General features: G+C 45.9%; 70 protein-coding genes, 1 tRNA gene and 1 pseudogene (1 of these 72 running past the window's edge). 29 read left to right on the forward strand and 43 right to left on the reverse strand.

Annotated elements, in window-relative coordinates; all coding sequences use genetic code 11:
• The 9 genes from KIO97_RS08880 to KIO97_RS08920 all read right to left on the reverse strand — a co-directional run.
• Positions 1-1,554 carry the 5' portion of a hypothetical protein gene (locus KIO97_RS08880; RefSeq protein WP_285382039.1) on the reverse strand. It extends 441 nt beyond the left edge of the window, so 1,554 of the gene's 1,995 nt are visible here — the first part of the coding sequence; its start codon is at positions 1,552-1,554; its stop codon lies beyond the left edge, outside the window.
• A 409-nt stretch (positions 1,555-1,963) separates the two neighbouring features.
• Positions 1,964-3,478 carry a M28 family metallopeptidase gene (locus KIO97_RS08885; RefSeq protein WP_285382050.1) on the reverse strand — a complete coding sequence of 505 codons (1,515 nt, stop codon included), beginning with the start codon at positions 3,476-3,478 and terminating at the stop codon, positions 1,964-1,966.
• A gap of 70 nt (positions 3,479-3,548) precedes the next feature.
• Positions 3,549-5,891 carry a M4 family metallopeptidase gene (locus KIO97_RS08890; RefSeq protein WP_045382516.1) on the reverse strand — a complete coding sequence of 781 codons (2,343 nt, stop codon included), beginning with the start codon at positions 5,889-5,891 and terminating at the stop codon, positions 3,549-3,551.
• Positions 5,892-6,726: 835 nt separating this feature from the next.
• A complete protein-coding gene (locus KIO97_RS08895; protein WP_045382522.1) occupies positions 6,727-7,458 on the reverse strand; it encodes a DUF3726 domain-containing protein in 732 nt (243 codons plus the stop codon).
• Positions 7,458-9,191: a hypothetical protein gene (locus tag KIO97_RS08900; RefSeq protein ID WP_285382054.1), complete on the reverse strand. Its 1,734-nt coding sequence runs from the start codon at positions 9,189-9,191 to the stop codon at positions 7,458-7,460. The genes KIO97_RS08895 and KIO97_RS08900 overlap by 1 nt, the downstream gene beginning before the upstream one ends.
• Before the next feature lie 148 nt (positions 9,192-9,339).
• Entirely contained in the window at positions 9,340-10,908 is a 1,569-nt protein-coding gene (locus tag KIO97_RS08905; RefSeq protein WP_373417316.1) for a BCCT family transporter, read from the reverse strand.
• Between the two features lie 146 nt (positions 10,909-11,054).
• A complete protein-coding gene (locus KIO97_RS08910) occupies positions 11,055-12,044 on the reverse strand; it encodes a membrane dipeptidase (RefSeq protein WP_285382057.1) in 990 nt (329 codons plus the stop codon).
• A 67-nt stretch (positions 12,045-12,111) separates the two neighbouring features.
• Positions 12,112-13,572 (reverse strand): aldehyde dehydrogenase family protein, encoded by a 1,461-nt coding sequence (locus KIO97_RS08915; protein ID WP_005532279.1) that lies wholly within the window; start codon positions 13,570-13,572, stop codon positions 12,112-12,114.
• A gap of 92 nt (positions 13,573-13,664) precedes the next feature.
• Positions 13,665-14,063 carry a RidA family protein gene (locus KIO97_RS08920; RefSeq protein ID WP_005431596.1) on the reverse strand — a complete coding sequence of 133 codons (399 nt, stop codon included), beginning with the start codon at positions 14,061-14,063 and terminating at the stop codon, positions 13,665-13,667.
• 155 nt (positions 14,064-14,218) lie between these two features.
• Between KIO97_RS08920 and KIO97_RS08925 the strand changes: the two genes are divergently transcribed.
• Positions 14,219-15,115 (forward strand): LysR family transcriptional regulator, encoded by an 897-nt coding sequence (locus KIO97_RS08925; protein WP_038889370.1) that lies wholly within the window; start codon positions 14,219-14,221, stop codon positions 15,113-15,115.
• A 76-nt stretch (positions 15,116-15,191) separates the two neighbouring features.
• Here the strand turns inward: KIO97_RS08925 and KIO97_RS08930 are convergent, their stop codons facing one another.
• From KIO97_RS08930 to KIO97_RS08990, 13 genes are all read right to left on the reverse strand, one after another.
• The gene (locus KIO97_RS08930; RefSeq protein ID WP_285382061.1) at positions 15,192-16,286 is read right to left on the reverse strand and encodes an NADH:flavin oxidoreductase; all 1,095 of its coding nucleotides are present in this window, start codon (positions 16,284-16,286) and stop codon (positions 15,192-15,194) included.
• A 264-nt stretch (positions 16,287-16,550) separates the two neighbouring features.
• Entirely contained in the window at positions 16,551-17,423 is an 873-nt protein-coding gene (cyoE, locus tag KIO97_RS08935) for a heme o synthase (RefSeq protein ID WP_285382063.1), read from the reverse strand.
• 8 nt (positions 17,424-17,431) lie between these two features.
• Entirely contained in the window at positions 17,432-17,743 is a 312-nt protein-coding gene (gene cyoD / locus KIO97_RS08940) for a cytochrome o ubiquinol oxidase subunit IV (protein ID WP_285382065.1), read from the reverse strand.
• Positions 17,743-18,342, reverse strand: coding sequence for a cytochrome o ubiquinol oxidase subunit III (gene cyoC / locus KIO97_RS08945; protein ID WP_005431496.1), 600 nt, complete (start codon positions 18,340-18,342; stop codon positions 17,743-17,745). The genes cyoD and cyoC overlap by 1 nt, the downstream gene beginning before the upstream one ends.
• Positions 18,332-20,368: a cytochrome o ubiquinol oxidase subunit I gene (gene cyoB / locus KIO97_RS08950; RefSeq protein ID WP_005532284.1), complete on the reverse strand. Its 2,037-nt coding sequence runs from the start codon at positions 20,366-20,368 to the stop codon at positions 18,332-18,334. Before cyoB ends, cyoC begins: the two co-directional genes overlap by 11 nt.
• 5 nt (positions 20,369-20,373) lie before the next feature.
• The gene (gene cyoA / locus KIO97_RS08955; RefSeq protein ID WP_005431534.1) at positions 20,374-21,255 is read right to left on the reverse strand and encodes a ubiquinol oxidase subunit II; all 882 of its coding nucleotides are present in this window, start codon (positions 21,253-21,255) and stop codon (positions 20,374-20,376) included.
• A 581-nt stretch (positions 21,256-21,836) separates the two neighbouring features.
• Positions 21,837-22,595, reverse strand: a complete 759-nt coding sequence (locus tag KIO97_RS08960; protein WP_285382067.1) for an SDR family oxidoreductase — start codon at positions 22,593-22,595, stop codon at positions 21,837-21,839.
• A gap of 211 nt (positions 22,596-22,806) precedes the next feature.
• Positions 22,807-23,712, reverse strand: a complete 906-nt coding sequence (gene mmsB, locus KIO97_RS08965) for a 3-hydroxyisobutyrate dehydrogenase (protein WP_038889375.1) — start codon at positions 23,710-23,712, stop codon at positions 22,807-22,809.
• Positions 23,713-23,723: 11 nt separating this feature from the next.
• Positions 23,724-24,848 (reverse strand): enoyl-CoA hydratase/isomerase family protein, encoded by a 1,125-nt coding sequence (locus KIO97_RS08970; RefSeq protein ID WP_103414065.1) that lies wholly within the window; start codon positions 24,846-24,848, stop codon positions 23,724-23,726.
• 8 nt (positions 24,849-24,856) lie between these two features.
• Positions 24,857-25,645: an enoyl-CoA hydratase gene (locus KIO97_RS08975; protein WP_050905430.1), complete on the reverse strand. Its 789-nt coding sequence runs from the start codon at positions 25,643-25,645 to the stop codon at positions 24,857-24,859.
• Positions 25,646-25,713: 68 nt separating this feature from the next.
• A complete protein-coding gene (locus KIO97_RS08980) occupies positions 25,714-26,868 on the reverse strand; it encodes an acyl-CoA dehydrogenase family protein (RefSeq protein ID WP_285382070.1) in 1,155 nt (384 codons plus the stop codon).
• A 17-nt stretch (positions 26,869-26,885) separates the two neighbouring features.
• Complete coding sequence (locus KIO97_RS08985; protein ID WP_050905958.1) at positions 26,886-28,379, reverse strand: CoA-acylating methylmalonate-semialdehyde dehydrogenase; 1,494 nt, start codon at positions 28,377-28,379, stop codon at positions 26,886-26,888.
• A gap of 36 nt (positions 28,380-28,415) precedes the next feature.
• Positions 28,416-29,627 carry an acetyl-CoA C-acyltransferase gene (locus tag KIO97_RS08990; RefSeq protein WP_050905957.1) on the reverse strand — a complete coding sequence of 404 codons (1,212 nt, stop codon included), beginning with the start codon at positions 29,625-29,627 and terminating at the stop codon, positions 28,416-28,418.
• 301 nt (positions 29,628-29,928) lie between these two features.
• On the opposite strand from KIO97_RS08990, the gene KIO97_RS08995 reads away from it, so the two are divergent.
• The 5 genes from KIO97_RS08995 (at position 29,929) to KIO97_RS09015 (ending at position 35,270) form a co-directional block, all read left to right on the forward strand.
• Positions 29,929-30,312: a MerR family DNA-binding transcriptional regulator gene (locus KIO97_RS08995; RefSeq protein ID WP_005431432.1), complete on the forward strand. Its 384-nt coding sequence runs from the start codon at positions 29,929-29,931 to the stop codon at positions 30,310-30,312.
• Between the two features lie 382 nt (positions 30,313-30,694).
• A complete protein-coding gene (locus KIO97_RS09000; RefSeq protein WP_010451511.1) occupies positions 30,695-31,864 on the forward strand; it encodes an isovaleryl-CoA dehydrogenase in 1,170 nt (389 codons plus the stop codon).
• 21 nt (positions 31,865-31,885) lie between these two features.
• Positions 31,886-33,490: a carboxyl transferase domain-containing protein gene (locus KIO97_RS09005; RefSeq protein ID WP_285382074.1), complete on the forward strand. Its 1,605-nt coding sequence runs from the start codon at positions 31,886-31,888 to the stop codon at positions 33,488-33,490.
• Positions 33,491-33,531: 41 nt separating this feature from the next.
• The gene (locus tag KIO97_RS09010; protein ID WP_005431580.1) at positions 33,532-34,377 is read left to right on the forward strand and encodes an enoyl-CoA hydratase/isomerase family protein; all 846 of its coding nucleotides are present in this window, start codon (positions 33,532-33,534) and stop codon (positions 34,375-34,377) included.
• Complete coding sequence (locus tag KIO97_RS09015) at positions 34,374-35,270, forward strand: hydroxymethylglutaryl-CoA lyase (RefSeq protein ID WP_050906681.1); 897 nt, start codon at positions 34,374-34,376, stop codon at positions 35,268-35,270. The genes KIO97_RS09010 and KIO97_RS09015 overlap by 4 nt, the downstream gene beginning before the upstream one ends.
• Before the next feature lie 97 nt (positions 35,271-35,367).
• Here KIO97_RS09015 and KIO97_RS09020 read toward each other — a convergent pair whose 3' ends face one another.
• Positions 35,368-35,985, reverse strand: a complete 618-nt coding sequence (locus tag KIO97_RS09020) for a porin family protein (RefSeq protein WP_285382076.1) — start codon at positions 35,983-35,985, stop codon at positions 35,368-35,370.
• A gap of 303 nt (positions 35,986-36,288) precedes the next feature.
• Here KIO97_RS09020 and KIO97_RS09025 point away from each other — a divergent pair, with 303 nt between their 5' ends.
• Both KIO97_RS09025 and KIO97_RS09030 read left to right on the forward strand, forming a co-directional pair.
• Positions 36,289-37,116 (forward strand): winged helix-turn-helix domain-containing protein, encoded by an 828-nt coding sequence (locus tag KIO97_RS09025; RefSeq protein ID WP_285382077.1) that lies wholly within the window; start codon positions 36,289-36,291, stop codon positions 37,114-37,116.
• Positions 37,104-37,583: a hypothetical protein gene (locus KIO97_RS09030; RefSeq protein ID WP_285382079.1), complete on the forward strand. Its 480-nt coding sequence runs from the start codon at positions 37,104-37,106 to the stop codon at positions 37,581-37,583. Before KIO97_RS09025 ends, KIO97_RS09030 begins: the two co-directional genes overlap by 13 nt.
• Before the next feature lie 195 nt (positions 37,584-37,778).
• Here the strand turns inward: KIO97_RS09030 and KIO97_RS09035 are convergent, their stop codons facing one another.
• Positions 37,779-38,078: a hypothetical protein gene (locus tag KIO97_RS09035; protein ID WP_005532302.1), complete on the reverse strand. Its 300-nt coding sequence runs from the start codon at positions 38,076-38,078 to the stop codon at positions 37,779-37,781.
• A gap of 351 nt (positions 38,079-38,429) precedes the next feature.
• On the reverse strand, positions 38,430-39,308 hold the full coding sequence (locus tag KIO97_RS09040) for a DMT family transporter (RefSeq protein ID WP_038892580.1): 879 nt from the start codon (positions 39,306-39,308) through the stop codon (positions 38,430-38,432).
• A 343-nt stretch (positions 39,309-39,651) separates the two neighbouring features.
• Here KIO97_RS09040 and KIO97_RS09045 point away from each other — a divergent pair, with 343 nt between their 5' ends.
• From KIO97_RS09045 to KIO97_RS09065, 5 genes are all read left to right on the forward strand, one after another.
• On the forward strand, positions 39,652-39,822 hold the full coding sequence (locus KIO97_RS09045) for a hypothetical protein (protein ID WP_240306322.1): 171 nt from the start codon (positions 39,652-39,654) through the stop codon (positions 39,820-39,822).
• 385 nt (positions 39,823-40,207) lie between these two features.
• Positions 40,208-40,597, forward strand: coding sequence for a cytochrome c (locus tag KIO97_RS09050; protein WP_228174392.1), 390 nt, complete (start codon positions 40,208-40,210; stop codon positions 40,595-40,597).
• A 15-nt stretch (positions 40,598-40,612) separates the two neighbouring features.
• The gene (ccoN, locus tag KIO97_RS09055; RefSeq protein ID WP_285382081.1) at positions 40,613-42,022 is read left to right on the forward strand and encodes a cytochrome-c oxidase, cbb3-type subunit I; all 1,410 of its coding nucleotides are present in this window, start codon (positions 40,613-40,615) and stop codon (positions 42,020-42,022) included.
• Position 42,023: 1 nt separating this feature from the next.
• Complete coding sequence (locus tag KIO97_RS09060) at positions 42,024-42,635, forward strand: cbb3-type cytochrome c oxidase subunit II (protein WP_038892584.1); 612 nt, start codon at positions 42,024-42,026, stop codon at positions 42,633-42,635.
• Positions 42,632-44,788 carry a c-type cytochrome gene (locus tag KIO97_RS09065; protein ID WP_285382085.1) on the forward strand — a complete coding sequence of 719 codons (2,157 nt, stop codon included), beginning with the start codon at positions 42,632-42,634 and terminating at the stop codon, positions 44,786-44,788. The genes KIO97_RS09060 and KIO97_RS09065 overlap by 4 nt, the downstream gene beginning before the upstream one ends.
• A 95-nt stretch (positions 44,789-44,883) precedes the next feature.
• Here the strand turns inward: KIO97_RS09065 and KIO97_RS09070 are convergent, their stop codons facing one another.
• On the reverse strand, positions 44,884-46,077 hold the full coding sequence (locus KIO97_RS09070) for an acetate/propionate family kinase (protein ID WP_005428703.1): 1,194 nt from the start codon (positions 46,075-46,077) through the stop codon (positions 44,884-44,886).
• A 365-nt stretch (positions 46,078-46,442) separates the two neighbouring features.
• Here KIO97_RS09070 and KIO97_RS09075 point away from each other — a divergent pair, with 365 nt between their 5' ends.
• Positions 46,443-47,981, forward strand: a complete 1,539-nt coding sequence (locus tag KIO97_RS09075) for a bifunctional diguanylate cyclase/phosphodiesterase (RefSeq protein WP_285382087.1) — start codon at positions 46,443-46,445, stop codon at positions 47,979-47,981.
• Between the two features lie 50 nt (positions 47,982-48,031).
• Here KIO97_RS09075 and KIO97_RS09080 read toward each other — a convergent pair whose 3' ends face one another.
• Positions 48,032-49,963, reverse strand: coding sequence for a DEAD/DEAH box helicase (locus KIO97_RS09080; protein WP_038892594.1), 1,932 nt, complete (start codon positions 49,961-49,963; stop codon positions 48,032-48,034).
• Positions 49,964-50,342: 379 nt separating this feature from the next.
• On the opposite strand from KIO97_RS09080, the gene rnb reads away from it, so the two are divergent.
• Together rnb and KIO97_RS09090 are read left to right on the forward strand one after the other, a co-directional pair.
• Complete coding sequence (gene rnb, locus KIO97_RS09085) at positions 50,343-52,346, forward strand: exoribonuclease II (protein ID WP_285382089.1); 2,004 nt, start codon at positions 50,343-50,345, stop codon at positions 52,344-52,346.
• Positions 52,347-52,418: 72 nt separating this feature from the next.
• Positions 52,419-53,213 carry an AraC family transcriptional regulator gene (locus tag KIO97_RS09090; RefSeq protein ID WP_038892597.1) on the forward strand — a complete coding sequence of 265 codons (795 nt, stop codon included), beginning with the start codon at positions 52,419-52,421 and terminating at the stop codon, positions 53,211-53,213.
• An 85-nt stretch (positions 53,214-53,298) separates the two neighbouring features.
• On the opposite strand, the gene KIO97_RS09095 is transcribed toward KIO97_RS09090, so the two are convergent.
• On the reverse strand, positions 53,299-53,655 hold the full coding sequence (locus KIO97_RS09095) for a DUF3024 domain-containing protein (RefSeq protein WP_045454709.1): 357 nt from the start codon (positions 53,653-53,655) through the stop codon (positions 53,299-53,301).
• A 299-nt stretch (positions 53,656-53,954) separates the two neighbouring features.
• Here KIO97_RS09095 and KIO97_RS09100 point away from each other — a divergent pair, with 299 nt between their 5' ends.
• Positions 53,955-54,782, forward strand: coding sequence for a phosphate ABC transporter substrate-binding protein (locus tag KIO97_RS09100; protein WP_285382092.1), 828 nt, complete (start codon positions 53,955-53,957; stop codon positions 54,780-54,782).
• Positions 54,783-54,846: 64 nt separating this feature from the next.
• Here the strand turns inward: KIO97_RS09100 and KIO97_RS09105 are convergent, their stop codons facing one another.
• Entirely contained in the window at positions 54,847-55,527 is a 681-nt protein-coding gene (locus tag KIO97_RS09105; protein WP_045373688.1) for a MaoC family dehydratase, read from the reverse strand.
• 329 nt (positions 55,528-55,856) lie between these two features.
• Here KIO97_RS09105 and KIO97_RS09110 point away from each other — a divergent pair.
• Positions 55,857-55,947, forward strand: a tRNA-Ser gene (locus KIO97_RS09110).
• 380 nt (positions 55,948-56,327) lie between these two features.
• Positions 56,328-57,776 (forward strand): molybdate ABC transporter ATP-binding protein ModF, encoded by a 1,449-nt coding sequence (gene modF, locus KIO97_RS09115; RefSeq protein WP_285382094.1) that lies wholly within the window; start codon positions 56,328-56,330, stop codon positions 57,774-57,776.
• Positions 57,777-57,780: 4 nt separating this feature from the next.
• On the opposite strand, the gene KIO97_RS09120 is transcribed toward modF, so the two are convergent.
• On the reverse strand, positions 57,781-59,250 hold the full coding sequence (locus tag KIO97_RS09120; protein ID WP_285382096.1) for an EAL domain-containing protein: 1,470 nt from the start codon (positions 59,248-59,250) through the stop codon (positions 57,781-57,783).
• Positions 59,251-59,733: 483 nt separating this feature from the next.
• Between KIO97_RS09120 and KIO97_RS09125 the strand changes: the two genes are divergently transcribed.
• The 3 genes from KIO97_RS09125 (at position 59,734) to KIO97_RS09135 (ending at position 64,726) form a co-directional block, all read left to right on the forward strand.
• Positions 59,734-60,468, forward strand: coding sequence for an IclR family transcriptional regulator (locus KIO97_RS09125; protein ID WP_005442559.1), 735 nt, complete (start codon positions 59,734-59,736; stop codon positions 60,466-60,468).
• Positions 60,469-60,474: 6 nt separating this feature from the next.
• The gene (locus tag KIO97_RS09130; RefSeq protein WP_285382098.1) at positions 60,475-61,314 is read left to right on the forward strand and encodes an arginase; all 840 of its coding nucleotides are present in this window, start codon (positions 60,475-60,477) and stop codon (positions 61,312-61,314) included.
• A gap of 307 nt (positions 61,315-61,621) precedes the next feature.
• Positions 61,622-64,726 (forward strand): polymer-forming cytoskeletal protein, encoded by a 3,105-nt coding sequence (locus tag KIO97_RS09135; protein ID WP_285382100.1) that lies wholly within the window; start codon positions 61,622-61,624, stop codon positions 64,724-64,726.
• A gap of 58 nt (positions 64,727-64,784) precedes the next feature.
• Here KIO97_RS09135 and KIO97_RS09140 read toward each other — a convergent pair whose 3' ends face one another.
• From KIO97_RS09140 to pcp, 5 genes are all read right to left on the reverse strand, one after another.
• Positions 64,785-66,077, reverse strand: a complete 1,293-nt coding sequence (locus KIO97_RS09140; protein ID WP_005433606.1) for a DEAD/DEAH box helicase — start codon at positions 66,075-66,077, stop codon at positions 64,785-64,787.
• A 165-nt stretch (positions 66,078-66,242) separates the two neighbouring features.
• A complete protein-coding gene (locus KIO97_RS09145; protein WP_285382102.1) occupies positions 66,243-67,862 on the reverse strand; it encodes a sensor domain-containing diguanylate cyclase in 1,620 nt (539 codons plus the stop codon).
• A 163-nt stretch (positions 67,863-68,025) separates the two neighbouring features.
• Positions 68,026-69,012, reverse strand: coding sequence for a GTP-binding protein (locus KIO97_RS09150; RefSeq protein ID WP_047477714.1), 987 nt, complete (start codon positions 69,010-69,012; stop codon positions 68,026-68,028).
• Between the two features lie 63 nt (positions 69,013-69,075).
• Complete coding sequence (locus tag KIO97_RS09155) at positions 69,076-69,339, reverse strand: hypothetical protein (RefSeq protein ID WP_038890497.1); 264 nt, start codon at positions 69,337-69,339, stop codon at positions 69,076-69,078.
• 175 nt (positions 69,340-69,514) lie between these two features.
• Positions 69,515-70,153, reverse strand: coding sequence for a pyroglutamyl-peptidase I (pcp, locus tag KIO97_RS09160; protein ID WP_081233366.1), 639 nt, complete (start codon positions 70,151-70,153; stop codon positions 69,515-69,517).
• Positions 70,154-70,415: 262 nt separating this feature from the next.
• Between pcp and KIO97_RS09165 the strand changes: the two genes are divergently transcribed.
• Entirely contained in the window at positions 70,416-70,664 is a 249-nt protein-coding gene (locus tag KIO97_RS09165) for a hypothetical protein (protein ID WP_005433595.1), read from the forward strand.
• Between the two features lie 630 nt (positions 70,665-71,294).
• Here the strand turns inward: KIO97_RS09165 and KIO97_RS09170 are convergent.
• From KIO97_RS09170 to KIO97_RS09185, 4 genes are all read right to left on the reverse strand, one after another.
• Positions 71,295-71,579 carry a hypothetical protein gene (locus KIO97_RS09170; protein WP_079401788.1) on the reverse strand — a complete coding sequence of 95 codons (285 nt, stop codon included), beginning with the start codon at positions 71,577-71,579 and terminating at the stop codon, positions 71,295-71,297.
• Positions 71,580-72,036: 457 nt separating this feature from the next.
• Complete coding sequence (locus KIO97_RS09175; protein WP_005433603.1) at positions 72,037-72,279, reverse strand: hypothetical protein; 243 nt, start codon at positions 72,277-72,279, stop codon at positions 72,037-72,039.
• 41 nt (positions 72,280-72,320) lie between these two features.
• Positions 72,321-72,536, reverse strand: coding sequence for a DUF3820 family protein (locus KIO97_RS09180; RefSeq protein WP_285382106.1), 216 nt, complete (start codon positions 72,534-72,536; stop codon positions 72,321-72,323).
• 12 nt (positions 72,537-72,548) lie between these two features.
• The gene (locus tag KIO97_RS09185) at positions 72,549-73,238 is read right to left on the reverse strand and encodes a DUF3313 domain-containing protein (protein WP_223976286.1); all 690 of its coding nucleotides are present in this window, start codon (positions 73,236-73,238) and stop codon (positions 72,549-72,551) included.
• 161 nt (positions 73,239-73,399) lie between these two features.
• Here KIO97_RS09185 and KIO97_RS09190 point away from each other — a divergent pair, with 161 nt between their 5' ends.
• Positions 73,400-73,708 carry a cysteine-rich CWC family protein gene (locus KIO97_RS09190; RefSeq protein WP_012129093.1) on the forward strand — a complete coding sequence of 103 codons (309 nt, stop codon included), beginning with the start codon at positions 73,400-73,402 and terminating at the stop codon, positions 73,706-73,708.
• A gap of 60 nt (positions 73,709-73,768) precedes the next feature.
• Here KIO97_RS09190 and KIO97_RS09195 read toward each other — a convergent pair whose 3' ends face one another.
• Positions 73,769-74,113, reverse strand: coding sequence for a HopJ type III effector protein (locus KIO97_RS09195; protein WP_285382109.1), 345 nt, complete (start codon positions 74,111-74,113; stop codon positions 73,769-73,771).
• A gap of 224 nt (positions 74,114-74,337) precedes the next feature.
• Between KIO97_RS09195 and KIO97_RS09200 the strand changes: the two genes are divergently transcribed.
• The gene (locus tag KIO97_RS09200) at positions 74,338-76,107 is read left to right on the forward strand and encodes a choice-of-anchor I family protein (RefSeq protein ID WP_285382111.1); all 1,770 of its coding nucleotides are present in this window, start codon (positions 74,338-74,340) and stop codon (positions 76,105-76,107) included.
• A 276-nt stretch (positions 76,108-76,383) separates the two neighbouring features.
• Here the strand turns inward: KIO97_RS09200 and KIO97_RS09205 are convergent, their stop codons facing one another.
• On the reverse strand, positions 76,384-76,722 hold the full coding sequence (locus KIO97_RS09205; RefSeq protein ID WP_005433587.1) for a 4a-hydroxytetrahydrobiopterin dehydratase: 339 nt from the start codon (positions 76,720-76,722) through the stop codon (positions 76,384-76,386).
• Positions 76,712-77,506, reverse strand: a complete 795-nt coding sequence (gene phhA, locus KIO97_RS09210) for a phenylalanine 4-monooxygenase (protein WP_285382113.1) — start codon at positions 77,504-77,506, stop codon at positions 76,712-76,714. Before phhA ends, KIO97_RS09205 begins: the two co-directional genes overlap by 11 nt.
• A gap of 221 nt (positions 77,507-77,727) precedes the next feature.
• Between phhA and KIO97_RS09215 the strand changes: the two genes are divergently transcribed.
• On the forward strand, positions 77,728-79,701 hold the full coding sequence (locus KIO97_RS09215) for an acetoacetate--CoA ligase (RefSeq protein ID WP_285382114.1): 1,974 nt from the start codon (positions 77,728-77,730) through the stop codon (positions 79,699-79,701).
• Positions 79,702-79,845: 144 nt separating this feature from the next.
• The gene (locus KIO97_RS09220) at positions 79,846-81,654 is read left to right on the forward strand and encodes a hypothetical protein (protein ID WP_285382116.1); all 1,809 of its coding nucleotides are present in this window, start codon (positions 79,846-79,848) and stop codon (positions 81,652-81,654) included.
• Between the two features lie 64 nt (positions 81,655-81,718).
• Here KIO97_RS09220 and KIO97_RS09225 read toward each other — a convergent pair whose 3' ends face one another.
• A complete protein-coding gene (locus tag KIO97_RS09225) occupies positions 81,719-82,417 on the reverse strand; it encodes a class I SAM-dependent methyltransferase (protein ID WP_282251145.1) in 699 nt (232 codons plus the stop codon).
• A gap of 49 nt (positions 82,418-82,466) precedes the next feature.
• On the opposite strand from KIO97_RS09225, the gene KIO97_RS09230 reads away from it, so the two are divergent.
• Together KIO97_RS09230 and KIO97_RS09235 are read left to right on the forward strand one after the other, a co-directional pair.
• On the forward strand, positions 82,467-83,345 hold the full coding sequence (locus tag KIO97_RS09230; protein ID WP_005433392.1) for a LysR family transcriptional regulator: 879 nt from the start codon (positions 82,467-82,469) through the stop codon (positions 83,343-83,345).
• A 175-nt stretch (positions 83,346-83,520) separates the two neighbouring features.
• Positions 83,521-84,234: pseudogene (locus KIO97_RS09235) on the forward strand (cation transporter); the annotation flags it as partial.
• Positions 84,235-84,256 lie beyond the last annotated feature (22 nt).

The raw sequence follows: 84,256 nt of genomic DNA on the forward strand, positions 1-84,256 counted from the left end.
AGCAAATTGCAAATCGGTATTAAGAATGGCTTGCGTATTATTGAAGAGCGTCTGCCAAGGATTAATCGCATCCGAAATATATTTATAAAGCACCATCAGAGGTGTTGTACCGCCGGTATTATCGTCTAACGTTGCAGTGCCTTTTGGTTGATCGAGCAATGAACCGACGGTAATCGGGAAAGCACGGTAGCCAAAATTAGGCACATAAACGCACTTTTCTTCCAAAGTAATGCCATTGGTGAACCCACTCCCTGCAATCTCATCGCTGTTACACAAGTAACGCTCCGACTCTCCAATAATGACTTTTGGTAAGTGTTTAATCACCGCGTTCACTGCGCTTGCCAGGTTGAACGTTTTTCCGATATGGGCGAGCTTAAAGTTGGTCGTCACCGCACTATTCATCGCCTGAGACGCCTGGTTAACAAAGGTCGCGCCAGTCGGGCCCGTTGTAATTTTGACAAGGGAGTTAAACAAGCGACGAATGTTCGGAACCATCGCTTTTTTCCAAATATCAGAGCTTAAGTTAACGCGCGACACGCCTTTCTTCATTACTTCCCAAGAAGCTTGCTCTACATTGGCAGGTTTTGCATCAGCGCTTACTTGGTCTTTTGATACAAATAAGTAAGCCTCGTTTTGTTGGATATAAGAGCGAAGGTTCGAAAGAAACTGGACAACAGAAAGAGCCTTATCTCCAGATTCAAAATACTCGACTGGGTAAAGTATCTCTGAATTTCCTGCTGGTAGCCCTTCCAATCCAAATAACATTACCTCTGCGAGGCTAATCTCTGCATAAGATGTATATGAATTGCTCACCGTTTTCACGATAGGTGTTGTCGTACATTCAGCGCATCTCACCAAGTCTCGGATAACATCCGTAAGAAGTTTGTCCAATTCTCTTTCTGCGGTTGTCATTGTTAGCTTTTCCGCAAGGTAGAGTTCTGAGAAGAGTAATTCTTGGTAATGAATTTTATCCGCCTTTGTTGGTTTAGGCGCTAAGAACTCAATTGGCTCCATTTCGGTTTCACGAAAGCGCTTTGTTTCGTCCTTGTACTGCACTAACAGTTGCTTCTTGGCGCCAACAAAGTCTAGACCGGTTTTCCCACCGTTTTCCTTAAGCTCCTGCTGAATGATCTGATTTAACTGAGGTTTAAAACGTGTATCCATGATTGCTTGAGTATCTGCGACGATTGGACTGAAATAGCCTTGATCGCCATGATGTACGTCAGCAAGAATGAAACCCATGTCATCGAGCATTTGAAGTTTAATATTAAGATATTGCTTTTTGACTGGCTCTTGTTCCGCATACCAATCGGATACAACCGTCTTGCGCTTGTCATAGAGATAGCTGCTACAAGCCTCTTCATCAAGTCGGTAGTTTAGACAGTGTTTGGACATCACAAGCTGAAACAGGTACAGCGAATCGTGATATGTCGGGTCGACTTGATCATAATAAACCGTCTGGACGACCGATGAATGGTTAACCTCTTGAGCAAAAGAAATGTGAGATGAAAGCGCACTTAACAACATAAGCGGCAGAAACTTAGATATTTTCATGTATTTTTATTACCACTGCGATTTGATGTAATCGCTATTTATATTAATAACAACAGCCGCTGTTTTAAGTGAATCATGGTAATCAAATCGTTAGTTACTTACTGATAATACTAAAAATAAAAAAAGACCCCGCAATATTTATAAACACGCCATCAATTAACAAAATAATAAATAAAAAGACAAAAGTTTAAGCCCATAGTATTTGTGAGGATTTCACCTTTGTTTGTTAGAGGTCTTGCGGTGGACAGAGAAGAGAAGAGAAGAGAAGAGCAACAAGGCTGATGCCAGGAGGAGAATGAAGGTGAGGAGCATCAAAGGCTTTATCTCAGCAATAAAAATGCCGCTCACTATGGCATGAGCGGCAATTTAATCGAGGTCTAACCTAATGAAATTTAACCTTTTCTAGCCATCACTTTGCGGTCTTTTCAAAACTCGCAACAATACTCGTTTGGTCAAAATTACGGTAACCGCGAATCATGATGTTGAACATACCCGCAGGTTTGTTGAGAACACACTGCTCATTACTACCATTTTGGAATGGGCGACAGTCGAAACTCGTTACGGATACAGAATCGTTATACTTAACGAACAAGTCAGCATCACCACTTCTCGGGCCTGACATGGTGATCGTCACCTGCCCTGCTTCTTGTGTTTCAAAGGTAAAGAATTGCTCTTCGCCATACCCTGCCTGCAAATTGTCAACGGGGTCACCATCTTGTAATGGCGTCACACCCGATACGCTATCCATGCTCGACTCTACCAAATAAGCCACTGCGAGTTTAGCGAAATTGCTAGCATGAGTTGCCGTTGGATCCGCGTTTTCTAAAGTATCAAACTGGGTATGAATATTCGGGTTGTAGTCTTCAAACATACTCTCGAAAGGCATTGCAGCTGGGTAGCCAGCATTATGCCAAGATGCATGGTCAGAACATGCGTAGCCACATCGGTCAAAGGCGTAGGTGATTTCAGGCGCATACTCATCAATCAACTCAGCCAAAAAGGCCGTTAGGTTGCTGTCCGTATAGTCTGTAATGAACGTAATGTCATGAGCAGAGCCATTGTAGTTAGTCATATCCAGCTGCAAGGCTGAAAGAACGTTGGCTCCTTGGCTACTCAGCATTGATACCACGCCTTGGGATCCTCTTAAGCCGACCTCTTCCGCCGCATAGCCATAAAACTTAATCGTACGATCAGGTTGTACTCCACTGGCGATCATCAATCGAAGCGCCTCCGTTACGGTAGCAATACCCGATGCATCATCGTCCGCACCTGGAGAGATGGTGTGCTCTTCTGTCCAAGTCCCTGCCGTCGAGTCTAAATGGCCACCCACAACAATAATTTCTTCTGGGTACTTCGCTCCTAATAAGGTGACTTCAACTGACTTTTGAGGGAACCCAGCATGAGGAATTTGCACCGCAGATGCATAACTCACTCCCTCGATTTCTTTTAGCCAGCGCTCTAACAACCAGTTCGAGGCTTCAATACCCGTCGGTGTCCTATAAAAACGGTTGGTGAAAGATGTCATGTCTTCAATCGTTTTCACCAAGTTGGTTGGCTCTACCTGATTGATGAGCGTTTCGACCGCTTCATGATGGCTTATCGTGGGCTTGTTAAATGTTTTTATTGTCGTCGGCATCGCTGCCGCTTTCATTGCACTGGCTTTATCTGGGTGCACCATATAGCCACCACAGCGATGTTTGTCATGGTGCATGTGACTGGATAACGTCGCTAACTTATCTCGAGGAATCTTAGCAACGATCGCTGGGCGCGCACCGAAAAAGTCAGAATACACCACCGCGCCGTGTTGAATAGCTAAGTGCTGAGCATCCGCGTCTGTTGTGATCCACACCTCTTCTTGCGACGGAGCTTCACTCGCAGCAACAGTGCCGCTCAGTAATGCCATCGCTAATAAGCTCTTTTTCATTTGTTGTTTTTCCTTTTCTAGCCGTACATGACGAATTAGGGCTCCGTTGGGAGCCCTTTATATTGCGTTATTATTTATTTGGTTTTAGGAATCGGTAACGCTTCGTTTCAGAACACACATTTCCAGAAGTACACACTTGGTATTCCACATCGATCGTGCCGTTGTGCTCAAACTGGTCAACGTAAGACTGGAAGTCCGTTGCACCTACGTTTTTACCATCACGCTTCACGATGAAGTAATCGTCAGTGCTGTATTTCCAAGAAAGTTTGACACGAGCTTTACCATTCGGGAACTTGTTACCAAAGTTCAGTTTCAGCGGGAACGCATCCGTTTGGCCTTCTTCGATCGTCACTGTTTGTGTCGTCGAAGTTGCACTACCTGCATCATCCGTCACGGTTAACGTTACCGCGTAGTCACCTGCCGCAGCGTAGGTGTGTGATACCGTTTCACCAGTTTGCGAATTACCATCACCTAGGCTCCATTGGTAAGAGACAATGTTGCCGTCACTATCACTACTTGTACTACGAAGTTGAACCGTTTTACCCGATACTGATTGGTCAAACGACGCTACTGGTGGCACGTTTGCACTGCTATCATCGTAAGTCGCCGATAGCTCTGCGTTATCGTATGCAGCGTAACCGTAAACGTTGATGGTGTAGCGGCCTTGCTCTGGGTTTTCAATGACACACACTTCGTCTGATACTGAAGCGCTAGAACAAATGTTCTCCGTCGAGCTTGGCGCGTAATCAAAACCAACGTAGATATCCGGATCACCATTTGGCGCTAGCAGGTTAATCGTCAACTGTTGCTTGCCTTCTGGTACTTCGATATCAAAGTAAGTCTTCGAGCCTGTGTCACCATTCACGGTTACCGAGCTGCCATTCTCTAAGCGTTGGTATTCTGGCTCTGGTGGCAATGGTGGCTCCGCACAAGGCTCTACACCCACAATGCCAAAGGCATCAACAACCGCAGATGCGTCGTAACCTAGGTCAGTTGCGGCACTTTTAACACCACATGCTCCCTCCCAGAAATCACTGTTTTGTGACCAGTAGATCTGGTTAGCAAGTACGAACAGTTCAAACGCTTTCTTGGTATCCCAGCCATCCGTTGTCGCAAGATGGTAGAAAGCTTTGTTGAATACGCCCGAGCTGTAGTGCACATTCAATCCATCGTAATAATCTTGAGCATGGTTGATAGAAGAACCATCACGCGAAGGGTCATCCATGTAACGCAGGGCGCCATCTTCTTTAAAGATGTCTTTACCGACCATCCAGTCATTTTCGCCCTTCATGTAGTATTCTGCCGCTTCACCTGCGATATCCGAGAAGGCCTCGTTCATACCACCAGACTGATTAGCGTAAACCAGGCCTGAGTTTTGCTCGGTAAAGCCATGGCTCACTTCGTGCGCTGACACATCAAGGCTAACCAGTGGGTAGAAGTAACTCTCACCATCACCGAATGTCATTGCCTGACCATCCCAGAACGCGTTTTCGTACCCAGTGCCGTAGTGAACGCGCATCATCAGCTTAAAGGTAAGCGGTGCCGTATCGAACCAGTTTTTATACATGTCGAATACGATGTTGCCAAAATAATGGGCGTCGTTCAGTGGCGAGTAAGCGCCGTTGATTTCTTGGAATTCATTGCGCGGACATTCGTAGCTGTATGGAGTAGAACCTTCAGTACCACCATTTAGGTTAACCGTGACAACGTTCTCCGACTCCATCACACAGTTAGTGCCATCCTCTTGCACGTCCAGGAAGTGGTAATCCGTACCGTACTCGTACATACCCGTTTTTTCATTACCACCAGGGCCTGTACCGATTTGTGCGTGTGCAATCCCTTCCCAACGATCGATGATTTCGCCACTGTGAGCATCTAGCATAGTAAACGGACGAGATGGTTGAAGGCTGTTCGCTAACAGATAAGAAACCACGTAGACTAAACGAGTCTTCTTGCCGTCTTGATAGATGAATAACTCATCTTCAACGTTTCGCAGGAACTTAACTGCGAAGCCTTTATCCTGAAGGTTTTTAGACGCGACTTTTAATGCATCTGCACGGTTCAACTTCGGCTTAACAAAGCTACGATCCAAGTCATTCACACGGAGGTAGCTTCCTTGTACCGTTTTTAATGCACCACCCTTAAAGCTTTGCGTCGCATTCAGAGAATGGCCCCAAACAGGAACACCCCAAACGTTTTGCTGAATCTTAACTTTATAAATGCCACGTTTTTTAAGGTGGATACTTTTCACCTGTTTAAAGCTAGAAGCATTGTTAACACCCAGTTGAGAGTTAAGGCCAGAGAAGTTGGTGAAGTTAACTGGCTTGGTAAGTGTGACTGATTCACCTGCATGTACTGACATGGTCATTACACCTGCAACAGCGACTGCTATCAGACGTTTCTTGATTATCATTTATCTATCTCCTTGATGTATTCGAGTCGAATCTATCAGAAAAAAACACATCAAAGTCGATATTTAAAACCAATAAAATAGTTGTGATACATCAATTCTATAAATCAATGAAACTGGCAAATCTAAAAGTTACAAAATTGTTACAACTAAATTTTTCATGGAAGAAGATCTCATTTATAAAATCCAAGAAATACATTTTTATCATTAGATATTTTTATTTAAAAATATTGTTTTCTTAAATTTCATTGTGAACAAAAAATTTATTGCACCCAGAAGAAATAGAGAGACCGATTTTAATATCATTATTATCTAAGTCATGAAATTTAGCATATTAAACTTTGTATTTTCAAATACAAAATATCAAAAACCAAGTATTAGATAAAAGTTCAGAATGAATGCCATCCCGATTAAAACTCGACCACTTACCGCAATCGTTTTCGTTGCAAGCGCCCTTTAAACTTAACTAGAAAATCCATACCACGACTTGATATAAACTGTCATAAAACCCACATAATACAAGGTTATTTATGAGATTATCGAGAAGGATAAGCATTTAAAATCAAATAATTTGAATAAATAAATGACATTTCACATATTAAATTTTCTGTTTTAAACAAGAAAAGGATCACGTAAAAATCAGGATATAAATAAAGTCAAAGAACTCATTTATTAAGAGGTATAAAATAAAACAAATCAGTAAAGTTATAATAGACCAAAACCAATCATATTTGATGTTATTAATAGTTTTATTCCATTTTTAAATAGACTCAAAGTTTAGGTAATAAAAAAGGCTACCCAAAGGCAGCCTCTTAGTAATTTGGTCAAAGGATCGGTATCAAGCTAATTCACCAGCACCTTGAATAGAACGCTCACTATTTTCGACAAGGAACACGGTAGCTGTCTGTTTTAAGGTTTCCCACTCAGCATCCTCCACAAATATACCCTCTGCCCATGATGCCTTTTGTGCACGGCTTAGCTCTTCACCTTCGATATGAATAGTGTAGCCTTGCGAACTCGCATCAAGGTTAAAATCGTTGGTGGAGAGTTCTATGATCATGTCGTGATAATCCGTATCGTGCCCTTCTACCACATCAGAAAAGAAGACTTCTGGTGCAATGTGACCTCGATTTAACACATATAACGTGCGTTTCGGACTGGTACCATTCACCCATTGCGCACGACAGGCTATCCCCTTGGCAGACAATCGAGCTAACTCACTAAATGCTAACCAACGGTTATGGCATTGTTTTAGCGTAACGGTGACAGACTTACTCTTCACCATCTTTTCTAACGCAAAGTCCAGCACCGCTGGTAAATGACATGCAACACTACCATTGTGCAAATCCACTTCAATGGACGAGTCTGTGTTGCCTGCGATGGTGACTGCGCAGTCCGAATCAAGATTAAGGAACAGACTGGCGTTGTTGAAGTGACGTACACCATGTAAACCAACCATTTGAAGGTCCGCAACCATGTTAGCAATCACATCCGCTTCACCACAGTGACGACGCATCCCAAGAAAGGCTTTGTTTACCGCAGCCACTAGCTCATTGTGAGAAACGATCATTATGCAAAACCCCCATCAATTTTTTGATTGTCGCTTCGCGCGATGTCTTCACGCTCAGGCATAGTTGGGAAAATCCAACTATCGGTATACTCAGGATTGTTGATTTCATCCAAAAGTGGGGCTCCTTGGAAGAAGGTCACGCGCACCCAGCGATCAGACCTCGGGTCGAACTTGGTAGCGCCAAACATCGCTAGCTTACAGCGCAGCAAGTGCATTGGCAGGGCATCCTTACGAAGTACGTTCATTTGGATATCACCCATCTCTCTATTACCAAGCGTCCACACACGACGAGTGATTGCACGATACTGCGGGTGTTGCAACAAGAACTCTGCTAACGATGTGTCCGGCTGACACGTTTGTAGAGCATGGGAAAGGCGGTTTACTTGTCGCCCGATATCCAGCGGCAGCTCACGTTCTTCGCCAATCTCCTCTCCACGAACACCTAACCTCGGCTCCTCTTTATCTTGGGAGCGATACCAGAACCAATAGTTGTTCTCTGGTAACGAATAGTCCGCATCAATCGACCAACGGTATTTGTTCTCTAGTATTTGCAAAACATCTTGAACGCTTTTTCCACCTGAAATAGACAAAGATTCATCGGTGTTCATTTGGTTTTCAAATTCATCAACCAAAGACGGGTAAAGCTCGATCAAACATGAAGTTAGGATTTCTTGGGCTTCCAAACTCATTGTTGTGGTTTGTTTGAGCAAGCTTGCCCAGTTCACGTGTTTCGCCATCAAGGCATTCAAGTTAATTTGCAGCGCCTGAAGGTCTTCTATCGCGTTATGGTTCAGTTGGTCTTGATGTTCATTAATGGTGATCACCTGCTCTAAATGACGCTGCGCTTTTGCCAACAACGCTGTCAGTGGCGCTTCTTGCTGGATCTCACAAGGCATCGACAATACTTGAGCAATAGCACGCTCACGTGACGTCATCCATTGATCAACAATGCAAGGGTGGTTGATAAGATAAGGCGCCATACCTAATCCTGTTGCATTCCCCACACCAAGGTAACGTTGTAGCCCTTTGTGTAAAGCAATGGCTTTGTCTCCACCTTGTTGCTGAGCTAGATAGTGCACCCAATCAAGGCTGAACTCTCTAAGCATGTACACCGCACACATTTGCGCACTGAAGGATTGATTGAAATCAGGATTGTTCTCTAACAGCTTAAAATCGGCTATACCAAACTTGCCGTTTCCGTATACGGCTGTCGTTCTCAGTATGTAGCCAACCTCTGCAAGTTCAGTAGGATCTGGTTGCTCACCTTTTGCCAATGCAGCAACGAGATGTTCAAACACGCGGACACTTTTGTTCGCACGAGCAAGAACAAGTACGTTGTTAGGGTTACGCCCTGCTTCTTGCAACGGCACATTGGCTCTTAGCTGTTCTAAGAGCTCGACATGGACATCCCCTTTCACGAGTGCAAAGGTGACGTCCCATTTCTCGGCGATAACGCGATCATTGCGTTCTTCATCGGCAATCTCATCGCAAAATACAACCAAGTGATATACATGCTCTGGCGTCTCAAGCTTATAAATTACATGACCAAAACCACGTGGGCACAATTGCCATTCATGTTTACTGACTTGCCATTCTTGGCTTGCCATCTTTCGAATCAAACTTCTCACAAAGCTGATTCGGTTTTGGTGCATAGCCCCTAGCCTATCTGGCGCCATCACAGTAGCAGCGTCGCGAAGCGTTGTTTCAGTGTAAGTAGAACGATGTGCATCCATTTTGCTCACCACCTATTTTTTATTGTAAGAATATAGACTTGTGCGGGTGTAGGAGGGTTATAACCCGCACAAGCTCCACGTTATTGTTTTTTAAAGCATTGTTTTTAAAGTACGGTTTCTAAATCATTGGTTATCGCTTTCGAGCGACTTATAACCCCTGTTCTTTTGCCATCTTGATGGCGATCTGCGGTGCATTCCATAGTGACGGCAGCAAGATTAACGAGACTGGCACTGCCGTGATCACAATGAAGGATTGCAAAGCAGAAATACCGCCCGAGCCAAGCGAAATCAGAATCAGCGCGACGACACCCATCGCCACACCCCAGAACGTACGAATGATGGCATTTGGCTCTGTTTCACCACTGACCACGACACTGATGGTGTAAGTCATCGAGTCCCCTGTGGTCACAATGAAAATGGTCGTTAACACTAGGAACAAAATAGAAACTAACATCGGCATTGGCAGTTGTTGCGTTACGGCCAGAAGCGCTCCCGGCAAGTTAAAGCCTTCAAACGCCGAACTCACGCTACCAGGGTTCGCGATTTCAAACGCCAGACCTGAACCACCCACAATCGTGAACCAGAAACAGGTCGTCAATGGTGCAACAATACTGATGGTTGTAATGATTTGGCGAATGCTACGGCCACGTGAAATACGAGCAATAAAGATGGCCATCATTGGCCCATAGCCTAGGAACCAACCCCAGAAGAATACGGTCCACCAGCTCAACCAACCTTCATCACCGCGGTAAGTCGCCATCGGGATGAAGTTATCCAACATGGTGCCCACGCCTTGAATGTAACCATTGAAAATAAAGTCTGTTGGACCGAATAGCAGGATGTAAGCCATTAGAGCAATCGCCAAGATGACGTTGTAACGACTCAACATTTGCATGCCACGGTTCAGGCCACTTAGCGCAGAGACAGTGTAAAGTACGATGGCAAAGAGAATAATGATCAGCTGTGTCGTGAACCCATCAGGAATATCAAACAAAGCGTTTAACGCGTAGCTAACCTGTAGACCCAAAAAGCCGATTGGACCAATAGTGCCTGCCGCTACCGCGATGATGCAGCACGCATCAATCAAGGCGCCGATTTGGCCCTTCAGTGCACGCTCACCTAATACTGGGTAGAGCAGAATTCGTGGTTTGAGTGGCAAACCTTTGTCGTAATGTAGATGCATTACCACGATAGACGTTAAGCTACCAACGATGGCCCAAGCAAGGAAACCCCAGTGCATGAAAGACTGCGATAGTGCATTCACTGCGCCCTGCTGTGGGTTATCTTGCGCACCATACAAAGGTGGCGGGCTGACATAATGTGCGATTGGTTCTGCTGCCGCCCAGAACACGCCACCACCAGCGAGTAAGGTACAGAAGATGATCGCCATCCAGCGAAAACCGTCCATTTCAGGCTTGGTTGTGCCACCTAAAATCACCTTACCTGTTCGCCCTGCAGCCAAGCCAAGACCAATAAGAAAAGTGAGAAGAAGCAGTAGTTGCCAATATGGGCCGAAGACTTTCACCGACCATGCAAATCCTGTGTTTACCAATGTAGATAACAGTTCGCCATCATAAAGCGCAATGGCCACGAAAAGTGCGATAAAGCCGCCACTGTACCAAAGTGCTGGGTTACTGAGCCCCAGCTTATCCGGTGAGTTTTCTGTTGCTGAAATGTCGTTGTGTTTTGCTTGTGGCTTCTTTGATGACACGCTCATCGTAGAAGCTTTCATGCTATTGGTTAGATCAGACATGCTCTGACTCCAGAGGTTTGTTGCAGCTGCCTTAACGGCTACAAAAAGTGACTTTAACGCCCGCCTTATTATTGTATTGGTGGCGGGCTATTCCTTGTTCGGGTTACAACTTATAACTTGGCCTCCAGCCCTTCTTTCAAAAAGTTAAACCAGTTCTCACCCAGTATTTTTCCTGCCTCAGATTCGCTGAACCCGTGACGCATTAAGCCGTTGTAAATATTTTCCATACCCTTGCTACCGCTAAACCAAGGCAGTGCATCGGGCCAACCAGAATTACTCGCCGAACCTTCACCATAATCCATCGCTTTCGACCAACGGCCATTACGCATCCATTCAAGGACTTGCTGTGGCTGGTTCAAGCAAAGATCACTGCCAATACCCAGATGATCCACACCAAACAAATCAGCCGTCTTGGCGACCATTTGGCAAAAATCATCAAGCGTGCATTGGCTGCCATTTGGCAGGTGGAACGGGTACAAACTAAAGCCAATCAAACCACCGCGTTCCGTCAGTGCTTTGATAACGTTGTTAGATTTATTACGCAGAGCTTCATGGGCAAACGTTGGGTTTGCGTGGCTAATACAAATAGGGCGGGAAGAAAGATCAATCGCTTCCAATGTCGAGCGCTCTGCACTGTGTGACATGTCGATGATCATCCCGACACGGTTCATCTCTTCGATGGCCTGTTTACCAAAGCGCGTGACACCAGAGTCGTTCTGCTCATAGCATCCTGTCGCTAACAAGCTTTGGTTGTTGTACGTCAGCTGCATGATCAACAAACCTTGGCGACGCATGACTTCAATCAGGCCAATTTCATCATCAATTGGAGAACAGTTTTGCGCACCAAAGAAGACCCCTACTTTTCCTTCTGTCTTCGCTTTCTCGACATCGGCCATGGAATGAATTGGCATGATGAGATCTGCGTTTTGCTCGAAGCGAAGATTCCATTCAGCAAAGCGAGTTAACGTTTCTCGTGCATTTTCGTGATAAACGATCGTTGCATGCACAGCGGTGATGCCGCTGGCTTTTAGTGTCTGAAAGTACTCTCTATCCCAATTGCAGTACTGCAATCCATCAATCACAATCCGTTGTTGGTACATAACCACTCCTTAAACGTTAATGAGCCTTTAAGGTTGGGCAGCGGAATCCTCGGCTGCCCTATTTCACTTAGTAAGGACGTTGATAAGCGGTTTTCACCACGGTGTAGAACTCTTTCGCATACTGACCTTGCTCGCGTGGACCAAAGCTCGACTCTTTACGACCGCCAAACGGTACGTGGTAATCCGTTCCTGCGGTTGGTAGGTTGACCATCACACAACCTGTTTGTACCTGCTGTTTGAAGATGGCGCTGTTACGAAGGCTTTGTGTGATGATGCCGCCCGTCAAACCAAAGCGAGTATCGTTCGCCACGGCAATGGCTTCATCCAAATCAGAAACTCGAATCACACTTGCCATCGGTGCGAACACTTCTTCTTGGTTCACTTCCCAGCTGTTTTGCGTGTTAAGGAACAGAGTTGGCGACATGTAGAAGCCTTCATGTTTCAGGTTTAATCGCTCGCCACCGAATGCCAACTCTGCACCACTTTGACGTGCCTTCTCGATCCAATCGAAGTTCGCTTCCAACTGGTTGCCATCCACCACTGGTCCCATGAAGATGCCTTCTTCTAATGCGTGGCCAACTTTAAGCTCGCTCATTCGTTTGATCAGTGCTTCAACGTACGCATCGTGAATACCATCCATCACCACTAAACGAGATGAAGCCGTACACTTCTGACCTGCGCCAGAGAAAGAACCTGCAATCGTCGCTTCAACAGCAATTTGAATATCAGCATCATCAGCAACCACGAGTGCGTTCTTACTGCCCATTTCTAACTGACAGCGAACGAAGTTTGGCGCTGTCGCTGCTGCGACTTTACGACCCGTATCAACAGATCCAGTAAAGCTCACACCGTTTACGTCTTTCGAATTAATTAGGGTGTTGCCCACTTGTGAGCCACTGCCCAACACTAGGTTAAATGTACCTGCTGGTAAGCCTTGTCGATGGATAATCTCAGTCAGTGCAACGGCACTTGCAGGTGTTAAATTCGCTGGCTTCCAAACCACACTGTTACCAAACGCAAGGGCTGGCGCGATTTTCCAAGCGGCAGTCGCAGTTGGGAAATTCCAAGGAGAAATGATGGCGATAACGCCAACAGCTTCACGAGTAACCTCAACGGAAACCCCTGGACGGACAGAAGCAGCGTTATCGCCAATTTGACGCAGCACTTCAGCCGCAAAGTATTGGAAGAATTGTCCAGCGCGGTAGATTTCACCTCGACCTTCTGCAAATGGTTTGCCTTCTTCGCGTGAAAGCAATGTACCAAGCTCGTCACAACGAGCAATCAGCTCATCACCAATCGCTTGTAATACTGCTTGTTTACGCTCAATCGGTGTTTTTTCCCATTCTGGCTGCGCAATTTTCGCGGCCTGAATCGCTTGTTCGACTTGCGCTTCGCTCGCCTGAGCAAAGTCGCCTAAATTTTCACTGATGTCTGAAGGGTTGATGTTTGCAATCGTATTGATGCCAGACTGCCATTCACCGGCAATGTAGAGGGATTTTTCTGCTTGAACATTATTGATAAAAGTCATTGCTCTGTCCTTGTTCTTCCTGACGTCTAGTGGTCTTCCACCAGCTCATTCATCTCACTTAATAAGCCAAACTGGCTGTGTGTGTTTGTTCTTTACTCTGGCTGGTTCGCTGAGGCGTAAACCACAAACTCGACCAGCATTTCTTCACGGGCAAGACCTGCAACAACCATGGCTGCGCGGTTTGGATAAGGCGCTTCAAAGTATTCCGCATACACTTGATTTACCGTTTTTAGATACTCGCGATCCGTCACGTAGATCAGCACTTGTAGAACTGAATCAAGCGACTCGCCCGCGCACTCAAGGGTGTGAATGAGATTATTAAAGGTTTGGCGTGTTTGCGCTTCGATGCCACCTTCCACGACCGCGCCCGTATCATCGATTGGGATTTGCGCCGTGTATAACGTGCCATTGTTGACGATGGCCCACTCTAGTGGTGCTTTAGAAGCAAATAGTGCCGTTTTGACTGGGTATTTTTTCGTAGAAGTATTCACGTGCCTTTCAACCTTTGTAACAACCTTGTTTCAAGATAGTTAAATACTGCACATTGACAGGCGATAAATCGAACGGTAAATTTTTTACATTTGATAAGAAAAATCTATCACCTTATAAAGGTTCCAATAAATAAAGGGGTTGCAGGGGTTTCGCGATGAGTATCAAACTTCAACAATTAAAGCATTTTGTGATGGTGGTCGAGGAAGGCGGTTTTAGAGCAGCTTCACATAGAGCAAACCGCTCTCAAGCTGCGCTGTCAACTTCGATCAAAGAACTGGAAAAAAACCTCGGTCAAACGCTGTTTGAAACGGGCAATAAATCTAAACTCACGCCCTTTGGTGAAATCTGCTTACCCAAGATCATCCAGTTTCTTAATATCTATCACGCACTGAACAACGACTTAAAAGCAGCCGCTGCTGGACAGCAAGGTCGAGTGCGAATTGCCAGTGTCCCTTCTGTTGCTGCTAAGCTCATTCCAAGTGTTTTGGGCGCATTTTGTGAACAATACCCTAACGTCGAGGTCAGCCTAATTGATGATAACGCAGCAGGGGTCGAAGCCCGTCTTTTATCAGGCGAGGTCGATTTAGCGTTAGGAAACCCATCACATTTAGATGAAGGCGGTATTGAATTTACTCCATTGATCTCCGATCCAATTGGCGTGGTGTGTTTGAAGGACAACCCTATTGCCCAACACCCCGAGGGTATTGAATGGCAGACCTTATTAGAACAGCCCTTTATTCGAAACGGCACGTGTACCCTACTCGATCCCACTCCTGCACGCGCGCTCAGTGAACAGGCTTTATATTCCGTTGAGAACATCACATCTTTGTTCTCCGTTCTGGAGCTCGGTATTGGTGTCACTACCTTGCCGAAATTAGCGTTCCCCACTAATGAAACCCGCTTAGTTTGGATTCCGCTGATCGACCCACCTTTGGAAAGACAGGTTGGCATCTTTACTCTGACGGACAGAACCATCTCACCCCAGGCAAAAGCGTTTCATGATTTGTGTATTCACTACTTGAACTACCAAGAAGAAGTCGAAACTGCATAGGCATAACTCACAACTAAAAAAGCCTCTGACACGTTAAGCATCAGGGGCTTTTTGAAATTTCATGAGCCAGAACGCACTACTTTCTGCGCTTGTAAACCACGCAGAAGTTACCACGCTTGGTGCGACACTTAGAGCAACGTTCGCAGTCCACTTCGGCGCGGTTACCGTCTTTCCAGCGCTTGATCAATTGTGGCTCTGCCAATAACGGACGAGAAAGCGCGAAGAATTGAATCTTGGTGTTTTCAGCCAAGTCTTCAATCGCACAGAAGTCGTTTAAGCCACCTACGGTAATCACAGGTACGTTCACATCTTGGCTGATCACTTGGCCGTACTCGTGGAAGTAACCTTCTTCTTGTAGCGTGTAACCATCGAACGATTCACCTACCATGGTGCTTGCGTTGCCGTGAATGTTACCCGATACAATGATCGCATCCACGCCCACTTCTTCTAGCTTCTTACACACAATGCGCGTTTCATCGAACGTCAAACCGCCATCGAAGAATTCCGTTGCTGTCAGCTTAACCAGAATCGGGAAATCATCACCAACTAGCTTGCGTGTTTCGGCATAGATCTCCATAAGGAAACGCATGCGGTTCTCTAGGTTGCCGCCGTACTGGTCTTCGCGACGGTTGTAATATGGGCTCAAGAACTGGTTGATCAAGTACGTGTGCGCCGCGTGGATTTCTACACCATCAAAGCCAGAATCTTGTGCACGCTTGCTCGCTAGCGCAAATGCTTTAACGATGTAGTCAATCTCGTCTTGAGTCATCGCTTTGCCTTCCGTTTTGGTGCCGCGCTCTGGCACTTCACTTGGAGCAAAAATCACACGTTCACCCACGTCAAATGTCGTTTTTGTACCGCCGTAAGCGATCTGCATGACGATCTTAGCGTCATGCTCATGGACAAGGTCAGTCAGCTTTTTGTATTCATCGATGAAAGAGTCGTTGTAGATCCCCATCATGCCTGCGTTCGGCTTTTCTTCTTCTACGATGTTTGCGTAGCCAGTAACGATCAGGCCCACTTCACCTTTGGCAAGTTCTTCATAAATGTCGTACAGCTTCTCGGTCATGTGACCGTCTTCTGTTGCCATATTTTCCCACGTTGCACTACGTACAAAGCGGTTCTTTAGTGTCATGTTGCCAATGCGGGCTTCTGAAAACAAAATGCTCAAGTCCAGTCCTCTTAAAATCTGTCTTTTTAGATACATCACTACCAAGCAGGAACGAAAAAGGAACAGCGATACACAAAGCATGGCTGTTCCTTCTCTGAATTTCTGTTCAGTGCAATGAGCGACACGAACCTTACCGCCGAAACTGCGGCAAAACTTTAATCTGGATTAAGGTTTGGTGAGATAGATCACCGATTCCGCATTCATTGGTTTTGTTCTCATCACCACTACTGATGGCATCAATCGTTAACTCAGACTTACTTTCCTTTAATGAATAAACGGCAGTGGAATCAACTCCAGCCCAAGTACGCCGCTGATGCCCATGACAACCAATAACGACATCTTAAACACCGATTTGGACCATTGAATGTAGTTGTTGTAATCCACTTTTTGGAACGTCACACGTGTCCACATAAAACACACCGCCGCCGAAACGGCTAAGTACTCGTAACCGGCTTCACCTAGCATAAACAGCCCGATAGCAACCACACTAAAAGCAACTACGTACGCTTTCATATGCTGATGCGCTTTGGCAATCCCCTCTTTAACAGGAAGCACTGGAATACCTGCATCACGGTAATCTTGCATGCGGAACATAGCAATCGCGTAAGAGTGCGGCATTTGCCACAGACAAAACATGACGAACAGCAAGATGGCTTCCAAGCTAATGTAGTTGGTCACGGCTAGGTAACCCACCAAAGGAGGAACTGCGCCGGAAATACTGCCAACTAAGGTGCCGTAGACCGAATTTCGCTTGTACCACATGGTGTAAAAGAAGACATAAAACACGTAACCCAAGAGTACAACCACGGCCGAAAGCGGATTCACCACTTGGAATAGCAGCGCCGTGCCGTTAAGCAACAATACTAAAGCATAAACAAAAGCCGCATCGGTATTGATGTTACCCATCACTAATTCGCGGTTTTGCGTGCGCTTCATCTTTTGATCGATATCGCGGTCAAAGATGTTATTCACCACGCATCCTGATGCAATTACAAGCCCCACGCCAACTAACGTTGTCAATAACAACAGAAAGCTCGCTGGTTCTGATTTTGCGGCGAGGAAGAACCCCGCCGCAACAGAAATCAGGTTGCCGAAAATGATGCCCGGTTTGGTAATAGACAAATATCTTTTCAGCATACCCTAGCCTACAACTTCATGTTGACGTTCATGTTGTAGATGATCCAAATCGAACCTGCGATAAGAATCAACACAACAATTGCGGTAAACATCAGTGAAACGAAGTTCCATTGGCCTTCTGGTGTTTTCACTTCCATATGCAGGAAGTACTTAAAGTGCACGAAGATCTGCACAATCGCACAACCAAACAACACTGCATAAGTCGCAGTATCTGGCAGCACTTGCGCCCACACACAGTAGAAAGGAATCACCGTCAGGATCAGCGACGCGATGAAGCCTTTTACGTAATCAGAAGCACCGGTATCTAGATGGTTTTCCATTACATAACCCCCAGTAAGTAAACGATGGTGAATACGCAAATCCAAACGATGTCTAGGAAGTGCCAGAACAAGCTTAGACACTGGAATCGCATCGACATGTTGTCGTTTAGGCCCTTAGTTGATAGCTGGTGGTAACCCACCGCCAGCCAGATCAAACCAAAGGTCACGTGCAAACCGTGTGTGCCCACCAAAGTAAAGAACGCAGACAGGAACGCACTTTCTTGCGGTCCGTAACCTTCTTCAATTAGGTGATGGAACTCATACACTTCCATACAGATGAAGCCAAGACCAAGCAAGAAGGTTACTTTTAACCAACGTTTTAGGCCTGCGACATCTTTGCGCTTCATCGCAATCATGCCGAAACCAAACGTGATACTACTAAACAGTAGCAACATGGTTTCTACAAATACGAACGGCAGTTCAAAGATATCTTTACCTGTTGGGCCCGCGATAGAGCCACTTTCAAGTACTGCGTAGGTTGCAAACAAGGTCGCAAACAATACACAGTCACTCATTAGGTAAACCCAGAAACCAAACAACTTGTTGCCGGCCGAGTCATGGTGATGATCGTGGTCGTGAGCGGCTACATTAGCTTGCATACGTCACCTCCAGATCGTCTTTTTTCTCGTTGTCTTTCACTTCGTTTTTCTTCGCTTCTTCAAGTTGAGCTCGACGCTCCGCTTCAATCGCTTTGATTTCTTCAACTTCAACGTAGTAATCCACATCGTCGTTGTAGCTGTGTTGAATACAAGTCACGATGATGCCAACAAAGCTTGCTGCTGCTAGCCACCAGATGTACCAAATCATCGCGAAGCCAAACACCAATGCCCATGCAGATACGTAGATACCTGTTGGTGTGTTCTTCGGCATATGGATACGCTCGTATTCCACTTCTTTGGTTGGATCGAATTCGCCACTCTGTTTTTGGTACCAGAACCCATCTAGAACGTCGCCTTTTGGTAGGTGCGCGAAGTTGTAGAACGGCGGTGGTGAAGACGTCGCCCACTCGAAAGTACGACCGCCCCACGGGTCACCCGTTAGGTCACGGTTTTGCTCACGGTCACGAACACTCACGTAGATTTGAATGAACTGACAAGCCACGCCAAGCGCAATCACTGCCGTACCCGCTGCGGCCACTGCCAACAGTGGGAAGTACTCTGGGTTCAGATCTTGGCTTAGACGACGCGTCATACCCATAAAGCCCAGCGCGTACAGTGGTAGGAACGCCATTAGGAAACCGACAATCCAGCAAATGAATGCACGTTTGCCCCATGTTTCGTTCATGGTGAAGCCAGTTGCTTTCGGGAACCAGTATGTGATTGCAGCGAAACAACCGAATACCACACCACCGATGATTACGTTATGGAAGTGCGCAATCAGGAACACTGAGTTGTGCAGAACAAAGTCCGCGCCTGGCACTGCCATTAGTACGCCCGTCATACCACCTACAGAGAAGGTAATTAGGAAGCCAACCGTCCACATCATCGGAGTGGTAAAGCGGATTCGACCTTTGTACATGGTGAATAGCCAGTTGAAGATCTTCACCCCGGTAGGGATAGAGATAATCATGGTGGCGATGCCGAAGAACGCATTCACATTCGCACCTGAGCCCATGGTGAAGAAGTGATGCAGCCAAACGACGAACGCCAAAATCGTAATAACGATGGTCGCCCATACTAGAGAGGTATAACCAAACAGTTTCTTACGTGAGAACGTTGCGGTTACTTCAGAGAACACACCAAAGATAGGCAAGATCAAGATGTATACTTCTGGGTGACCCCATGCCCAAATCAAGTTCACGTACATCATTACGTTGCCACCAAGATCATTGGTGAAGAAGTGTGTACCGATGTAGCGATCCAATGTCAGTAGCGCGATGGTTACCGTAAGGATTGGGAATGAAATAATGATTAGGATGTTGGCACACAGGGATGCCCACGTGAACACTGGCATCTTCATCATTGGCATAGACGGTGTACGCATGCGCAAGATGGTTGCGAAGAAGTTCACGCCCGTCAGCGTGGTACCCACACCAGATATTTGCAGTGCCCATATCCAATAGTCTACCCCGACTCCTGGGCTTGCTTCGATACCAGACAGTGGCGGATACGCCAACCAACCAGTACGACCAAACTCACCTAAGCCAAGTGACATGTTGGTTAGGATCACACCCACAACAAACAACCAGAAACTCAGGTTGTTTAAGTAAGGGAATGCCACGTCACGCGCACCAATTTGCAGCGGTACGATGATGTTCATCAAACCAATCACCAATGGCATCGCCACGAAGAAAATCATGATTACGCCGTGGGCAGTAAAGATTTGATCGTAGTGATGTGGTGGTAGATAACCGGTCTCACCTGCCGCAGAAAGCAGCTGTTGACTACGCATCATGACCGCATCAGCAAAGCCACGAATCAACATCACCATTGCCACAGCGATGTACATAAAGCCTAATTTTTTGTGGTCTACTGAAGTAAACCATTCATTCCATAAGTATTGCCACTTACCCGCTTTGGTTATCGCCGCAACGACAGCCAAACCAACGATCGCGATCACCGCTAGAGTGACGACGATAATCGGCTCGTGATAAGGGATTGATTCAAGTGTTAATCTTCCAAACATTGCGATTATCCTAGATTTTCCGGCAAACAGTTCATTGAACCCGGATGCTGGGTCACGACGTCGGTGAACAAAAATGGTGGAACGCTAGAGAACAGCTTCACAGGCTCTGCCACTGTTGGTGATGCAAGCGAGCGGAATTGCTCCCAGTCTTCAATACGATCTGGGCTAGCTTTCACTTGTTGCACCCAGTTTAGGAATGCCGTGCGATCTTCCATTGCCGATGCTGTGAACTTCATTTGTGAGAAGCCTTCACCGCTGTAGTTAGAAGCAAAACCTTTGTAATCACCAGTGTGATTCGCAATCAGGTTCAGCTTGGTCACCATGCCAGGCATTGCGTAAATCTGTGTTCCCAAACGTGGGATGAAGAACGCGTTCATGATGTTGTCCGACGTCAGTTTGAACTGAACAGGAACATCTTTAGGGAATGCCACGTAGTTAACTGTCGCAATGTTCTCTTCTGGATAAATGAATAGCCATTTCCAGTCGAGCGACACCACTTCGATGGTGATCGGTTTAACATCACTTTCGATTGGCTTAGATGGCTCTAACTCATGAGTAGAGCGCCAAGTGATGGCGGCTAGAATCGCGATGATGATGATTGGAATAGTCCATACCACCACTTCGATCTTGGTCGAATGCGACCAATCCGGCGCGTACTCCTCGCCTGTATTTGACTCACGGTAGCGGTAAGCAAAGTAGATTGTCATAAGAATCACAGGGATCACGACAATCAGCATCAGTAGAAGGGCTGTGATGATCAGCTCTTTCTCCTGAACGCCAATACTACCTTTCGGGTCAAGTAGAGCAGAGTTACACCCTGCGAGCATAAGGATGGTCGCCACCAAACTTATCCTCGATAAGATGCGTGTATATCTTGAAGCTTCCATTAACTTTCTCGATGGTTAGCCAATAACAGAGCAAGCCCTGTAATTGGTTGTCTTGGTCATTAGAATATTTTTGTGTTGAGCTTGTGCAGCAATGGACTTCTTAGTAGGAACATCAAGTTGCTTGATGGTTAAAACCACACTCACAACGTGAGTTTATTGTTACACTTTGAAATACATTGTTACATTCGACCGCATTATGGGGAGAGAAAGGAGAAACCTCACCAGACACAAATGGAAACTAACATTCCATTTACGAAACAAAGCATTAAGCAATGACGACAAAAAAGACACACAATATTTACGTGCTTCAGGATTAAAGCCTTTTACTGAAAGGATCAATAAAGGGGAAAAGGTGACATGTTTAGTCACGCATTAGAAAATGCGTCGAGCGCTACATTAGAAAGTGCGAATTAAACAAAGCGTGACAAGCATCATAGTTATGAATTCACATACTATTTACATGGCATTTGACAAGCTAGTTAGATTACGAGTCAAATATTGACGTGTTGAATGATAAAAACGTCGATAACTTGAGAGCTGACCCATCAGAAAACAAGAAAGAGCCGTAATCGGCTCTTTGTTTACATTCTTATCCCGCCATCCACTTCGAGCACTCGCCCTGTGAAATAGTCGTTTTCGAGAATGTATTTTACGGCATGAGCAATCTCACTTGTCTCCCCCATCCTTCCGACAGGTATCATCTTTTGCAGTCGGTCTATGGCTTCTGGCTTCATTTGATCCGCCATAGCGGTTTTGATAACACCGGGGGCAATGGCCGCAGCACGGATACCGTATCTGGAAAGCTCTCTTGCCCATGTTGTTGCCATGGTCGCAACGGCAGCCTTCGATGCAGAGTAATTGGTTTGTCCAATATTGCCTGCTCTCGCCACACTGGAGATGTTAATGATGGCCCCTTTCGAGCCACTCTCGATCATTTTGACCGCCGCTTCTCGGCCGCACAAGAAAGTGCCGGTCACATTGACGTTCATTACTAGGTTGAACTGCTCAAGCGACATCTTGGTGATCTCGCCACCTTTAGCTTTGACCAACAACCCGTCTCGTAATATACCTGCGTTGTTGACTAAACCATTAAGCTGCCCAAAGTCTTGGATAATCTCGTCAAAGGTTTCTTCCACTTCAGATTCATTGGTAACATCGAGTCGATAAATCAGCGCCTTGGCACTGAGCATTCGGCATTGCTCTTGAGTGTTCAGAAGCCCAGTTTCGTTCACATCAAGCAGGGCTAAATCTGCGCCTGCTTGAGCAAGGCTGACCGCCATCATCTGCCCTAACCCTTGTCCCGCCCCTGTGATTGCAATGACACTGTTTTTTAAATCCATATCTGTACTCCATTACTGGATGACTTCCATGTTCAAAAGCTTGTCTAGAAAAAACTGTTTGCCTAGAACCTATTTACTTCCAAACTATCTGTTTAGAAACTAACTACTTAGAAACTATCGAGCTCGTCCAGATAAAGTGAATGGCAGTCGTAGCCTCGCCAAAACCGTCATTCCCTACAGCGAGGAACGAGCGTGATAGGGAACCTCTCTTTTAGCCCTTCTGGTTCTTATAGAATTCAAACAAGCTTGAGAAATCGAGTTCCGCATGACCGCTGGCATTATGGAATGCATAGAGGTTACGAGCCAAAGAGCCCATCGGTACAGAAGAGTTAGTTTGTAGCGCCGCATCCAAACCTAAGCCAAGATCTTTCAACATCAGCTTACTCATAAAACCAGGGTTGTATTGATTGCTCGCTGGTGCAGAGTCCATCACTCCGGGACATGGGTTATAAAGCTCTAACGCCCAGTTTCGACCTGAGCTTTGTAGCATGATGTTGGATAAGACTTTCGGATCAAGTCCGTGGTCAATACCAAGATTGAGCGCTTCGCAAGTTCCCGACATCAAAATGCCCAGCATCAGGTTGTTACAGATCTTCGCCATCTGACCATCGCCTGCTTTCCCTGCGTGGAATACGTTTTTACCCATGTATCGCAAGATCGCATTGGCTTTGGAGAATGCTTCGTCCGAACCGCCAACAATAAAGGTCAGCGTTGCCGCTTTTGCGCCTGCCACGCCGCCTGAGACAGGAGAATCAACAAACAACAATCGTTTGTTCTGTGCTTCGTTCGCCACCAAGCGAGCAGAATCTGGATCAATGGTCGAGCAATCAATTAGTAAGGTATTGTCCTGTACAATGTTGAGCAGACCGACACCACCATGTAAATCCCCCAAATACACCGCGCGCACGTGTGCACCTGCAGGTAGCATGGTGATGACTGTTCCTGCGCCATCCACGGCTTCTTCTAAGGTACTAGCAACCACCGCGCCAAACGGTTCGAGTTGCTTCGCGGCGTTCACATCCACATCAAACACTTGCACGTGAAACCCTGACGCCAATAGGTTTTGTGCCATCGGGCTGCCCATGTTGCCCAAGCCAATAAATGCAATGGTACTCATGTTGTTTCTCCTTATTTTCCTAGCTGTGCAAGTGGATGTTCCTCTTCTGACCAAAGAGAAGTGAACAAGGTATCGATGACGCTCTCATCGACTTCACTGACGCTGTTAAACATCCATTTTGGATTGCCGTCTTTATCAACTAATCGAGAGCGCACGCCCTCTTCAAATTCCCCGAGTAATGCGCTGCGAACTGACAAGGTTAGCTCTAGACGGAAGCAATCCGCCAATGACAAACGGTGGTACTCTTTGACTTGTCTAAAGCAGATATGCGCAGTTATTGGGCTGCCCGAAGCAAATGACTTTTGCGCGATCTCAAGCCATTGAGTGCCGCCTTCTATTGCTTGAATGCGTTGGGCAATCTGATTTAAATCTGAACCTTTGCACGCTTCTTTAATTTGGTCGAGATAAGGGCAGATTTGCGTGGTTGGTTTGCTGTCAATAACTTCGTCTTCCATTAATTGAAGTAACGCACTGACGAGCGATTTGGCATCGGCAGAACCCCAAGCTACTTGCTTCAATTCTTCAAGCAATGCCGGATATTGCTCTTCCAACAGCAACCATTCTGCCAAACCAACAGTGACAGCGTCACTTGAATTCACCATTGCGCCAGTCAGTCCTAAGAACAAACCTACTTCTGGGTCGATTTGGCTTAAGAACCAAGTGCCACCCACGTCTGGATAAAGCCCGATATTGATCTCTGGCATCGCAAGACGGGATTTAGGGGTAACAACCCTGTGGCTAGTGCCCATAAACAAGCCCATACCTCCGCCCATCACAATGCCCTCACCCCAGCCAATGATTGGCTTTTGGTAGGTATGAATCAGGTAGTCACACTCGTATTCGAGCGAGAAGTAGTTAGAGCAGAATTCGGCAGTCTCTTCTTTGCTTTTCTCGTGCATGACATGGTACATGGTTCGTACATCGCCCCCTGCACAAAACGCTTTTTCGCCCGCCCCATTGAGGATGACACAAACCAAATCAGGGTCATCTTGCCATTCGATAAGTTGGTCGTTGAGCTCTGCCAACATGTCGTAAGTCAACGCATTCAAAGAAGCTGTGTTGTCTAACGTCGCGATACCAATTCGGTGCACGCCGTCTAAGCAATCTATTTCGCTAATGGTTACTTTCCCTGTCATGCGACCTCCTATTGATTCTTCCAGTTGGGTTTACGTTTTTCCAAGAAGGCACGAACCCCCTCGGTTTGATCTTCGGTATCGAATAAGTTTAGAAACAGTTCTCGCTCTTTAATCAGACCATGGTTGAGTGGCGCTGAACGCATGTTTTGGATAAGCGTTTTACATGCGGTTACCGAAGACGGCGATTGATTAGCAACTGACTCTGCAAGCTCAATGGCTTTATTAAGCGCTCCGCCTTTTGCCACCACTTCTTCCACTAGCCCGAGTTCTCGTGCTTGCGCGGCACCGACTTGCTCACCACACAATATGATGCGTTTCGCCCAACCTTCACCGACCAATGCGGTTAGGTTTTGCGTACCACCAGCACAAGGCAGTAAGCCCACTTTCGCCTCTGGTAGTGCCAGTACGGCTTGCTCTTCTACCACACGAATATCACACGCCAACGCGACTTCTAATCCGCCTCCCATGGCGTAGCCGTTGATGGCCGCGATGGAAACCCCTCGAAATGCAGACAGCGTTTCAAAGGCTTCACCAAAGATCCGCGCCATCTCTAACGCAACCGCTTTATCGCCATCGGCAAACAACTTGAGGTCTGCTCCCGCCGAGAAAAACTTCTCTCCATTCCCCGTTAGCACAAGGGCGTAAACGTCTTTGTTGTCGTTTAACGCCAGCACCAATTCCTTTAATGCCGTTAAACTTTCTGACGTCCAAGTATTGGCGGGCGGGTTGTTCATGGTCACCACCGCAACGTGATTGCTGATGGTGTGTTGAATCGCTTGTTGTTCTGGTAATGACATATCTCTGAATCCTTTCTTGATGAAAATGACCTGAGTTTTATGAATAAAAGCAGAGCTTGGCGTTGCGTCTATAACAATGCCGACTCCTCTGCGAGCAATCGACGTGCGATGATCAAACGCATGATCTCATTGGTGCCTTCCAAGATTTGGTGCACTCGAACATCACGGAAATAGCGTTCCATTGGGTATTCTTTGATGTAACCATAGCCACCGTAAAGTTGCAGCGCTTGATCACAGACTTGAAAGCCGACATCGGTTGCAAAGCGTTTTGCCATGGCACAATAAGTCGTGGCATCTGGGTCACCTCGGTCTAACTTGCTAGCGGCGTACCGCACCAGTTGGCGTGCAGCGACAAGCTCGGTTGCCATGTCTGCCAGTTTGAACTGCAATGCTTGGAATTGAGCTAATGATTTGCCGAACTGTTTACGTTCTTGCATGTACTGCGCCGCTTGATTTAACGCTTGCTGAGCCGTACCGACAGAACAGGTCGCAATGTTGATGCGCCCGCCATCCAAACCTTTCATGGCGAACACAAACCCTTGCCCCTCTTCACCGAGCAAATGTGACGCAGGAATAGAAACATTGTCGAAAGTCACCGCGCGCGTTGGCTGACTGTTCCAACCCATTTTCGGCTCTTTACGTCCGTAGCTAATACCGTCTGCATCGGCGGGGACAACAAACGCGGATACACCTTTCGCGCCCGCATCCCCGGTTCTCGCCATCACGACTAAAACGTCGGTATCGCCTGCGCCAGAGATAAAGGTTTTGCCGCCGTTGAGCATGTAGTTATCACCTTGCTTGGTCGCAGAAGTCGTTAGAGACGCCGCGTCCGAACCTGCGTTTGGCTCGGTTAAACAGTAAGAACCGAGAAAGTCACCCGTAATAAGTTTGGGGCAGAACGCGTCTTTAACTTCATCGGTAGCAAAGCTCGCGACCATCCAAGTCACCATGTTGTGAATGGTCATAAACGCGGTGGTCGATGTGCACCCCATAGAGAGCTGCTCAAAAATAATGGATGCATCCAAACGGCTTAAGTCCAAACCGCCTTGCTCTTCTGGGGTGTAGAGGCTCAAGAAGCCAAGCTCTCCTGCCTCTCGTAGAATGTCTTTGGGGAAGATTTGTTTTTCATCCCACTCTGCTGCCATTGGCGCTAAACGCTCTGCCGCAAACTGCTGAGCCGTGTCAGCAAACATACGTTGATCTTCGTTGAGTTCAAAATCCATATGAGCTCCTTACTTCGTTAGCGCAAGTTAATAGTCAGGTTTGGACCGGTTGGGATATCATCATCAAACCAACGAGCCGTCACGGTTTTGGTCTCTGTGTAGAAACGCACCGCTTGTTTGCCATAGGCGTGCAAATCTCCGTAAAAGCTGCCGCGCCACCCAGTGAACGAGAAGAATGGCAAAGGCACTGGAATCGGCACGTTCACACCTACCTGACCGACTTGAATCTCATGTTGATACTTTCTCGCCGCCGCACCATTCGCAGTGAAGATGGAAGTACCGTTGCCGTATGGATTGCGATTCACCAGATCTATCGCTTCTTGTAATGTGTCTACCTCAATACACACCAAAACAGGTCCGAAGATTTCTTGGGTATAAATCGACATTTCAGTAGTGACGCCACTGAATAAAGTTGGACCGACCCAGTTACCTTCAGGGAAACCTTCCACTTCACATTGGCTACCATCAAGTTCACACACCGCCCCTTGTTGTTTACCTTCTTCAATCAAACCGAGCACACGCTGTTTTGCTTGTGCACTGATCAAAGGACCATACGCTGCATTCTCGTCATCCCAGGCGCCAGGATGCACTTTCGCCATTTCTTGTTTTAAATCGGCAATCCACTCTTTCGAACTGCCTACAAACACAGCGACAGATATCGCCATACAACGTTGCCCTGCCGCACCAACCGAAGAGCCAACTAAGTTGTTCACCACTTGGTTTTTGTTCGCATCTGGCATGATCACCATGTGATTTTTCGCGCCAGCAAAGGCTTGAACGCGTTTGAAGTTCTGCGTGCCTGTGGTGTAGATATATTGCGCTACGGGCACTGAGCCTACGAAAGAAACGGCTTGGATATCGGGATGTTTCAGCAGCAAATCAACCTGCTCTTTACGACCATGCACGATTTGTAGCACACCTTTTGGTGCACCCGCTTCTTCAAACAATTCAGCCAAGCGAATGGACGTTAGCGGTACTTGCTCAGAAGGTTTGAGGACAAAGGTATTACCGCTCGCAATCGCAATTGGGAACATCCACAAAGGGATCATGGCTGGGAAGTTAAACGGCGTAATACCGCAGCACACCCCAAGCGGTTGAATCAGCGAATAACTGTCGATATCAGTCGCAACGTTCTCGACGGTTTCTCCCATCATGTTGCTGGCAATATTGGCAGCTTGCTCGACAACTTCAATACCACGCCATACGTCCCCTTTGGCATCCGCAAAGATCTTGCCTGTTTCGTGAGAAAGTAGCGTCGCCAGTTCATCGTGATGTTCTTTCAGTAGATGTTGATAGCGCAACATCAAGCGCGCGCGTTCAGAAACCGCGACATCTTTCCAACAGGTAAAGGTGGATTTTGCACTTTCAATTGCCGCGTGCATCTCTTCATCCGTTGCGCACGGCAAGCGCGCAATCACGTCGTTGGTAGCAGGGTTTGTGACTTCTACCCAATCCGTTGCTTGAGATTCACGAAACTCACCATCGATGAATAAGGGAACCGTGCGAGTCATAATCTAGTCCTTCTTTACGTTATTTGATAATTGAATTTAAAGCGGTATCTCGATACCAATGGCAGTGGCTTCACCACCACCGATACACAGTGATGCAACACCTCGCATCACCTTTTTATTGTTGTTGTCACCATCTACACCAAGCGTTTGCAGTTGGCGTAGACTATGAATGAGAGTCACCAAAATACGAGCACCACTTGCACCAATTGGATGCCCGAGTGCACACGCCCCACCTTTGATATTTACTTTGCCTTTATCGATGCCCAATTGGCGTACCGCAATTTGCGTAACAACGGCGAACGCTTCGTTGATCTCCCAAAGATCAACCTCGTCTACTGACCAATCGAGTTGAGATAACAACTGCTCTATTGCAAAGACAGGTGCGAGGGTAAATTCAGCAGGCTTTCTGGCGTGGGTTGAGTGCCCTTTGATGATTGCTAATGGCGCTAACCCTTGATGCTGTGCGACTTGAGAATCCACCAATACTAACGCCGCAGCCCCATCAGAAATCGCACTAGAGTTTGCTGCGGTCACTGAGCCATTCTTATCAAAAGCAGGTTTGAGTTGAGGGATCTTGTCGAGCTTAATCGAGCGAGGATGCTCGTCGTAATCCAAAATTGAAGTGTTATGACGTGTCGTGATTTCTATTGGCGAAATTTCATCATCAAACAAGTGTTGTTCTTGTGCTTCCAGGGCTCTTGTCGCGGATAGGATCGCCCATTCATCCATTTGCTCACGGGTAAACTCAGAACGGTCAGCCGTTTGCTGCGCATAGACTCCCATCAAATGCCCTTCATACGCGTCTTGAAGACCGTCGAGGAACATGTGATCGTAGGTAGATTGATGACCCATTCGCATGCCGTTGCGTGCTTCTTTGAGCAGATACGGTGCGTTGGTCATGCTTTCCATCCCACCAGCAATAGCACTTCGAATACTACCCGCTTTGATGAGATCGTGAGCCAGCATGACGCTCTTCATTCCCGAGCCACATACTTTGTTGATGGTGGTACAGCCTGTGGTTAGCGGAAGATCTGCACCTAGCGCCGCTTGCCTGGCTGGAGCTTGCCCGCACCCTGCTGGTAATACGCAGCCCATATAGACTTCATCGACTTGGCTAATCCCGCTCGCACCCACTGCCGATTTGATGGCAAATGCCCCTAATTGAGGCGCTGAATATCCTTGTAATTGACCTTGAAAACGCCCAATTGGCGTTCGCTTTGCACTGACAATCCAGATGTCGTTTCCCATGATTTCGTCCCTTTTGACGATAACTCACAGTTCAACAACTCATCCTTCACACCTGCTACCACGGAGCATTCACACGAAGTGTGTTGTCACTCCAGCCTCTCATAAAGCAATGAATTTTCGCACTGTGATTCCTTGACGTTTACGTAAGCATAGCACTAACATTTACGTAAACGTAAAGAAACACATTAATAACAACATAATTTTTTCTCCTGTTTTGTGCGCAGACCGATACTAGGCCTTTCAGATAAAAGCATGACGGGATTTTAAGAAGCCAAAACTTTTACTCAGAGGGACAAGCCGAGTGGATAAATACAAGATTAGTGACCTCGCCAAGGAGTTCGACATTACCACCCGAAGCATTCGTTTTTACGAAGATGTCGGGCTGATAGAGCCAGAACGAAAAGGCAATATTCGCGTATATCAACGCAGAGATAAGATTCGCCTCAAGCTGATTTTACGTGGCAAGCGATTGGGCTTTTCACTTGCAGAAATTCGAGAATTGTTCGAGCTGTACGATACCCAGCAAAGCGATGGGCAACTGCTCAAAATGTTGACCATCATTGATGAAAAACAAGCACACTTACAGCAACAACTTGACGACATTAGCGTCGTGATGAACGAGCTAGAAACCGCCAAAGAGCGATGTAAACAAGCGCTGAGCAACAATAAAACCAACAGCCAATAGCTCTAAATTAGTGAGCAATAAAAACAAACAAGAATAACCATAATTTCCAAGCCCAAGCAGTGTAACTCGAACCTTATTTGTACTAGGGTCTGTTGACCTTTCGAGCTGATTTTTGCAGCGAATTGTTGGGCATTTATACTAGGCAGAGACTTTGATGTGTAGTTAGCCTACATGAGAAGTCGATAACGAAGTAGAAATGACCAACAAACGCTGCCCAAAGGGTTCGGCTAAAATCGTTTTATGCTTTGTTAAGGAGTATTTGCTTAGAATGACTAGGCGACACACTCCTTGCCTCCCCTAAAACGATTTTATCTCGAATAAAATTTAACCGCGAAAGATCAACAGACCCTAAAAACCGCAGTACTCGCAACAGGGAAATGTTATGAAAAGCAGCTACACCCCACTCAACTTTGGGCTTGGTGAAACCATCGATATGCTCCGAGACCACGTCAACGCGTTTGCCACCGAGCATATCGCCCCTATCGCCTCAGATATCGACCGCGACAACCAATTCCCTAATCATTTGTGGTCCAAGTTTGGTGAAATGGGTTTGCTCGGCGTGACCGTCGACGAAGAGTTTGGTGGTGCAGGCATGGGCTACCTTGCTCATGTTGTTGCGATGGAAGAGATCAGCCGAGCTTCGGCGTCTGTCGCGCTCAGTTACGGCGCACATTCCAACCTTTGTGTTAACCAAATCTTTCGCAATGGCTCCCCTGCTCAACGAGAAAAATACTTACCTAAACTCATCGATGGTTCTCACGTTGGCGCACTAGCCATGAGTGAGCCGAACTCAGGTTCTGACGTGGTTAGCATGCAGCTTCGTGCAGAAGATAAAGGCGACCACTTTTTAATGAACGGCAACAAAATGTGGATCACCAACGGGCCCGATGCCGACACCTTAGTGGTCTACGCGAAAACCGATCCCAATGGCGGCTCTCGTGGTATCACCGCTTTCATTATTGAGCGAGAGTTTGAAGGCTTTAGCCATGCACAGAAGCTCGACAAACTTGGTATGCGCGGCTCCAACACCTGTGAATTAGTGTTCCAAGATTGTGTCGTGCCTAAAGAAAATGTGTTGGGTGAATTAAACCGTGGTGTTGAAGTGTTAATGAGTGGCTTAGATTACGAACGCGTGGTACTAGCCGCCGGCCCGCTTGGCATCATGCAAGCCTGCATGGACGAAGTGGTTCCGTATGTGCATGACCGCAAACAGTTCGGCAAATCCATTGGTGAGTTCCAACTGGTACAAGGAAAGCTTGCTGACATGTATTCACGCATGAACGCCGCCAAAGCTTACGTTTATACCGTCGCTGCCGCGTGCGACCGAGGTGAATGCACACGTAAAGATGCCGCTGGCGTGATCCTTTACAGCGCCGAGCTCGCCACGCAAATGTCCCTCGATGCTATTCAGCTGTTGGGCGGTAATGGCTACATCAACGAATACGCGACCGGGCGCTTGCTACGCGACGCCAAACTGTATGAGATTGGCGCTGGCACCTCTGAAATTCGCCGCATGTTAATTGGACGAGAGCTGTTCGAAGAGTCTCGCTAAACCACCGACAAGGAAGTCACAATGGCAATCATTAAAAGTAAAACCAAGCCAACCGACGAGCTGTTCTTGTCGAACAAAGCGGTCATGACCGAGTTGGTGAACAACCTCAATGCCAATATCAAAGCCATCAAACAGGGTGGCGGACAGAAAGCTATCGACCGCCAACGCCTGAAAGGAAAGCTGCCCGTTCGTGAGCGCATCATGCATCTTTTGGATGAAGGCAGCGAGTTTCTTGAAGTCGGACAATTCGCAGCGTGGAATGTCTATGAAGAGTCGATACCTTGCGCAGGTGTCGTTGCGGGTATTGGCACCATTGAAGGCATTCAATGCATGGTAATCGCCAACGACCCTTCAGTGAAAGGCGGCACCTATTACCCACTCACGGTGAAAAAACATCTGCGCGCTCAAGAGATCGCCCAACGTTGCCAACTGCCTTGCGTCTATCTGGTGGATTCTGGGGGGGCGAACCTCCCTCACCAAGCAGAAGTGTTTGCTGACAAAGAGCACTTCGGACGCATCTTCTTCAATCAAGCCAGAATGTCGGCCCAGGGCATTCCTCAAGTTGCAGTGGTGATGGGGCTTTGTACCGCTGGTGGCGCTTATGTACCAGCCATGTCGGACGTTTCCATTATGGTTAAAGAACAAGGCACCATCTTCTTGGCAGGTCCACCGCTAGTAAAAGCCGCTACGGGTGAAATTGTCACCGATGAAGAACTTGGCGGTGCCGATGTGCACTGTCGCAAGTCTGGCGTTGCCGATTACTATGCAGAAAATGACCAGCACGCATTACAACTTGCGCGTGAAGCCATCTCAAATACTAATCAATCACTCCCCGTTCAAAGCGACAAAACCGTCTTGCCACCGCGTTACGACGCCGAAGAGATATACGGCATCGTCAATGCGAACCTTCGCTTATCTTTTGATGTTCGAGAGATCATCGCTCGCGTGGTCGACGACTCAGACTTCGATGAATTCAAGGCACTTTATGGCAAGACTTTAGTGTGCGGTTTCGCTCGAATCCACGGCAATTTGATTGGCATTGTGGCAAACAACGGCATCTTGTTTTCAGAGTCCTCACAGAAAGGCGCGCACTTTATTGAGCTGTGTGCCAAACGCAAAATTCCCCTACTCTTTTTGCAAAACATCACTGGTTTTATGGTCGGCAAAAAGCTTGAAGCGGAAGGCATTGCCAAACACGGCGCGAAACTGGTGATGGCAGTCGCCTGTGCGGACGTAGCCAAGTTCACCGTGATTATTGGCGGCTCTTACGGCGCAGGCAACTACGGCATGTGCGGTCGCGCTTATGACCCAACCATGATGTGGATGTGGCCGAACGCACGAATCTCGGTAATGGGCGGAGAACAAGCCGCGGGCGTGCTCACTCAAGTACGGCGAGAAGTGAAAAAGCGCCAAGGTGAAGACTGGCCAGAACCAGAAGAAAGTGCATTCCGAGATTCTATCGTAGACTTGTATGAATCTCAGGGGCATCCCTACTACGCCAGCGCACGTTTGTGGGATGACGGCATCATCGACCCGAAAGAAACGCGTCAGGTGTTAGCTCAAGCGTTAAGAGCATCGCTCAATGCTCCAATTCCTGACAGCAACTTTGGCATATTCAGAATGTAGCAATGTAGCAATGTAGAAATCTAGAGAAGAAAGGACGTCACATGCAGGATCATCAACCGAGTATCATCCCCAATACAAAGCGACAAGATGAAGTACTTTGGAACGTCGATGAATTCGGCGTCGCAACGCTAACGCTCAATCGTACAGAGAAGCACAATGCGTTTGATGCCTGTATGATTGATTTACTGATCCATAGGCTGGATTACCTCGCTTTACGCACCGATGTTCGATGCTTAGTGCTTCGAGGAAACGGCAAACATTTCTCGTCCGGGGCTGATTTAAATTGGATGAAATCCATGGCAAACAGCACCAGAAAGCAAAACCTTGAAGACGCACAGAACCTCGCTCGTCTGATGCATACACTGGACGCTTTCCCTCAGCCTACCATTGCGGTTGTGCAGGGTTCCGCATTTGGTGGCGCATTGGGCTTAATCTGTTGTTGTGATATTGCCGTCGCGGCGGAGAATGCGAAGTTCTGCTTGAGTGAAGTCAAGCTAGGGCTGGTTCCGGCAACTATCTCTCCTTATGTCATGCGTGCTATGGGAAACCGTCAAGCTCGTCGTTACATACTCAGTGCCGAAGTGATTAACGCCGCCAAAGCAGAAAAGTTTGGCCTTGTGCATGAGGTTCATAAGCTGGATAAAATCGAAGCCGTGGTAGAAAGTTTGATTGATTCTTTGCTGCTCAATAGCCCAGATGCAATGCGAAAAGCCAAAGCGTTATGCCATCAATGCCACCAAAATCCGATTGATGGTCAGCTTATCCAATACACGAGCCAACTGATCGCCGATATTCGCGTATCACCGCAAGGACAAGACGGCTTACAAGCCTTTCTGGAGAAACGAGAACCGGGTTGGATAAACAAGCCAGCTAAGGGCAAGAAATGAATTTGCCAAACAAGGTAAATATTGTCGAAGTGGGTGCGAGAGACGGATTACAAAACGAATCGCAAGTGTCCACGCAAGCCAAGATCCGCTTAATCGACCTGCTCTCGGATACAGGGCTCACCCATATTGAGGCAGGCTCTTTTGTGTCGCCTAAATGGGTACCTCAAATGGCGGATTCACTCGATGTGATGAAGAAAATCACCCGCCGCCACAACGTCATCTACTCAGCACTAACGCCTAATGTGCAAGGCTTTGAAAAAGCGCTAGAAGCTGGAGCTACCCACGTTGCTATCTTCACCTCCTCATCGGAGGGCTTTTGCCGACACAACATCAATTGCTCGATTGCGGAAAGCCTCACCCGCTTTGAGCCGGTAATGGAATTGGCAGTAACCCATAACATTCCCGTTCGGGGCTACTTATCTTGCGTGGCAGACTGCCCTTACGATGGATCAACCAAACCAGAACAAGTGGCAAGAGTCGCTAACCTGCTGATGGAATTAGGCTGCTATGAGGTTTCACTTGGAGACACCATAGGTACAGGCACGCCTATGCGCATCGCTAAAATGTTAGAAGCCGTACTAGTGAAAGTCCCAACCCATAAGCTCGCTGTGCATTTTCACGATACGTGGGGACAAGCGTTAGCAAATATCTACCAAGCCTTAACAATGGGTGTCCATACCGTCGATAGTAGTGTGGCTGGACTTGGGGGCTGTCCTTACGCTCATGGCGCATCGGGTAATGTAGCCACCGAAGATGTGCTCTACCTTTGCCAAGGTTTAGGAATCGAGACCGGAGTAGATTTGGAGTTGCTCGCCAAAGCCGGATGGATGATCAGTGAAGAGTTAAACCGTCAACCTACTTCCAAGGTATCGATGGCAATAAAGCAACGTTAATCATAAATTAAGAAGTTCGTTGTAAAACAAAAAGCTGCCTTGCTTAACAAGGCAGCTTTGTCATTTTTAAGTACGATGAGTTTTAGACAAAAAGGCGTTAAAACTTGTAAGTAGAACCAACGTACCAAGAACCAACCGACTGGTCATAATCTTTAAATGCAGTTTCTAGCGTGTAATGGTCAACTTCATAACCTGCACGGAATGCAAGACCACCTAGCATTACCGGCGCATACTCCAAGCCAACACCTAAACGAACCGTGCCGCCACTCTCGCTTTCCTTAAAGTTGTTGCCTGTGACGTTTTCTTTTACTTCGTAGCTGATTGAACCTAAACCAAGCGTTGCAAATGGGCGTAAGCCGTTGTCGAACGTGTAACCTACATTTGCGGCTACGGTAAACGTATCGTGGCTTAGCTTTAAAGCCGAAATATTCTGCACCTTAACATCAGAATCCGCATACTTAGTGTATTGTGCTTCAATAGCAACAATGCGGTTGATTTGATAACCAGCAATCAACTTGTATGCAGAGCCATCCGAATCTGAAGTTAGAGGAACGCTTGTACCTGTATGTCGAGCAACCGCATGACTAAAATCATTGATGTAGCCTGCGTCATCAAAATCGGTATTACCGATGCCCGCACCAAGATAAAAGCCACTCATATCGTTAGCCGATGCAAAACTAGAAACCAGTGCAGTAAGAAGAAAAACCTTTTTCATTTTGAATTATCTTTGCCGTGTTGTTTGAGTCGGCACACTCTAAAATCTCACCCCTTAAATAACTAAACAGAAATCAAATTGTTTTCACATTTATATTTATGCCCTTACTTAAAGTAAGGCGTAAAAAGCCATGAAAAATATCAAAACCCTGATTTTTAATGATTTATTTTCATTTAAACTGCCAACTTGATTTATAAATTAATCTCGGTAGACTGTGCCGCTTTCAAAATAAATTTAGGTTCCCATAACTTTTTAATCTCACCTAACGAGATAGAAGTTGCCTTCTAAAAAGCCAATTTAGCAATGAAATCGATCCAGTTTTCGAACTTAACTTTAGAATGTGCAACAAGGACGTTACGTAATCAAAACGGAAATAAAGTCGTTCTCAGGCCTCTTCCTTATGAGGTTCTTTTACTGCTGCTGCAAAAAAGTGGACCAGTATCCCGAGAAGAGCTTTTCAAGACCTGCTGGGAAGGGTTGGTCGTGACCGATCAAGCATTAACCAACGTGGTTTCTGGCCTACGTCGTAACCTGCTTTCTTTAAAAGCCCAAAACGCTGAAATCAAAACCATCAGTAAAGTCGGTTATTTTATTCAGGCCGAATCCATTAAGGCCATCACGCAACCAGTACCTCAAATTGAAGAAACTGGCTCAGAAACTGTCTGCGATAATCAGAGCGATGAAGTAAGCCTCACCAATCCAATGCGACAGAAAACCAGTACTATCCTTCTAGCTGCGGTTTATGTTGTAGGCACCGTTGTAGCTTTGTTCACCCTTCTAAACTTAAAACCACTTTTCGAGAAGCCAAGCTATATAAAAAAAGACAACTATAAACACCTTGTCGTCGGACAAACCAACATCTATTTACATGACGCCACTCCAGGGTTTATTTCGGCCGACAATTTAAAACTGCTACTGAATAAATTACCCCAAGCGCAATGTAATGCAGACGTGTACATACGCCTTTTCCCTTCGATCTATGAGGCAAATATGGTCGCTTTGACTATTTGGTTGCAAAAAACGGATGGGAATAAAAACCATATGTATCGGCACTTTAATGTTCAGAGAGAACAATTGGGCGAATATATTGCCGACTCATACTCTAGCAAGGAGGCGATATGCGCATTTTAGCGGTGGTGTTTGCAGCGATTACAACTACCTTTGCCATTTATTGCTGGCAATTTGAAACTTACGATTTTAGTGGCACCCGATGGCGTTGTTCAGAAACAAAAGCGGGATTTACTTCAGCAGCGTATCGCCAATATCAAAGCATCGAAGAGTATACGACCATCTACTTTCCTTCCAATACCAGTGTGATTTACTACCAGTCAGGCATGCTCAATCATAAGTCGGGATTGAAAGAACCTTTCGAACTGGTGCTCACAGCGACAAATGAAGTCAATGGACAGCGAATCCAGCAAAAGTTTAATAGTGTCGATTGGAACCTGACTCCAACCGAGTCTCCCTTATTTACCAGGGATAAAGACAGCTTGGTCGGTTTTGAGTCTGATTTAAATTACTTTACCCAAGATGAGCGTCTCTTCTTCTTTAACACAAACGAAAGCGAAGATGTGAACATTGCCTGCCACAAGGTTTAGGAATCGATGCAAGGTTGCGTTTGGAGGAGCTCGGCCAACCGGACGGATGTACAGTAAGAGTTAAATCAGCTAGCCAACCACGAAAGGCACGCCTCTCTGAGGTGATAATGGCGACTTAATCAAAGCGCAGGCAGAAGTTCTTAATTGGACGCTTATTCAAGCCCGAAAAACAGACTTCTGCCCAAGCGAGATGCATCAATAATGGCCACCAATATTGATGATCTTAATGCTGTTTGATGACGGGTAGATAAAGGTTACTCGGTCCGTTTGATTCAAGCGTATCGAATAAATTGGATAGGTTTCAAACTTCTTCCCTTTCAACTGCTCATAATGGGAATCCCCCACAGCAGATGCCGCGTCTTTCGGCGAGTAGTTTTGATCAACGATCAATCTGCGCCAATCATGGTATTTCCGCATGCTACTCGGACTCACAGAAACGTGCTTACTTTTGTCGAAACGTGTTCTTTGATCACTGTCGTCAAATTCATAACTCATCGCATGAACTCCCTAAATATTCGTTTTTAATAATCATAGGTTTAGCGATCGCACCAAGTGCAACCTGCCATTTTAGGCAAATCGACCCTAACGCAATCGTACCTTGATGCATAATGACGAAATATAAGGCGAATCTGACGAGTCGAAATGACGAATACACGATACCTATCGGAAAAGAGAGTGTTTTTTAAGCAATGTGAATTTCAAAATAGGTAAGTTGCAAGTTTGAGCACGTAATTCACGTTCTACTTCTGTGAACAACTTCGCATTCATACCTGTAAATTAACCAAGAGAGACTAGAAAAGCAGAGCCAACGATAGTTATTTAGTTAGCTCTATAAAGTGAGTTGAACTAAGCACGTTTTGGAAAACGGAGTTTGCCGCCAGTTCGGTATATCACCAATGAAAACAAGATAAGTGCACAACCAACCAACTTATTAGCAGTCAAAACCTCACCGTACCAAAGCACACTGAGTATCACAGTCCACACGGGTTCGAGAATCATAATCAGCGCTGCGTTGCCCGCTTGAACAAACTTCTGTCCCATGGTTTGCATCACATAGCGTAAGCTCGTTGCCAAAAGCGTACTAAGAGCAAACCAAATCCAGATAGAAGTCGACACTTCTTCAGGCACCGTTTCCACTAAAGATGAAATCAGTAAACCTATCAAACCCGTGATAAACAGCTGAATACACGTTAGCAACAATACCGGCAATTTCTGCGAGTACTTACTATTGACGTTGAAGTGCAAAGCGAGCATCAAAGCTGCACCCAAAAACCAAAGTTGACTGGTAGATTGTTGCCAGCCACCAGCCAAAGACAAACACCCCAAGCCTAGAATCGCGATTGGCAGAGAGATCCAGAAAATTCGTTGTGGTCTTTGACGGAACATTACCCAAGCAACGATTGGCACAAACAGCATCGAAAGACTCATGATGAATGCGCCCTCGCCCAGCGTGTCACTGATAGAAATCGCGTAGATCCAGCACATTAATGCGCCACCTAAAAGCACGCCAACTCCCGCAGCCGCAAAGATATCTTTCTTATTAGCGGCACGAAGCGGCTTAATGCATAAAGGCAGTAAGCATAGAGAAGCGATGGTAAATCGCAGACCGATGAATCCGAATGGTGGTAGACCTTGAATGGTTTCTTTAGAGAAAATCCACCCTAGAGCCGCGATCATCGTAGTTGCGACGAGCACGAATGCAGCTTTGCGTTCTGAGTTAAGCATAATTACTCACAAAAAATACCCGACGACGGAATCTTCAGGGTTTATATATCATTGATTTTAATACGTGGTAGCTGGTTGTATTTTTATCGCAAATGCTGGACTGAATGTGTACTAAAACTGGGGAGTGCTAACGTTTGCGAAACGCTCACAGTATACATTGTGACTTAGCTCTCATCGAGGAAATTACTGTGAAACTCTGTCATTATTTCATGACGTGATGCCATCAAAACACCCGCCGAACTCTTAGGCAAAAACTCAAATAAAGTAAGGAATAACCTCAATCTAAATTGAGAGCAAAATGCTATAATAACAACGAAGTAAAACAGACGTCAGGAGGTGCTTTATGAGACATTCAACCGTACTCTTTTTCATTCTGATAGCCCTACTTATCATCGCGCCAATCGCACTGGGCTCCCTGTTTAATCTTGTCACTTCCCTACGCTTAAGTTACCTCGAGGCCGACCCAATTTCTGTCACGCACATCTATGACATGATGATCTATCGCGGTCGATAGTTTGTTTCCCAAGCTCTCTTATTCTCTAACCGCTCTTGCTTAAAACCATGAGCGGTTTTCAATTTCTACTGTTCTTTTTAAAACACCCCAAAGACGAACAAATCATACAAAACCCACCATTTTTCAAACGCCAAAAGCTAAGCATCTATTTTCACTTTAGTTTTATTGGCGCTGATTTTGTCCAATCCGTTGTGCCAGCACGTATTACTAATAAAATTCATAACTAAATCGGCTTGTACATAGCGATATTGCCAGTACCTGCTTACTCTTTAACTTACAAATATAAGAAACATGCCAGTTCATTCACCTCACAAACAAGAGCGAAGCGCTGGCTTTCATAGCCCAAGTTAGTGAAAAACGCATTCAATTTACTAGGGAAACAGTGATGAGATTAAAGAACACGCATTTCATGAGCACAGGTATAAAGGCGACTCTCCTCGCCACGATGTGCTTCTCTCCTTTCACTTTCGCATCTGACGCCAAAGTCGACGAGCAATTTGAGGTTGGTAAAGAGAAAGCGAAAGTATGTATGACATGTCACGGTGCTGACGGCATCTCTACCATCGACGCCTATCCAAACCTACGCGGCCAGAAAAAAAGTTACCTGATCTCTTCTTTGAAAGATTACAAAGCGCGGGAGCGGACTAGTGGGTTGGCGGTACTCATGCAGCAGCAAGCCGACGCACTGTCTGACCAAGATATAGAAGACATTGCGCACTATTATTCGCAGTTAGGGACCGAACATTCACCGTCAGATAACGAGCCCCAGCCTTAAACGAGGAGCGTTCTTATGGAACAAACAACTACTCAATACAACACTCAAGTTGTGAAGTATTTTGTGTTGGCATCGTTGGTTTGGGCGATTGCGGGGATGATCATCGGTGTCATTCTAGCGGCGCAGTTGTACTGGCCCATTCTGAACTTTGATTCGCAATATTTCCAATTCGGTCGTCTGAGACCTCTACACACATCTGGCGTGATATACGGCTTTGTCGTAAACATTTTAATGGGTACTTCGCTATATATTGCCCTGCGTACTGGCCGTTGTAATTTGTTCAACCAGAGCTTGTCGTGGATGGTGTTCTGGGGATGGCAACTCGTTCTATTCCTGGCGCTTATTACCCTGCCCGCAGGCTATACGACATCAAAAGAGTATGCGGAGTTGGAATGGCCAATCGACGTCTTAATCGTCTTGGTATGGGTGCTTTATGCCGTGCTGTTCTTTGGCACGATTGCCAAGCGCAAAGTAGACCATATCTTTGTAGCAAACTGGTTCTTTGCCGCCTTTATTATCGTGATTGCGATGATCTTCGTCGTGAACAATCTCGCAATGCCCGTCTCACTGATGAAATCCTATTCCGTCTTTGCTGGTGCACAAGATGCCATTGTCCAATGGTGGTGGGGTCATAACGCGGTAGGGTTTTTGCTGACTGCGGGTGTGATTGGGATGAACTATTACTTCATTCCTAAAGCCGCTGATCGCCCTATCTACTCTTATCGTTTGTCTGTAATCCATTTTTGGGGCTTGGTTGGGTTTTACACTTGGGCGGGTACGCACCACTTGGTTTACTCTTCGGTACCGGTTTGGGTGCAAAACATCGGCATCATCATGTCACTCATTCTTTGGCTGCCATCTTGGGCTGGCGCGTTCAACAGCGCGATGACGCTGCTGCAAAACAAAGAGAAGCTCAAATCTGACTATATTTGCTTGTTCTTCTTCTCAGCAATCCTTTACTACTGCTTAGCCACCTTCGAAGGGCCTCTGCTTGCCATTCGCTGGTTCAACATGTTGGCGCACAACACCGAATGGGTGATAGGTCACGTTCATTCGGGCGCATTAGGCTGGGTGGGCATGTCTGGCATTGCGGTGTTCTACTACTTCATCCCACGTTTGTGGAACAAAACGGAACTGTGGTCGAAGCGACTGATCAAATGGCACTTCTGGCTTGCCCATGCAGGTGTTGCCATTTATGCCATCGCACTTTGGGTGGCCGGTATTGGTGAAGGCTACATGTGGCTCACTCAGAACGAGAATGGTGAGCTGGTATACAGCTTTATCGAAGCCATGAACTTTAAAGCACCATGGTTGTTCTTGCGCTTCTTTGGTGGTGCACTCTTTGTACTCGGCTTGTTCCTGATGGCATTCAACTTGTACAAGACCGTAAGCTCTCCGTCTGTACTAGTCGCGAAGGAGGCATAAGATGAGCAAAGACTTTACGCATTCAGTGATCATCTTGATCATCACCACCGTTGTTGTGGCTTCCTTCTCTCTTGCAGTTTGGGTGGTGCCTAACATCCTGCGTACTGACGACATCGCCAAAGGCAGTTTAGCGAAGCCGTTAACCGCGTTGGAGCTTGCTGGTCGCGATATCTACATCAGCGAAGGTTGCCATGTGTGCCACACGCAGATGGTTCGCCCGCTAGAACCCGAAATCAAACGTAACGGACGCGCTAACCAAGAGTCCGATGATATTTACGAGTTTCCTAACTTGTGGGGCTCCAAACGCACAGGCCCAGACCTAACCAATCTTGGACGTAAGTATTCGGACCAATGGCATGTATTGCATCTTATCGACCCACGCCAAGTCGTTCCGACATCCATCATGCCAGCTTATCCTTGGTTGTTTGAGCAGACGTTGTCTGGTAACGCCATTGGTAACAAGATGGAAACGCTCCGTACGTTGGGCGTGCCCTACACCGACCAAGAGATCTCAGACGCGCGATTACAAATACGCGGTAAAACCAAAGGGGAAGCTCTGATTCGTTATCTTCAAAGCCTTGGTCAAGACACAGCACAGGAGGTGGCACAATGAGCACATTCTGGAACTGGTGGGCAATTGCCGCCACGATTGTCTTCTTCATATTGATGGTGTCTGTCATCGTCAAATATTGGCGTAGCAACCATAAAGCAGACCAAGACCATACCATCGCCTCCTTTGATGGCATTGATGAAAAAGACGCACCGCCACCCAAGTTACTGTTTGCCAGTTACGCGGTCGCCTTTCTGTTGTCAGCAGGATACCTAGTGTTATATCCGGGCTTGGGCGAATGGAAAGGTTTGGCGAATTACGATCAAAGTGACGATAAACTCAGCGCACCGTCAACGACGCTTGATGAACAATTTAGCCAAGTTACGGACATGTCGCTCGACGCATTGGCACAAAACGACGATATCGTCCGCTCTGGTCGAATCCTGTTTCAAACCCATTGCGCCGCTTGTCACCGAGACAACGCTCAGGGCCAAAAGCACTTCCCTAACCTGATCGATAAAGAATGGATGTATGGCGGCGATGACGAAGCTCTGATTCACTCTATCGCCAAAGGTCGTAACGGCGCCATGCCGGGTTGGGTAGAGGTCATGAGGAAAGACGAAGTCGACAAAGTCGCCTATTACCTTGCATCCCTTAATCAGCGCCACAGTGACGTGCCAGAAGTGAAAGTTGAATTAGGTAAGAGTTTGTTCGTCGAATATTGCTCGTCATGTCATGGTGACGGCTCTATAGCAAATCAACAAACGGGGGTGCCTGATCTATCAGACAGTGTCTGGCTACATGGCGGGAGCATCGAGGAGATTCAACACACCATCAATTACGGCTTAAACAACTTAATGCCTGCGTTTGAAAACCAACTTTCTGAGCACGAAATCCTCGCACTTGGTGCCTACATCCGTAAAGCGGGTGAAGAGCAAGAGCAGAAACTCGCAGCGCTTAATGCTGATTCAGTAAAACGCGGTGAGTACCTTGCCCATGCTGGGGACTGTGTGGCTTGTCACAGTGCTGAAGGTGGAGAACCTTTTGCGGGCGGTCTGCCGTTCGTTACCCCATTTGGCACCATCTACTCCACTAATATCACGCCCCATGCCAGCGCAGGTATCGGTGAGTATGATTATGATGACTTCCGAGATGCGCTTGTGAAGGGGAAAGGCAAACATGGTTACCTGTACCCTGCTATGCCCTACACGTCTTATCAATACCTCACGGAACAAGATATGACGGATTTGTGGGAATTCATGCAATCTATCCCTGCGGTAGCTCGTCGTAACGATGAAAACCATATGATGTTCCCATCTAACATCCGTCTTGGTTTGCTGGGCTGGAATATTGTCTTTATGGATACCGACCCAATCGACTACAGCTTGCCTCAAGAACTTGAAGGACACGTGGAAGATGTTGAGAAGTGGCAGAAAGGCAAATATTGGGTAGCAGGCTTAGGACACTGCTCAGAGTGCCACACACCGCGCAACATTGCTCAAGCCCTAATTCCTGAGCGTATCTTCCAAGGTAACTTGATAGACGGCTGGAATGCGCCTGACATTACCTCAACAGAGTTGTACGTTGGTGGTTGGGATGAAAAGACGTTGACCGACTTCTTACACACTGGTCATTCAGACAAAGGCACCGCGTTTGCCGGGATGGCGGATGTCGTGAAGAATAGCTTGAGTTTAATGACGCGTGAAGACATTGAATCCATGTCCTACTACTTGCTCAGTGGCGATGTGAACAACTTTATTGCCGCCGACGCTGTACCACTAGAACCTAAAGGGTTCGATGACGCCGCCTATCAAGACCCAATCTACACTGTCTACAAACAGACTTGTGGCGCTTGTCACGGCAACGATGGTAAAGGGCGAGATCCAATAGCGCCAACACTGCTAAATAACGGCATCATCATGCACAGCGACCCGTTCAACACCATTGCGGTAACTGTGCGAGGCTTGCAACCTACCTACATTGATCCAGAGCGTAATTTCATGCCGATGGCGAGCTTTGAGGACATCCTCTCCGACGCACGTTTAGCAGAGTTAATTACCTTTGTGCGTAAACACCTTGGAGACCAGCAAACACCAGTCACAGCAGCTGACGTTCGTGATGTGAGGGAAACCTTGGAGGAAGCGGGTTACGCAGGCGGCCTGCACACCACACCGGAGATGTACGACAGACGCGACAACAACATACACATCAAGTAACACAGCACCGAAAGAACGTGTTGTTTCGTTAAACATAAAAAAAGCCCTTTCCGGTTGGAAAGGGCTTTGACTTAGTTCCCAAAATTTTTGCCGTTTTACAGCAGTTCCACCGACTGTTGAGCGATAACCCACTCTTCATTGGTAGGAATAACTAGCGCTTTCGCACCAAGTAACTCAGATGTAGCAACAACACCTGCGTTACCAAATCGTGCATCTTCGTTGCCTTTCACATCTTCAACGAAACCAAGCAGTTTTAGGTTGCTTAGGATTTCGCGACGGATTGGCATAGAGTTTTCACCGATACCGCCTGTGAAGATGATGCCGTCGAATGAATCAAGAGCAGCAAGGTAAGACGCAATGTATTTAGACACACGGTATGTAAACACTTGGAATGCTAGAGCAGCGCCTTCGTGGCCCTCTTCCATCGCTTCCAAAATACCGCGTGCATCGCTTGTTAGGCCAGACACACCTAAGAAGCCAGAAGCTTTGTTCAATGAGTTGAACACTTTCTCTTGAGACCAACCTTTCTTTAGAAGGTACTCAATGATGCCAGGGTCTAGGTCACCACAACGTGTGCCCATCATTAGACCAGACAGTGGCGTGAAGCCCATAGATGTATCTACAGATTCGCCGTTGTTGATTGCACAAACAGAAGCACCGTTACCTAGGTGAACAGAGATGAAGCTCGATTCTTCAACCGGCTTGTTAATCATCTTCGCAGCTTCGCGACTTACAAAGTAGTGGCTAGTGCCGTGGAAACCGTAACGACGGATACCGAAGTCTGTGTAAAGTTCTTTCGCGATTGCACCTGTGAATGCGCGTTGAGGCATTGTTTGGTGGAACGCAGTATCAAACACAGCAAACTGAGGAAGGCTTGGAAACGCTTCAACAGCAGCACGAATACCGATAGCACCTGCAGGGTTATGTAGTGGAGCAAGATCCGCAAGTTTTTCGATTTCCGCAGTCACTTCTTCAGTGATACGCACAGTTTGAGTGAATTTCTCACCACCGTGAACGATACGGTGCCCCACAGCAACGATGTCTTGAGCTAGACCTAACTCTTCGGTTAAACCTACCAGCTTGCCAATAGCGATCTTGTGATGGCTATCATCGCCTTCGATTGCGATTTCCTTTTTCTCACCGTTGAATTTCCAGCTCATACGAGCGTCTGATAGACCAAAGCATTCGCCCAGACCACTTAGCACAGCATCGCCTGATTGAGAGTCGATTACTGCAAATTTTAGTGATGAGCTACCTGAGTTGATCACCAGTACAAACGAATTAGACATGAAATAGTTTCCTGTTGTGGAGCAGAGGTTTTGTAATTGCGCTTCCGCGCTGCGTACTTCTTGTTTGTGCCTTCTATTATTCAATAATTTTTTAATCTTTCAACTATCTTTTAGTGTTAGTTATTTAGTTGGACATTTTTTGTTGATCTATGACAAGTTTAGATTTTATTTGAAGACTAAAAAATATCTGTTGTTACAACAAATGTATGAATACTCATATTTGTACAAAACCAAAAGTATGAGCTAAGTTGTTTATAGGGGATTCAGAAGTTACAAACATATCAATAATTCGGAATAATAGCGTGCCCACATTTGCCTTTGTACTAGTTATCATAGGTCTACTTTTGCTCTGCTGGGGATGGCAGATGACAAAAAATATTTGCTCGAAAACCGACGTTCCGGGATGGATCGTACTGTTGGTTTTTATTACTGGGTTCATATTTGCCTATGCTGCTTTTCTTCACGAGATCATCAACAAGCCTGTTGCTACCTTGTTAGAAACGGGGCTTGCGCTACTGCTGCTAGGTGGCAGCATCTTCGTCGTGCTCGTTATCAAATGGAGTAATGATTCGATACACGAGCTACATGCAGTCGCGGAGCGAGAAAAACACAACGCTGTTCATGACGCTCTTACTGGCCTACCCAACCGAAAGTTTTGCTTTGAACAAATCGATAACCGAATCCTAGAAAGCGCCCCCTTCTCTGTCATACTTTTTGATGTAGTCAACTTTAAACAGATTAACGATGCTATGGGGCATTTCAGTGGAGACCAGCTACTCATCCAAATCGGTCAAAGATTACAAACTGAGTTGAGCGGAGACGACAAGATTTTCAGAGTCGGTGGCGACGAATTCGTTATTCTCACTTCGTGTGCTGAGTATGGTGCAGGTTCAAACTTAGTTGAGCGGCTAGATAGTGCGATGTCCCAACGCTTCAATCTCGGTGAATTTCAGGTCTCTTCTCGCGTGGTTTTTGGTTTGAGCACCTTTCCTTTCGATGCGGAGTCAAACGATCTTCTTATCAAGTGCGCAGACATCGCCATGTACCATGCAAAGCGTAATGGACAGTTGATGGCGTTTTATAACGAAGACATGAACGTCGGAGCCAAATATCAACTTGAAATTTCCTCTCGAATTCAATGCGCCCTAGAGAAAGAAGAGTTTCAGCTATATTACCAACCTCTGATCGATGCCCATACCAGCCTTGCTGTGGGGTTTGAAGCGGTGATCCGATGGCAAGATAGTAATGGAAAAAACATCTCTCCTAACGACTTTATTCCAATCGCTGAGCGGAGTAATCAGGTACATAACATTACAATGTGGGTACTAGACCAAGCAGAGAAGGACTTACTGAGCTTAATCGAACAAGGTATCCAGCTGCCTGTACACGTTAACCTATCAGCCAAAGATCTCTCCTCAAATCTCCTTTTCTCAAGGCTTGAGAAAATGCTGAGCGACAACCCTAGCTTTGAAAACCTAATTGGCCTTGAGATCACTGAAACGATGGCGATTGATCGTGTCTTGGAACTCAACCCACTTATTAACCAGATTAAGAGGCTGGGTATCAAGATTAGTTTGGATGATTTTGGGACTGGCTATTCTTCCCTTTCCCTATTGCGAGATTTACCTGTCGATCAGATCAAAATCGACCGCTCTTTCCTGAGCACCGCAAGCAAGACAGAAAGCACCCGCTCCATTGTCGAGAACACCATCGCCCTCGCCCATGGCTTAGGCTATTCGGTAGTCGCAGAAGGTGTACAAGATTTGGATACATTGCATTTCTTGCGCAGCAGAGGCTGTGACATCATTCAAGGCTACCTATTTTGCCCTGCACTGCCGCTGAATGAAGTCATTAACTGGGTAAACAACCACGACGAAGAACAAACCCATATTCGACGCGCATAAAAAAACCGAGCACTTGGCTCGGTTTTTAAATTCATCTAGCGATTAAGCAATTATGCTTCTTGTGAGCGACGACCACGGCCGTGACCACGTTCACCACGGTGTGCACCACGGTGATCACCACCACGGTTGCGGTCGAAACGACGTTCGCCACCTTCACGGTTACCATCGCGGTTGCCGTCACGGTTACCACGGAAGCCACCTTCGCGACGACCGCCTTCACGACGACCACCTTCGCGGTTGCCATCACGGTTACCACGGTAACCGCCGCCATCACGACGACCGCCATCGCGACGACCACCGTCACGGCGACCACCACGAGACTCACGGAAGTCATCGAAGTCACATACTACAGCACCAACATCTTGTTGACGGATACGTAGCTTGCTTAGTTTGTTCGCTGCGTCTGAAGTCATTGCTTTAGGTAGCTGTACGAATGTGTGACCTTGCGCTAGCTTAATCGCACCGATAGAACCTTTGCCTAGACCTAGTTCGTTTGCTAGAGCGCCAACGATGTCTTTAACTTGAACGCCTTGCTCGCGACCAACTTGAAGCTGGTAAGTATCCCAGTCTTGGTTGTTGAAGTTACGACCGCCGTCACGACCACCTTCACGGCGCTCTTTACGACGTTGCTTGTCACGTTCAATCGCTTCTACCATTGGGTCTTCGCCAATGTAGAATAGAGGACGTTTACCTTGCTGACGCTTAAGAAGCATTGCAGCAAGCATCGCTGGATCGATTTCTAGAGAAGTTTGTAGTTTCTCTACAAGCTCAGCGAACTTGTCTAGTGCTTTGTGCTCTTTCTCTGCTTCCAGTTCAGCCGCTAGCTTGTTTAGACGAGCTTCTGCAACTTGGTCACGTAGAGGAAGTTGGATTTCTTCCATAGATGACTTAGTTACGCGCTCGATAGTGCGAAGCATACGGATTTGGTTAGTGCGAACTAGAAGGATCGCTTTACCTTTACGTCCAGCACGGCCAGTACGACCGATACGGTGAATGTAAGATTCAACATCGAATGGGATGTCGTAGTTAAATACGTGAGTAATACGTGGAACATCAAGACCACGAGCTACAACGTCAGTTGCAACTAGGATGTCGATAACACCTTGTTTGATGTGATCAACAGTACGCTCACGTAGAGACTGAGGAATATCACCGTGCAGTGCAGCAGCTTTAAAGCCACGTGCAGATAGCCAATCAGCTAGACGCTCAGTGTCTTGACGAGTACGTACGAATACGATTGACGCGTCAGTTTCTTCAGTTTCAAGAAGACGAGACATAGCTTCATCTTTCTCTACACCCTTCACTACCCAGAACTGTTGTTGAACTTTGTCAACAGTGTGGTTTTTACCAGCAACGTCTACCGTTACAGGATCGCGTAGGAAGCGCTCAACAATGTTTTTCAGCATTGGAGGCATAGTTGCAGAGAACAGAACGCGTTGAGCTGATTCAGGAGCGTGCTCCATGATCGCAGTTACGTCGTCCACGAAACCCATGTTTAGCATTTCGTCCGCTTCATCAAGTACGAAAGTATTTACTTCGTCTAGATGTAGACGTTCACGGTTGATAAGGTCTTGAACACGGCCAGGAGTACCAACAACAACGTGAGCACCACTTTTTAGTGCACGCATTTGATCCACGATAGATGCACCACCGTAGATCTCTAGAACTTTAAGACCCTTGATGTTTTTACCAAGGTTTTTCATTTCAGCCGCAACCTGAATCGCTAGCTCACGTGTTGGAGCAAGTACGATTGCTTGTGGTTTGCGTTGATCAAGATCTAGCTTGTTTAGAAGAGGCAGAGAGAATGCTGCCGTTTTACCTGTACCCGTCTGTGCTTTACCCAGCGCGTCAGCACCTTCCAACAGGTGTGGGATTGCCGCAGCCTGAATTGGAGTTGGTGACACGAAACCCATTCCGTCTAGAGCAGAAAGGATAGAATCATTCAGAGATAAATCGCTGAATTGAATAACAGAATCTTGCATTGGGATCCTACTTAATTAAACAAAAAAACAGTCCCATATGCTCTTCCAATTCGATACTGATCCATCCGTTTACTAAATCCGTTCAGACAGGAGCTAGTACAGTACACAACCGCGATAAGCCATTAGGGACGACTAAGGGAGGCGGATTATTCCTTAAATGCATAAAAAAAGCTAGAAAAAATTGAATTACATCACAATTTATTCTCACTAATGGTATTATTCGCATAAATTTCCACCTCTCCCCCCATTCTCCGGAGAGAAAAGCACCAGTACGCCGTTCAATTCATCAATAATTCACAGCGAATTTGTGTGCTTTAGGTAGTAATAATAGTGCGCAATGATTATAGTGTGCCCAATTCCATTGGTAAGTTAAGAAAAGATGTTTCAAGATAACCCGCTATTAGCTCAGCTTAAGCAGCAAATCCAAGAAAACCTGCCTAAAAAAGAAGGCTCAATCAAAGCAACCGATAAAGGCTTTGGCTTCCTGGAAGTGGACAGCAAAACCAGCTTCTTCATCCCACCAGCGTACATGAAAAAGTGCATGCACGGCGACAAAGTCGTTGCCATTATCCGCACTGAAAACGAACGTGAAGTCGCAGAACCACAAGAGCTGCTAGAACAAGCCGTAACTCGCTTCATTGGCCGAGTAAAAATGTTCAAAGGCAAGCTAAACGTTGCACCTGATCACCCACAGCTTAAAAAGCTCTCTCTTAAAGCGAAACTAAAGAAAGGCCTAAAACCTGACGAGTTCGTAGAAGGTGATTGGGTTGTTGCGCATCTTATTCGCCACCCGCTTAAAGGCGATAACTCCTTCTTCGTAGAAATTTCTGAGAAGATTACCGATGCAAACGACAAGATTGCGCCATGGTGGGTAACGCTAGCGCAAAACGATCTACCGAACTCTGAGCCAGCAGGCATCGAGAACTGGGAACTAAAAGACGACGCGGATCTAGAACGCGTAGACATGACTCACGTTCCTTTCGTGACTATCGATGGTGAATCAACCAAAGATATGGACGATGCACTGTACGCGAAGAAAACAGAATCTGGCGACTTCGAACTCACTATCGCAATCGCAGACCCAACGGCGTACATCACACCTGAAGATGACATGGATAAAGTCGCGCGTGAACGTGGCTACACTATCTACCTACCAGGTCGTAACATCCCAATGCTACCTCGCGATCTAGCGGACAACTTGTGTTCTCTAATCGAAGGTGAAGTCCGCCCTGCTATCTGCTGTACAGTAACAGTAAACAAAGATGGTGTGATTGGTGATGACATTAACTTCTTCGCAGCCAACATCAAATCACATGCTCGTCTAGCATACGACAACGTATCTGATTGGCTAGAAAACGGCAGCTCGGATAAATGGCAACCGTCAGAAGAGATCGCGACTATCGTTCGTGACCTATACGATTTCTCTCGCGCCCGTGCTGAATGGCGTGAAAAGAACGCAGTTGTGTTCCCAGACCGTCCTGACTACCGCTTCGAACTAAGCGAAGACAACGACGTTGTTGCGATCCACGCTGACATGCGTCGTAGCGCAAACCGCCTTGTTGAAGAGTCAATGATCACAGCAAACATCTGTGCGGGTCGTACACTACGCGAGAAATTTGAAACAGGCGTATTCAACACACACGCTGGCTTCAAAGCTGAGAAAATTGAAGAAGTGGTTGAACTGGTAAACCCAGAGGGCGCACTAGAGTTCACTGCTGAATCTATCGCAACACTAGAAGGCTTCGCAGCACTTCGTCGTTGGTTAGGTGAGCAAGAGACCTCATACTTAGATAACCGCATTCGCAAGTTCCAAACGTACAGCGAAGTGGGCAATCAACCTCTTCCTCATTACGCAATGGGTCTTGATATCTACGCGACTTGGACTTCACCAATCCGTAAATACGGTGACATGATCAACCACCGCATGCTAAAAGCAGTCATTTTGAACAAAGAACCTGTTCAAAAACCAGACGATGAAGTGGGCGAAGAGCTGGCTCTGCACCGTAAACATCACAAAATTGCCGAGCGAAACGTATCAGATTGGCTATACGCACGTACTCTTGCGGAAGAGCCAAGCAAACAAACGTGTTTCACAGGTGAGATTTTTGATATTAATCGTGCTGGTGCACGTGTTCGACTTCTCGAAAATGGCGCAGCGGCCTTTATTCCTGGTAGCTTGATTCTTGATAATAAAGAAAGAATTGAGTGTAACGGCGACAACGGTACCATTTCTATCGATAAAGAAGTGGTATACAAGTTAGGTGATACATTGGAAATCGTTCTAGCGGACGTGAACCAAGAGAACCGCAGCATCGTTGCAAAGCCAACCCAGGTATTTGCTGATAAACCAGCAACACAAGCAGAAGAAACTGTAAGTGAATAATACCGATTGAAGTTTAAAGGCGCTCAAGTGAGCGCCTTTTTTATACGTCATGCAAGAAAGATAAGAACGAATATGCCGAACATTGAGATCATTCGCTTTAATCACTTCACTGCTCGCAAAAGTGAACGCTACACCGCCACCCACAATGGCTTATATGTTGTTGAAGAAGGCTCACTCATCATTAACCAGCCAAGTGGTGAGCGAATTGAATTAAACGCCGGAGACTTCACCCTTTATAACTCCGCAGACCTACGTAGTGCCGAAGCCAAGCCCGGCGTGTTCAAGGCCGTAGCGCTAGTGTTTGATATTGGCTTGTTCAGCGAGTTTAAATCTGCCCATCCGGGCGTACAGTCAGAAACAGAAGAACGCCGCTTCTACCCTTTTTCTTCTGAAAACCAATCCTCGATTGCAAAGCTTAAAGACGCGTTAATCGAGTTAGCGGACAATAAAGCACCGCAATACGCTCAAGGTCATATTGCGCTTTCACTACTATCACTGATGGTCGAATTACAGCCAGACATTCTATCTATCATTGATGACGCAAGCAGCCTCACCGCGTCTCAGAAGGCGATCAAGTACATTGAGAAGAACATCGAGAAAGACATCACATTAGAAGCGCTAGCAACGCACATGAGCATGTCTATCGCGACATTGAAACGCAGACTGGCTGCCGAAAACCTCTCTTTCTCGCACATATTGAAGGTGAAACGCATCAACCACGCAGCAACGCAACTGCGTGTGTCACAGAAGTCGATTACTCAAATTGCATTTGAATCTGGCTTTAAGAGTGCCGCACACTTTAGTACCGCGTTTAAATCGATTTACAGCATTACGCCTAAAGAGTTTCGTAGCCAAATTGCGAAGTAACGCATGGCATGGCATGGCACGAAACGGTGACAGGATTAACGGATAGAGTATTCACAGATAGAGGATTAACAGATAGAAACGGTTGTTAGTCCCAGAAACACGCTTGAGGATCGCTCTCTAATTCGGCGAGAAGCACCTCAAGCGTTTCACTCATTGGTAGCCTTTCATAAGGTACCCACACCAGCTCTTCCCCACGATACGTTGGCACGTAGAAACACCAAAGCTGAGTGTTGGCATCAAACAGGATTTTAGCAATGGGAGACGTATATTCACTGTGCTGTGAATCAAGCAAGAAGTGCGCATGATAAAGCTCAACACCGTTCTCTATGGGTTCGTACAAGCATTTGCCTAGCGCTTCTACCGGCAAATTGACATTGCGCCTAGCGCAGAGCGTTTGAACCAATTTGTGCAGACGACTGGTCGCCATTTGAGACACGGACATGAGCCTACTCCTGATATGTTGTTCTTAGTATATACCCAAGTACCTGAGAGAGGCAGAAATCACCATCGAGGCATGCGCTCGCTCAAGGCTAGAATAACACTCCATTTAACGACGAAAAGCTAACTGCGTCACCTCTTGTGTTTCAAATCGGTAAAAGCTGCCCTTCGCATATTATTGATAGCTATCCGTTTAAAGCGAGAGCAATCGATCATTCACTATGGATATCGATGCGCATTCACAAAAGTGTAACCTGAACGAAATATGATGAGCGCTGCTTTATACCGTATTTGGAGTTCAATATGTTACGTCTTTCTGTGGCGACTTTACTAGCCATGGCTCTGTCCCTTCCTTCTGCTATGGCAAAAGAAGTCAATATTTCCGGTTCTACCTCTGTTGCACGCGTAATGGATGTATTGGCTGAAGAATATAATAAAACGCATCCTGACGATTACATTGCCGTACAGGGCATTGGTTCAAGCGCAGGTATCACGATGGTGAACAAGGGCGTGGTTGAGATTGGAATGAGCTCGCGCTACTTAACAGAAAGAGAGAAAGGCGAAGACCTCAACGTATTCCCTATCGCTTACGATGGCCTTGCTGTTGTTGTTAACCGCACTAACTCTGTCACCAACCTTTCGGAGCAACAGCTGTTTGATATCTACAAAGGTAAAATCGACAATTGGAAACAAGTCGGCGGTGCAGACCAACCCATTGCCGTGGTCACACGTGAAGCGTCTTCTGGCTCTCGCTATAGCTTTGAAAGCTTGCTAGGCCTTACTAAGGTCATCAACGACCGTTTAGTATCGGACATCAACCCAAACAACCTAGTGGTAAACAGCAACAGCATGGTTAAAACCATTGTTAACCACAACCCACACGCTATCGGCTTTATCTCCGTCGGCTCAGTGGATCGCTCAATAAAAGCGATTCAGTTTGAAGGTACCGAACCAACCGCAAACAACATCGCCAACCACAAATACAAACTGGCTCGCCCTTTCTTAGTTCTGTACAAAGTAGATGGTTTGGATAACGCAGGCAAAGAGTTCGTGAAGTTCCTGAAATCGGAACAAGGCCAAAAAGCGATTGCCGATTACGGCTACACACCAGTGAAAAGCTTTAATCAATAAAACGCAAACATAAAAAAAGAGAGCCAAATCCGGCTCTCTTTTTTGTTTGAATCTTTGAATTCGATTAGAAGTGCAATTGAATCACTGAAACAACCACAGCACCAGGTCGACGCACACCTTCGATTTCTACTTTGATTTCACGCTCGATCTCAAGACCTTTCTTGATTGGCGTGATTTTAGTTAGCGTACTTGATGCACGAACGTTGTTACCCGCTTTCACTGGGTAAGGGAAACGCACTTGGTTCAGACCTAGGTTCACCACTAGCTTCGCCGTTGGGAACATTGGGTTTGATGGATCAACAGAGTCTGTCAGCTTAGGCAATAGCGCTAGCGTCAGGAAGCCGTGTGCGATCGTCGTTTTGAATGGAGACTCAGAAGCCGCTCGCTCAGGATCCGTGTGAATCCATTGCATATCTTCAGTTACAGAACCGAATTGGTTAATACGCTCTTGAGATACATGAACCCAATCACCCACGTGGATCACTTCACCCACCTTGTCGCTTAGCTCATCAAATAGAACTTGCGCTTCTGGCTTAAGCACGATCGGCTCAGGTTGAGGGATCACTTCTTCGTTCACAGCAGGTTGCTGGTGATCGCGTACTTTAGAAAATAAGAAGCTGCTTTGTGCTCGACCTAAGAAGTCACTCCAGTAATCGCGTAGCGTTGGAGACATCCAATTCATAAACTCTGATTGGTGAGCAGAAATCGCACCAACTTTGTCTTTAAATAGATTCGTGACTTTCATAAAAACCCTTAGATAAATTCAGCACAACTGGCTATACCAGTTAATTTTGAATTAGTTCACAATATGTTGCAAACACTTTCGGGCGAACACATGTTTACTCAAAGTCATTTAGTTCTTACTTTTCATAAAGATAGTAATAAAACACTATTTTATTAAGTAACCACAACATAAAGTAAATACTCTACAAAATGCTGTAACAATCGCCCTTTTGGGCATTCCATCGCACTGCTTCCGTCTTTAGGTGTGACCACAAAACAAGCAATCAGTTCTTTTTCATTAAAACAATGCTTTACAACGTTTCTGCCTCACCCTATTATACGTCCCGCAACGGAGAGATGGCTGAGTGGTTGAAAGCACCGGTCTTGAAAACCGGCATACGTTAATAGCGTATCTAGGGTTCAAATCCCTATCTCTCCGCCACATTCCAGTAAAGAGCCCGCTGAGAGATTAGCGGGCTTTTTCGTATTTCAGTGCTTTAAAGGGATTAGCCCAAATCCCTCCTTGAATGCAAGCCCAGACTAGGCGTCCCCGAACTCCCCCACATTTAGAAAGCCTGTTGAGAAATCAACGGGCTTTCGTCGTTTTGACGCTTGGAAAATTGCGGGATTTCTAAACCCCTAGTCGTGTGCGACCCCGGCGCTCCAGCAATGACTGTCCTCTTTTAGTCTCTTCTAGATTTACCTACCAAACTCGTACTTCTCGTTATTGTTGAAAATATCTGCACTTCTCCCTTTCTAAGCAGGCGTCAGACTTGTTATAACTAGACACAACATAACAATAAATCATGGAAGACAGACACAATGCCGATTCAGTTTCATCAGCTCACTGCCAACGCAAACACTTCTACCCTTTCTATTAATGATTGGCGGATTGAAACCGGGGAATCTTGGGGCATATTCAGCTCTGAGGGCGACATAGGTTCAATGCTTGGTGACTTGTTGTGTGGTGAGATAAAGCCTGAATCTGGTGAACTGAACATCGATGGTTACCGGATTGCTCAGGTATCTCTCTATGAGCAACAACGACTGCTGGAACTAGAGATAGAAAAAGACGACACCGATTTTCTCGACCGTATTGACCAAGGTAGTTCCGTTTCTCGCTTGATTTATGAAGCGTGTAAAGATGAAGCCCTCACGCAAGCTCTGATTGAAGACCTCGACTTATCGCATCTAGCAGAAAGCGGATTCAGAGTGCTATCAACGGGTGAAACACGACGAGTCATGCTTGCAAGAGCACTCGCAGTAAAACCCGATCTGGTGTTGTTAGACAACCCATTTACCGGTTTAGATGTCGCGCACCGTGCGTCATTAGCAACGTATCTCCAGACACTCTCTCAATCGGTACAAATGCTGATTACGTTTTCCCGTGAATCTGACATGCCCGACTGGATAGAACGTATTGCGCTGTTCAATGGTGGCAAACTCGATAGCACCATGGACCGACAGAGCTGGGATCAGCACCCTATCATTGCACAGATAAAAGCGCAGTCAGAAAAACAAAGCGAGGAGATGATGGCGCTGATTCGTCAGCATCAGCACTCGACGCATTTCGACAACCCTATCTTTGAGTTAAAGAACGGTAAGGTGGAATACACTGAGAAAACCATTTTCACCGATTTGAATTGGCGTATCGATAAAGGTCAACACTGGCAAGTTAAAGGCCCAAATGGCTGCGGAAAAAGCACATTACTAGGCCTGATCTTTGGTGATCATCCCCAATGTTACAGCAACGACATCCACATCTTTGGTAAAAAGCGTGGCAGTGGCGAGACCATTTGGGAAATTAAGCAGCACATTGGCATGGTGTCTTCAGCGTTACATCTCCAGTACCGCGTGAACTGCAGTGCATTAGAGGTGATTCTGTCGGGCTTTTATGACTCCATTGGACTGTATTCTCAGCCAAGCAAAAAAGAAATCAACATCGCGAAAGAGTGGCTGACGATTCTCCATATGGCGCAACACGAGAAGACCTCCTTTAAGCAACTAGAGTATGGTCAACAACGTTTACTGCTGATTGCTAGAGCAATAGTGAAACAGCCTACTCTGCTGATTTTGGACGAGCCTTATCAAGGCTTAGATTACTTAGGTCGAGTTCTTGTGAAAAATACACTAGAGCTAATCGCGAAAGAAAATCTAAGCCAACTTCTCTACGTTTCCCATTATCAAGAAGATGGCTTAGACAGCATTCAAAACTATCTTGAGTTTAAGTTCGATCAAGCGTCTCAATGTTACAAGGGGCACATCGAATAAACGTCTACTCTCTATTGCCAACCACTTCGGCATAAGGGAGTGGCTTGGCATAGAAGTAACCTTGGTGAATGTTCACCCCTAACGCTTTTAAGTGGTCCGCTTGCTCTTTTGTCTCTACGCCTTCTGCAACCAACTCAACACTTAAATCGCCAGCCAGCCTGACTATGGCGTGTAATACTGACGAATTAACACTCTCAATCCCAATAGTGTCGACAAAGCACTTATCGATTTTCAAGTAATCGACCTTCATGTGCTGTAATACGGCTAAGGCGGTTTGCCCTGTACCAAAATCATCGATAAGCACTTGAATACCGTGGACTCGCAGAGCAGCGATATGTTGAATGGCGTTACTGTCTATCAATTGCCTTTCGGTAATTTCAATCCCTAATTCGACGTTGTGTTGTTTTAAAGTACGATGAATGTTCTCAATTTTTCTTATCACATGGGAATCTGACAAATAACCAGGCGGTACATTGACGCCCAAATGTATCGGCTCTTCTAATTTAATTTTTGAGAAGTCTTCGCAGGCTTTATCCAACACAAAATCGGTTAGACTTTCTACCAACCCACTCTCTTCTGCCACAGGTACAAATTCATCCGGAGAGATAAAACCTCTCAGTTTATGCGGCCATCGAACCAATGCCTCATAACCAAAGACTTTGCCTGTTTGAGCATCCACTTGAGGTTGATAGTAGAGCTTCAATTCACGCTTTCTGATTGCTTTTTTAAGCTCAGAGACCATGTTGCGCTGTGGATCGATAAAGCGACGGACGAGGAAAATGAGGAAATAGAAAACCAATAAAATAGGAATGGAAGACAGTAAGTATGAGAAGCGTTGTTGCTCGACGTAATAGTCACTGGCCTCAATTAACCCTTCATAATCGAAACTGGTGGAGTGGTTGAGCGCAACTTCGTTCTCACCATCTTTCGTCGAATCCATTGGTGCAGACTCATCGCCAACAAAGATTGCAGTCCGCTTAAGTCTCAGGTCATTACGGTAGCCTATCGTGGCACCAAAATAGTCTCGGTCGACAATGGTGACCGCTTGATATTCTGGTTGAGCTTCACTCTTAGTGCTCAAGAACAAAACCTGATCTGGATAACCATTTACATGACCAAGTGACAAAGTCTCTGGGCGATACATTTGGATATAGTCATCCACAGGACGGGATATCGCGCCGAGCTTTGATGAACAGATAATCTGATCGCCTTTTACAATCAGCATCTCATCGATGTTACGTTCGAACATCAAGTTTTGTTGTAACACTTCACAGCGCTCAGGACGCAGCAATGCTGTGCGATTCTCAGTTTCAATCTGATGAAAGATCTCATCTGCTACTTGGATGTTCTTATCGAGAATATGGTCAAGGTTTCGTTGAATACTTTGATGCGCTAAGTAGAGCACTTCTGCCGCAACTAACGGTATAGGCAGAAGAAAAATAATGGCTTTTTTCAAAAGCTCTTTCTTTATCATTTGAATATTGTCTCTTCTGAATAAAATTAGGTAGCGAAAGAGTAAGTAATGCTTTTCTATCAACTACTTATTAAGGCTCATTACTAAAAAGCACGACTACACCAATCCATTGATTGAGTATGGTTAACAAAACACAAAGCAGCAAACATAACAATGACTTATTGATATGTGGCTCATTTCAGAGACGGAGTGTATCAACTTTCCTTACCCAAGCGCGATCCGTTAAGAGAAATTCACACAAAATTTTCCTATAGACTCTCTATTTTCAGCACTGCAGCTCGTCTGGTTCTAGCGTTTTTCGTATTGCGTAAACGCGAATGGCCTCCTATCTCAAGACAGACGCGAACCTTTGGGCTGAGACAAACAAAATATTAATAGGCCACTTTCTCACTCTATGAGAATATCCATTTCTAATTATTTTCCTTTTCTCAGCTATTAAGAATTATAGTTGTTGCCTATCCATTATCACGTTACAACACGCTCATGACGACAAACAAAGCCAACGCTAACCAAGTCAACGAAAAGGCGCTGCAGTTGCTAATGCAAGTCGCAGTTAGTCAATTCCCAGTCTCTGCGAAAACGCTCAGTGAACAACTGAATGTGCCTTTAAGTAGTCTTTACCGACACTTGAAGCTACTCAAAGAGTGGAACTTGATCGAAGAAAGCGTACATGACAAAACTTTTGTAGTTGGTCCTGCCGCCCTGCTGTTAATGCACAGCTATGAAACCGCTCAACACGGTTTGGATATGGTGGAGACCATTCTTGCTCGATTGGTTCAACAAACGGGTGAGATGGCGGCTTACATGGTGCCTTCTGGCTATCGTGCGCTTTGTGTCAGACAAAAAGAAAGTATGCAGGCGCTTCGATGCAGCTACGTCCAGGGTCAAAGTCAACCATTGCTTCGTGGCGCCTCATCTAAGGTGATGCTGGCTTTCATGCCTCAAAGCCGTTGCGAAAAAATCTTGCGTCATTTTGGGCAAGATCATCGCCTCAGCGAATGGGAACAAGAGCTTAGCACCATCCGTAAGAACGGATACGCTGTTAGTACATCAGAAATCGATCCTGGTGTATCTGGCATCAGTGCCCCAGTCATGAAAGGAAGTAAATTGATTGGCGCGGTCTCGGTGATGGCTCCGGCTCACCGAGTCGAGAAGGATAAGCAGCGTATCATTTTGCATGTGTTGCAGGCAGCGAGGGCGTTGCCGCCAGAAAGGTAATTCACCATGTTGAGCTTTTTCAAACGTTACAAACTTCATCGAGCGAATAAATCAATCCATCACTACCCTTTTTCTTTTATGACGGTATGTGAACATTTAGCCCCGATGAGTCATGGAACGTTTGAATTAGCTGATCAGAGTCTTGAGAATGCCAGTGACTGGCTTTACCAACAGCATGACCAAGGCTCTGCTGCAAACCTTGGCCACTTTTCTCATCATCAAATTGAAACCGGCGATTTTCAAGAAGCATTGAGCTTGTCTCTCTCACGTCACTCAGTACCCGTCGTTTTGTCAAATTGCACCGAGGCGATGTTATCCATGCTGCCTGTTGTGGTCAGCAACAATGACGAAGTTGGGATCATCCATATCGGTCACAAGATGAGTCTTGACCCAACACTCGAGCCACGCGTCGGTTCTGCATTCCATTTTGCCCTCTCGCGATACCAAAATGTCCGTTTGTTCTTTGCAGGCACAAGCGAACAAGACACAAAACAAGAAGCATGGGAATACGCAGAAGATCAAGGCTGTGACTGGGTAACAGACCGTGAGTTTACATTCCGTTTCCGAAATCATTTGAAGCAGCAAGTCGGCAACTATCTTGATCACTGTGACCAAATCATTATGTCGATTGATTTGGCATCACTGCTTACTAAGAATCACCTTGATGGCACACCAGCGCTAGATATTCAGATGGTGCTGCGCATGATTCGCTTGTGTTTAGTATCAGGAAAAGTAAAAGCGATTCAATTAGTCGGAGACCGAGATCGCCTTGTGTATTCGAAGCAAACTAAAGCGATTCTTGAAGAGTTGTACCAAATTGCCCCCTTGATTGACCACGCGGCTTAACTTGTTTTTAAACGGATAAAGCCACAGCCTTGTTGTGGCTTTGCCTTGAACACTCCAAATCACTCTTTTTACTTACTTTCTAACAAATTATTCCACCAAAAGTGTGACACACTTCAGCCCAAGGTATTGAACTAAGATCACATTCAAGGTCTAATGCTTACATATGAACTTGGTACAACATACGAAATAAAAAACAACCACAGTTCAATAAGTAAGCGTGATAAAAACATTCGCTAAATCATATTCTGTGAGTCTATTACTCACTTTCGCTTGGTGCCATTAAGTTCCACTAAATTTAGGACACTTGATGATGCGCTTTTTCAGCATTTTAAGTACAGCATTACTCTTCCCAGTAATGGCAGAGGCAAAAGTTTATGACCTCGCCGATATCGCCACTTTGAATGAAATCTGTGTGGGCGACACATTCAAAGTTCAGGGAACCACTTATACCTGCTCCAGTGCTATTCGTATCCCAGAAGGCGCTCATATTGAAAACTCAACTCAGCCTCAACAAACTGCAACCATCGTTGCCTATGGCAATGTCTTGCTCAAAGGGCAAAATAATATTGGCTCTGAAACAACGCCAATCAACATAAAGACAGAAGGCGCAAACCTAGAAATCGTCGTTGAAAATACAGGCCAACCGAGTCAGATATTTGGTAATTTGACCTCACATGGTCTGCTTTCTATCGAAGATACGATTGTTTTTGGTGATATCAAGAGCTCTGGTGGCAGTATATCGCTTAAAGGGCAATCAAACTTTGTCTTCGGTGATATCCATGCCTTGAGAAAAGTTGAGCTTGAGCAGACTCAGATAGAGGGCGACGTTTATGCAGGTTCTTCTAGCTCCAACATAGTAGACACTTCCCTATTAGCTAAAGACAGCGTCGTCAATGGCAACCTGACCAGCAATGGTAATATCAAGTTAGTTCAAGCAAAAGTTTGTGGTGACTTACAATCAATCGGCCAACACATCTCTTCAGAAGGTGGGCGAAACCTAATTGTTGGTAACACTAACGCATTCTCGACAGTAGACTTTAAGAATATAGATATCTTCGGAACCAAGAATTTAACGAACAGTGTTAAAGGTAATAAAGTCACCATTGATGCCATTAGTAACGTATACGCTCCGGAGTTGGCGGTAAATTCATTTCAGCAAGCCTCTCTCCAAGACACATCAATATGTGGCTTCATATACTCCGCAGTACCAGTCGCAACGGTCTCAAAAAACTATTGTGGCTTCGACGACTTAGACTGTACATATAGCAATCAGTTACCTAAACAGTGCCCGATGCCGGACGAGATTCCGATATGCGATATTAACCCCCCAACCGATGATGACTTCGACCTTGTCGTTACACCGGCAGAAGATATGGCACTAATGTGTGGTGATGAACTACCTCAGTTTACTGTAACCACAACCAATAATGGTGAAATGACGAGTGCTCACGTGTTGGCTTCTCTCTCTGATCCTAACCTATTCACCCTTGAGATGGTTGAAGGAAAGCAGAAGATTGATGACAATAACTTTATCTCAAAAGATGACGGTACGCTGATAGTCAAAGTCGTCCCTAACAACATTGATGCTATCGCTCTCGATGCAAACTATACCCTCACCTTTACCATGGTGGATGACACAAACAAAATGCAGACTGTGCAGTTTATGTTTACGCCATATATGTTCGAAGCCTACGCAGAGGACCTAAGTAGCCTTAAAGAAATCCACGTCATTGCTGGTAAATCACAGACCGTGGACACTCGCTTGTTGGCGTGTGCAACTACCGGTGAACAAGTCATTGCAACCAATTATGATGGCAAACCGCAAATCACTCATCCTCTGATCAAACCCGCAGGTGGCAGCGAAGGCAACTTCAGTTATTCTGCAGATTTTAAAGACGGTCTCTCGAGTCACGGCTTAATCACGAATGAATCTGGATTGTTCTCTGTAAAAATGTCCGATAGGTTCGAATGCTCAGGCTTCGCAGAATGTCCTGACGAAGGCTCCGTATACGTTGAAGGCACATTTGATGTGAAGTCTCGACCATGGACCCTAGCCATTTGTGACGGTTCAACCGCACTGGCTTCTGGTACCTCGAAAAGTGGCCCTGGTTTTATTGCCGCTGGAGAGCACTTCTCACTGACCGTTAAACCTATCATCTGGCAAAGCGGTGGCTCTGTTACTGGTGAAGTTAATACAAAGAGTTATTGCAACGCAGACGTTACTCACAACTTTATGTTAGAAGATGCACCCGCGGCGAACATCGTCATCAGCAGTAAACAAAAGACACCGACCGAAACCGCAAACCAATCTGAGAAGTTGCTGGAAAGTACCTTGTCACTCACTCGTAGCCATACTGAGAGTGAGAACTCTCAATACACCTTCTCCGGCTTGTACTGGGAAGAAGTTGGCAGCCTAAAGATCAAAGCCAGTTTAAGTGGCCAGTATCTTGATATGACGGTTAACACTGGCTTTCGAAATGTGGGTCGCTTCTACGCCAAATACTTTAAGGTGAGAGAAGCGGAATGGAAGTACCCGACGAAGCAAAACTTCATCTACATGAATCAACCATTTGAGGAGGTACGTTATGACGTGGTTGCCCTCAATGCGGAAAAACAAGACATCGAGAATTACGTCTATTTCAATGCCAGCCTCCGAGAACATTTCCATTTGGGTGAATTGAGTGACTACGTCGATCGCTTCATTCCACCAGCAGCGCACTCGGTCGAGTGGAACTTGGTGGGCGACGCAAGTGTCGGCACGTTCACAATCAAAAAAGCCAGTGGTAATGCGACTTGCGACAATAGCCCGTGTTGGGAGAAGGATGAGACGGATGGTCAGTATCCAGATGGCCCATTCAACAAAGACTCCAATTCAACACAGAGTGAAATCGGCCTAACTCACACAAACGTCGTCGACGAAATACACTTCTTTGATGACCGACATATCTTAGAACAGCAACCGGATATCCGCTTTGGTAGGCTCAACTTCAAAGACGTTGGTGGCAACCAAGGCATGACAATTAAAGTTCCTCTGGATGTCGAAGTCTGGCAAAACGGCCGCTTTGTAACCCACTTTGAGGATAGCGCGACCAAAGCAAATGGTGAGCATCATACTAGTACACCAATTTGGTCCAACTCGGCCCCTAACAACACTTTGTTATCCGGCGAAGGTTCGATAATCGCTGGCAGAACCTATGGCATTGTTGCCAGCCAAGTCGATTCAGCACGAGAGCAAGTTCGCTTCCATTTGGATTTGAGTAGTGCGGGGAATAACTTACCTTGGCTTAAGTACAACTGGGATAAGAGTGATGCAAACGAAGACAACCCACCAACAGTAGTTACCTTTGGTATCCATCGTGGTAATGACCGCATCATTTACCGCGGAGAACCAAATTTTATTGGGATGAATTAAAACCTTCGCCGCACAAAAAAACGCCCCTCACGTGAGGGGCGTTTTATATTTTGTTCAATTATTTAGAAGAGCGACGCGCTTTCAAGCGTTTTACCATGGCTAAGCGACGCTCTGCAGAACCTTGGTCTGTTGCCGATTGGTTCGGGTTGTTACGACGGCCTTGGCGGTTCTTGAATGCAGGCTTTGAGTTTAGCTTCTCAATGTAAGATTCACGCTGTTTTGGCTCGTAACCTGCTAGCTCAATACGGCGAATGCGTTGCTGGATTAGGTTTTCAACCTGCACCACTGTTAGCTCTTCTTCGCGGTTAACAAACGATACGGCGTGACCTTGTTTACCAGCACGACCTGTACGACCGATGCGGTGAACGTAGTCTTCTGCTAGGAATGGCATATCGTAGTTCACTACGTGTGGTAGATCTTCAATATCCAGACCACGAGCGGCGACATCTGTTGCAACCATTACACGAGCTTTGCCTGTTTTGAATTCTTCTAACGCACGACGACGAGCGCTTTGAGCACGGTCACCGTGACACACGACGGCTTTGATACCATCTAGCTTAAGCTCTTTAACAACATCGTTTGCAGTTTCTTTATAGTTCACGAATACCAAGACTTGCTTCCAGTTCTTGCGGCCGATTAGCTCAGAAAGAAGCTCTGTCTTGCGCTCTTGATCCACTGGGTAAAGTACGTGCGCAATAGTTTGTGCCGTTGTGTTTGCACGTTCTACTTCAATGCGCTTTGGCTTACGAAGGATGTCTTTCGCCAATAGGTTCAGCTGGCTCGATGTTGTTGCTGAGAACATCATGATTTGCGGGTCTGTATCCACATCCATCATGATTTTACGTACAGCATGGATAAAGCCCATATCAAGAATACGGTCCGCTTCATCAAACACAAGAAACTCGATGTTCGCGACTGATACGTTACCTTGCTCGATGTGCTCTTCTAGACGACCAGGCGTCGCAACAAGAATATCCACACCACCTTCTAGCGCGGTAACTTGAGAAGACATCTTACGGCCACCAAAGATCGCCGCAACCGATAGGTCTGTGTACTTAGTGTATGCTTTGATATTGTCCGCGATTTGCTCTGCTAGCTCACGAGTTGGCGCCATGATCAGTGCACGTGCCGTTTTGCGAGATGCGCTGCGACCGGATTCCAATAACTGTTGAATCATCGGCAGAGAGAACGCGGCAGTTTTACCCGTACCCGTTTGTGCCGTTGCAAAAATATCATGACCTTTACGGGCCATTGGAATCGCCTTCTGTTGAATTGGCGTTAACTTCTCATAACCGCATTCTGCCAGAGCTTTAACCACTTCTGGCGCAAAACCTTGAGATGAAAATGACATTGAGCGTATTCCTTAAACAAATCACTAAATAGCTATAAAAATTTTAGCGGTGCACTATACCCGAATTCCAGTGATTTATCTCACTTTTCTCATGCGTTAGCGTAAAAACTCATGGAATTACGCACCACTCGATTCCGCATTCTTAATTTTATGCGTGCTTTTCCCTTATTGGATGAAGAAATACCGGTTTTTTCCCGACTTCTTCGCTTCATACATCGCCATATCCGCTTGATGCATTAACTCATCCAAGGTGCAGTTTGTCTCTTTGGCATAGCAACCACCAATTGAGGTCGTGACTTGATGGAACACATCAGGGCGAACCTCGATCGGGTCTTGAATCAATTGAATCAAAGACGACGCGAAATGTTCTGGATCTTGCATATGTTCTTGACTGCTCAACAAAATAGCGAACTCATCGCCCCCTAATCGAGCAAGAAGCGCTTTACTGCCAAACACTCGCTGCATCACGGAAGCGACGTGTTTAAGGGTCTTATCGCCCGCCGCATGGCCGTATTCATCATTGATAAACTTAAAGCTATCAAGGTCAAGGTATATCAAGCACACCTCTCTACCCGCTTTCAAACATTGGGATAACGTCTCCGATGCTTGGCTTTGAAAAGCGGCTCGGTTAACCAAACCAGTTAGACTGTCATGATGCGCTAAATAGTAAATGCGTTGGTTGTCCGAAAACGCGCGAAGCTGAAAGCGTGCGATGAAATAAGCCAGAACAATGCTCAGCACCACACCTACTTGCATTAACCACTTACGTTCATACTGCGAGTTACAGATCTGTTTTCTCTTACTAAAATCGACGTAAGAGACCAACTTCCAAGCTGTCGAGCTGTTTTCACTCACATGGTAATCCTGAAAACAGTATGGATTGATGCGATCCACTGCTCCAACCGATTCAATCGTTATGATGCCCTCATCTGTTTCAATTTGTCCGGATAGCGTATTTCGAATTTGATCGGCTAACTCTGGGTAATCAGCGTAAATGGTTTCGCCTTGTCGATCGTCGTACATGAACGCAAACTCAGCCTCTCGGTGCTCTTTATTGAACAGATAGAAACCATCTCGATTGAGAAGCATGTAGTTCGTGCCCCTATCAAGGTTGAACAATTGCATGCCTTCCATAAGATACTTCGCCAGGTAGTTCACCACCACGATACCGCGTTTATTGCCGCTTTCATCTAGCACGGGCGTAGCTAGCCGGATCATCGGCTTCACAGGCACTTCAATCTGCCCGTGTTCCATATTCAAATCCAGAGGCGAAACATAAATCCTGCGACAACCGAGTTGAAGCGCTTCTGAGAAATAGTAACGATGACGTTTATTTTGAAGTTGCCCTTCTGAGACGACTTGGGATTGGCCATGATTAAAGTTGATTCGCACAACTTCATTGCCTTCCAAATCAATGTAGCGCAACTGGTCGTAAACTTCTTTTCGTTGGCTTACTGCTTCTAGAATCGAGCTTAACCGAGAAAGCTGTGCACTGCGCTGCTCATCCAAAGGAAGATCGGTAATCTCATAAACTCGCTTTGCGGACATAATGTCAGCCAACAATGCAGTCTCGCGGACAACCGAACTCATCACCCACTCGATGTATTGCTTCTTACCCTGTAACAACGCTTTTTGTTGCACACGAATGTTGCTCTTTTCCGCTTCTTCAGACGCAGATGTATCGTAGTGAATGATGGCACCAAACACCGCGACGAGCAGGAAGAAGATAACGACAAAACGCAGGCAGAAGAACTTAAGTTTTGAGAAAGATAAGGCAGGATTCAAGCGCTCTCCGGTTTCTTATGCAGTAAGAAAACCAGCGATTATAGTGATACAAATCACATACAGATAGATTTGTGACGATGATAGTTTTCTATCGTCTCAATAATGAAAAGCAATCAAAAAGACCCGAGCATTTGCTCAGGCCTTGTTCAATCTTAGTGGGCGTCTATTCTGAGATACCACAAAGCTTAAGTAGAATCGCTTCCAACTGATCCCAAGGCATCAACTGAGAATCAATCACTTCAAGGCGTGATTCAAAGCCCTGCAGGCTCATTTCATTGACTGAAACCACACCATTAGCAACGTTAAACGCGTAGCAACCTTGGTCAGTGTTCATCACCGCTTTGACACGTTCAGCCGTTAGCTCAGATAGCATAGAGAACAGTTGATCAAAGTTGAACGAGTATTCCGCGCCAAACAACCAACCGCAGCTGAAGTAGCCCTGTCCTTTATTCTCTTTACGGATAAACGCTTCACCCGGTGGCAGTTGGAATTGAGGCTCTTGGTGAGCATGATCATGATGATGCGCTTCAATATGAGAAGAAGCACTGCCGTGCACACGTTCAATGTCCAATACTTCAATTGGTAAGTCACCATCGTGAATCAGCTTGCTGAACACTTTCGAAGGCGTTTGATCGGTCACCCAATCGTTGAACACATCGATATCGTGGCTTGTGCACAGGTCAACTTTGCTACCAATGACCACGTCTGCGCTATCAAGCTGGTCGACAAAGTTTTTATTAGAAAGGTACTTCTCGTTACTTAGGTTACGCGGGTCCACCAACGCAATTGTTGCTTTAAGATCCACGTACGGCTGGTACTGCTCAGAGGTTAGTGTCGCAACCACTTGCTTTGGATGGCCCAAGCCCGTTGGTTCAATAAGAAGACGATCTGGGTTCTGGCGCAGCAAAGCCGTAATACCAACAGACATAGGTACGCCTGCCGTGCAGCACATGCAGCCACCAGGTACTTCTTTGATCATCGCACCTTGGTCAGTCATCATCGCACCATCGATACCTATCTCACCAAACTCATTCACCAACACCGCCCAGTTTTCATTTTCTGGTTTGTTTTTCAGTAAGTTCAGGATAGCCGTGGTTTTACCGACGCCAAGAAATCCCGTCAGTATGTTAGTAGGTACTCGATGTGACATGCTCTTCTCCGACAAGCTTGTGCTTTAATGCTTGTCCAAAGTATACGGAGAATGTGACATGCTTCAACGCTTTTTATCGCGAGGGTCTAAGCCTTTATGCAGCGCTTCCGCTTTTGTCTGTTGAGCTTGTTGGTAATAACCGAACGCATCGGCATTTGTGACACCAGAAAGGTGCATGCTGGTGTGAATCACACAAGTAAAGAACGCAACAATCGCTACAAGGATAGGAAGCAGTCCGAGGGTGTTTTCAAATTTTAAAGCGGCAATAGCCAAAGCGAAAACAACCGCAGAGGAAAGCGCAATGATCTTACTTCTATTGCTTTTCATGATAGTTCGCCTTATTTGAACGAGAGATCAAAGTGAGTCAGTATTACTTCTCCACTTCACGCCTCAACGCTACTCCTTTCATACTCCACAAAATTTGAGCGACTTAACAGATACAAAAACACCGAGCTCGTTCATCGCTCGGTGTTGGCGTAAAGACTTGAGCTTGTTGTGCTGTTTAACAAATCTGTCCGGCAGTGACCGCTATGTCAGATTCGTTATCGATCACGGCTTGAGCTAACAACGCTAACCCTTCCACAATCACATCCAATGACATCGTTGGCTGATTACCGGAAGCGTCTTGCTCGGGTAAAAGAGGAATATGCACAAAACCATGTCGAACCGATTTATCGCGTAAATAATGCTGAATGCCATAAAATAGGTGATTACACACAAATGTCCCTGCCGTGTTCGAGACTTGGCATGGAATACTTGCCTTGTGCAAAGCGCTCGTGATCGCCTTAATGGGTAGCGTGGTAAAGTAGGCGTCTGGGCCATCTAGGATTACCGGCTCGTCAATGGGTTGATGGCCACCATTATCAGGAATGCGGAAATCATCCATATTGATCGCCACACGTTCCGGCGTAATTGCTGCACGCCCAGCGGCCTGCCCTACTGTAATCACAATGTCTGGCTGATATTGCTCAATCGCATTAACCACGGTGTCGATAGATTCATAACGTGTTACAGGTACTTGGCAAATCATCACCTCACCACCATCGAGTTTTTTGCCATCAAGTCGCTTTACTGCTTCTAAAGCAGGGTTGATGGATTCACCACCAAATGGTTCAAAACCTGTCATTAACACTTTCTTCATCGGGCTATTTTCTCTTGATAGTAAAACTCAATGCTTGAGACTCGAATTTACAATAACTTAGCATCACAAGGCCAAGTATTATCGCATCGCGGCGGTGGTCTACCCAAACTTGTGACTCACATTTGGCGTAAAATTAGAGTCAGGCCCTATCTTGAACTTGCGAGGCCATGTTCTGCCGAGCAAATCCTCACTTGGTTTCTAATGGTAAGTTAGGTAGAGTACGCGACCATTGAACATCTGCAATTCAAAGAGATTGAAGACAATGAACATTGATAATCACGTTATCGAAACATTGGAAGAGCTAGAAGCTTTCCTACACCTAATTGAAAGTGGCGCGCTAGGTCTTGAAGGCGTCGCTGGCGTAGCATTAGCGACAACCAACACAGATGGTCGTCCATTTGTTGCAGTACTAGATGACAAGCATCAGCTAGTTCTTGGCCGTTGGGTTTCTCAACACGTTTACGAACACGGTAAAGACATCGTTCGTCACGGCCCACAGCGTAAGCACTAATCCTGCGTTTAATTGACAAAAAGCTCGCTTATATTGCGAGCTTTTTTTGTACTCTCCGTCAGGCATTTCAGCTCATTCCTACAATGCCCGCTGGCTTTCTAAGCTATTGTTCAAAAATAAAAAATAAGCTTGTCTGCATGGTAAACAGTCGTGACATTTCGCTGACAAAGCAAGCTGGAAAATTCCTAGAATTTATCTCGGAGGCGATTTCTAATTGTCGTTTCCGGACACCATCGCAGAGCAGTTTTCCTACTCGCTCTGTTTGCCCCGTTTAGCCCGCTTGACAGCCTTGGGTTACACGGGGCTTTTTTATTTCTTACCGTGTAAATTGCTGTTGGGCAGAAACACGTTAGAGAAAGTATCTTTAAGCCATAGTCGTTTATTAATTCTTTGAGCCACTGAGTGCCTGAGGTTTATAAACTAGTGAACCTAAATAAACACCTTGCTCTAAAAATAGTTTTTCAAACAATGGTAATAGTGGTCCAAGATTTTCATTTAACGTGCTTTGAGAGCTTACGCCCTGTTAAAGTTTGAGCAACGCAACACCGAAGATATCGAACATCACTCCACAAACAAAAACCTACGCATGGTGAAAATACCACGCGTTGCAAATCCCTCTTGAGCAACTTGTTATGTGTCAGCCCTGAGCTCTTCGATGACTTTTCGGGCATCAACTAAAGAGGCGCCTGTTTCCTCTCGATAAAGCCGCATCGCTTTTAGCTTGTTACCTGATTTGACAGCATCTAACACCTGTACTGGCACACCGAAGTGTTTATCTACGGACAAACCAGAACGCTCAAGTAAGAAGTCTATCTTACGTTCCAGTAATTTATGCTTGTATTTCATCGCAGATAACTCTCCGTGACCGATGAATATCAACAACACAAAAAATACGATTAAAACTGACCACTCCACAATATCCCTCCTTAGATACTAATAATTCTAAACGGTGACTTCCCGCGTTGACGCATAACACTTATTAGACGAAACATTGTCACCTTTGGCTCTTACATAATGCACTTTTAAGCATATTGCCTCAATTGGTAATCAATAAGTTAAGAAACTTAGAGAATACTGGGCCGCAAATATCGACCAAGTACGGGATGCTAATTTGTCAATTCAATCGGATAAGTTTGACTAGGTCAGAATCTGGTTAACAAGATATGAATAAGTAAAGTATGAGGAAAAGTGAAGCAAAGCACATTGCTATAGTTTGAAAAGCTAAGTATCGCTAGTACGGAAAGGAACAAAAAGAGTCAGCCCGACAGCCTGACTCTTTTGTATGAAGGTAGCTGGTATTGCTCAAAAGATTGAAGGGACTTTGGTCGGACCTATCCGTTTGTTATTGAGCTGTTTATTATTGAGCCGTTTATTATTGAGGCTGGTGCCCCGTCTTTTTCACAAACTTTTGCATCGCCTCAGCAAACGTTGTTGTGCCGCCTTTGGCTTGGACCTGAATCACCTTGTACCCCATCTTTTCCAACGCTTGGCGTTCTGCCAAAACAGCTTTGTCGTTTTGTTGGCTACCTTGCGCAGGCTGATGGAGGTAACACCCTTCTAGCTGGCCATCTTCAACCAGTTGGTGGTGTTTCAGTGCATTGATATCAAAATTCATGTTCATTCTTTTATTTAAAAACGGGGAGATACTGTTGCAGATTACATGCGCTTTAAAGGCTTAACAACACTGTCTAAGCCTTCAATTTTTAATGCGAGGCAGAGTTTTAGCAGTTCGCCTAGCTCCCTTTCTGGAAAACCTTTTTTATCGAACCAGAGTAGGTACTCTTCTGGGAGATCAATAAGTACACGCCCAGCGTATTTGCCAAACGGCATTTGCATTCGAGCGAGTTTAATAAGGTTTTCTTTTTCTAACATATACTACGGGGTCTATTGGGATAAATCTTGGCTAAGAGTAACACCCAAGCGATCGACCCACCAGTTAATTGCATCTTTGGCATCGTCTAAAGAATCAATCATGGTTGAGAAGTCTTTGTTCCCTGCTTGACGATCAATTGCAGCAAACAGCGGTGTATCACTTTCTGAATCACTCACAAGTAACTCCACTGTCGCGGAACCTACATTGGTGTGCTCACCTGTCGTGATTTTTGATATGGTAGAAATCCCCAAGCCAACCGGCAGAATACTTGAGGTGACAGCAAGGACAGGATTCGGCGTTTCCACATTACTAACGGCAATACTCAAACGAAGTGTTTTTTCACCGGGTTGGTCGACAATCTTTTTGACGGGTGAGATGCGCGCTTTTAGTTGGTCAATCATGTATGTCGTCAGCTCGTGGATTTCTTCATCATCCAGCTCAGATTCTTGAACCACGACCATCACTCGATCAATCACTACGCTGTCGTATTCATCCATTTTCTCTTTCAAACGAGTAGCATCGCGCAAGCCTACTCTCGCCCAAACGAGATCGACCCCACCCTCTGGACCAGGACGAAAATCTTCATAACTGGTGAATTTCGTCGCACTGACGACAGGGCCACCAGCACATCCACTCAAGATGAAACCTAGAGATACAACTACCGTTGTCTTAAACAAGCGCTCAACCAATAACTTAAACATACCCACTCCTCAAATTTCGAACATACAGTTTATCATTCCATATAAATTTGGCTAGTATTTATTCACTTAATGGATGTGTTGTTGAATCACGGATTGAGCTTCCCGCAGCACAATTTCATGTTAAAGTACGCCGCTTACTGGAAAGTACTACGAGAAAAATAATGAAGTCACCTTGCCGCGCGGCCTGTAAAAACAATGGCGGGATCTGTTCTGGTTGCCACCGAACTGTGGAAGAAATCGTTCAGTGGAAAAATAAGTCTGATGCTCAACGAGACGCGATCATCGAACAATTGGTTGGAAATGATTCAACCCACTCTTGTCCTGAGTGTGGCACGAATGCGCACTGCGATATTGCTGCGGGGAAAGAGACGTGCTGGTGCTTTGATATTGAGACCAGAGATTTACCAAAGCCAGAAGCGGGACAGCTTTGTTTGTGTCGTAAATGTTTGGAGAAAAAGCCAGTCGCCTAGCCCATCGAATACAGGACATAACGGACTGGCTATCATTGAAATGAAGGTAAGTTCAGCGAACTATTTCTGCGCTAACGCTTGGGATTCAAACTTCACGCCATCCCAACCCGTCACCATAAAGTTACGAATGTTTTGATGGTCGTTATGCTCTGGGTGCGCCAACACATCTTCTCGGTAGAAACGACCAAAACACGCCAACGTTGCCTCTTTGCTTAGGTTATTCAGTTGACCAAAAGCGAAGATCTTGCATGAACCGTTGTTCTCACCTGCATTATTCTGCGTTTCACCATTCAAAAAGGCCGTTGGCGTAAACTCGTAGTTCGCCTCTATCGCTGCCATTGTCGTTTCAAATTCTACTGTCTCTGGTGATGCCGCTAGCGCATCCAAAAATTGTTTTAGTTCCATTATTCCTACTTCCTAGTGCCTTTACTTTCCCAAATAACATTGGATAAACAGTGACACATTTGTTTCATAAAAAGCCAATACAAGGGTCATAAATCATACATATATTCAGAACCTTGTTTAATAACACTTCAATCAATGCGCTATTCTTCACTGTGTTGGTGAATGAATAGATATCTACTTTAGGTGCATTGAGTGACATTGTATCCGTTTAATAAGGAAATATCATGACCACCCCATTTAAGGCAATAGGCGTATTGGCACTATCTTCACTTGCCATCGCATGTTCATCTCAACCTGACGATTCTCTCTCTTCGTTTGCAGCCCAATGTAAAACGCCAGTAGCACCTGTTACTGGGGAGACATCCATCCAAGGTTTGACCTTTATGGGAACGTCTATCGCTGACGCACCATTCGACACATCAGCAGCAGAAATCGTTCAATATGATACGTGTACTGACAAGCTTTACGTGGTCAACGCTCAAGCAAAGCGTGTCGATGTGCTTTCTATGGATGACAACGGCGCACCAACGCAAACCGCATTCATCGATCTCAACAGCGCAGGTGAAGCGGCAGGCGTTGAAATTGGTGCGGCAAACAGCGTTACAGTCTTTAATGGTTTAGTCGCTGTTGCGATTGAAAACAGCGATAAACAGGCGAATGGCATTGTTGGCTTGTACCGCTCGGATGATTTGTCACTGATCACCACCTTCCCTACTGGCGCACTGCCGGACATGGTTGGCTTCTCAAAAGACGGCAGATACATCGCAACAGCAAACGAAGGTGAGCCAAATGGTGACTACAGTGTCGACCCAGAAGGCAGCATCACGCTGATCGACTTGAGCCAAGGCATAAACCAAGCAGAAGTCACGCAGATTGGTTTCAATGAGTTTGATGGTCCACGTAAGTCTGAGTTACCTGCAGATGTTCGAATCTCTGGTCCAAATGCCACAGTGGCGCAAGATCTAGAACCGGAATACCTCACTTTTGCAGACAACGGCAAAATTTACGTTGCACTGCAAGAGAACAATGCAATGGCAATCGTAAACCCAGAAAGCAAATCGGTAGAGAAGATTGTCGGTCTGGGCGAGAAATCTTGGTCTGACTCAAAACTGGATGCTTCGAACAAAGACAAAATCATTGGCAACTTTAAGCACTACCCTCAGCTGGTTGGCCTATACATGCCAGATACCCTCGACAGTTACTCGGTAGATGGCAAAACTTACATACTCTCTGCCAACGAAGGTGACGGTCGCGAATATGGCTTCAAAACAACACAAGAGCTATGTGACCAAGCGGGCTTTAAGTGGGATGAAGACGATTACCTCGGTACAGATGAATATACTTCTGAGCAAGGCACCTGTTTAAGCCATGTTGATGAAGTGCGCGGTAAGAAGCTAAAAGTCGCAGCAGACCACCCATTGGCAGAAGCACTAAAAGACAACAAACAACTCGCGCGTCTAAAAGTGATTAAGCCTGAACAAACACTTTCTGCGCAAGACAACGTTCAAGCGTATGGTGCCCGTTCATGCTCTATTTGGGATGAAAACGGTGAGTTGGTTTTCGATAGTGGTGACGATTTCGCGACCATCGCATTGATGAATGAAGGCAAAAACTTCAATAGTACCAACGATAGCAATGACAGCGGCGATGACCGCAGCGACGACAAAGGCATTGAGCCAGAAGCGATTGAAGTGGCACAAATCAATGGTCGTCACTACGCGTTCATCGGCTTGGAGCGTCAAGGTGGCATCATGATTTATGACATCACAGACCCGAAACAAGCGCAGTTCCTGCATTACGTAAACCGTCGTGATTACAGCCAACCAGTTTGTACAGAAGTGGAAGATGGAGAATGTGCGAACAACACTTACAATCCAAAAGCAGGTGATTTGGCGCCAGAGTCAATCAACTACTTTGCTCGTAACGGACAACACTTTATCGCGGTTGGTAGTGAAGTATCGGGGACGACGTCTGTGTTTCGAATTGAGCTTTAACTCTCGCTCTTCAAGACAACAAAATTAAAAGTAAAGCGCCCGAACTTAAGTCCGGGCGTTTTTTGTTTATAACGAGTGAGCATTGTTTGAGAGTGAGATTCCCGACTCGCTCCTTCGTCGCTCTCGAGAATGACGGAAGCTAACCTAACAGTTTAGAACGATTCTAGCCTGCAAAGTGGAAAAGCTCTCTTCCACCTCCAAGTAGTACCATCACTACCAACATCATTCCGGAATCGAGGAACGAGATGTCCGGAATCTCTCTTTAATCACTCAGCTCTATTCTTCAATCGCCAATGCATCGCACTTCGAAGCGCAGATAAAGTCGTTCTTATGCAAGCCTTTAATAGAATGGCTCCACCAAGTGATGGTCACTTTGCCCCACTCCAGCAAGATCGATGGGTGATGGAATTCATCTTCTGCAAGCTCGGCAATCTTGTTGCTAAAGGCCCACGCTTGTTTGAAGTTCTTAAACTTGTAGACCTTCTCAAGTTGAGGAATCTCATCTCTCTCAATGATCTGCCAATCAGACAATTGCAGCAGCAAAGACTGTTGTTCCTCTTTACTAAGTGCAATGGCATCGATACTACAAGCTTCGCATTTTTGTTCATTCAACATGAGCAGGTTCCTTTGGTTCAAAAAGTGGTGGAAGCAATCCGGCTTCAATCGCTAGATCGGCTTGTTTCAATAAATTCAGTTGGCTGATTTGGAAAAGCTGGGACAAATCCTCAATCACGTAGTATTTCGGCTGCATGATATCGATGCGATAAGGGGTTCTTAGCACAGTTTGCAGATCGAATTCGCCTCTAATCGCGATGTCACTTTCCAATGAATAGATGGTTTCTCCCGGAGATGAAAGGATACCGCCACCGTAGATTTTGGTTTGATTACCTTCTCGAACCAAGCCGAACTCGACTGTAAACCAATATAGACGGGCAAGGTACCCTCGCTGCTTTGGTGTCGCAGCTTGTCCAAGCTGTCCGTAGTGCTCGGTAAAGGCGGCAAAATCAGGGTTGGTGAGCATGGCGCAATGACCAAAAATCTCATGAAAGAAATCCGGCTCTTGTAGATAATCAAATTCTTCTCGCGTTCTCAAAAACGTCGCGACTGGGAAGCGTTTATTGCCAAGCAAATTGAAGAAACGATCAAAGTCGATCAACGCTGGCACTGGCTCCACTTGCCAGCCCGTGGTTTCCATCAAAACACGATTGATTTCGGGCAGTTGTGGCACTCGGTCCTGGGGTAAATCAAGCAGCTTAAGTCCATGCAGATACGCGTCGCATGCACGGTCTTGAATCACGCTCATTTGTCTGGTTACCAAGTCGCGCCAAATGGCATCCTCTTCATAGCTCCATTCTACCCTTCCATCCTGATCGACGGGTTTTGAATGATACTGAGTCATTGCACATCTCCGTTAACAAATCCTTTACATTAAGCCTATCTACACTCTTTTCACCTTCCAATCCCCTGACCATTTTTCAATCAAAATCTAGGTGTAACATTTTCTTTACATTAACACTTAACACCTTGATATAACTAAAAAGCTATATTCAATCATTGGTTTGACTTTGTTGAAGCTTCACTTCAGACTGAAAACGTTAAAACTTTGTTATAGAGGGAACTATGCGCGAGAGCAACAGAGTCTGGCAGCCGACGGAAGATCGAATCGAGCAAGCCAATATCACGCAGTTTATCGAACACATTAATCGACAGGGTTTCGAGCTCAAAAACTACTCTGATTTGCACCAATGGTCTTTGGAACACAACGAGCATTTTTGGAAAGAGGTTTGGCAGTTTTGTGACTTGATTGGAACGCAAGGAAATACAATCAAAACGCAAGGTGAGAGCCGCTGGCAATCGCCTATGTCAAACCGTGATACCGTGTGGTTCCCTCAAGCACAAGTTAACTATGCAGAGAATCTACTCAGCTTGGCAGAGAAACAAGCCGATGAGCTGGCAATTTGGTTCGAAAATGAACGCGGAGATAAACAGACCTACACATGGAAAGAGCTGTGTGATGAGGTCTCGAGCGTTCAGCAATGGTTAGTAGAGTGCGGCATCAAGCACGGCGATGTGGTTGCAGGTTATTTACCGTATATGCCACAAACCGTTATTGCAATGCTTGCCACCACCAGCTTAGGTGCGACTTGGACGTCTACCTCCCCTGATTTTGGCGTAGAAAGCGTTATTGAGCGCTTCGGACAAGTGAAGCCGAAAGTCCTGTTCACCTGCGATGGTTATACCTTCAATGGCAAGACCTTCAATATGTCGGAGAAGAACCATCACATCGCAGATCATCTTGATGGGCTAAAACAAGTGTGTCAGATCGGTTACCTCAAACCGAATGTGTTTGAGTGCGACGTTTGTACTCACGATTGGCAAAACATCATTAATCAGTATTCCCCTGCTCCATTGCATTTCACTCGCGTAGAATTCAATAGCCCGCTGTTTGTGCTTTATTCCTCCGGCACGACGGGCAAGCCTAAGTGCATCGTGCACTCTGTTGGCGGCACGATTCTTAATCACCTAAAGGAGCATCAACTCCATTCAGATATCCAGCCTAAAGATCGTGTTTTTTATTACACCACTTGTGGTTGGATGATGTGGAACTGGCACGTGTCAGCCCTTGCAAGCGGTGCGTGCTTGGTGATTTTCGATGGTAGCCCTGTTTATCCGACACCTGATGTGTTGTGGGATTTAGCGCAGCGTGCAGAAGTAAGTCTCTTCGGCACTGCCGCCAAGTATCTAGAAGCGATAGAAAAAACCGGACTGTCGCCAATCAAAGATTACTCACTCCCTGCTTTAAAAACGTTGTGCTCTACTGGCTCTGTGCTTTATCCAGAACAGTTTGATTACGTCTATCAACACATCAAGCAAGACCTCCATTTGGCTTCGATCTCAGGCGGCACAGACATCTGTGGTTGCTTTGTATTAGGCAACCCTATCTCGCCTGTTTATCGTGGTGAGTGCCAGTACGCTGGTTTGGGTATTGATGTTCAAGTGTTTGACTCACGAGGTCAAAGTGTTAATGAACAGCGCGGAGAGCTCGTCTGCACGAACTCCATGCCTAACTTCCCTGTCGGCTTTTGGAACGATACAGGTGAACGCTACCACAGTGCCTATTGGGACAAGTTCGATAATATCTGGCACCACGGTGATGATGTAGAACGCAGCGCGAACGGTGGCCTCATTTTCTATGGTCGCAGCGATGCATTGTTGAACCCTGGCGGTGTACGCATCGGCACAGCGGAAATTTATCAACAAGTGAATGCTATTGAAGGCATTGTCGATTCTATCGCTGTAGGTAAAGAAGTCGATCGTAATGAGCAAATCTGGCTGTTTGTGCAGACCGCTTCGGGCACCTCGTTGGATGAAGGGCTAGTGGCAGAAATCAAATCGCGCCTTAAAACATCCTGCTCACCGAGGCATGTACCAAGCCAAATATTCGCCATCAGCGACATTCCTAAAACGCGCTCAGGAAAGTTGGTAGAACTTGCGGTCAAACAAGTCATAAATGGTAAGGAAGTTGAGAACTTAGGTGCGATTGCTAACCCAGAAGTTTTGGTGGAAATAAAGAGATATTCATTCCAAAGTTAGCGTTATGACGAATATTTAGCCATACACTCAACAAGAAGTGTGAAACGAAACCAATTTACAGAGCGTATGCATTGCAAGGCTTTGCAACCATATGATTACATTCGCTCGTCTATTCAACAAACTATATAAAATGGATGTAATTATATGATCAGGCGAGATATTTATTGCATGATGTCAGGCTTGGCGCTTGTAGCGCTAACTGGGTGTGGAGGAGGCGGTGACAGCGGTGGCTCAAAAGCTTCAAGCTCCATCTCCATGGCTGAAACCAGCTTCAAGACGGAGTCAAGCGCGTACTACTCAGCTTATGTCGAAGTCCCTTTCCGCGTCAACTACGTGGAAGGTGATGACCTGTACTACGGCGTATTAACCGATACCGGCAACTTACTTTCTGATGTTTTTTTCTACTTCAATGAAGACGGAAGTGGTTATGCATCGGTCACATTCAAAAGAGGTTATGAGATCGGAAACGGCGAAAAATCGACAACTGCGCAGTTTGCTATATGTCATGACATAAACTGTGACAAACACTATTCTGGCTCTCCAATAGATGTGACGTTAACGAATGAGGTTACTCTTGATCAGAAAGTTGAGCTTATTGTTCCGAAAATTGATGTTGCAGCTGATTACAGCGAAAGCTTTGTCTCCAAAGATGTTTCAGATGCCATCGATCTTTCTGGCTCCAATCTCTACAATCTAAATATAAATGCCGACGAAAACAGCTCGGTAATTTCATACGTTTCACCGAGTGTTTCGAATACAAACGTAAACCTTTACATGCAAATGGAAGATCCTATCTTCCTTGGTACGGGAACATTTGATACGGAAATAACCGTAAATGCGTGTTTTGATAATAGCTGCTACTACCCTATTGAAGGTAGCCCTCTAACTGTCCCGGTTAGTTACACGATCACAGATTATTCGACACCAGGCCCTGACGAAGGTTTGCCTGATACGCCTGCGGCAGGAACCGAGGTAACCTTTGATGGCGCATCTCGCCATAACGTGGTCGACTCTGCATACTCTGACGCTTTAAACGTCATCGCCGTTGTTTCAAATTCGCCTAAAAATGCGATTTATTTTTATGATCTCAACGACTCTAAGTCATATGAATTTGAACTTGGTAAGTACCCATCTTCAGTAGACGTAGATAACATAAATGGGACAAATCGTTTTGTCGTTGGACATGATGCGATGATCACAACATTTGATTACAACGCAACTTCACCGCTGAGTAGTGTCGCGTCAAATGTATTCACATCACAAAACATTTATGACCTATCTACTAATGGTAACTTCGTATGGACATTGCCCACAGACGACCAATGGGCGGGGTTGCAGATCATTGATCTAGGAACTGGGGCTGTAACGTCAACAGGTGGCTGGAATTACTATGCTCAATCAGTGCTTAAAATGGACCCATCAGGAAGTGCTTTATATAGTTTATCCACAACAGTAAGCCCTGGAGATATTTCGAGAACCGACATTACGGACGCAGCAAACCCGAGTGATCCAATTGATTCACCATACCATGGTGACTATGAGTTCTGCCGTAACTTCTGGTTTAACCATGCAGGCACATACATTTACACAGAATGTGGAGTTAGGCTAAATGCGTCAGGTGATGCAGCATTTGACATGACTTATGCAGGTAAGATCACGCTACCAGATAATGACTATACTTGGCCTTATATTGAGACAATTCAATCTCTCGATGAATCTCATAACGGCAAAGAGGTCGCAATCGCACTGGCGGGAGCACAGAATAGAGTCGCTATTTTGAACTCTTTGTACCTAACTGAAATGGAGACATTCAGCCTTCCAAATACAACCGTTAATGGTTCTAGCTATACAACGGTTCCTAAGTTTGTCTTTTATGATAAAGATGGCAAGCTAAATATTGTTGGTGATGCAACTGTTAATGGCATTTCCCATACCGTCATCATCCAAAAATAACGGCAGTTTGGAAACAAAAAAGCGAGCTAAATAGCTCGCTTTTCTTATGTTCTTTGTCGGGGGGTTAACGGCGACCTACGCCCATTAATACTGACATTGTGTGACCGTCTGATGTAACTTCGAAGACTTTCTTCGTTTCTACCTCAGTAAAGCCTGCTTTGATAAGTGCGTTTTCTGATTTCGCTAGCGTGAAGCCTTCTTTGGCTGAATCTGCGATCCAGTCAAAATGCACGAAGTGACCACCAGCGTTGAGTAACGAATGAGCAATCTCTAGAGACGTTTCGTAGTCTTCGATGAATGCCAACACTGAAGAAGCTACCACTAGGTCAAACTGACCACGGAATGCTGGGTGCTGAGCGACTAGACCACGCGTCAATGCGTCAACAACCGGTTCTACATTCTCTAGCTCTTTCTTATCAAGCTCTTCAATCATGGCTTCAGATGCATCCAGCGCCACAATCTCTTTTGCGGATGGCGACAATAATTGGCTTAGCTGCCCTGTCCCACATCCAAAATCCAATACTTTAATGCCATCAAGCTGAGTAAGCTGTTGTAACTGTGCAAACACCGACTGAGCAAATTGATCTGTTGCTGGGTTAGATTCCCAGTTCTTTGCTAAGCCGTCCCAATCTTGTGCCATCGTGGCCTCCATGTTCACTTCTTGTAACCCCCATAGATTACCGCAAAAACGCCAAAACACCATAGACTTATCTGGCGAATCCGTGTTTTTTTCGATAATCTTTCTAAGCGTTAGTTCGCGCATTCATCTACGTTATCGATTCTCATCATTTTAGTTTAGGTCTTTTTTAATCATGAACTTAACTCAAGTCGAAGCTTTTTGTACCATCGCCGAATATGGCTCCGTATCGGAGGCCGCGCGTCAACTCGACTGCAACCGTACTAAGCTCAGTATGGCGATAAAAGCGCTTGAAAAAGACTTAGACGTCGAGCTATTTACTCGTACGGGCAATCAACTCACGCTCTCGGAAGCGGGGAAAGCCATTTTTAAAGACTGCGAAAACTTGCTAGTAACCGCACAGCGAATCAAAAAGACCTGCGCTCAAGTTTCTGATGGCTTCAACGCTGAGGTATGGGTGGCGCGTGATGATTCACTGCCAGATGAATTGTGGCAAGAACTCTCGCATACGCTGAATAACCGCTTCCCTTCCACTACATTCAACCTGATTCTCGCATCCAGTGGTGACTTGGCTAACTTAGTCAGCACCCAACAGGTCGACTTTGCGTTTGGTGTCGATTATGAACGAGTGGATGATCCGCACATCGTTTATAACCCACTTGGTAAAATTCGCATGATGTCAGTCTGCGGCTTCGATCACCAACTCAGTAAAATGCGCCGCGTAACCGATGAAGACCTTCGTAATCAGATGCAAGCATTGATGGTGTACTTGAATGAAAAAGACAACCCGGAGCTACACCCCTTTTCTACTCGATACATTGGTTTCTCCAGCTTTGACTACATGCTAAATACCATTTTAGAAGAAGATGCATGGGGGGTGTTGCCAGAACCATTGATCCGACATTATTTGAGACATCAGAAACTTGCGGTGATCAAACATACCTATGGTTTGACGCAAGAAGACTACTGCATGTTCGTTCCAAACGGACAAACAGAGCACCCTGCAATGAGTTGGCTGGCTGATAAATTAAGCGAGTATTTATTCGACTTCTAAACATATTACAGTGAGCGTCAATTATATTGACAGCAGAATTTAAACTCAAACCATTGAAAAATAAAAATATATTTCAGAATTAGCATTTTATCGTTTAAATGTCACACAGTTTTCATTTGCTTAAATTTGCCCTAAGGAGAAGAATGTAAGGGTGTAATAATTTAAGGCATCTTTTATGTGTGACAGGACAAGCAAAAACGAAAACAGTATCTTAACCTTCTCAGCCCTTTTAGCATCAGGGTTTGCTGTCGGAGGCATGGTACTTGGCTTGCTTGTTGGGTCGATCGTCATTGTATTTGACGGTGTTTATTCTCTAGTCAGTCTGCTGTTAACTTTATTGTCGCTGGCAGCATCTTACTACATCAGCAAGCCATCAAAATCTATTTTCCCTTTCGGCAAAGCTGTACTTGAACCTATCGTTATCGCTATCAAAGCAGCGGTTATTCTCATTGTTGTTGCTTTCTCATTATTCTCAGCGGTAACCGCGTTAATGTCTGGCGGCCGCGAGGTAGACGCTTCAATCGCAACCATCTTCGGTGTGGTTAACGTGATTGGCTGTAGTTACGCTTGGTGGTTTATGGCGAAGAAAAGCCGTCGTTTCTCATCAGGTCTTATAGAAGCCGAGAAAAAGCAATGGCAAATGGATACGCTATTAAGTGTGGCAGTCACAGCGGGTTTCATCGCAGCATGGTTAGTATCATTAACGCCATACGCCCACTACGCAGTGTATGCAGACCCAATGATGATGGTATTGATGGGCTTTTACTTCCTTAAAGTACCATTCGATATGCTAGTTGGTGCCCTGCGTGAACTGCTAATGATGACACCTAGCAAAGAGTTGTGTCAGAGCGTTGGTAAAGACGTTCTTGAGATTGAAAAAGTGACTGAGCATCATGTAGTGGCATAGTGAA

This window comes from Vibrio sp. B181a, from assembly GCF_030248375.1.
GTDB lineage: Bacteria > Pseudomonadota > Gammaproteobacteria > Enterobacterales > Vibrionaceae > Vibrio > Vibrio campbellii.

Bases quoted from the DNA above. Each gene is read 5' to 3' on its own strand.
- KIO97_RS08885 (WP_285382050.1), bottom strand. From the start codon at position 3,478: ATGAAAAAGAGCTTATTAGCGATGGCATTACTGAGCGGCACTGTTGCT.
- KIO97_RS08890 (WP_045382516.1), bottom strand. From the start codon at position 5,891: ATGATAATCAAGAAACGTCTGATAGCAGTCGCTGTTGCAGGTGTAATG.
- KIO97_RS08895 (WP_045382522.1), bottom strand. From the start codon at position 7,458: ATGATCGTTTCTCACAATGAGCTAGTGGCTGCGGTAAACAAAGCCTTT.
- KIO97_RS08900 (WP_285382054.1), bottom strand. From the start codon at position 9,191: ATGGATGCACATCGTTCTACTTACACTGAAACAACGCTTCGCGACGCT.
- KIO97_RS08905 (WP_373417316.1), bottom strand. From the start codon at position 10,908: ATGAGCGTGTCATCAAAGAAGCCACAAGCAAAACACAACGACATTTCA.
- KIO97_RS08910 (WP_285382057.1), bottom strand. From the start codon at position 12,044: ATGTACCAACAACGGATTGTGATTGATGGATTGCAGTACTGCAATTGG.
- KIO97_RS08915 (WP_005532279.1), bottom strand. From the start codon at position 13,572: ATGACTTTTATCAATAATGTTCAAGCAGAAAAATCCCTCTACATTGCC.
- KIO97_RS08925 (WP_038889370.1), top strand. From the start codon at position 14,219: ATGAGTATCAAACTTCAACAATTAAAGCATTTTGTGATGGTGGTCGAG.
- cyoE (WP_285382063.1), bottom strand. From the start codon at position 17,423: ATGCTGAAAAGATATTTGTCTATTACCAAACCGGGCATCATTTTCGGC.
- cyoD (WP_285382065.1), bottom strand. From the start codon at position 17,743: ATGGAAAACCATCTAGATACCGGTGCTTCTGATTACGTAAAAGGCTTC.
- cyoC (WP_005431496.1), bottom strand. From the start codon at position 18,342: ATGCAAGCTAATGTAGCCGCTCACGACCACGATCATCACCATGACTCG.
- cyoB (WP_005532284.1), bottom strand. From the start codon at position 20,368: ATGTTTGGAAGATTAACACTTGAATCAATCCCTTATCACGAGCCGATT.
- cyoA (WP_005431534.1), bottom strand. From the start codon at position 21,255: ATGGAAGCTTCAAGATATACACGCATCTTATCGAGGATAAGTTTGGTG.
- KIO97_RS08960 (WP_285382067.1), bottom strand. From the start codon at position 22,595: ATGGATTTAAAAAACAGTGTCATTGCAATCACAGGGGCGGGACAAGGG.
- mmsB (WP_038889375.1), bottom strand. From the start codon at position 23,712: ATGAGTACCATTGCATTTATTGGCTTGGGCAACATGGGCAGCCCGATG.
- KIO97_RS08970 (WP_103414065.1), bottom strand. From the start codon at position 24,848: ATGACAGGGAAAGTAACCATTAGCGAAATAGATTGCTTAGACGGCGTG.
- KIO97_RS08975 (WP_050905430.1), bottom strand. From the start codon at position 25,645: ATGTCATTACCAGAACAACAAGCGATTCAACACACCATCAGCAATCAC.
- KIO97_RS08980 (WP_285382070.1), bottom strand. From the start codon at position 26,868: ATGGATTTTGAACTCAACGAAGATCAACGTATGTTTGCTGACACGGCT.
- KIO97_RS08985 (WP_050905958.1), bottom strand. From the start codon at position 28,379: ATGACTCGCACGGTTCCCTTATTCATCGATGGTGAGTTTCGTGAATCT.
- KIO97_RS08990 (WP_050905957.1), bottom strand. From the start codon at position 29,627: ATGGGAAACGACATCTGGATTGTCAGTGCAAAGCGAACGCCAATTGGG.
- KIO97_RS09000 (WP_010451511.1), top strand. From the start codon at position 30,695: ATGAAAAGCAGCTACACCCCACTCAACTTTGGGCTTGGTGAAACCATC.
- KIO97_RS09005 (WP_285382074.1), top strand. From the start codon at position 31,886: ATGGCAATCATTAAAAGTAAAACCAAGCCAACCGACGAGCTGTTCTTG.
- KIO97_RS09010 (WP_005431580.1), top strand. From the start codon at position 33,532: ATGCAGGATCATCAACCGAGTATCATCCCCAATACAAAGCGACAAGAT.
- KIO97_RS09015 (WP_050906681.1), top strand. From the start codon at position 34,374: ATGAATTTGCCAAACAAGGTAAATATTGTCGAAGTGGGTGCGAGAGAC.
- KIO97_RS09020 (WP_285382076.1), bottom strand. From the start codon at position 35,985: ATGAAAAAGGTTTTTCTTCTTACTGCACTGGTTTCTAGTTTTGCATCG.
- KIO97_RS09025 (WP_285382077.1), top strand. From the start codon at position 36,289: ATGAAATCGATCCAGTTTTCGAACTTAACTTTAGAATGTGCAACAAGG.
- KIO97_RS09030 (WP_285382079.1), top strand. From the start codon at position 37,104: ATGCGCATTTTAGCGGTGGTGTTTGCAGCGATTACAACTACCTTTGCC.
- KIO97_RS09035 (WP_005532302.1), bottom strand. From the start codon at position 38,078: ATGAGTTATGAATTTGACGACAGTGATCAAAGAACACGTTTCGACAAA.
- KIO97_RS09040 (WP_038892580.1), bottom strand. From the start codon at position 39,308: ATGCTTAACTCAGAACGCAAAGCTGCATTCGTGCTCGTCGCAACTACG.
- KIO97_RS09045 (WP_240306322.1), top strand. From the start codon at position 39,652: ATGAGACATTCAACCGTACTCTTTTTCATTCTGATAGCCCTACTTATC.
- KIO97_RS09050 (WP_228174392.1), top strand. From the start codon at position 40,208: ATGAGATTAAAGAACACGCATTTCATGAGCACAGGTATAAAGGCGACT.
- ccoN (WP_285382081.1), top strand. From the start codon at position 40,613: ATGGAACAAACAACTACTCAATACAACACTCAAGTTGTGAAGTATTTT.
- KIO97_RS09060 (WP_038892584.1), top strand. From the start codon at position 42,024: ATGAGCAAAGACTTTACGCATTCAGTGATCATCTTGATCATCACCACC.
- KIO97_RS09065 (WP_285382085.1), top strand. From the start codon at position 42,632: ATGAGCACATTCTGGAACTGGTGGGCAATTGCCGCCACGATTGTCTTC.
- KIO97_RS09070 (WP_005428703.1), bottom strand. From the start codon at position 46,077: ATGTCTAATTCGTTTGTACTGGTGATCAACTCAGGTAGCTCATCACTA.
- KIO97_RS09075 (WP_285382087.1), top strand. From the start codon at position 46,443: ATGACAAAAAATATTTGCTCGAAAACCGACGTTCCGGGATGGATCGTA.
- KIO97_RS09080 (WP_038892594.1), bottom strand. From the start codon at position 49,963: ATGCAAGATTCTGTTATTCAATTCAGCGATTTATCTCTGAATGATTCT.
- rnb (WP_285382089.1), top strand. From the start codon at position 50,343: ATGTTTCAAGATAACCCGCTATTAGCTCAGCTTAAGCAGCAAATCCAA.
- KIO97_RS09090 (WP_038892597.1), top strand. From the start codon at position 52,419: ATGCCGAACATTGAGATCATTCGCTTTAATCACTTCACTGCTCGCAAA.
- KIO97_RS09095 (WP_045454709.1), bottom strand. From the start codon at position 53,655: ATGTCCGTGTCTCAAATGGCGACCAGTCGTCTGCACAAATTGGTTCAA.
- KIO97_RS09100 (WP_285382092.1), top strand. From the start codon at position 53,955: ATGTTACGTCTTTCTGTGGCGACTTTACTAGCCATGGCTCTGTCCCTT.
- KIO97_RS09105 (WP_045373688.1), bottom strand. From the start codon at position 55,527: ATGAAAGTCACGAATCTATTTAAAGACAAAGTTGGTGCGATTTCTGCT.
- modF (WP_285382094.1), top strand. From the start codon at position 56,328: ATGCCGATTCAGTTTCATCAGCTCACTGCCAACGCAAACACTTCTACC.
- KIO97_RS09120 (WP_285382096.1), bottom strand. From the start codon at position 59,250: ATGATAAAGAAAGAGCTTTTGAAAAAAGCCATTATTTTTCTTCTGCCT.
- KIO97_RS09125 (WP_005442559.1), top strand. From the start codon at position 59,734: ATGACGACAAACAAAGCCAACGCTAACCAAGTCAACGAAAAGGCGCTG.
- KIO97_RS09130 (WP_285382098.1), top strand. From the start codon at position 60,475: ATGTTGAGCTTTTTCAAACGTTACAAACTTCATCGAGCGAATAAATCA.
- KIO97_RS09135 (WP_285382100.1), top strand. From the start codon at position 61,622: ATGATGCGCTTTTTCAGCATTTTAAGTACAGCATTACTCTTCCCAGTA.
- KIO97_RS09140 (WP_005433606.1), bottom strand. From the start codon at position 66,077: ATGTCATTTTCATCTCAAGGTTTTGCGCCAGAAGTGGTTAAAGCTCTG.
- KIO97_RS09150 (WP_047477714.1), bottom strand. From the start codon at position 69,012: ATGTCACATCGAGTACCTACTAACATACTGACGGGATTTCTTGGCGTC.
- KIO97_RS09155 (WP_038890497.1), bottom strand. From the start codon at position 69,339: ATGAAAAGCAATAGAAGTAAGATCATTGCGCTTTCCTCTGCGGTTGTT.
- pcp (WP_081233366.1), bottom strand. From the start codon at position 70,153: ATGAAGAAAGTGTTAATGACAGGTTTTGAACCATTTGGTGGTGAATCC.
- KIO97_RS09165 (WP_005433595.1), top strand. From the start codon at position 70,416: ATGAACATTGATAATCACGTTATCGAAACATTGGAAGAGCTAGAAGCT.
- KIO97_RS09175 (WP_005433603.1), bottom strand. From the start codon at position 72,279: ATGAATTTTGATATCAATGCACTGAAACACCACCAACTGGTTGAAGAT.
- KIO97_RS09180 (WP_285382106.1), bottom strand. From the start codon at position 72,536: ATGTTAGAAAAAGAAAACCTTATTAAACTCGCTCGAATGCAAATGCCG.
- KIO97_RS09185 (WP_223976286.1), bottom strand. From the start codon at position 73,238: ATGTTTAAGTTATTGGTTGAGCGCTTGTTTAAGACAACGGTAGTTGTA.
- KIO97_RS09190 (WP_012129093.1), top strand. From the start codon at position 73,400: ATGAAGTCACCTTGCCGCGCGGCCTGTAAAAACAATGGCGGGATCTGT.
- KIO97_RS09195 (WP_285382109.1), bottom strand. From the start codon at position 74,113: ATGGAACTAAAACAATTTTTGGATGCGCTAGCGGCATCACCAGAGACA.
- KIO97_RS09200 (WP_285382111.1), top strand. From the start codon at position 74,338: ATGACCACCCCATTTAAGGCAATAGGCGTATTGGCACTATCTTCACTT.
- KIO97_RS09205 (WP_005433587.1), bottom strand. From the start codon at position 76,722: ATGTTGAATGAACAAAAATGCGAAGCTTGTAGTATCGATGCCATTGCA.
- phhA (WP_285382113.1), bottom strand. From the start codon at position 77,506: ATGACTCAGTATCATTCAAAACCCGTCGATCAGGATGGAAGGGTAGAA.
- KIO97_RS09215 (WP_285382114.1), top strand. From the start codon at position 77,728: ATGCGCGAGAGCAACAGAGTCTGGCAGCCGACGGAAGATCGAATCGAG.
- KIO97_RS09220 (WP_285382116.1), top strand. From the start codon at position 79,846: ATGATCAGGCGAGATATTTATTGCATGATGTCAGGCTTGGCGCTTGTA.
- KIO97_RS09225 (WP_282251145.1), bottom strand. From the start codon at position 82,417: ATGCGCGAACTAACGCTTAGAAAGATTATCGAAAAAAACACGGATTCG.
- KIO97_RS09230 (WP_005433392.1), top strand. From the start codon at position 82,467: ATGAACTTAACTCAAGTCGAAGCTTTTTGTACCATCGCCGAATATGGC.